At 53.4% G+C, this 82,820-nt stretch carries 70 protein-coding genes, 1 tRNA gene and 1 rRNA gene; 43 read left to right on the forward strand and 29 right to left on the reverse strand.

From position 1 onward, the window contains the following. The 3 genes from LBW89_RS23350 to gyrA all read right to left on the reverse strand — a co-directional run. Nucleotides 1–125: ribosomal RNA gene (locus LBW89_RS23350) — 16S ribosomal RNA — on the reverse strand; the annotation flags it as partial. A 268-nt stretch (nucleotides 126–393) separates the two neighbouring features. After that, complete coding sequence (locus tag LBW89_RS23355) at nucleotides 394–1,494, reverse strand: HD-GYP domain-containing protein (RefSeq protein ID WP_225040565.1); 1,101 nt, start codon at nucleotides 1,492–1,494, stop codon at nucleotides 394–396. Between the two features lie 177 nt (nucleotides 1,495–1,671). Further along, nucleotides 1,672–4,185 (reverse strand): DNA gyrase subunit A, encoded by a 2,514-nt coding sequence (gene gyrA / locus LBW89_RS23360; protein WP_213506363.1) that lies wholly within the window; start codon nucleotides 4,183–4,185, stop codon nucleotides 1,672–1,674. 341 nt (nucleotides 4,186–4,526) lie between these two features. On the opposite strand from gyrA, the gene LBW89_RS23365 reads away from it, so the two are divergent. Next, nucleotides 4,527–5,306, forward strand: a complete 780-nt coding sequence (locus tag LBW89_RS23365; protein WP_225040566.1) for a YheC/YheD family protein — start codon at nucleotides 4,527–4,529, stop codon at nucleotides 5,304–5,306. Nucleotides 5,307–5,387: 81 nt separating this feature from the next. Here LBW89_RS23365 and LBW89_RS23370 read toward each other — a convergent pair whose 3' ends face one another. The 18 genes from LBW89_RS23370 to gnd all read right to left on the reverse strand — a co-directional run bounded on the left by LBW89_RS23370 (nucleotide 5,388) and on the right by gnd (nucleotide 29,201). Next, a complete protein-coding gene (locus LBW89_RS23370) occupies nucleotides 5,388–7,253 on the reverse strand; it encodes a DUF2264 domain-containing protein (protein ID WP_225040567.1) in 1,866 nt (621 codons plus the stop codon). Between the two features lie 86 nt (nucleotides 7,254–7,339). Next, entirely contained in the window at nucleotides 7,340–8,503 is a 1,164-nt protein-coding gene (locus LBW89_RS23375) for a glycoside hydrolase family 88 protein (RefSeq protein ID WP_412067026.1), read from the reverse strand. Next, nucleotides 8,503–10,347 carry a heparinase II/III family protein gene (locus tag LBW89_RS23380; protein ID WP_225040569.1) on the reverse strand — a complete coding sequence of 615 codons (1,845 nt, stop codon included), beginning with the start codon at nucleotides 10,345–10,347 and terminating at the stop codon, nucleotides 8,503–8,505. Before LBW89_RS23380 ends, LBW89_RS23375 begins: the two co-directional genes overlap by 1 nt. A 39-nt stretch (nucleotides 10,348–10,386) precedes the next feature. Further along, nucleotides 10,387–11,997 carry a response regulator transcription factor gene (locus tag LBW89_RS23385; RefSeq protein WP_225040570.1) on the reverse strand — a complete coding sequence of 537 codons (1,611 nt, stop codon included), beginning with the start codon at nucleotides 11,995–11,997 and terminating at the stop codon, nucleotides 10,387–10,389. Then, nucleotides 11,972–13,795 carry a sensor histidine kinase gene (locus LBW89_RS23390; protein ID WP_225040571.1) on the reverse strand — a complete coding sequence of 608 codons (1,824 nt, stop codon included), beginning with the start codon at nucleotides 13,793–13,795 and terminating at the stop codon, nucleotides 11,972–11,974. The genes LBW89_RS23385 and LBW89_RS23390 overlap by 26 nt, the downstream gene beginning before the upstream one ends. Nucleotides 13,796–13,867: 72 nt before the next feature. Then, nucleotides 13,868–15,271: an ABC transporter substrate-binding protein gene (locus tag LBW89_RS23395; protein WP_225040572.1), complete on the reverse strand. Its 1,404-nt coding sequence runs from the start codon at nucleotides 15,269–15,271 to the stop codon at nucleotides 13,868–13,870. Between the two features lie 111 nt (nucleotides 15,272–15,382). Next, on the reverse strand, nucleotides 15,383–16,222 hold the full coding sequence (locus LBW89_RS23400) for a carbohydrate ABC transporter permease (protein WP_148454159.1): 840 nt from the start codon (nucleotides 16,220–16,222) through the stop codon (nucleotides 15,383–15,385). Nucleotides 16,223–16,240: 18 nt separating this feature from the next. Beyond that, entirely contained in the window at nucleotides 16,241–17,179 is a 939-nt protein-coding gene (locus LBW89_RS23405; protein WP_148454157.1) for a carbohydrate ABC transporter permease, read from the reverse strand. Nucleotides 17,180–17,317: 138 nt separating this feature from the next. Continuing rightward, complete coding sequence (gene gyrB / locus LBW89_RS23410; RefSeq protein WP_211373315.1) at nucleotides 17,318–19,222, reverse strand: DNA topoisomerase (ATP-hydrolyzing) subunit B; 1,905 nt, start codon at nucleotides 19,220–19,222, stop codon at nucleotides 17,318–17,320. A 45-nt stretch (nucleotides 19,223–19,267) separates the two neighbouring features. After that, entirely contained in the window at nucleotides 19,268–19,516 is a 249-nt protein-coding gene (gene remB, locus LBW89_RS23415) for an extracellular matrix regulator RemB (protein ID WP_148454153.1), read from the reverse strand. Between the two features lie 19 nt (nucleotides 19,517–19,535). Beyond that, nucleotides 19,536–20,648: a DNA replication/repair protein RecF gene (gene recF / locus LBW89_RS23420; RefSeq protein WP_148454151.1), complete on the reverse strand. Its 1,113-nt coding sequence runs from the start codon at nucleotides 20,646–20,648 to the stop codon at nucleotides 19,536–19,538. Nucleotides 20,649–20,698: 50 nt separating this feature from the next. After that, a complete protein-coding gene (yaaA, locus tag LBW89_RS23425; protein WP_148454149.1) occupies nucleotides 20,699–20,920 on the reverse strand; it encodes a S4 domain-containing protein YaaA in 222 nt (73 codons plus the stop codon). Nucleotides 20,921–20,941: 21 nt separating this feature from the next. Then, nucleotides 20,942–22,084: a DNA polymerase III subunit beta gene (gene dnaN / locus LBW89_RS23430; protein WP_225040574.1), complete on the reverse strand. Its 1,143-nt coding sequence runs from the start codon at nucleotides 22,082–22,084 to the stop codon at nucleotides 20,942–20,944. Nucleotides 22,085–22,791: 707 nt separating this feature from the next. Continuing rightward, nucleotides 22,792–24,138 carry a chromosomal replication initiator protein DnaA gene (gene dnaA, locus LBW89_RS23435; protein ID WP_148454145.1) on the reverse strand — a complete coding sequence of 449 codons (1,347 nt, stop codon included), beginning with the start codon at nucleotides 24,136–24,138 and terminating at the stop codon, nucleotides 22,792–22,794. 474 nt (nucleotides 24,139–24,612) lie between these two features. Further along, complete coding sequence (gene gntK / locus LBW89_RS23440; protein WP_148454143.1) at nucleotides 24,613–26,160, reverse strand: gluconokinase; 1,548 nt, start codon at nucleotides 26,158–26,160, stop codon at nucleotides 24,613–24,615. A 51-nt stretch (nucleotides 26,161–26,211) separates the two neighbouring features. Continuing rightward, the gene (locus tag LBW89_RS23445) at nucleotides 26,212–27,573 is read right to left on the reverse strand and encodes a GntP family permease (RefSeq protein WP_148454141.1); all 1,362 of its coding nucleotides are present in this window, start codon (nucleotides 27,571–27,573) and stop codon (nucleotides 26,212–26,214) included. Nucleotides 27,574–27,607: 34 nt separating this feature from the next. After that, a complete protein-coding gene (locus LBW89_RS23450) occupies nucleotides 27,608–28,288 on the reverse strand; it encodes a GntR family transcriptional regulator (protein WP_148454139.1) in 681 nt (226 codons plus the stop codon). Nucleotides 28,289–28,301: 13 nt separating this feature from the next. Continuing rightward, a complete protein-coding gene (gene gnd, locus LBW89_RS23455) occupies nucleotides 28,302–29,201 on the reverse strand; it encodes a phosphogluconate dehydrogenase (NAD(+)-dependent, decarboxylating) (protein ID WP_148454137.1) in 900 nt (299 codons plus the stop codon). Nucleotides 29,202–29,556: 355 nt separating this feature from the next. Between gnd and rpmH the strand changes: the two genes are divergently transcribed. The 12 genes from rpmH to LBW89_RS23515 all read left to right on the forward strand — a co-directional run bounded on the left by rpmH (nucleotide 29,557) and on the right by LBW89_RS23515 (nucleotide 42,067). Next, nucleotides 29,557–29,691 (forward strand): 50S ribosomal protein L34, encoded by a 135-nt coding sequence (gene rpmH, locus LBW89_RS23460; protein ID WP_040735642.1) that lies wholly within the window; start codon nucleotides 29,557–29,559, stop codon nucleotides 29,689–29,691. Between the two features lie 206 nt (nucleotides 29,692–29,897). Continuing rightward, nucleotides 29,898–30,248, forward strand: a complete 351-nt coding sequence (rnpA, locus tag LBW89_RS23465) for a ribonuclease P protein component (RefSeq protein WP_148454135.1) — start codon at nucleotides 29,898–29,900, stop codon at nucleotides 30,246–30,248. Nucleotides 30,249–30,323: 75 nt separating this feature from the next. Then, nucleotides 30,324–31,217, forward strand: coding sequence for a YidC/Oxa1 family membrane protein insertase (locus tag LBW89_RS23470; protein WP_211373314.1), 894 nt, complete (start codon nucleotides 30,324–30,326; stop codon nucleotides 31,215–31,217). After that, nucleotides 31,214–31,939 carry an RNA-binding cell elongation regulator Jag/EloR gene (gene jag / locus LBW89_RS23475; RefSeq protein ID WP_148454133.1) on the forward strand — a complete coding sequence of 242 codons (726 nt, stop codon included), beginning with the start codon at nucleotides 31,214–31,216 and terminating at the stop codon, nucleotides 31,937–31,939. Before LBW89_RS23470 ends, jag begins: the two co-directional genes overlap by 4 nt. Before the next feature lie 1,255 nt (nucleotides 31,940–33,194). Next, the gene (mnmE, locus tag LBW89_RS23480; RefSeq protein ID WP_148454130.1) at nucleotides 33,195–34,574 is read left to right on the forward strand and encodes a tRNA uridine-5-carboxymethylaminomethyl(34) synthesis GTPase MnmE; all 1,380 of its coding nucleotides are present in this window, start codon (nucleotides 33,195–33,197) and stop codon (nucleotides 34,572–34,574) included. 147 nt (nucleotides 34,575–34,721) lie between these two features. After that, nucleotides 34,722–36,608 (forward strand): tRNA uridine-5-carboxymethylaminomethyl(34) synthesis enzyme MnmG, encoded by a 1,887-nt coding sequence (mnmG, locus tag LBW89_RS23485; protein WP_148454128.1) that lies wholly within the window; start codon nucleotides 34,722–34,724, stop codon nucleotides 36,606–36,608. 4 nt (nucleotides 36,609–36,612) lie between these two features. Further along, on the forward strand, nucleotides 36,613–37,335 hold the full coding sequence (gene rsmG / locus LBW89_RS23490) for a 16S rRNA (guanine(527)-N(7))-methyltransferase RsmG (RefSeq protein ID WP_225040576.1): 723 nt from the start codon (nucleotides 36,613–36,615) through the stop codon (nucleotides 37,333–37,335). 335 nt (nucleotides 37,336–37,670) lie between these two features. After that, nucleotides 37,671–38,489, forward strand: coding sequence for a nucleoid occlusion protein (gene noc / locus LBW89_RS23495; RefSeq protein WP_213506392.1), 819 nt, complete (start codon nucleotides 37,671–37,673; stop codon nucleotides 38,487–38,489). Between the two features lie 186 nt (nucleotides 38,490–38,675). Beyond that, a complete protein-coding gene (locus tag LBW89_RS23500; protein WP_148454122.1) occupies nucleotides 38,676–39,437 on the forward strand; it encodes a ParA family protein in 762 nt (253 codons plus the stop codon). Continuing rightward, nucleotides 39,430–40,272, forward strand: a complete 843-nt coding sequence (locus tag LBW89_RS23505) for a ParB/RepB/Spo0J family partition protein (protein WP_148454120.1) — start codon at nucleotides 39,430–39,432, stop codon at nucleotides 40,270–40,272. The genes LBW89_RS23500 and LBW89_RS23505 overlap by 8 nt, the downstream gene beginning before the upstream one ends. 131 nt (nucleotides 40,273–40,403) lie before the next feature. Beyond that, a complete protein-coding gene (locus LBW89_RS23510) occupies nucleotides 40,404–41,549 on the forward strand; it encodes an aminotransferase class V-fold PLP-dependent enzyme (protein ID WP_263639288.1) in 1,146 nt (381 codons plus the stop codon). 17 nt (nucleotides 41,550–41,566) lie between these two features. Beyond that, nucleotides 41,567–42,067, forward strand: a complete 501-nt coding sequence (locus LBW89_RS23515) for a DUF4446 family protein (protein ID WP_148454116.1) — start codon at nucleotides 41,567–41,569, stop codon at nucleotides 42,065–42,067. Here the strand turns inward: LBW89_RS23515 and yyaC are convergent. Further along, the gene (yyaC, locus tag LBW89_RS23520) at nucleotides 42,039–42,656 is read right to left on the reverse strand and encodes a spore protease YyaC (protein WP_148454114.1); all 618 of its coding nucleotides are present in this window, start codon (nucleotides 42,654–42,656) and stop codon (nucleotides 42,039–42,041) included. The genes LBW89_RS23515 and yyaC overlap by 29 nt on opposite strands. Nucleotides 42,657–42,822: 166 nt before the next feature. Here yyaC and LBW89_RS23525 point away from each other — a divergent pair, with 166 nt between their 5' ends. The 5 genes from LBW89_RS23525 to LBW89_RS23545 all read left to right on the forward strand — a co-directional run bounded on the left by LBW89_RS23525 (nucleotide 42,823) and on the right by LBW89_RS23545 (nucleotide 44,945). Then, nucleotides 42,823–43,089 carry a DUF3343 domain-containing protein gene (locus LBW89_RS23525; protein WP_225040580.1) on the forward strand — a complete coding sequence of 89 codons (267 nt, stop codon included), beginning with the start codon at nucleotides 42,823–42,825 and terminating at the stop codon, nucleotides 43,087–43,089. Further along, the gene (locus LBW89_RS23530) at nucleotides 43,086–43,991 is read left to right on the forward strand and encodes a mechanosensitive ion channel family protein (RefSeq protein ID WP_225040582.1); all 906 of its coding nucleotides are present in this window, start codon (nucleotides 43,086–43,088) and stop codon (nucleotides 43,989–43,991) included. The genes LBW89_RS23525 and LBW89_RS23530 overlap by 4 nt, the downstream gene beginning before the upstream one ends. Nucleotides 43,992–44,049: 58 nt before the next feature. Further along, on the forward strand, nucleotides 44,050–44,283 hold the full coding sequence (locus LBW89_RS23535) for a DUF951 domain-containing protein (RefSeq protein ID WP_213506400.1): 234 nt from the start codon (nucleotides 44,050–44,052) through the stop codon (nucleotides 44,281–44,283). A gap of 99 nt (nucleotides 44,284–44,382) precedes the next feature. After that, nucleotides 44,383–44,473, forward strand: a tRNA-Ser gene (locus tag LBW89_RS23540). 100 nt (nucleotides 44,474–44,573) lie between these two features. Then, nucleotides 44,574–44,945, forward strand: a complete 372-nt coding sequence (locus LBW89_RS23545) for a YybH family protein (RefSeq protein WP_225040584.1) — start codon at nucleotides 44,574–44,576, stop codon at nucleotides 44,943–44,945. Nucleotides 44,946–45,251: 306 nt separating this feature from the next. Here LBW89_RS23545 and LBW89_RS23550 read toward each other — a convergent pair whose 3' ends face one another. Next, entirely contained in the window at nucleotides 45,252–45,449 is a 198-nt protein-coding gene (locus tag LBW89_RS23550; protein ID WP_213506404.1) for a YjzC family protein, read from the reverse strand. Nucleotides 45,450–45,578: 129 nt separating this feature from the next. Here LBW89_RS23550 and LBW89_RS23555 point away from each other — a divergent pair, with 129 nt between their 5' ends. From LBW89_RS23555 to dnaB, 16 genes are all read left to right on the forward strand, one after another. After that, nucleotides 45,579–47,090: an RCC1 domain-containing protein gene (locus tag LBW89_RS23555; protein ID WP_225040586.1), complete on the forward strand. Its 1,512-nt coding sequence runs from the start codon at nucleotides 45,579–45,581 to the stop codon at nucleotides 47,088–47,090. A 143-nt stretch (nucleotides 47,091–47,233) separates the two neighbouring features. Continuing rightward, on the forward strand, nucleotides 47,234–47,518 hold the full coding sequence (rpsF, locus tag LBW89_RS23560) for a 30S ribosomal protein S6 (RefSeq protein WP_148454100.1): 285 nt from the start codon (nucleotides 47,234–47,236) through the stop codon (nucleotides 47,516–47,518). Nucleotides 47,519–47,560: 42 nt separating this feature from the next. Further along, nucleotides 47,561–48,043 carry a single-stranded DNA-binding protein gene (gene ssb, locus LBW89_RS23565; protein ID WP_148454098.1) on the forward strand — a complete coding sequence of 161 codons (483 nt, stop codon included), beginning with the start codon at nucleotides 47,561–47,563 and terminating at the stop codon, nucleotides 48,041–48,043. A gap of 21 nt (nucleotides 48,044–48,064) precedes the next feature. Then, the gene (rpsR, locus tag LBW89_RS23570) at nucleotides 48,065–48,334 is read left to right on the forward strand and encodes a 30S ribosomal protein S18 (protein ID WP_082207605.1); all 270 of its coding nucleotides are present in this window, start codon (nucleotides 48,065–48,067) and stop codon (nucleotides 48,332–48,334) included. A 599-nt stretch (nucleotides 48,335–48,933) separates the two neighbouring features. Further along, nucleotides 48,934–50,691, forward strand: a complete 1,758-nt coding sequence (locus tag LBW89_RS23575; protein ID WP_148454096.1) for an ABC transporter substrate-binding protein — start codon at nucleotides 48,934–48,936, stop codon at nucleotides 50,689–50,691. 72 nt (nucleotides 50,692–50,763) lie between these two features. Then, nucleotides 50,764–51,726, forward strand: coding sequence for an ABC transporter permease (locus tag LBW89_RS23580; RefSeq protein ID WP_225040588.1), 963 nt, complete (start codon nucleotides 50,764–50,766; stop codon nucleotides 51,724–51,726). Nucleotides 51,727–51,737: 11 nt separating this feature from the next. Next, nucleotides 51,738–52,661, forward strand: a complete 924-nt coding sequence (opp4C, locus tag LBW89_RS23585) for an oligopeptide ABC transporter permease (RefSeq protein ID WP_148454092.1) — start codon at nucleotides 51,738–51,740, stop codon at nucleotides 52,659–52,661. A 30-nt stretch (nucleotides 52,662–52,691) separates the two neighbouring features. Beyond that, a complete protein-coding gene (locus LBW89_RS23590) occupies nucleotides 52,692–53,681 on the forward strand; it encodes an ABC transporter ATP-binding protein (protein ID WP_148454089.1) in 990 nt (329 codons plus the stop codon). Continuing rightward, nucleotides 53,678–54,643 (forward strand): ABC transporter ATP-binding protein, encoded by a 966-nt coding sequence (locus LBW89_RS23595; protein WP_148454087.1) that lies wholly within the window; start codon nucleotides 53,678–53,680, stop codon nucleotides 54,641–54,643. Before LBW89_RS23590 ends, LBW89_RS23595 begins: the two co-directional genes overlap by 4 nt. Nucleotides 54,644–54,896: 253 nt before the next feature. Next, nucleotides 54,897–55,994 carry an LCP family protein gene (locus tag LBW89_RS23600; RefSeq protein ID WP_373317703.1) on the forward strand — a complete coding sequence of 366 codons (1,098 nt, stop codon included), beginning with the start codon at nucleotides 54,897–54,899 and terminating at the stop codon, nucleotides 55,992–55,994. A 162-nt stretch (nucleotides 55,995–56,156) separates the two neighbouring features. Further along, nucleotides 56,157–56,585, forward strand: a complete 429-nt coding sequence (locus LBW89_RS23605; RefSeq protein WP_225040590.1) for a CBS domain-containing protein — start codon at nucleotides 56,157–56,159, stop codon at nucleotides 56,583–56,585. Between the two features lie 118 nt (nucleotides 56,586–56,703). After that, nucleotides 56,704–57,006 carry a MazG-like family protein gene (locus LBW89_RS23610; protein ID WP_211373313.1) on the forward strand — a complete coding sequence of 101 codons (303 nt, stop codon included), beginning with the start codon at nucleotides 56,704–56,706 and terminating at the stop codon, nucleotides 57,004–57,006. Nucleotides 57,007–57,012: 6 nt separating this feature from the next. Further along, the gene (locus LBW89_RS23615) at nucleotides 57,013–57,933 is read left to right on the forward strand and encodes a DUF2232 domain-containing protein (RefSeq protein ID WP_225040592.1); all 921 of its coding nucleotides are present in this window, start codon (nucleotides 57,013–57,015) and stop codon (nucleotides 57,931–57,933) included. A gap of 11 nt (nucleotides 57,934–57,944) precedes the next feature. Further along, nucleotides 57,945–59,945, forward strand: coding sequence for a DHH family phosphoesterase (locus LBW89_RS23620; RefSeq protein ID WP_148454077.1), 2,001 nt, complete (start codon nucleotides 57,945–57,947; stop codon nucleotides 59,943–59,945). Beyond that, complete coding sequence (gene rplI, locus LBW89_RS23625; protein ID WP_148454075.1) at nucleotides 59,942–60,385, forward strand: 50S ribosomal protein L9; 444 nt, start codon at nucleotides 59,942–59,944, stop codon at nucleotides 60,383–60,385. Before LBW89_RS23620 ends, rplI begins: the two co-directional genes overlap by 4 nt. 1 nt (nucleotide 60,386) lies before the next feature. Further along, nucleotides 60,387–61,748, forward strand: a complete 1,362-nt coding sequence (gene dnaB / locus LBW89_RS23630) for a replicative DNA helicase (RefSeq protein WP_148454073.1) — start codon at nucleotides 60,387–60,389, stop codon at nucleotides 61,746–61,748. A gap of 10 nt (nucleotides 61,749–61,758) precedes the next feature. Here dnaB and LBW89_RS23635 read toward each other — a convergent pair whose 3' ends face one another. Beyond that, entirely contained in the window at nucleotides 61,759–63,093 is a 1,335-nt protein-coding gene (locus tag LBW89_RS23635; protein ID WP_225040594.1) for an APC family permease, read from the reverse strand. 359 nt (nucleotides 63,094–63,452) lie between these two features. Between LBW89_RS23635 and LBW89_RS23640 the strand changes: the two genes are divergently transcribed. From LBW89_RS23640 to LBW89_RS23650, 3 genes are all read left to right on the forward strand, one after another. Then, nucleotides 63,453–64,739, forward strand: coding sequence for an adenylosuccinate synthase (locus tag LBW89_RS23640; RefSeq protein WP_225040596.1), 1,287 nt, complete (start codon nucleotides 63,453–63,455; stop codon nucleotides 64,737–64,739). 464 nt (nucleotides 64,740–65,203) lie between these two features. Further along, entirely contained in the window at nucleotides 65,204–66,043 is an 840-nt protein-coding gene (locus LBW89_RS23645) for a hypothetical protein (protein WP_225040598.1), read from the forward strand. 228 nt (nucleotides 66,044–66,271) lie between these two features. Then, nucleotides 66,272–67,840 carry a peptidoglycan DD-metalloendopeptidase family protein gene (locus tag LBW89_RS23650; RefSeq protein ID WP_225040599.1) on the forward strand — a complete coding sequence of 523 codons (1,569 nt, stop codon included), beginning with the start codon at nucleotides 66,272–66,274 and terminating at the stop codon, nucleotides 67,838–67,840. Nucleotides 67,841–67,882: 42 nt separating this feature from the next. On the opposite strand, the gene LBW89_RS23655 is transcribed toward LBW89_RS23650, so the two are convergent. The 4 genes from LBW89_RS23655 to LBW89_RS23670 all read right to left on the reverse strand — a co-directional run bounded on the left by LBW89_RS23655 (nucleotide 67,883) and on the right by LBW89_RS23670 (nucleotide 74,202). Then, entirely contained in the window at nucleotides 67,883–68,938 is a 1,056-nt protein-coding gene (locus LBW89_RS23655; RefSeq protein WP_225040601.1) for an efflux RND transporter periplasmic adaptor subunit, read from the reverse strand. Continuing rightward, nucleotides 68,931–72,044, reverse strand: coding sequence for an efflux RND transporter permease subunit (locus LBW89_RS23660; protein ID WP_213506421.1), 3,114 nt, complete (start codon nucleotides 72,042–72,044; stop codon nucleotides 68,931–68,933). The genes LBW89_RS23655 and LBW89_RS23660 overlap by 8 nt, the downstream gene beginning before the upstream one ends. Nucleotides 72,045–72,145: 101 nt before the next feature. Beyond that, a complete protein-coding gene (locus LBW89_RS23665; RefSeq protein WP_225040603.1) occupies nucleotides 72,146–73,525 on the reverse strand; it encodes a sensor histidine kinase in 1,380 nt (459 codons plus the stop codon). Then, the gene (locus tag LBW89_RS23670; protein WP_148454059.1) at nucleotides 73,522–74,202 is read right to left on the reverse strand and encodes a response regulator transcription factor; all 681 of its coding nucleotides are present in this window, start codon (nucleotides 74,200–74,202) and stop codon (nucleotides 73,522–73,524) included. The genes LBW89_RS23665 and LBW89_RS23670 overlap by 4 nt, the downstream gene beginning before the upstream one ends. A 201-nt stretch (nucleotides 74,203–74,403) precedes the next feature. Here LBW89_RS23670 and yycF point away from each other — a divergent pair, with 201 nt between their 5' ends. The 5 genes from yycF to LBW89_RS23695 all read left to right on the forward strand — a co-directional run bounded on the left by yycF (nucleotide 74,404) and on the right by LBW89_RS23695 (nucleotide 80,099). Further along, a complete protein-coding gene (gene yycF, locus LBW89_RS23675; RefSeq protein ID WP_225040605.1) occupies nucleotides 74,404–75,117 on the forward strand; it encodes a response regulator YycF in 714 nt (237 codons plus the stop codon). Nucleotide 75,118: 1 nt separating this feature from the next. Next, nucleotides 75,119–76,942 carry a cell wall metabolism sensor histidine kinase WalK gene (gene walK, locus LBW89_RS23680; protein ID WP_225040607.1) on the forward strand — a complete coding sequence of 608 codons (1,824 nt, stop codon included), beginning with the start codon at nucleotides 75,119–75,121 and terminating at the stop codon, nucleotides 76,940–76,942. Continuing rightward, nucleotides 76,939–78,231, forward strand: a complete 1,293-nt coding sequence (locus tag LBW89_RS23685; protein WP_148454053.1) for a YycH family regulatory protein — start codon at nucleotides 76,939–76,941, stop codon at nucleotides 78,229–78,231. The genes walK and LBW89_RS23685 overlap by 4 nt, the downstream gene beginning before the upstream one ends. 304 nt (nucleotides 78,232–78,535) lie before the next feature. Then, nucleotides 78,536–79,285 carry a two-component system regulatory protein YycI gene (gene yycI / locus LBW89_RS23690; RefSeq protein WP_148454050.1) on the forward strand — a complete coding sequence of 250 codons (750 nt, stop codon included), beginning with the start codon at nucleotides 78,536–78,538 and terminating at the stop codon, nucleotides 79,283–79,285. Nucleotides 79,286–79,292: 7 nt separating this feature from the next. Next, nucleotides 79,293–80,099: an MBL fold metallo-hydrolase gene (locus tag LBW89_RS23695; RefSeq protein ID WP_148454048.1), complete on the forward strand. Its 807-nt coding sequence runs from the start codon at nucleotides 79,293–79,295 to the stop codon at nucleotides 80,097–80,099. Here the strand turns inward: LBW89_RS23695 and LBW89_RS23700 are convergent. Further along, entirely contained in the window at nucleotides 80,068–80,277 is a 210-nt protein-coding gene (locus LBW89_RS23700; protein WP_148454046.1) for a hypothetical protein, read from the reverse strand. The two genes, LBW89_RS23695 and LBW89_RS23700, sit on opposite strands and share 32 nt — an antisense overlap. 370 nt (nucleotides 80,278–80,647) lie before the next feature. Between LBW89_RS23700 and LBW89_RS23705 the strand changes: the two genes are divergently transcribed. After that, a complete protein-coding gene (locus tag LBW89_RS23705) occupies nucleotides 80,648–81,901 on the forward strand; it encodes a S1C family serine protease (protein WP_148454044.1) in 1,254 nt (417 codons plus the stop codon). The last annotated feature ends 919 nt before the right edge of the window (nucleotides 81,902–82,820 follow it).

The following is an 82,820-nucleotide window of genomic DNA, read 5'->3' on the forward strand; positions in this document are numbered from 1 at the left end:
ACGTGTTACTCACCCGTCCGCCGCTAAGTTAATCAGGAGCAAGCTCCCGATTAACTCCGCTCGACTTGCATGTATTAGGCACGCCGCCAGCGTTCGTCCTGAGCCAGGATCAAACTCTCCAATAAAGTGTTTGACTTGCTCATTTAGAAAAACTGACGAGAATTTTAATTCTCATTTAATACTCACTCGTTGTTCAGTTTTCAAAGATCAACTTCGTTTTTCGCTTGTCACCGCATCAACAGCGGCAACTCTTATAATATATCACTAACTGCGGAAATTCGCAAGAGTTATTTTTTAGCAACTAGGCTTTTTTTTATTTCTTGATTCAAAACTTCATCTGCCTTCCGCAGCAGCGAATATTAATATACCCCATAACCGACCTAAAAAGCAACCCTAGGCAAGAACTTCCTCAATATGCAGATGTCTTGCCTGTACAAGATTTACGATTTCTCCATGCACAGAGACCATGGGACGGGTCGGATGTTGCCGGTCGGAAAAGACGATTTCCCCAATGCTGTCGTCGCTAAGCCGGACCCGTGTTCCTTGATGGAACTGCGTCACCTTGTCGACGAAAGTTTGAACCACGCCGGGATCCAATTTACCGAAGGCTTCCGACTTGATCTGCTCCAGGACCAGATAAGGAGACTTGGCTTTACGGTACCTGCGGTTTAAGGTCATCGCATGAAAAATATCGGCCACCGCTACAATTTTGGCGTAGATATGAATCTTATCGCCGGTAAGGTGAAAAGGATAGCCGGAGCCGTCCATTTTCTCATGGTGCTGAAGAGCCGTGAGCCGGACACCTTCATTGATGGCCGACGTCTTGCGGAGCTGTTGATATCCGTACGTCGTATGCATTCGCATTTCCTCGGCTTCCTCTCCGGTCAACGAATCCGGTTTATAAAGGATCGCCGGATCGATTTTCGTATTTCCGATATCATGAAGAAGACCCGCGAAAGCGACTTGCATCCAGTCTTTCTGCGGAAGTCCGTGCCAACGAGCGATCGTATAGGACGTAAGTGCCGACAAAATGGCGTTATGGAACAGATAATCGTATTCGTTCACATTTCGCGGCGTAAAGGTAAGCACGTTATAAAATTTCAACTGTTTGATCAAAGCCTCCATTTGATGGCGGAGCTCATAAATAGGCAGTTCCGATGCCAGAACCGATTGAAAGGCGCTCTTGGTTAAATGGAGCATCCGGTCGTATTCTTTGTGGAGCTGATCGATCGCGGCCGGTTCATTTTCAATATGAGATGATGAGTTGTCGGCATGTCCCGCTTTGGCCGAATCCGAAACCTCGGTCACTTCCTCGCGCCCTTTAACTTGCCCGTCCTCAATTTCTACAAGCTGAACCATAAACGCACGCAGGATATCCAGGTCTCTAGGCAAAAGCACTTTTCCTTTGTGCATTAACAATCCACCGAGCGGAGTGTGTACGTTCTCAACAATTTTCAAACCGGGTTTCAGATCCAATACAGGGACGCTGGCCATGATTTCACTCTCTCCTTAAATCTTCCAAATATGTAGGGTAGGCCCCTATCCAGGGTAAAAAGAACTATCTACCGCCATTATATTACGAGACTTGAAGCCCAACAATCCTTTTTCCGCGGTAATGTAAAGAATAGAAAAAACCGGACCTCCTTAAGGAAATCCGGTGTTATCGCTTGTTTATTCCTCCGAATCGGAACCGTTATCCGGTTGAGCGTCCTCCAGGGACACTCCCCCTTCTTCATTCTGGTTCTCTTCCTCCGGTTCTTCTTCCGTCTTGTCCGATCGGCAAACGGTAGCCACGGCATCGTCTTCGCGGATGTTGATCAGCTTGACGCCCTGCGTGTTCCGTCCCATCGTGGAGATTCCCGACATGCTGGTCCGAATCAGGGTACCGCTGGCGGTGATGATCATCAGATCCTCATCGTCTTTAACCACTTTAAGACCGACGACAGGACCGTTCTTCTCCGTCACATTGATCGTCTTGATCCCCTTACCGCCCCGGCTTTGAATCCGGTACTCCGACGCCGGCGTACGCTTCCCGTAACCGTTGGTGGTTACGATCAGAACATCCTGATCCGAAACGATGACGTCCATCCCGATCAGATGATCGTCTTCATCGAGCGTAATCCCCTTCACGCCGGTTGCGGCGCGGCCCATCGAGCGAACGTCACTCTCTGGGAAACGGATGGACATCCCTTGAGCCGTCCCCATGATGACTTCTTGGTTGCCGTCCGTCAGCTTCACGTCGATCAGAATATCGTCTTCGCGCAGATGTACGGCAATCAATCCGCCCCTACGGATATTGATGTAGTCTTCGATCGGCGTCTTCTTCACGACCCCTTGACGGGTCGCGAAGAACAGATACTTGTCTTCATCGAAGCGCTCAACCGGAATAACCGCGTTGACGGTTTCGCCCTGCTCAATCTGAATCAGATTGATAATCGGCGTCCCACGCGCGGTCCGGCCGAGTTCAGGGATTTCGTAAGCCTTCAGGCGATACGCTTTCCCCCGGTCGGTGAAGAACATGAGATAGTGGTGCGAGTTCGTAACGAACAAGTGCTCCACAAAATCATCGTCCTTCGTATCCATCCCGACGACGCCCCGTCCCCCGCGTTTCTGGCTCCGGTAGGTCGTGAGCGGCAAACGCTTGATGTACCCGGTATGCGTGATCGTGATGACGACTTCTTCCTGCGGAATCAAGTCTTCATCCAGGATGCTCTCTTCCCCGACCAACAGCTCGGTCCGGCGCTCATCCGCAAAGCGGTCGCGGATCTCTTGGAGCTCGTCGCTGATGATTTGCAGAACGAGAGATTCGTTGGCCAGAATCTCGCGGTATTCGGCAATCTTTTGCAAAAGCTCCTGATACTCGCTCTCGATCTTCTCGCGTTCCAAACCGGTCAAACGCTGCAGACGCATGTCCAGAATCGCCTGGGCCTGCTCCTGGCTCAGCCCAAAGCGTTCCATCAACCCCGTGCGGGCGATTTCCGTCGTTTGGGAAGCGCGGATCAACGCGATCACCTCGTCCAGGTGGTCGAGCGCGATGCGCAGACCTTCGAGGATATGAGCGCGGGCTTCCGCTTTCTTCAGCTCATATTCCGTCCGGCGGCGAATAACTTCAACCTGATGCTGCAAATAATAGCTGAGGACTTCCTTCAAGTTCAGGATCTTAGGCTCGTTGTTCACGATCGCCAGCATATTGATGCCGAACGTGCTTTGCAGCGCCGTATGCTTGAACAGATTGTTCAGCACGATGTTCGGATTCACATCCCGGCGCAGCTCGATCACAACGCGCATGCCGTTGCGGTCGGACTCATCCCGCAGGTCGGTGATGCCGTCGATCTTCTTCTCGCGAACCAACTCGGCGATTTTTTCAACCAACCGGGCCTTATTCACCTGATAAGGAAGTTCTTCGACAATGATTCTCGCCTTGTTGTTGTGCTCTTCGATCGTGGTTTTGGCCCGCATCGTAATGGAACCGCGCCCCGTCGTATAAGCTTGACGTATTCCCGTCCGGCCCATGATATAACCGGCAGTCGGAAAATCCGGGCCTTTGATATATTCCATGAGATCCAGAGAGTCGAGTTCCGGATTGGCGATCAGCGCCTGTACCCCGTCTATAACCTCGCCCAAATTATGCGGCGGAATGTTCGTTGCCATCCCAACGGCGATCCCCGATACCCCGTTAACCAGCAGGTTCGGGAAACGTGCCGGAAGCACGACCGGTTCCTGTTCCTCGCCGTCATAGTTCGGCATGAAATCAATCGTTTCTTTGTTGATGTCACGCAGCATTTCCATAGCGATTTTGGACAACCGCGCTTCCGTGTAACGCATTGCGGCAGCCATATCCCCGTCGACCGACCCGAAGTTGCCGTGACCGTCGACCAGCATATAACGCATGGAAAAATCCTGAGCCATCCGCACCATCGTTTCATAAACCGCGGAGTCGCCATGCGGGTGATACTTACCGATAACTTCGCCGACGATTCTCGCCGATTTCTTGAATGGCTTATCGGGATGCATGCCAAGCTCATTCATGGCGTACAGAATACGCCGATGCACCGGCTTCAGACCATCCCTTACATCCGGCAAAGCACGGCTGACGATAATGCTCATGGCGTAATCCATAAAGGATTCGCGCATTTCCACATTAATGTCCCGGTCTATAATTTGCGAAAACTTTTCTTCCGCCATGCTGGACCTCCTTCAAATTCTATCCAAGTGCCTATGATAATGGGATGTCCTCATCCTGCCCCGAATCATTATATTACTTGCACAAATCATGCCCGATTAAACGTGCCGGCCAGAGATCCCATGTGGTATAGACACTAATAAATGGGGATGTGTCCATTCCCATTGCCCTTGTAGTTCATACACTAGAATATAGGCATATAGAGTAGTTGTTGAAAAAAATGGTCAAAAATCTTATAAAATCCCCATATCTTATAATTATATCATTGTTTTTCTCTTCTGTCCTATGTTTTTCATGTCTGAAACGGTGGCAGCCCGGGGTTTTGGAAAGGATGGATGCTAAGTTGGCTATTCAGCGCATCGCTAGCAAATGGGAGAAGACCGTGATTTTGAGACAGAAGGACACGATTCGGCCCTTTATCCCCGATACGCGCAAATACAGCCTGGAGAATCTGAAGGAAATGTTGGAAATTCATGGTCTTATTTATGTGAAGCCCGACCGCGGCACCTACGGCAACGGCGTTATGAACGTCGAGCCTTGGACCGACGAACTCGTATCCGAGCAGGAACAGGCTCCGCAGTATAAACTCCGGTACGGTATTCAAAGCGATTTGTATCCCACCTTGGAGGAACTTCACAACGCTCTCGTCCAGCGGATCGGAAAAAAGGTGTACCTCATTCAACAAGGAATCCACCTGCTGACCTACAGGCGCCGTAAATTCGACATCCGCGCGCTTGTCCAGCAGACACCGCAAAAAGGCTGGGAGACGACCGGTTTCATCGGACGCGTCGCCGCACAGCAAAAAATCATCACGAATTATCATGGCGGCGGTATGACCGCCACAATAGAAGAATTGTTGGGACCTTATCTGGAGCCTAGAGCTTTTGCAAAAACATATAAGGAGATGAAACTGCTCGGTGTCCGGGCAGCGAGGCAGCTTGCCGGCAAATTCCCGAACCTGAAAGAAATCGGACTGGATATCGCTATTGACGAGCAGCATCAAATCTGGATTTTGGAAGTAAACACCCTTCCCGCTCTTTTTCCCTTTAAATTTCTCCCCGACAAGGACATTTACAAAAAAATCCGTCGTTACGCGGTCGCCTATGGCCGTCTGAAAAAATAAAAAGAGGCGGTTTTCCGCAGGCAGGGTGAGTGCGCCTGTGACCGGAAACCGCCTAATTTTGAGCTATAAACTCATTTGTTTTTAGGACAACTGGATAACGATAATTCGGCCGTCCGGCTTCTCAACTTGAACAGAGGTATCGCCTACCTTCACGCCAAGTCGAGCGAGGGCCTCATCCAGGTCCAATTCAGCGATTTCAAGGCCAGGAACCGTTCCTTGTCCCGGCTCGCCGAATACGGCGGAGGCCAGCCAATGCACACCCGGCGACAGACGGGCCCGTAAAGTCGGGATCACCGTACGCGGATGAAGAAGATTCGTGTTCGCGTTCGGGTAGACAAGCTCCGCCCGTTCATAGCCGAGCAGGGACTGTATACCGGCGCTGCCCTGCGCCGATCGGACGGTCACGCCGGCCGCCTTCTCGAACCGGTCCATCTGCGGGGACAATCCCAGGGCGAAGCCGCCTTCGGCGGCATCCAGCTCGCGGGTCGTATTCACGCGATGAATGCGGACATGCCAGGGCAAGCCCGCGACGATCCAAGTTTGCACCTCTACATCCCGCCAAGGCATCCAACGGGCGTAGAGCAAATGGCCGTCGATCCAGGTTTCCTCATTCCGGCGGCGGACCCGGAACAGTTGATCGCCTTCGCTGAGCGCAAGCATCGAATCGAAGGCCCCTTGGGACAACCCCCATTCCGCTCGGGGGACGCTGAAGCCAAACGCCGTGGAATAGGCAAACTTCTCGTATTTTGCCGAGGTGTGCGTATGCTCGTTCGTCGACCGATGCCCGCTGTTAAAGGCGGCGACATGCCCGGTCTCCTCCCGGCGGCAGACGACCAGGTGCGGAGGCTTTTGCACCGACATGGCCGGTCCCGCCGGAAGAGGCATCTCCTCGGCCAGCCAGAACGGGTGGTCGTCCGGCAAGGCCAGCGGCAGAAACGCCTTTAATGCCCAGTAGGGCGAGCCGGGCGAGTTGTAATTTTCCGCCATCACCAGGTTCGGATAGGCGTACCCCACGGTCAACAGCCCCTGCGCATCGAGCATCGGCTGCCGAAACCACCAGCGGAAATGCCGCAAAACGAGCCCCTTTAGGACCCCATAGGACAGTTCCTCCATCTCCGCGTAAGCCATGGCTCCCCAAAAAGCCGCGTGCGAGAACCGATAAGTCAGGCTGCGCCCGTAAGGAAGGGAGGCCCCGTCCGGCGCGAACCAGTAGAGAAAGTCGGCCGCGAACCGTCCGGCCCGTTCCCGGATGACGGCCGCCCGCTTCGGGTCCTCTTCCTTCATCAGGACGGCGTAAAGCAGCCCATAGAAGTGAATGGCGAACGGGACGTAATAATCGCTGTGCCCCCCGGGACCGTCGCTGTACCAACCATCCCCCAAATAAAACGTATCGATCCGGTCCAGACTGGCCTCCAACTGCCCTTTATCGTAAGGGAGTCCCGCTTTGTGAAGACCCAAATTCACCAACACATTAAAAAACAACCAGTTACAGTCGTAACAAGGATGCCGGTTGATTTGCCCGAGCCATTCCTGCAAATGCGTACGTTCCCGCTCATTCAGCGGCCCCCAAATCCGTTCCGGAATCAGCGCCAGCGCAAACCCGAACGCCGCCATTTCCACCAGCCGCTGATCATAGTCGGCCACCTCTCCCCAATATTCGGGATGTGCGGGATCGGTGCCGTGGCGAATCCCTTCGAGCACAACCTCCCAGAGGTCATCCTCCCCGCCGCCGGCGAGCAGCGGAACCAAGCCCCACAACACGCGGGAGAAACCCTCCATTTCGGCGATGGAGGCGTCGAATCCCGCCCCGGCGACACCAAGCCTTAACCGGGCTTTTCCCTCGCTGTAATGCGGGCGCAGCGGGGCCGTGAGCTCTTGTAGTGCCGCCTGAAGGTCCTGTTTCGTCCGCAGCGGATTCCGCTGCAGCGTTTGGGCATGCCGACTCATAGGTTATCGCTCCTCTCATTCTTGGTCTCGCTAAACATGTACGGGAAAACCTCACGTTAACTTTTTCTCAGCCTCTTATCCCCCGCCTATTCCCAATAAAAAGGGCCCTTCCCCGTTAAACGAGCCAATCCCTCCACATAGAAAAAATCGCCGTAAATCAGCGGAACATCGATGTTTTTCCCCTCCGGGTAGTGGCTGGTTCCGTGCAAGAGCAGTCCTTCCTCGTTCGGGTCGTCCCAAGTTCCGTAGTTTTGATACAGCGACCTCAGAATTCGTTCGGCGGATCCGCGGTAAGCCTCCCCTTCCGTCTCGCCCAACTTCTCGGCCAGCAGCAGCAGGCCGCTGGCCGCGCAGGCCCCGGCGGAGGAGTCCCGGTAAATCCTCGCCTCCACCGGGGCCCGGAAATCCCAATGGGGCACATGGTCCTCGGGGAGCTGTGCCAGGAAAAAATGCGCGACCCGTTTGGCGGCTTCCAGATAATCCAACTTCCCGGTATGGTGGTAAGCCAGCGTAAGCCCGTAGATCGCCCAGGCGGTTCCCCGGGACCAGGCCGACTCCGGCGCATAGCCCTGCCCGCCGAGACCTTCCATCCGCTCGCCGGTCACCGGATCGAACCGGATGATATGATAGACCGAGCCGTCGGGACGGACGAACTGAGTCAGGACGGTATCCATATGCGCCTCGGCGATATGCCGGAACCGCGGATCTCCGGTTGTTTCCGAGGCCCAAAACAGCAGCGGCATATTCATGCAGCAGTCGATGATCGCCCAACCGGCGTTCTCGTCCCCTTCATACCAGGGATTCCAGGCGCGGATGTACCGCCCCTTCAAATTGAACCGGGCGGCCAAATAATTCGCCGCCTTCAGAGCGCGAAGCTTCGAAGTTTCGCTGCCGAGCAGCTTAAAGGAGGCCACGCTCGTCAGCGTCCACATAAAACCGATGTCATGGTCCAAACGGATGAATGCGTCCAGCACTTCATCCAGCTGTGCTTCGCATTGTTCGGCCAACGCTCTCAGAGAGTCGTCTCCGCTGCCGTTATAAAACAGCCACAGCATGCCGGGCCAAAACCCGGCCGTCCACCAGGCGGGCTCCGCCAAGTCGTATTTTCCCCCTTGACTGGCGTGGGGAAATCCCGCTCCTATACGCCGGCTGTTGTGCCTCGTCTTTGTCAGCGCCTGATTCCAGGCCTCTTCCGCCCATGCAAGGTTTTCCGTCACGTTACCTGCTCCCCTTTCATTTGGCTTAATCATCAAATAAATTCGAACCGGAAACCGACTTGAAATTCTTCCCGCGGATGTTCCACGTGGAAATCTAGCGCATACCAAACCGTATCCCGGCCAAAATGGTCCCGGTAGCTCCGCTCCTCCGCACGGGCGCTGAGGAGGGAGGGGTCGTACCGCAACCGCAGTATGCGGGCCGAAACCGCCCCTGTCTCCTTTTGCGGGGGCGACAGAATAACCACCCCCTGAGCCTGATCGATCGCCGGCGGAGCCAGAGTGACAATCCGTTCGATCAGCGATCCCGGCGGCCGGGCAAAATGAAACAGATCCTGTATCTCCAGCACCGGCAGCTCCGATTTATGCCATGCAAAGGAACGGATGTATGATTTCGGCGCGGAAGCCCGCGGATAGGCTCCGGCAAGCTCCAGCCTAAACCTGTCCTCCATCTCCCCTGTGGAAGCCTCCAGCACCGCCGCGGCCCGTTCTTCGCCCGCCTCCTGCCCGTGTCCGTCGATCACGGGAACCGCATGCCCCTGGGACCCGTTGCAGGCGTACATGTACCGGCCGGCCCCGAAGTAGTCGGCGGTGTACTCGCCGCACCCCAGATCCGCCACCAGCGCCACTCCGTCGGCCAGCAGCATAAAGTGGCCGAGATCGTTGTGGTTGTGCGGCTCCCCGTTATGCCCTCCCTTGGCGGCAAACCCGAACATTCCCGCTGCGCTCCGGTAGCGGGAGATGAGCCACTGCGCATCGGGCATATAGCAGGCGGCGCTGTCCCACTCCCGCTTGCCTCCGATAGCGGCGGGATTTCGCCAGATCAGATTTCGCAGCGCCGGGGCCCATCGGCTGCAGTGGTCGTCACGATAATCGGCGCGCAGATCCGCAGGCGGGAGTTCCAATTCCGGATAGTACTCCGCCAGCTTATGGGAGAGCCCCACCTGGATCGGATGGGTAGGCGGCGAATCGGAAAAATTGGCAACCGCCCTTCCTCCCAGATAGCATTTTTGCGGAAAAGACGCGATTCGCCGCACCTTCCCCCGAGCGAACCAATCCAATTCACCGCGTGTTATTGAACGCAGCAGGTCCGCGAAATAAACGAAGTAGCCGAATCCGTAATTCCAATAGCCGAGCCCTTCGAGACAGGCCCCATCATCACCGAATCCCCGCAAATACCACTCCAGGCTGGTCTGGACCCGGAGCAGCACGTCGGTAAGCGCTTCCTTTCCACACTCCAACAGCAATGCCGTGGCCCCGACGGACCCCGCACACACGGCCGACCAATTGTGGGTGGCCGTTTCCCAGGGATATCCCCCGCCTGCCAAGAACGGCCCTAGCACCCTCCGATTCACTTCCCCCTCGATCAGACGCCGCAACCGCCTCGGGAGCCTTTCGCCCAGGAGCAGGGATATTTCGGCAAGCGTGTATCCCGTTTCAGCGGAGAACAGGTCGATCGACTGTACCGGATCGTCGTTCTCGCCTAAATGGGCGGGCAGACACCAGCTGTACTCCCGGCAAATCGACCAGATCGCTTCATGGAGAAGGGATTCGTAGAGCATGGAGTCAGGGGCCGACAAACAAAGCAAGGCAAAGGTGTTCAATCTTCTCCTCCGCTCAAAATAAACCCGCTCATACTCCAGTCGCGACCCGGTATCCCGAAAAATGGAAAACAACCCGTAGCCCAGCTCCGGCAGCTCTTCCCCCAACAATCGTTCTCCTTCCGATTCGATTTCCTCAAGATCTTGCCGGTAAGCCTCGTGCGCTCGTACGTTACGCCAAAATTTCGCCGCATCCCCCGAAACATAGTAAAGATGCAAATCGGCGGGCGCCATGCGATCCACGATCTCCCGGAGGGTCCTTCTGTCCAAATGGTCCATATCCAACCTCCCTTCCTGAAAAAGGCCGGGCTGCATGAGTTATCCCCGATATTCGGCAGGCGTCATTCCCGCATAGGACTTAAACGTCTTGATGAAATAGCTCTGATTATCGTAGCCCAGCCGCTCGCAGATCTCGCCGACCGTATGGTTTGTGGCATCCAACAGCTCCTTGGCCCGTTCCATTTTCATGCTCGTCACATATTCGATAAACGTCATTCCGGTTTCCTTCTTAAACAGCCTGCTAAAATAGCTGGGATTCAGATAGAGATGCTCCGCCACCTTATCCAGGCAGATTCGCGTATGAAGACGCAGCGAGACGTATCGGCAGGCTTCCGCCACTTCCGGCCGCTTGCTCATGCCGGACCCCGCGTTTTTCAAGCCGGCGATCCCGGTCAAATGGTGAATCAGCCATTGGCGGAGTTCCGCCAAGGAGGCGATATCCATCAGTTCCTTGTGCAGCGTATCGGCCGAATAGGAAGGACGGACCGCCTGCAAGGAGTGCAGTTTCAGCTTTAAGTCCAGCAGCAGCTTGAGCGTCCAATCCTTGACCATCTCCGGTGGATAACGCCGTTCGCGGATGCGTCCGATCCAGGCCTCCGCCACCTCGGTGGCCCGGCAGGGCCGCGTTCCGAGCAGCACCTCCCGCAGCTCCTGGCTGGCCCGGCCGTATTCGGCAAACAGATTCGGCGGACCTCCGGGAGGAACGGGAAGGGGCTTTTCCCGCTTTGAAATCGTCCCAGGTTCAAGGTAGAAGCGCTGCCCCTCCCCGAGCAGTTCTCCCAAGGAAGCCTTCAACTCGACGGGTGAAGCGCAGCCTTGCCCCAGAATGAAGGACATGCGGATCTTTAGCACCCGGTTCAAGGTGACTCCGATTTCCCTTAATGCGGCTGACGCTGTCTCATACACATTGGTTTGGATGCCCGGACGGTAAGAAAACAGCAATAATGAAGTCCGCGCCTGATAACCGATATGGACCCCTCTCGGCTCGAGATTTTCCATAGCCTCGTTCATGACGTTGCTCACGGCAAAATGCAGCGTTTCGTCCGAAGTGAATCGCTGTTTCACCGAGGAGTAATCCTCCAGATGTCCGACGACAGGCAGACAGAAGCGTCCTTCCGTAAATAGGCCGTATTCCCGTAGCTCCCCCGTCCATTGACCGGGAAACAGGAGCGGCTGATCGATAAAAAGCTTGAATTTCTGGACCTTCCGCAGTTCGCGGGTTTCCGCAGCCAGGTGCCTCATCCGGGTTTGTTCCCAGCCGATCTGATGCTCCTGCTCGATGCTCTCCTTGAACCGGGCCAACAGCGCCGCCAGATCCTCGGGAACCAGCGTATCCTTCAGCAAATAATCCTGGACCCGGAGCCGCATCGCCTTTAGGGCATAGTCAAACTCATGATGACAAGACAAAATCGCGATTCTCACGTTCGGCCGGATTCCGCGAATCTTTTCCGACAGCTCGAGCCCATCCATCTTCGGCATCCCGATATCGGTGATCAGAATATCCGGCATTTCCCGCTGCGCATGTTCCCAGGCGTTCCAGCCGTTCTCATGCGTTCCCATTAACCTCAGGCCGAGCCGCTCCCACTGAATGGTCTCCGACAGCAGCTCCAACACAGGATAATCGTCATCCACCAGCATCACGTTGTACATCGCGAGCTCCCTCCCTTTGAGGAAAATGCATTTCTATAACCGTGCCGCTCCCCGGCTCGCTGGAAATATGCATGCGGAATGCCTCGCCATGGATCATCGCCATCCGTTCCGCGACATTATGGAGCCCGATTCCCGAAAAGTGGCCGCCCCGCCCTTGGCCTTCCGCCGGGAGCGTCCCGTCGGCCAGCTTCGTTCGGATATCGGCAAGCCGTTCGGGCGGCATTCCCCCGCCATTGTCGTATACCGACAGAATGACCTCCCCGGCCCTCAAAACCGCCCGGATGGTGATCAGCCCCGCCCGCTGCCGCAGCCCGTGAATGAGCGCGTTCTCCACGACCGGCTGCAGAATAAACCGCGGTACCCGCACGAGAAACGCCTCCGGATCGATCTGCAAATCCAGCAGGGCCGCCTCCCGCTGCCGCAAATTCATCAGGCTGACGTAATGGGAGACCAGATCGATCTCTTCATGCAGCGTAATTTCGTCCTCCTCGCGGCTGACCGTCATTCGCAAGAGTACCGAGAGCGACCCCACCATTTTGGCACTCTCCGGATCGCCATGCTTCATGATCTTCATGCGGATCGAGTTCAGCACATTGAATAAAAAGTGGGGGTTGATCTGGGCTTGGAGCATTTTGAGCTCGGCATTACGCTTACGGGCCTGACTTGCGGAAATTTCCGCGATCATTTCCTTGACCCGGTCGAGCATTTGATCGAACAATAGGCCGAGCCGGCCGATTTCGTCGTTCCCCCGGACCCCGGTACGGACCTCGAGATTTCCCCGCTGCACCGCCGTGGTCACTTTACTAAGACGAACCAGGGGTTGGGTAAACGCACGGACGAGGAAAATCAGAATCAGCAGGAACACGGCGAACGAGACCATTTGAAACAAGAACACTTTATTGAAAATCGAGCTGATATTGACGATGGCCTCCTTGTAGGGCTGCATCATGACGAGCCGCCATCCCGCCATAGGAATATTTCGTTCGGTCAACAGGTAAGTTTCCTTCCCTTTGCGGACTAAGGAAGACCGGGCATCTCCTTCGGGGGATGCATAGGTGAAGGGGGCCCCGACCTGTTCAGGATTGCGATGGGAAACAATCGTTCCCGCAGCATCCGTCAGGAGCACCTCCTGTCCGGCCGACAATTTGCGAAAAATCTGATTAAATTGGTCCTCCATCACCGTGACGATGACATAGCCGTAAATCTCCGAATCTCCGCGCCTCAGGGGACGGGCCACCGATATCTGGTAGGGATGATCGAACTTGTCGTAATTGAAGGTCGTCGGCTCGGGCCCGGTCCAATACGACTCCAGCCCCCGCAAGCTGTTAAGCTTCTCGAACCACGGGCGGTCCATCCAGTCCAGCGGATTGTAATCGCTTACCGAATAATTCATATAATACGACCCATTCGTCAAAAGAACGGTGACATAGCTCCGCTCCCCAAGCACGGTCAAGCTGTCGAGCTGTTCCAGCACCCGATTGGCTTCCGTAAAGCGGCTGTACGGATCACCGCCCTCATTTCCGGACGCCACAAGTTTGAAATAGGTATTCAGGCCCGAATTGACCTGAATATAATTCACGATATTGAGCATCCCCCCCATTCGTTGGGTTACCGATCCGTTGACCAGTTCCAGCGCGTTCTCCGCATTGGTTGCCGCCTGCTGTCTCACGGCCTTCTCCGTGAGCGAGTTATAGATGCTGAGTGTAAACGCAGCTGGCAGAAGAATGCAGGCCAGGGAAGCGAGGATGAGCTTGCTGCGGATCGACCGCGGCAGCCTTTTGTTCAGGTATTCCAACATACCGGACCGGTCCCCCTTGGACAAAGAGGGGGACGATGCTTCCGTCCCCTGTTTTTGAATCATTATAGCAAATTATTTTTGGTTGGATTCAATGATTTTGGCGACGCGCTCCTGGCTGTTTCGGATCGTCGCTTCGATGTCCTGATTGCCCAGGATCAGCTTTTCGTATTCTTCATTAATCGCTTCATAGACCTCGGACTGATAAGAAGCCGGCGGAATGATCGCCGAAGCCTTGGACACCATCAAGGTATCGACCAGCGACTTTTTATCCACTTTCTCCGGATTCTTCGTCCCGCTTAAGATGGTGTCGATAATGCCTTGAACCTGTTCGCTGCCGACCTGGTTCCAGGCCGGGATGTTTTTGCCCTGCACGATCTGTCCCTCCGTCGTGTACCACCGGACAAAGTCATACGCCTCCCGCTTATGCTTCGATTTGGCGGCGACGGCCACGTAGTCGGTAGTTACCGGAGTCAAGCCGGTTTCGTCTTCGGGGTTGTTTTTCGGAAATGGCGCCACGGCGACATTAAAGTTCAGCGGTACTTTGTCCGTCCCGCCGATTTCGGTGTTCATCCAGCTGCCGATCAGCAGCATACTGGCCGACTCGTTAAAAAATTGCGTCCGGTACGCCAGTTTCTGCGAAATCATATCCGTGTATGGGACGGAGGACTTATCCTCTTTTTCCATCCGTACGCGAAGTTCCAAGGTTTTTCGGAAATTGGGGTCATCCAGATTGGACAAACCGTCGGCCTTCAGAAAGTCAGCGTTCTCCGGCTGATTCTCCATCATCAGTTTCAAGTATTCCATCCATCCCCCCGCTTGGGGCCCATGGAAATAGGTGCCGTACCGCTTGGACGCCCCTTCGCCCTGGGTTAACTTTTTCGCGTAATCGGCAAACTCCGCCCAGGTCCAATCGGCAGGCACTTCCAATCCCGCCTCCTCCAGGTGATTCTTGTTCAAAAGGACGTACCACGGATTGAACTTCCCGGGCAGCGCGTAAACCTTCCCGTTCAAACGGGTGTCGACCTTATAGTCCTCTTCCACTTTAAAACCGTCCTTGGCGATAAACTCATCCAAAGGTTCGGCCATGCCCAAGGCCACACGCTGGGCGTAACCCGCCGGGTCGCTGAACATGAGAATGTCCATTTGCGCGGAAGAAGCGGCCTCGAGGTCCAGCTTTTTGAAGGCCTCTTGCGTATCGCCTTTTTCACTAAGCTGAACCAATTCGATCTTGATGCCCGGATGGGATTCTTCATAAGCGCGGAGCGTGTGGTTCCAATTGTACGCCTCCTCCGTTCCGTAGGTGTACAGGCGGAGGTTGATGCTCTGGCCGTCTCCGCTCCCCCCGCCCGCTCCCTGGCTCGCCGAAGGTTCCCCTCCCCCATTGGCCGTTGTTCCCCCGTTCCCTCCGCCGCAGGCGGACAACAGACCCATCATCAGCACGGCTGCCACCAGCGTCTTCCCACGTTTCTTCATCATCCATGAACCCCTCCTCATTCTATATCCCGGTTAGCTCACATTATATAAAACGCTTACAAAAGACGAATCCCACTATATTTACTTTATTTAAAATATTTTGACTTCTTTGGCCTATCCCTTTACGCCCCCCAGCGCAATGCCCTGGATCACGCTCTTCTGCCCAATGATAAAAATCAGCAGCAGCGGGAAGATGGCGGAGACGGCCCCGGCCATCTGCAGGGAGTAGAACTCGCCGCTCATGGATGTAAATTTCTGCATGGCCAGGGGCAGCGTAAACCATTTGTCCGTCCGCAAAAAAATCAGCGGGTTCTGATAATCGTTCCACGTCCAGATAAAACGCAGGATCGCATACGTGGCCACCGCCGGCTTGACCAGCGGAAGACCGATCGAACAGAAGATCCGGAAGTGCCCGGCTCCGTCAATTTTGGCCGATTCGATGAAATCCTGATGGACTCCCATAAAAAACTGCCGAAGCATGAATGTTCCAAGCACACTGAAGCTGCCGATGAGAATAAGCCCCAGGTGGCTGTCGAACAAGCCGATATTGCGGTACAAAATAAACTGCGGCACCAGAATCGCCTGTCCCGGAATCATGTAGGTGGCCAATACGATCAAAAACAGCCATTGCCCCGCGGCGAACCGGATCTTGGAGAATCCATAGGCGGCCAGGCTGGAGACGAAACAGGAGATCAACGTCGTGATCAGACTGACCTTGATCGAATTCCAGTAGTACAGGTAGAACGGATACTGGCCGAACCACACTTCCTTATAGTTGGCGATCGCGTTCCATTGTCTCGGAATCCACTCAATCGGGTATACAAACACATCCTTCTCGATTTTGAAAGACGTCATCAGCATCCAAAAAAACGGAAGCAGAAACAAAATACTAACGGCGAGCATGACCACGGTCAACCCCAGCTTCGGCCCATGGATTGAAATGCGTTTTTGCATCGAATTTCCTCCTTCCGGCTAGTAGTTGACCCATTTTTTCTGGGCGATCCATTGGATCAGCGTGATCAGCATGACGAAAGCGAACAGGACGACCCCGATGGAGGAGGCATAGCCTACCTTCAGGTTGACAAAGGCGGTATCGTAGAGGTACCAGACCATCATCGTCGTCGAGCCGATCGGCCCACCTTGCGTCATCACCGCGATAATATCAAACACCTTGAACGTCGAAATGATCCCGGTGACCAGCAGGAAAAAAGACGTCGGCGACAGCAGCGGCAGCGTAATCCGGCGGAATTTAACCCAGGCGTTGGCCCCGTCGATGTCGGCCGCCTCGTACAGATCTTTCGGAATCGCCTGTAGGCCGGCGATATAAATGATCAGGTTAAAGCCGATGGAAATCCAGACGGAAATCATCATAATCGAGATCAGCGCGTAGTTCGGATCGGCGATCCATTTGGGCGGATCGGAGATGCCGAGCGCCTTCAGCATTTCATTGATCGGACCGTAGGAAGGCTGGAACAGCACCTGCCACACGACCGCGACAGCCACGATGTTGGAGATGTACGGCATGAAATAGGCGACCTTGAAATACCCCTTCAGGTAGACGTACCGGTCAATGAGAATCGCCAGCACCATGGAGATGAGCATATAGACCGGGACCGTCAGCAAAAAGATCAGGTTGTTGCGCAGCGAGCGCAGAAACATGGAGTCGCTGAGCAAATGCTCGTAATTTTGCAGCCCGATCCAGCGAATACCGTCCCAGCCCTGAACGAAGTTCCAGTCGGCGAAGCCCAGCACGACCGTCGCGATAATCGGCAGCAGCACCAGAACCGAAACGCCGATCAACATCGGGCTGACGAACAGGAGGCCGGCCAGCGTCTCCCCCCTCTGCAGGGAGCGCATCTTTTGCGGCTTCGAAGCCGGGGGCTTCTTTAGGGCAGCTTGCGTCGATGACATCTTAAACACCTCGTTTCGAGTGAGTTAGGCGAAGACGTTGTTTTCATTTCAAAAAAATTATAAAAAAAATACCGTCATCGAAATGACGGTATTTTGATCATCTTCACGCTAATTTTGACTTGTTTGTTGTCCGGTCCTTTAAATATCGAGGTTCTTGACCGTTTTCGCATGCTCATTGATAAAGTCGCGCCGCGGCTCGACGTTGTCGCCCATCAGCGTGTCGAAGATGGCGTCGGCCTGAATCGCGTCGGCGATGGAAACCTGCTGCATCGTCCGGCTTTCCGGATCCATCGTCGTTTCCCACAGCTGCTCGGGATTCATCTCTCCGAGACCTTTATAGCGCTGTACGTTGAACTTGGCGTTCTCGCCGAATTCCGCGATGATTTCGTCGCGCTCGCGTTCGGAACCGGCATAGCGAACAACCTTGTTCCGCTCGATCTTGAAGAGCGGCGGCATCGCGATGTATACGTACCCGGCTTCGATGATCTTCCGCATGTAGCGGAAGAAGAACGTCAGCAGCAGGGTGCGGATATGCGCGCCGTCGACGTCGGCATCGGTCATAATGATAATCTTATGGTACCGTGCCTTCGAAATGTCGAATTCCTCGCCGATCCCGGTACCGAGCGCCGTAATGATCGCCCGGATTTCCGCGTTGCCGAGGATCCGGTCCAAACGGGCCTTCTCGACGTTCAGGATCTTCCCGCGCAGCGGCAGAATCGCCTGGAAGTGACGATCCCGGCCCTGCTTGGCCGAACCGCCCGCCGAGTCGCCTTCGACGATGTAGAGCTCACTGATGGACGCGTCTTTCGAGGAGCAGTCCGCCAGCTTGCCCGGCAGGGCGCTGACTTCAAGCGCGCTCTTGCGCCGGGTCAGCTCGCGCGCTTTCCGGGCGGCTTCACGAGCCCGTGAGGCCTGCAGCGCTTTGTCCAGAACGCGCCGGGCGACCGCCGGGTTCTCCTCCATGAATTCCTGCAGCTTCTCGGAGAATAGGGACTCGACAATCCCGCGCACTTCGCTGTTGCCGAGCTTGGTCTTCGTTTGCCCCTCAAACTGCGGCTCGGGAATCTTGACGGAGATAATTGCCGTCAAGCCTTCACGAACGTCGTCCCCCGTCAGGTTGGAGTCATTCTCCTTGATCGCGCTGCTCTTGCGGGCATAATCGTTGATAATCCGCGTCAATGCGCTCTTGAAGCCCGACTCGTGGGTACCGCCCTCATGCGTATTGATGTTGTTGGCGAACGAAAAAATATTCTCCGTGTAGCTGTCGTTGTATTGCAAGGCAATCTCGACTTGAACCATATCGCGCTGGCCTTCCACATAAATCGGCTGCTCGTGCAGAACCTCCCGATTTTGGTTCAAAAACTTCACGTACTCCATAATCCCGCCTTCGTAATGGAACGACTCGGAAACACCGGTCCGTTCGTCGGTCAGGGAGATGTTGATGCCTTTATTCAAGAACGCCAGTTCGCGAATCCGCGTCAGCAGCGTATTATAATCATAAACCGTAGTTTCGGTAAAAATCTCCGGATCGGGATGGAACGTCGTCTTCGTTCCCGTAATCGAGGAATCGCCCACGATCTTGACATCGTATTGCGGTGTCCCGCGGCGGTATTCCTGCTGGTAAATATGACCGTCCCGATGAACCTGAACCAGCACTTTCTCGGACAGGGCGTTCACGACGGACACACCAACCCCGTGCAGACCGCCGGATACTTTATATCCGCCGCCGCCGAATTTCCCCCCGGCGTGAAGAACCGTCATGACGACCTCCAGCGTGGATTTCTTCAGCTTCTGATTCTCCCCGACCGGAATGCCGCGACCGTTGTCGACCACGGTCACGCTGTTGTCTTCATGAACCGTGACATCGATTTTGTTCGCATAGCCGGCCAAGGCTTCGTCAATACTGTTATCGACGATTTCCCAAACCAAATGATGCAGCCCGCGGGAACTGGTCGACCCGATATACATCCCCGGCCGTTTCCGTACCGCTTCAAGACCTTCCAGTACCTGTATCTGACTCTCATCATACGATTGCTCGTTCATAGACACTGCTTTCACCTACTTCTATAAATTCTGTGTCGGGTGGATTTAAATCATGGATGAAACGTTGCTCTTCTTCTTCAGCGTCGCGGAGGAAATCGGCGAGTAGTACACGGCATCCCCGGTCACGACAATCGACTTGGGCTCCTCTTCCCCGATCCGCACGACCTGCTTCTCCTTGATGGCATGGCTGACGAATTGCTTCGAGATTTTCGAAGATTTCTCAATCGAAATATCGAAAATCGCCACCACTTCCGAGGAGAGGACCACCTTCTCCCCGCCCAGATGAATGTACAACGCGATTCCCTCCCCGTCTCTATGGATGGACCTGTCCCTCTTGAACATGAAAAATGCTGGCGTCCTGAAGACGGCTGGCATTGAGGCTCTCAATCCCGGTTGCCGTAATGAACGTCTGCACTTTGCTTTGAAACGTTTCGATCAATTGAGTTTGGCGGTATGGATCCAGCTCGGACAGGACATCGTCCAACAGCAAAATGGGGTACTCCCCGATTTCCTCGTGAATCAGCTCGATCTCCGCCAGTTTAAGTGATAGGGCCGTCGTCCGCTGCTGCCCCTGAGAGCCGAAGCTTTGGGCTTCATTTCCGTTGATATGAAACGCCAAATCGTCCCGGTGCGGACCCGAAAGGGTCATTCCGCGGCGGATCTCCTGATCTTTCGTTTGTGATAACTTTATCATAAATTGCTCCAATAAGACAGCTTCATCTTCTTCTTCGGCCTCGCCGAAGGACGGAAGGTAGGATAATTTCAGGTTTTCCCCGCCCCCGGTGATCCCTTCGTGAATCTGCTGCGCCCATTTTTGCAGTTTTCTTATAAATTGTTTCCTTTTCTTGATGATTTTAACACCGTGCTCCGCCAACTGTTCATTCCATATCTCCAACATGGTGGTAACCTCCGGACCGGCTCCCCACGCCTGCTTCAGCAGGTTATTGCGTTGAACGAGCACTTTTTGATACTGCTGAAGGTGAAAAAGATAGCTGGGCTGCACCTGCCCGATCTCCATATCCAGAAACCGCCGCCGGACCCCTGGAGTTCCTTTGACGATCTCCAGATCCTCCGGGGCGAACATCACGGCGTTCAGCGCCCCGATGAAATCGCTCAGCTTCCGCTGTTCCAGGCCGTTCAGTTTGGCCCGTTTCCCTTGCTGCGAGAAGCGCAGTTCGAGGCTTACCGCCCCGTATCTCCGCTCCACTTCCGCCGACACTGTAGCCTGGGCGCTGCCGAAGGAGATCAATTCTTTGTCCTTCGCCGTCCGGTGCGATTTGGTGAGCGCAAGCACGAGCAGCGCCTCCAGCAGATTGGTCTTCCCTTGGGCATTGCGCCCGATCATGAGATTGACGCTGCCGAAGGAATCCAGCGACAGCGCCTCGTAATTACGATAATTCGCAAGTGATATCGATTTAACAAACAATGGTATCCCGGCCCTCCTCGCATCCCCCGGCTCTAAAGGCCAGGGGGCACCTACTCCTCGCCGCGGACGACCTGGAATGTACCGCAGTCTTCCACCGTGATCGTATCGCCCGGGTACAACTTCCGGCCTCTCCGGTTCTCGGGCTCCCCGTTTACCTTGACGGCTTCTTCCTGCAGCAGCGCCTTGGCCATGCCGCCGGTCGAAACGCAGTCGGCCAGTTTCAAAAATTGATCCAGTTTGATGTATTCACTGGAAATCGGAATCGTCTTCATCGTGTGTCCAACGACCTCTCTTTAGTTTGTAGTCCGGTACGGCAGAATAAGATAGAGGCTTTGGCTGTCGTCCACCGGCTTGATGATGATCGGACTCATCGCTCCGGTGAAACCGATGTGAAGCTGCTCGCTCTCCACCACTTTCAACACATCGAGCATGTATTTGGAGTTGAACGAGATCCGCAGCGGATCGCCCGTAAATTCGGCCAGATCCAGTTGCTCGGTGACCTTCCCCAGCTCGGAGGAACTGGAGGAAATTTCAATCGTTCCGTTCTCCAGCGTCTGGAGCCGGACGATATTCGTTTTCTCTTCCCGGGACATCAAATAAGCGCGGTCAATGGACTCGCTTAATTTTTTTGTATCCAGAACCAATTCTGTTTTATAGGTTGTCGGAATAATCTTGGAAGTATCCGGATAAGTCCCGTCCAAAATACGGGTATAAAAGAGTACCCGGTCAATTTTGAACAACACCTGGTTGTCCGCCACGACGATGTCCACCCGTGTGTTCTGGTCGGGAACGATTTTGCTGAGTTCATTCAGCGTCTTGCCGGAAATGACGATATTGCTGAAGCGCACGCCTTCCGCATCGTCCAGTCCCGCCGTTCGGCTGGCCAGGCGGTGACGGTCGGTAGCGACGAATTTGAACTGGTTATCGCTCAAATTCCACAACACCCCGGTCAGAATCGGGGAGCTCTCATTAGTCGAAATAGAGAACACCGTTTGCTTGATCATATTTTTAAGCAGGTCTCCCGGAATGGAGATCACCTGATTCTCTTCAATACTCGGCAGAACCGGGAATTCTTCGGGATCCAGACCGACCATCTGAATATCGGTGGAACCGGAACGGATTTGCGTTTTAAACCCTTCGCCCACTTCCATTTCGATTTCGTTGGAAGGCAGTTTTTTGATAATTTCCACAAAAAACTTCGCCGGCAGCACTACGCTGCCCGTACGTTCGACTTGCACGATTTGCTTCTCCTGATCTTCCGCCGGAATAAACGCTTGGATGGAAATATCGGTATCGCTCGCCGTCAGCGTCATCCCCTGGAAGTTTACCTCCAGCTTGATCCCCGTCAAGATCGGGATCGTGGTGCGGCTGGAGATCGCCTTGGCCACATGCTGGATAGACTCGTTCAAATCATGCTTTAAAACGCGGATTTTCATAACTTCAACTCCTAAAAGTTTTATGGAACATAGCATCTGGAATAACCATTACAATAAAACTTACTTCGTATCTTAAAATTGCATATTCGACAACGGTCCAAAGGGGCGTTTCACACTCTTGGCCTGCATTTTCAAATTAACGGGATTTATTCCCGCTAATTTGGTGCGTACGCGGCTGCAGAGGTGATTTAGCTGGAAAACCTCCCGTTAATTCGTTTGAAATTGCGTCTATTGGCGGTAGGGCCGCCAAATAGATGGAACTGTTCCAGCTAAATCCGATCCTAATACCAAAAGCGGTACTTTAGCGGGAGATTTTCCCGTTAAACTTTATAACTCCGCCGGCGGTGCTTTGCATCTACAATTTCGGAGTTCCACCCCTATTTAGCAATAAAACTCTACTTCTTTAGCATATGCTCGACCTAATCTGCATATATTTGATTTTAGCAAGTAAATGCAATTCTCGCTAATAAACCATCAAATTTCATAGTAACGAGAAACCCAGAAACCGTGTCCGAGAAGCCGGCTGATCTCAGCGTGGGTTGTCCTGCTCTTCCCGAGGCGGCAATCGCCGCTGTTTTATGATGATGTATATCTTTTAAATATATAGAAGAAGTAGTAGGGGCCCTGAATATGTGGATAACGACATAAAATATATGAAATGAAGCCTATCCACATGTGAATATCATGTGCATAGGCTTATAGCTTATTCAGGATGAATTTTTGATTTTCTCCGTAATGTTGTTGATAACTTTATAGAGATCCTGGTCGGTTTTCAGCTGCTGGGATATTTTTTCGTGGGCGTGAATGACCGTGGTATGATCCCGTCCGCCGAAGGCATCCCCGATTTTGGGAAGCGAGAAATCCGTTAATTCCCTGGATAGATACATGGCGATTTGACGGGGAAAAGCGATAGCCTTGGTCCGTTTCCGGGCTTTGAAATCCTCAAGCCGCAGATTGTAATATTCGCCGACTTTTTGCTGAATATCCTGAATCGTAATCATCTTCGGCCGGCTCGACGGAATGATGTCCTTCAGGGCCTCGGCGGCCAAATGGGTGGTGATATCCTGATTGATGAGGGAAGAGTACGCCACTACACGGATTAGAGCGCCTTCCAGCTCCCGGATGTTCGTATCGATTTGATTCGCGATATACATCATCGCTTCATTCGGGATGTCGAGATTCTCCGCTTTCGCTTTCTTGCGCAGAATGGCGATCCGCGTTTCCAGATCGGGCGGTTGGATATCGGTGATCAACCCCCATTCGAACCGGGATCTGAGCCGTTCCTCCAACGTCGGAATTTCCTTGGGCGGCCGGTCGCTGGAAATGATGATCTGTTTGCGTTCCTCATGGAGCGCGTTAAAGGTATGGAAAAACTCCTCCTGCGTCGATTCCTTGCCGGCGATGAACTGAATATCGTCAATCAGCAGGATATCGATGTTCCGGTACTTGTTCCGGAAGCTCTCCGCACGGTTATCGCGAATGGAGTTGATGAATTCGTTCGTAAATTTCTCGGACGAGATGTAGACCACTTTGCTGCTTGGACTGTGCTCCAAAATGTAGTGACCGATCGCGTGCATCAAGTGCGTCTTGCCGAGACCTACCCCTCCGTATAGAAAAAGCGGGTTGTAGGCGCGCGCCGGCGCCTCGGCAACGGCTAGCGAGGCAGCGTGCGCGAACCGGTTGCCGGAACCGATAACGAACGTATCGAAGGTATATTTGGGATTCAGCATATTGGAAACGCTTTCCTCCGCTTGGACGGGCGCAGGGGGTTCCTTGTATACCTGCGTCTGCTCTGGAGCGGCGGATTCCTCAATGACAAAGGATACGTCCACTTGCTTGCCGAGAAATTCGTAAACCGTGGTTGCGACCAATTTCGTATAGCGGCTCTCCAGCCATTCCACGGCGAATGTGGTGGGCGCGGAAATGACGATCGACCGATCGTTCAGGGATACGATTTTGGTGGCTTTGAACCAGGTATCGAAGCTGGGTTTGCTGAGTTTTGTATTAATGATGGATAAGATTTGCTGCCATAGATCGGAGGTATGGCTATCCACAGACGGTCACTCCTTTTAAATCTTCCAATTGTGGCATGAGCCATGCAGAAAGGGTCGAAAAAACATAAATAAAGGGGACGTTTATCCCCATGAGTCAGTAAAGTGGAATGATTATAAACATGGATAAATTTGAATTGTTCACAATGTTATCCACAGGCTGTTGATAATTTGTGGTTTCAAAATAGATATTCACACCGAAAACAATATAATCATAGCAAAAGAAGCCTTATATTTCAATGCGTTGCTGTTTTTTATCCACAAATTCAATAACTTGTGTATAATTTTAACCCACACCACTACATATTGTTTATAAATTGTTTAAATTTCGACAGAATCCGAGTGAATCCGTATAAAATTATACACAGGATATCCAAAAGTCCGACATATTCCCAAATGAGGGTTGTGAATACTTCTAGAGACAAAAAAAGACGGTCCTCCGAAGCAACTTCGGATACCGTCTTTTTTATCGCTTCTTTACTCGTATTTTAGACCGCGCTGAAATTTGGCGATCGCTTCGTAATCTTCCTCCAACTTGCGGGAGATCCGGATATAAATCGGGAGGAGTTCTTTGTACACCGCCGAATGCTCTCGAATCGGCGAATGCTCGAAGGTGCCGCCGACCATGTCGGAAACGACGTCAAAGGACTCGATTTTACCAAGCGCGTACAGCCCGAGTACGACTGCGCCGAGGCAGGAGCTTTCGATGCTCTCGGGAATAACGACCTTTTGATCGAAGATGTCGGCCAGCATCTGACGCCAGAGCGGGGAGCGGGCGAATCCGCCGGTGGCCTGGATTTTTTGCGGCTGTCCGATCTGTTCCTCCATCGCCAGCAGTACGGTGTACAGATTATAGATGACGCCTTCCAATACGGCGCGGATCATATGCTCTTTCTGATGATGCAGCGTCAAACCGAAGAACGAGCCGCGGGCGTCCGGGTTCCAGAGCGGGGCGCGTTCGCCGGCCAAATAAGGATGGAACAGGAGTCCGTCCGCCCCCGGATTCACCCGTTCGCCGATTTTGGTCAGCACATCGTAAGGGCTGATGCCCAGACGTTTGGCGGTCTCCACCTCGGAGGCGGCGAATTCGTCGCGCACCCAGCGGAAAATCACGCCGCCGTTATTGACCGCTCCGCCGATGACCCAATGTTTCTCGGTCAGCGCATAACAGAAAATGCGGCCCTTGGGATCGGTTTTCGGACGGTCGACGACCGTCCGAATCGCGCCGCTTGTTCCGATCGTAACCGCGACCACTCCGGGGTCGATGGCGTTCACGCCCAGATTCGACAGCACGCCGTCGCTGGCCCCGATGACGAAGGGGGTGGAGGGGAGGAGGCCCATTTTCTCCGCATAGGTTTCCGACAGCCGGTTCATGACGTGCGTGGTCGGCACCAGCGTGGACAATTGCTCCGGCGTGATGCCGGCGACCCGCAGCGCCTCCTCATCCCAATCCAGCCGCTCCAGGTTCAAGAGCCCGGTGCTGGAGGCGATGGAATGATCGACGACGTACTCGCCGAACAGTTTGGCAAAGACATATTCTTTAATAGAAATAAATTTGCTGGTTTGTTCAAAAATATCCGCTTTATCATGGCGCAGCCAGAGCAGCTTGGTCAACGGAGACATCGGATGGATCGGAGTTCCGGTGCGCAGATAAATCTCATGTCCGCCGAGCTCGTTTTTTAATTTTTTCGACCATTCGACGCTTCGATTGTCCGCCCAGGTGAGACACCTCATCAGCGGTTTGCCCGCGGAGTCGACCGGGATGACGCTGTGCATCGCCGCGCTGAAGGAGACAAGCAGAATGCGCTCGGGCGCCGCCTTGCTTTGGTTCATGACGTGCCGAATCGCATTCAGGACGGCGGTGAATATCTCCTCCGGTTCCTGCTCCGCGACGTCCGCCGCGTCGGTATACAGCGGGTATTCTTCATTGGCGGAGGCGACGATGGTCCCGTTCTCTTCAAACAGCACCGCCTTGGTGCTCGTCGTACCGATATCCACACCGATCATATAAGCAGTTTGTTCCATCCGATATTACCCTCTCTCTCCAGGTTTGAATAATTCGTTTCATTAATAATTTTAGAAAAAAGCGTTAACGAGTAGAATCAGTGCCAAGCCCACGACCGAAAGGATCGTTTCCATGACGGTCCAGGACTTCAACGTCTGCGGAACGGTCATATTGAAAAATTCCTTGACCATCCAGAATCCCGCGTCGTTTACGTGCGAAAGCACGATGGAACCGGCCCCGGTGGCCAGCACGACCAGTTCGACGTTGACGCCGGGCGACAGGGCCAAAACCGGGGCGACAATCCCCGCGGCGGTCGTCATGGCGACGGTGGCCGACCCGGTCGCTACGCGGATCAGGGCGGCGACGAACCACGCGAACAGGATGACGTTAATATGCGCCCCTGTGGCGAGTTCGGCAATAGCGCCGCCGACGCCGCTGTTGATCAGCACCTGTTTGAAGGCGCCGCCCGCCCCGATAATCAGGACGATTGTGGCGATCGGGGCCAGACATTCGCTCGTAAATTTCGAAATCTCGTGCTTCGTAAAGCCCCGGGAGAAACCGAGCGAGAAAAAGGAAAAGACAACGGCGATCAGCAGAGCCATGATTTCATGGCCGATAAATTCGCAGAACAGCGTAAAGCTGTGCGTGGCCTCCGGATCCAGAATATCGGCGATCGATCCGATCAGCATCAGCAGGACGGGGAGCAGAATCGTAAACAGCGTGATGCCGAAGCCCGGCAGCTTGCGGGAGCCTTTGACCGCAAATTGCTCCGCCAGCTCCGCGGGCGGTTCCAGGACGATGCGTTTCCCGATGAATCGGCCGAACAGGGGACCCGCGATAATCGCGGTCGGAAAGCCGATCAGCAGCGAGTACAGAATCGTGCGGCCGAGGTCCGCGTCATACGCGTCGATGGCGATCATCGGAGCCGGATGCGGGGGGACGAGTCCGTGTACGGTGGACAGTCCCGCCAAAATCGGGATCCCGATTTGCAGCAGCGACATTTTCGTTTTTTTGGCTACCGTAAACACGATCGGGATCAGAAGAATGACGCCGACCTCGAAAAAGACCGGGATCCCGACGATAAATCCGACAACCATCATCGCCCAGTGGACTTTCGTTTCCCCGAACCGGTCCACAAGCGTCGTGGCGATTTTTTCCGCTCCGCCCGATTCGGCCATCATTTTGCCGAGCATGGTGCCAAGAGCGATAACAATCGCGATCGTGCCCAGCGTCCCTCCAAGCCCGCTCGTAATCGAGCTGACGACGTCCAGCGGCTGCATGCCGGTCAGCAGGCCGAGCAATAAGGCCGAAATCAGCAGTGTTACAAATGGATTCCATTTATATTTGGAAATAAGAACGACAAGAAAGACAATCGTCACCAGGGTCCAAAATAACAAGGTGGCGTTGTGGCTCATGTTGAATAACGTGCTCATGGTGGTCCTCCTTCTATTTTACCCTTTTTTACTACTATTTCGTTTCCTTCATGCTGGTATGCACGGTGTTGATTGAATCGGCAAAATACTCTTCAATCCCGGCCGCGATGACCGCCGGGTCCTGGGATTGCAGTTCTTTCAACAGTTTGCGGTGTTTCTCCACGACATAGTTGATTTTTGCCTCGCCTTCGGACAAAACCTCTTCGGTCGTTATCAACATCACGGTCATCACAATGGGCCGGATGCTGGACCAAAGGTGCATCAGCCTCGCATGGTTGGCCGCGGTGATAATGTGCTCATGGAAGGTAAGGTCTTGGTAAGCGAACTCCACGACATCCCGATATTTGGCGGCTAGCTCCATCTTGTCGACAATTTGGTGGAGCTTGGCGATGATCGGCGTGGGATCGGTGGAGGCAAGCCGACGCCAGGAGAAACTTTCGATCAAGTACCGGACGTCGTAGAGCTCCTCGATATCCTTTACCTGCAGGCCGTTAACGACGGCTCCCATTCGCTGCAACGTGATCAGCCCTTCGCTGGACAGCGTTTTCAAAGCTTCACGGACCGGAGAACGGCTTGCCGAGAACTCGGCGGCAATGCGGTTCTCGGACAAGACGGTCCCGTGTTGAATGGTGCCGTTAATAATTTGAAGGCGCAGCTCGCAAGCGATAAATTCGCCCAAGGAGCTGCCCTTCAGCCAGGAAGACGGGAATTTCATAAAACCGTCCCCTTTATTTGGACGATTCCACGGCATGTCCGCCGAATTCGTTGCGAAGGGCGGCAACGACTTTGCCGTGGAACGTGTCGGTTTCAAGAGAGCGGTAGCGCATAAAGAGGGATAGGGCGATGACCGGAGCGCTGGCTTGAAGATCCAGGGCCGTTTCAACCGTCCATTTACCCTCGCCCGAGGATCTCATGACGCCGCGAATGCCTTCGAGCTTGGGATCCTTGGAAAAAGCGTGCTCCGTCAGTTCCATGAGCCAGCTGCGAATCACCGAACCGTTGGACCAGACGCGGGCCACATCTTCGAAGTTATAGTCGAACTGGCTTTTCTCGAGCACTTCGAAACCTTCGGCAATCGCCTGCATCATGCCGTATTCAATCCCGTTATGCACCATTTTCAGAAAATGGCCGCTGCCGTTTTTACCGGCGTACAGATAACCTTTATCGACCGCGATATCCTTGAAGATCGGTTCGATCGTCCGGAAAATCGCCTCGTCTCCGCCGATCATGAAGCAGCCGCCTTGATTGGCGCCTTCCACGCCGCCGGAAGTGCCCACATCAAAGAAGTGGATCCCGTGGCCGGACAATTTTTCGGCGAGGGCCAGCGAATCTTTGTAGTGCGAGTTGCCGCCGTCGATCACAATGTCGCCGGGGGACAGCAGGGGGATCAACGTGTCCGCCACCGATTGAACGGCGGGACCGGCTGGGACCATCACCCAAACGATGCGGGGAGCCTCCAGCGATTGGACCAGCTGTTCCAAGCTTGACGCGGGAACCGCACCTTGCTTGGCGGCGTTTTGGACGGCTTCGCCGTTCATGTCGAACGCCACCACCTCATGCCGATGATGCAGAAGATTAAGCACGAGGTTGTACCCCATTTTGCCAAGACCGACCATGCCTAATTTCATAAAATTCAACACCTTTCTTAATTGGTATACTTGTATACAACTTATTTTTTATATTACTCCTCTACATGGTCCCTGTAAATCACTTTAAGAAAGCGATTTCCCAAGGCGAAATGTCCTGCAAATAGTTTTCCACATGTGCATAACTTCTATTCCCGCGTAAAAACTAGAGGGTTGTGGAAAACTTTTTTCAAAAAACTATGCACAGGCCCCGAAAAACGCAAAAGACGCCCAAAAAGAAATGCCGGGCTCTGTTGACTTTTCAGGGGGGTTATGATTAAATGTAAAAAGGCATTTTCTGTGGATATGAAAATGGTAAATATACAGTGATCGATTCCTGTTAAGGGGGTGCAATACATTGAAACCGACATTTAAGCCGAATGTGAGCAAACGTAAAAAGGTTCACGGTTTCCGCAAAAGAATGAGCACGAAAAACGGCCGTAAGGTTCTCGCTGCTCGCCGTCAAAAAGGCAGAAAAGTATTGAGTGCGTAATGCGTGCATGAAGACCACTACGGTGGTCTTTTTTTACATTGTCATAGATGTGTTTGAACCGGAGCCCCGCAAAGTCGTCTTGAAGAAGAAGAGGTGTAACCGCCTAACTTTGTGGGGTCCTTTTGTATCGTTTGCCGCAGATGGGACATGTCTATAACTACAATGACAGCCAGCCCTTCAGGGGCTTGACCGAGGAGAAGAAGCTCGTGCACAGAAAGTTGAGATTACGAAATCGGGCAGACTTCAACCGGGTTTACCGGTACGGAAAATCTTTTGCCAATCGTCAGCTCGTCGTTTACTATTCGACCCGGCCCGAAATCGAGCGTTTCCGGCTCGGCGTTTCCGCCAGCAAGAAGATCGGCAATGCCGTCGTCCGCAATCGGATGCGCCGCATGTTGAAGGAGATCGTCCGCCTGCATGAACCGGAAATCCGGGATCATTTGGACCTGATTCTGATCGTCCGCAACGGGGCGGTCGGGATGGAGTACAAAGAACTGGAGAAGAGCGTGCTTCATGTCCTGCGCAAAGCCGCGCTGCTCAAGCCTTCCGGACGGTAAGCGTGCTTGTTTCTTTGTCCCATTAAATATGGTATGATTTACGTTGTATGGATAGGTTAAGAGAGGGGTTTTGAAGTGTCGCGTCTTACGAAAAATCAAAAGAAATGGCTCCTGCTCATCCTCGCAATCGGTCTGATGGCCGTCTTGGCGGGGTGTGGCGCGAATCCGGCCAATCACATGAGTACCACCGAAGACATGCGGACAAGCGGTTCCTGGTGGACGAGAAATGTCGTTTATTACTTTTCTTTTGCTTTGGATACGTTTGCGGAATGGTTCGGCGGGGCGTATGGCTTGGCCATCCTCGTGATGGTGCTGATCGTGCGGACGCTTATTTTGCCGCTTACGCTCAAGCAGGTTAAGAGTTCGAAAGCGATGCAGGCGATTCAGCCGCAAATTCAGAAGATCCGCGAGCAGTATAAGGACAACCCGGAGAAACAGCAGCAAGAAACCATGAAGCTGTTCCAGGAAAACAAGGTTAATCCGATGGCCGGCTGTTTTCCGCTTATCATTCAGATGCCGGTGTTCATCGCTCTATATAACTCGATTTACTACAACTCGGAGATCGCGGGCCATTCCTTCCTCTGGTTGCAGTTGGGCCAGCCGGATCCATGGTACATCCTGCCGATCATCGCGGCGTTGACGACGTTCATTCAAACGAAGATGATGTCGAACATGAACCCGGCCGGCATGCAGGGCCCGATGCAGTTCATGATGTTTATCTACCCGGTATTGATCTTCGTCATGGCGATGAATTTTGCCGCGGCGCTTCCGTTGTACTGGATTTTCAGTAACTTGTACACCATCGGGCAGAACTTCTTTATTTATCGTAAGAAGGACCCGGTTGTCGCCGCCAATGCCGCTGGAGCGGGTTCAGTCTCAGTCCCTTCCGGAAAGCCGAAAAAGGGCGGTTCGAATTTAAAAGCCGGTCATCCCGGTAAAAGTGCCAAGGGGGCCAAAAAATCGAAATGAACAAGATCGTGACGTCAGGAAAAACCATTGAAGAAGCTGTAAAACAAGGATTGGCTAAGCTCGGCACCACCGAGGACAAAGTCACCGTGAATGTGTTGGAGCAGCCATCAAGAGGATTCCTGGGACTGATTGGCGTAAAGGAAGCCAAGGTCGAATTGACTTTACTTTCCGAGCAAGAGTCATCGGTTCCGCCGCAAGGGACCACCCCGGAGAAGCATGCGACGGTGTTCCCGAAGGAGCAGCCCGAGAGAGAGGCTTCCCCTGGACAGGATCCTTATGAAGCGGCGGCGTCATTCATCAAGGACGTCGGTGAAAGCATGGACATTCATGTCGATGTGGAGATCGTTCACCGGAAAGACAGTACGGTCCTAAACATTTCAGGGAGCGACCTTGGCGTGCTGATCGGCCGCAGAGGCCAAACCCTCGATTCGCTGCAATACTTGGCCAATATCATTGCCAACCGGTACTCGGACAGCTTTATTCGTCTGACTCTGGATGCCGAGAATTTCCGGGAACGGCGCAAGAAGACGCTGGAGGATTTGGCCGAGCGTCTAGCCGCCAAGGTCATTCGCACCCGAAAGGAAGTTTCTCTGGAACCTATGTCTCCTCAGGAGCGCAAAGTGATCCATTCCAAACTGCAGGATCATCCGGAGGTCAAAACGTACAGCAAAGGCGACGAGCCTAACCGGCGGGTCGTGATTACATTGAAGCAAAGCAAATGAAGCGTGAAATGCAATGGCGTCTTGCTCCGGCAAATGTCATTGCTTTTCTTTTAAATACAGGGCCTCAACCAGCGGATCTCAACCCACCCAAACCCTCCCTTACCGTAAGGGAGGGCCCCCAGGGCCGGCAGCCCTCGGGACACCCGCAAGGGGAAGAACGTGGGAGTTACAGAGGCGCTCCTGCCCGCTGTCCCCTACGGGGATGCGCTTAACTATGGTGGTGGGCACGCTTTTCCCCCTACGGGTCCGTCTTACTTTGAGTGCACCCGGGCGGACTGTAGTGGAAACAGCCGCTTTTCTCCCCGTTGGGGCACGCTTTAGGGTAGAGCTCCTGCGAGGGATCTCAACCCACCCAAACCCTCCCTTACCGTAAGGGAGGGCCCCCAGGGCTGGCAGCCCTCGGGACACCCGCAAGGGGAGGAACGTAGGAGTTACAGAGGCGCTCCTGCCCGCTGTCCCCTACGGGGATGCGCTTTAACTGTGGCGATAGGCACGCTTTTCCCCCTACGGGTCCGTCTTACTTTGGGTGCACCTGGGCTACCTGAGGGTTGGAGACACTGCTGCTTTCGGTGCACCCGGGCGGGCGATGGAAGTGATAGCCGCTTTTCTCCCCGTTGGGGCACGCTTTAGGGTAGATCTCCTGCAGGAGAAAGGGCGGTAAGTTAGTGGTTGGGGAGTAAGGTTAGGGGAAGGAGACGCTGTCCCTGCGGGATGCGCTTGCTGATGAGGGGGCATATCAAAATCGGGACTTTCAGTCGCTTAGGATATACTTATTGGTGAGGAAGATCATTCGGGCTGCGCAGCGCCCAGGATTCACGACTTTAGGTTTTGGCCGGCACGGTGAATCACCAGCGGAGCGGGGCCGAATGAATCTGGAGAAGCGTTAGCGTTCGCCTTTGCCGTTGGATTGCCACCGCTTAAGGTTGAGGTGAATGAAGCAATCCAAGGGCAACAGCGATCGGAAGATCATTCGGGCTGCGCAGCGCCAAGGATTCACGATTTTAGGTTTGGCAAGCACGGTGAATCACCAGCGGAGCAGGGCCGAATGAATCTGGAGAAGCGCTAGCGCTCGCCTTTGCCGTTGGATTGCCGCTGCTTAAGGTTGAGGAAGATGAAGCAATCCAAGGGCAACAGCGATCGGAAGATCATTCGGACTGCGGAGCGCCCAGGATTCACGAATTAGGTTTTGGCGACTTGCGCAGCGCCAAGGATTCACCCATACAGCACTAACTATCAATAATCGAGGTGATATATCATGCTAAGCGATACAATAGCCGCGATCTCGACTGCGGTCGGCGAGAGCGGAATCGCCGTGATCCGGGTCAGCGGCCCGGAAGCGATCGGCGAAGTGGGGCGGTTGTTCCGCTCCAAAACGGCATTATCGGAGGCGGAGAGCCACACCGTGCATTACGGTTTCATCGTGGACCCCGAGACAGGCGAGAAACTGGAAGAGGTGCTCGTTTCTTTGTTTCGGGCGCCGCGTTCTTTTACGACCGAAGATGTGGTGGAAATCAGCACGCACGGGGGCATCATATCGGTAAAGCGCGTGATGGATCTGCTGCTGTTGCAGCGGGGAATTCGCCTGGCGGAGCCGGGGGAGTTTACGAAGCGCGCTTTTTTGAATGGACGAATCGATTTGTCGCAGGCGGAGGCGGTTATTGATTTGATCCGGTCGAAATCCGACCGGGCTTTTTCCGTGGCCTTGAAGCAGGTGGAAGGCGACTTGTCGCGCAGAATCAACGCCATGCGGCATAGTTTGGTGGAGACGTTGGCGCATATCGAAGTGAACATCGATTATCCCGAGCATGATGTGGAATCGATGACCATGGAGTTCATCAAAGACAAATGTACGGAAGTAACATCGCAAATCGACGGGCTCCTGAAAACCGCAAACCAGGGCAAGATCCTCCGGGAAGGGATTACTACAGCCATTGTAGGACGCCCGAATGTAGGGAAGTCTTCCTTGATGAATGCGCTGGCCCGTGAAAATAAAGCGATCGTCACGGATATTCCGGGAACGACGCGCGACGTGATCGAGGAGTATGTCACGATTAACAATATCCCTTTGAAGCTGCTCGATACGGCGGGAATCCGGGAAACGATGGACGTGGTGGAGCAGATTGGCGTGGAACGGTCCAAGGCGGCCGTAGTGGAAGCGGATTTGATTTTGCTGGTCCTCAACAGTGCCGAATCGCTGCATGAGGATGAATTGAAACTGATGGAGCAATTGAAAAACAGACCGACGCTTGTGCTGTTAAATAAAATCGATCTTCCTCAGCAGTTGGATCGCGCTCAAATCGCTCATTATTTCCCGGAAAATGCTGTGGTCGAATTGTCCGCCAAAACCCAGGAGGGATTGGATCATTTGGAAGATGCGATCTCGGAACTGTTTTTTGGAGGCAAACTGGAGTCCGGCGATTTGACTTATGTCAGCAATGTCCGGCATATCGCGCTGTTGAAGAAAGCCAAGCAGTCGCTGGCCGACGCTTATGAGGCGGCAGACAGCGGAGTTCCGATCGATATTTTGCAAATCGATGTGCGTTTGGCTTGGGAACAGCTTGGGGAAGTGATCGGGGATTCCGCGCCGGATGCGCTGATCGATCAAATTTTTTCACAATTCTGTCTGGGAAAATAATGATTCCAGCGTATGCAATCCGGCGGATCATGGTATGATGATGGAGATTGATGGATTAATTTAAATTTAAAATATACGTGTGGAGAACACGAAGTGAGTCATACAAGTTCATCAAGGTTCACACTTACGTTTTAGGAGGTTTAAAAGATGGGTTATGTTGCCGGAAGTTATGACGTTATCGTCGTAGGGGCGGGTCATGCCGGCTGTGAATCCGCTTTGGCGGCGGCCCGGATGGGCTGCAGCACGCTGATGATCACGATCAACCTGGATATGGTGGCGTTTATGCCGTGTAATCCTTCGATCGGCGGTCCGGCGAAAGGCCATGTGGTACGCGAAGTGGATGCGCTCGGCGGGGAAATGGGCCGCAATATCGACAAGACTTTTATCCAAATGCGGATGCTGAATACGGGGAAAGGACCGGCCGTTCATGCCCTGCGGGCGCAGGCGGACAAGTTTTTGTACCAGCAAACGATGAAGGAAACGATGGAGCGGGAGCCGAACTTGACGATGCGTCAAGGTATGGTGGAGGAGCTGATCGTCGAGGACGGTCAATGTGTCGGTGTGATCACCAAGACAGGCGCGGAATACCGGGCTAAGGCCGTGGTGCTGACCACCGGAACGTATTTACGCGGCAAAATCATCATGGGCGAGCTTATGTACGAAAGCGGACCGAACAACCAGCAGCCTTCGGTGAGATTGTCGCAAAACTTGAAGGAGCTGGGCTTTGAATTGGTGCGGTTCAAAACAGGCACGCCGCCGCGGGTTCACAAGGACAGCATCGATTTTTCGCAAACGGAGATTCAGCCGGGAGATGAAAAGCCGAAGTTTTTCTCCTATGAAACGAAAAGCTCGGATAACGAGCAATTGCCTTGCTGGTTGACGTACACGTCTTCCGAGACGCATGATATCATCAATGCGAATTTGCATCGGGCACCCATGTTCTCCGGGGTGATTGAAGGGACGGGGCCGCGGTACTGTCCTTCCATCGAGGACAAAATCGTCCGGTTTGCGGATAAGCCGAAACACCAAATTTTCCTGGAGCCGGAAGGGAAAAACACGTCGGAGTATTACGTTCAAGGATTTTCGACGAGTATGCCGGAAGATGTTCAATTGCAAATGCTTCGGTCCATACCTGGCCTGCAAAATGTGGAGATGATGCGGACGGGGTATGCCATCGAATATGACGCCGTGGTTCCTACGCAGCTCTGGCCGTCGCTGGAGACGAAGCGTGTGCCGGGGTTGTTTACGGCAGGGCAAATCAATGGAACTTCCGGATATGAGGAAGCCGCCGGCCAAGGCATTATGGCGGGGATTAACGCGGCCCGTAAGGTTCAAGGCAAAGAGCCGGTGATCCTTGACCGTTCTCAAGGCTATATCGGCGTCCTGATTGACGATCTGGTTACGAAAGGGACAAACGAGCCCTACCGGCTGTTGACTTCACGGGCGGAGTATCGCCTGCTTTTGCGTCATGATAACGCAGACCTGCGTTTAACTCCGATCGGATATGAAATCGGGTTGATTACGCAGGAGAGATACAACCAGTTTATTGATAAAAAGGAAAAAGTTGAGAAAGAAATCGAACGGTTGCGGGAGACGAAAGTTCGTCCTTCGGAGATTAATCCGCTGCTTGAATCCATCGGCTCGGCACCGATCCAGGATGGAAGCAACTTGTTGACAATTCTTCGCCGGCCTGAAGTTACTTATGCACATGTGGGTAACTTATTCCCGTCCGAGGTGGAATTGGACGAGGAAATGAAGGAGCAGGTAGAGATACAGATTAAGTACGCGGGTTATATTGAAAAACAATTGCTTCATGTGGAAAGACTCCAAAAGATGGAGAAGAAGAAGATACCTGAGAATATTAATTATGAAGATATTCATGGGCTCGCGATGGAGGCCCGGCAAAAGCTGGCGAAAATCCGTCCGATCTCGATCGGCCAAGCTTCCCGAATCTCTGGCGTTACACCAGCCGATATCTCGATACTCCTCGTTTATCTGGAGCATTATAATCGGGTAACGGCTGCAGGAGGTTGATCTATTGGATACGATACAAACCGGTTTTCACTCCCTTCTGTTGGAGCATAAGATCGATCTTTCCCCCAAGCAGATGGATCAATTCGAGACCTATTTTCAAGAGCTGGTTTCGTGGAATGAAAAAATGAACCTTACCGGGATTACGGAGCGGGATCAAGTTTATATCAAGCATTTTTATGATTCCATCACACTTTCTTTTTATATCCCGATGGATGAGGTGCAAACTTTGGCTGACATTGGTTCCGGTGCAGGCTTTCCGGGTATTCCTTTAAAAATTTGCTTTCCGCACCTAAAGCTGACGATTATTGATTCCTTGAATAAGCGAATTCATTTTTTGCAGAACGTAGTGGATAAGCTGGGTTTATCCCAAGTGGAACTCCTTCACGGGCGTGCGGAAGATTTGGGGCGAAAGGAAGGGCTCAGGGACTCTTTTGATTTGGTTACCGCGCGGGCGGTCGCTCGAATGGCGGTGCTTAATGAGTTTTGCCTGCCTTTTGTGAAGACCGGTGGTAAATTCGCAGCAATGAAGGGAAGCGACCCGGAGGAAGAAGTTCGAGAGGCAAAACGCAGTTTAAGCGAACTTAAAGGGAAGCTTGAATCAAGCCATCACTTTGAACTGCCGATGGAGAATTCCGACCGGCACATCATTATTGTCGGCAAAACGGCTCCCACGCCAAAGAAATACCCGAGGAAAGCGGGAACTCCATTAAAGCAGCCTATTGTATAACAAGATAAGCAAGCATGCTCCTAACTCTTTGTTTCACGTGGAACAATTTGTTAGGGGCTTTTTTTTACGTGACTTCTCCTAAAAAATCATTAAATAAGAGAATAGGATTATAGAGAAAAAAGTGGTAGAATAGATGTATCACGAATCATTGTCGGGGCATTTTGCTTCAATGATGGGTTATCCTTATATTCCCTGCTGCTGGGGTTCGAACTTCAGAGGAGGGTTTTATACATAAGGATTCTCACTAGTATAGGCAGCACAACGCATTTTCATTTAAAAAATGTGCTGCTAAGGTGTGCCTTATGTCACTATGAAATTAGGTGGTAATCTGCGGAATGAAAGAACAATTTTCTAAATTGTTTGGTTTAACCGAACGAACGAACGGTGATGAAGTTAAGCAAATTCCGGTGGGGAACATTGTCGGAAGCCCGTACCAGCCCCGGACTATTTTTGATGATGAGAAGATCGATGAGTTGTGTCAGACGATTCGGACACATGGGGTGATTCAGCCGATTGTTGTACGATATCGAAATGACAAGTACGAGATTATCGCCGGTGAAAGACGTTGGCGGGCAGTTAAAAAATTGGGATTAGAAACCATCCCGGCTATTTTGCGGGATTTCAACGACTCCCAGGCGGCTTCGATCGCTTTGATTGAAAATTTGCAGCGTGAAGGCTTAACGGCTATAGAAGAGGCGCTTGCCTACCAAAATCTCATCGACTTGCATCAACTCACGCAAGAAAGTTTGGCACAAAGGTTAGGGAAGAGCCAATCCACCATTGCGAACAAAATACGATTGCTGCAACTTCCCGAGGGCGTTAAAGTCGCATTAATGGAACGGAAAATAACGGAGCGGCACGCCAGAGCTTTGCTTTCCTTGGATTCCGAAGAGCTGCAGATGAAAGTACTGGAAGAAGTGATCTCCAAGGAATTAAATGTAAAACAAACGGAAGCTCGAATTGCTTTCTATAAGGAAGCGGCTAAGAATAAGAAGGCCTCCAGACGCATTTCTTTTACCAAGGATGTCAGACTGGCCTTGAATACGATTCGTCAATCGATTGATATGGTGTCCGGCTCGGGTCTGGCCATCAAAACGGCCGAAAAGGACCATGAAGATCATTATGAAATTGTCATTCAAATTCCAAAGAGATAGCAGACATGCTACTGACCGGAACCGAAAGGTCTGAGGTCAGTTTCTTTTTGGGAAATGGATGGAGCTTTCTTGTTCAATCGGAAAGGGTACTCGCCAGGAGCGCTGTGGTCTTTTTGTAGCAACAACTTAGTTAACGCACACATTATTCTACAAAGAGATTCTTCTATTATATTGAGGTGAAATGGATTGTCTAAAATAATTGCCATAGCTAACCAAAAAGGAGGCGTCGGCAAAACGACGACCTCTGTTAATTTGGGAGCGGGACTCGCATCGATCGGTAAAAAAGTGCTCCTCATCGATATAGACCCGCAAGGGAATACCACCAGTGGAGTTGGAGTAAATAAAGCGGATGTAGCCAATTGCATTTATGATGTGTTGATTAATGAAGTCAACCCGCAAGAGGCTACTTTGCCTACTGAAATTGAGGGGTTGCATATTATTCCGGCTACCATTCAGTTGGCGGGGGCTGAAATAGAGCTGGTTCCGACAATTTCGCGTGAAGTTCGATTAAAGAAGTCGCTTCAGCAGGTCAAACATCTTTACGATTATATTTTAATCGATTGCCCGCCATCGCTGGGGATTCTTACCATTAATTCATTGACCGCGGCGGATTCGGTGTTAATCCCGATTCAATGTGAGTATTACGCGTTGGAAGGACTAAGCCAGTTATTGAATACGGTACGACTTGTTCAAAAACATTTGAATACTTCTTTGCAAATTGAAGGGGTTCTGTTGACCATGTTCGATGCCCGAACCAATTTGGGAATCCAGGTCATTGAGGAAGTGAAAAAATACTTCCAGCAAAAGGTTTATAAAACGGTCATTCCAAGAAATGTTCGGTTAAGTGAAGCGCCTTCCCATGGTCAGTCCATTATTACCTATGATCCCAAGTCGAAAGGCGCCGAGGTGTATTTAGAGTTGGCAAAGGAAGTGGTTTCCTATGAGTAAACGCTTGGGGAAGGGACTCGATGCATTAATTCCGTCACTATCGGTACAGGAAGATGATAAGGTTATTGAAATTCCGTTGAATCAGTTACGCGCCAATCCCTACCAGCCGAGAAAATCATTCGATGAAGAGGCGATCCGGGAATTAGCCGAATCGATTCGTCAACACGGCGTCATCCAGCCGATTATTGTGCGAAGCGTACTTAAAGGTTATGAGATTATTGCCGGGGAACGGCGCTTCCGTGCTTCACAATTTTGCGGAAATACTACAATTCCGGCTGTTGTGCGCACTTTTTCCGACCAGCAAGTCATGGAGATTGCTTTAATCGAAAACTTACAGCGGGAGAACCTGAACGCGATGGAGGTTGCTGTTGCTTACCAAGGCTTAATGGATCAATTTCAATTAACCCAGGAAGAACTTTCCTTAAAGGTAGGTAAGTCGCGCTCTCATATTGCGAACTTCTTACGGTTATTGTCATTACCGGATGAAGTAAAGGAATATGTTTCACGTGGAACATTATCTATGGGGCATGCTCGTGCATTGGTGGGATTGAAAGATCCTGGTAAGATTAAACAGTTAGCCAAGCAATGTATTGACCATGAGTGGAGTGTACGTGAACTGGAGGATGCGGTTCAACAGCTGGATCGGAATAAGCAGGAAAAGCAAAAAACGGTAAGCAAGAAGCGGGATCCTTACATTGATGAAGTGGAAGAAAGCTTGCGCAGCCGTTATAAGACGACTGTAAAAATCAAATCGTCGAACAAGGAAAAAGGGAAAATTGAAATTAATTTCTACAGCAAAGAAGACTTGCAACGACTGCTCGATATGCTGAATTAAACGAATGACATACTCAGCTTCCCTAAAGGGCATAGACCGCCTTATAATTAGGAAGTTGGGTATGTCATTGCATTCTTAGCGTGTTCTCGAAGGATCGGTAGGAGAGGAGGGACGATGTGAAGCAGCAGCCCCTGATATACTTGGATCATGCCGCCACATCATGGCCCAAACCCGCTAGTGTAGGGAAAGCTATGTTGGAAATACTAAATGGACCATCGGCAAACTCGGGGCGGGGAAATTATGGGATGGCGTTACAGGCCGGGCGAACCCTGTTTCAAACTCGAGCGAAGTTGGCCGAGCTGTTTCATATTGATAACCCGAACGATCTTATTTTCACCTCCAATACTACGGAAGCATTAAACTTGGCGCTCAAAGGGTCCCTAAGGTCAGGTGATCATGCGATTGCCACCATGGTGGAGCATAACTCCGTCCGAAGGCCGTTGGAGTATCTGAAACGAACCCGGAATATATCGGTTGATTATATCACCGTCAACCCGGATGGGAATCTCGATCTGGAACAAATGGCTAAAGCATTTCGTCCGAATACAAAGCTGGTCGTATGTGCGCATAGTTCAAATTTGCTGGGGTGCATTCTTCCTATTCGGGAAATGGGGGAACTCGCCCATAAACACGGTGCCCTATTCGTGGTGGATGCAGCGCAAACTGCGGGGGGATACCCGATCGACGTGCAAACGATGGGGATCGACCTGATGGCTTTTCCCGGACATAAGGGGTTGTTGGGACCGCAAGGGACCGGGGGATTATACATCCATCCGGATGTCGATTTGGAGCCCCTTATGCATGGGGGGACGGGGAGCCAATCGGAAGCTTTGGAGATGCCGACGGTTCGTCCGGATCGCTATGAAGCGGGAACTCAAAATGCCGTAGGAATCGCCGGATTAGGTGCAGGTGTGGACTATGTTTTGGAGTATAGTGTTGCAGCTATCTATGAGCATGAATGGCAGCTGACTCAGAAGCTCATACCCGCTCTGCTGACGATCAAGGGCGTTTCTGTTTTGGGGCCCGGGCTAGGCTTGCCGAGAACCGGAATTGTTGCGTTTACCTTGGAAGGGCGGGATGCCTCGGAGGTTGCCTTCCTCCTGGACCGGAAATATGGCATCGCCGTAAGGGCGGGTTACCATTGTACACCTTTGGGACATATGACGGCGGGGACAACGCAAGGGGGAGCGGTACGGGCAAGCTTCGGATACACCACGACGACGGAGGAAGTTGAACAATTGATTTTAGCGGTACAGGCTATCGCAAGTGATACTTAAATATAGGGGAGAAGAACATGCAGGAGTGGAGTAAACTTTTCTCGGATCAGCTGGCATGGATTGTCACCGGGGTTGCCGTCATTTTACTCTGGCTGCTGATATGGAATTTCATACAAGGGGCCAAGCTGCGCAAAATGCGGCGGAATTATGAGCAAATGATGCAAGGAACGGGAATTGAGGATCTTGAGAGTTTGTTGATCGATCTGAAAAATCAACAGGGCATCATCGAAGATATACAAGCGGAACAACAACAGCAACTGAAGAACATCAACGCTTTGCTCCCCAAACAAAAGGCCAAGATCGGAATCAAGCGCTATAATGCGTTTGGAGAGCGCGGAAATGAACTCAGCTTTTCCGTGGCTTTTGTGGACGACTTTAAAAACGGGATCGTCATTACCGGACTTTACAGCCGGGAGGGTTCTTATGTGTATGCCAAGCCGCTAACGGAAGGCCAATCCCAGCATGCGTTATCTCCGGAGGAAATCGAAGCTATTGCTCTCGCCGGGCAAGGGGAATAAAGCCCCGGTTCCATTCTTTAATGGCGGTCGATACGCTGCTGGAAATGATTTCCGACAAGCGCATGACCAAACTGAGACGTGTGTTTTGTAATACAAAATATTCCATAAAGCCGCCGACATTGACGATCCCCGTAACATGGATATCGCCGACCGGCGGCAATTCTTTATTTACGCCGGCTCCCGGGCGCAAAGGCCCCTGAACCACTTGAATCGAGCCCACGCTGGAAGTTTGACCGAGGCAGGCATCGATCCCTATAATGAAAGGATCTATGAACGTTTGATTGATCGTTTCCAAAGTATCTTTCAAATTCATGGCATGGACGGGTTCATCCAATGTTCCGTAGAGATGAAAGTGGTGCCGGTGATTCAGCTTGGAAAGCGCCGTTCCGACAAGCGGGCCGAGACAATCGCCGGTGGAACGATCCGTGCCGATACATACGATGACCAGATCTTGGCCTGGCGAAATTTTGGCAAAGTGCAAGAGCAAACGATGAATGATAGCGGAATGAATGCCGGGATCGGTATGGGGGATTTTCAAGTAGGGAATATCTTGCCCCGGGCCCGGTACATTAGGCTGAATTTGCGACATGGAATCTTCCTTTCCTCCACCTGGGATAGCAATACAAAGCATTGGCTGCGCTTTCGGATATTAGTAGATAGTATATGGAAATTTGTGAAGTTCTATACTCCAACTAAAGTCATAAGTGAAATAAAGCGGAATTTCCGGTAAGGAAATAAGAGAAGGAGGGAGATTCGTGGACAGTTGGTTTATCATGTCCTTCGATTCCACGCAGCAAGCCCTGCGGGCGGAGATGCTATTGGAATACGCGGAGATCGAGATCGATTTATGCCCTACGCCCAAGGAGATTACCGCAGGGTGTGCGCTATCCATTCAATTTCCGCCGGAGTCCTTGGAGCGGGTTAAAGAGATCGTTCGCCGCGAGGCGGTAGAGATTCGCGGGATCTTTTCACGGGTAAACGCGGAGTACAACATGATTGACTTGGAGGAGGGAACAACATGAGAGGATGGACGCTCAAAGCAGGGGTGGAGGATATTACGCAGTCGGCGGCAGCCTGGAACGAACGGTTATGGAACTGGCTGACGAACATGAACATGTGGGAGAAGGTCCTATTTGCCGGTTTGAGGATCGTGTTGATCTTCCTATTAATCCGAATCTTCATCAAGATTATTTATCGGGTTATTGACCGATCTCTGGAGCGGCGGGAGAAAGGCCGGCTGAATGTAAATCCCCGCAGGTTCGTGACGGTGGGGGAACTCCTGAAAAATGTCACTTGGATCACGAGTAATTTCATTATGATTATGCTAATTTTGGGGGAAATTGGGATTCAATTGGCCCCGCTGGTGGCCGGGGCTGGTGTCGTAGGTCTGGCGATCGGTTTTGGCGCACAAAGCCTGGTTAAGGATGTAATTACCGGTTTTTTCATTATTCTGGAGGATCAATTTGCCGTAGGGGATGTGATTCAAACGGGTACTTTGAAAGGAACGGTCGAGGTGATCGGTCTGCGTTCTACCCGGCTTGTCAGCTGGACCGGAGAGGTGCATATCATACCGAACGGAATGATCACCAATGTGACAAACTTTTCAATCGGCACAGCCTTGGCGGTGGTGGATCTTCCATTCAGCAACGCGCGCAAGCTGGAAGACACCTTGGAACTGCTTAAGAAGTCCATGCTGCAGCTGTCCGAGGAGACGCCGGAGCTAGCCCAAATCCCCAACGTAATGGGAGTACAGTCGCTCACGGCCAACGAATACGTGATTCGGATCGCGGTGGAATGTCCACCCGGGATTCGGGCGGATATGGAGCGTAAAATTCAACGGTATGCCAAAGAGGCTCTGGAAGAAGAAGAGACCTTAAGGCTGGCACAGGAATCAGGGCAAGGGCAGGAACAGCAGCCGGGTTAAGTTTTGAAGGCAAAACGGGAAGAATGAAGGAAGTTAAAAAGACGGGAGGAGAGCGAGGATGGAGAGAAAGACCTTTCAGCTAGGCGATATCGTCCTTATGAAAAAAAATCATCCCTGCGGGAGCAATGAAATGGAAATCATCCGGATGGGGATGGATATACGGATCAAGTGTGTCGGATGCAAACATAGTGTGCTTATCCCTCGGGCCAAATTCGAAAAGAACATGCGTAAAGTTCTACGGTCGGCTGCTGCAAGTGAAGAGGGGGGTTCCGGAGGGGCGCAAGAGATTTAATGAGTAAATTCAAATAACGACCTAGAAAAAAATCACGCAAGCAAGGAAAAATAGTTGCAATTCATTGAAATTCATGTTACAATCAATCTTGCTTGCTGTGGAGAGGTACCCAAGAGGCCCAAGGGGGTTGACTCGAAATCAACTAGGCGTCGCAAGGCGTGCGTGGGTTCGAATCCCACCCTCTCCGCCATTATTTTTACAATAGTGAACTCGATCCTTCTACATATGTAGAAGGTTTTTCTTTATTCTTAGGACTCTAGGTTCGCCTGGGGCGGAAAGGAGCTCTACAGATGGATTATAAAGAGGCATTGAAGCGGTATATTGAAATGACTAACACGCATCACTTTGACAACGTCCAACCCCTTTTACATCCGGAAGCGGTTTATTGGTTTAGTGACAAGACCTGCCGGACCATGGAGGAGATTAGGGCGTATTTTGAAAATAGCTGGAACCTGATTAAGGATGAAGTATATAATGCTTCGGAGATTCAATGGTTAGCCGCCGACGAGAAGGTGGCCACTTGTATTTATACATATCAGTATGAAGGGTACTACAACGGGGAGTATGTGAAAGGAAGCGGAAGAGCCACCAATATCTTTGTTAAAGAAAACGACGGGGATTGGCGATTAATTCATGAGCATTTAAGTCGTGATCCTGCATAAATTGAACGGCAGAAGGGACCCTTTCGGGTCCCTTTTCTGGTTGACGGTGTGCTTAATGGAATTCTTCTCTCACAACCCAAGAAACGGTCGATCCTGCGCGTATGCAGCCCGGACTAAAGAAGAGGGGTCTTCACTAACCCGGGATCTAGGCTTCTACAATGATGTGAATAAGACTCCTGAAAAATGTTGCTCGCGGATACCTCCAACGGAACCACACCTCTCTTTGCATCACCGTCTGAGTGTATTATGTGCAGTGAGCCGGGTTCTATACATCAATTTTTTAAAAAGTGCGGCTGCGGCCAAAAGTCAGTGAACACGGGCCTTCTCGGCTTTTTTCCATTTGCGGTTTTTGTTTGTCGTGTCCGGGAACGTCTCGCCGCGCTCCATGGTGATCCGCTTCGGGTCATTGATTTGGGTATGGAAGCTGCGCGCCTCGCCGACCTCCACATAAACCCCGGGATTCGGCGCCTTGTCGCCCGGTTCAAATTCCGTACGTTCGCCCATTTTTCTGCTCCTCCTTTCCGTCCCAATTAGGGGAATCAAGCATATTGTTTGTAACGCCGACTTAATCATGTACCGATTCGGACCGATAATTATTTACAGACATAATCGAAGAGGAGAGGGTGAAGGAACGTGGGAAGTCGTTTAAGAGGATTAACCATACTGGTTGTCATGGCACTCATTTTTCCATTTATGCCTATATCGGTTCAGCCGGTTCAGGCTATTGGAGAAAAAATTGAAATTTTCACGCAGCGAAATGAAGATAACAGCGTCTTGGTTGAAGGATTGGCTGAAGCTTCGTCTGTGAAAGTCGAATTAAAGGACGAGGATGAACAACCTTTTTTCTCCTCTACGGTTCAGGTAAATAAGGAAGGGTATTATCAATTGAAGACGCCTCCCTTTAATGAAGAGGTGTTCAAGCCATCCAGGCACTCCAAATACAACTATGGCGTGGGCGTTTACGTGAGCGTGCCGGGAGGCGCCCAGGCGGCTACTACCTTGCCGGATTTCCGGGATCGTTATGAATCGCCAAGTCCCTACGAAAAGTATCGCGAGGGCTACCAGGAACCGAAACCGGTGAAGTTTGAACAATATGGCGTCGGAGCACAAGCTCCCATCGCCAAAGAACCAATCCAGTTAAAAGCCGTAGATTCACCGATATCCGTTGCCGCAAGCGAATCCCATACTTTGGCGCTTGGAAAGGATGGCAGGCTTTACGGATGGGGAAAAAATACGAGTCGGGAAATCAACGAGAGCGAAATGCCGGTGCTGCCGCCGACGCTGATTACAACCGACAAAACGATTAAGAAAATCGAGGCGGGGGAGAAGTTTTCCCTATATATTACAACGGACGGAGAGTTATACGGTTGGGGCGACTTGAATCATTTGGGCGTCAAAACCATTACCGGCAAACCGACCAAAATCACTTTGATCAGCGAGCCGATCGTCGATATGAACGCGTTTAATCGCGGAGTCGCACTCCTGACTAAATCGGGGAACGTGTATCAGTTGGGAGGGGTTGGCTGGGCCAATGATGAGGCTCGCGAATTCGTCCGCAATCATTTTAGACAGATCGTGATCAAGGATGCGGTTTCGGTATCCATGAGCAATATGAAAGGGTATGCGCTGAAGAAGGATGGAACTCTATGGAGCTGGAACAATTCAATCGTGGAAGGGCAGACGACCCAAGCGGAACAAATCGCCGGGTTCAAAGACATTCAAAAGTTCGACGCGGCGAATACGAATGATGAATATATCATTGCGATAGACAGCAAGGGCGACTTGTGGGGGTATGGGGACAACTCGGCGAGGCAGCTTGGACAGAAGGTTCCTTCCAAACTGGGAAAACCGACTAATATCACGAATATGGCGCTTAGATACAACAAGCAAACGGGCTGGAGCGCGGCTGGCAAGAAGCTGAATTACACAGCGGTTTCCTTGAACGTAAACGGCGTGTTGCTGCTGACCGAGAATCACGAAATGTTGACGTATAATACGTATCCACGTCTTGGTGACTTAAATAAAAACGTAAGCTACATAGAAAATACGAGTCGGAACATGTATTGGATCAGCGGCGGTAAATTGTGGGTGTGGGGAAATGGTAACGAATACGGCCAACAAGGAATTGGAGTCAAAGCGAAGTAGAACATTGAGGCATATAGCAGTATTATTTAGGTTCTTGCAGAGCGGGTTTCGATTTGATATACTACTATGGTGCGAGTTTAGACTCGTTCCTTGCTCCCAAATTTAACAGGTTGGGGGCCATAGTCCACAAGGAGGTGAACCAGATGCGCAAATATGAAGTGATGTACATTATTCGTCCTGACGTTGAACAAGAAGCTGTTCAAGCTACAGTCGAAAAATTCCAAGGCATCATCCAAAACGGCGGAGAAATTACGAAGCATGATGTAATGGGCAAACGCCGGCTTGCGTATGAGATTAACAAGATCCGTGACGGAATTTACGTGCTCGTAAATTTCACAGCTACTCCAGAGGTAGTTGCTGAGCTTGAGCGGATTCTGAAGATTTCCGACGAGGTTATCCGTTATCTCATTACTAAAGACGTTGCCTAATTGCAAGTTTCGTATTGAACAAGCCCGAAGGAGGGGATTGGATTGTTGAACCGTGTCATTCTGATCGGACGTCTTACCCGGGATCCGGAGCTGCGCTATACGCCATCGGGTGTGGCGGTCACCCAGTTCACGATTGCCGTGGACAGACCTTTTACATCGCAAGGCGGAGAGCGCGAGGCCGATTTCATTCCAGTCGTAACCTGGAGACAGCTTGCCGAAACCTGTGCCAATTACTTGCGCAAAGGACGGTTGACGGCTGTGGAAGGACGCATCCAAGTACGGAATTACGAGAATAACGAAGGTAAACGTGTTTACGTCACCGAAGTCATTGCCGATAATGTCCGTTTCTTGGAGTCGAACCGCGAGGGCGGATCGGGCGGCGGAGGACAGCGTGAGGAGTCTCCATTTGGAGGCGGTGGCGGCAATGCCGGACGCAGCAACAACTTCTCGCGGGACAATCAGAAGGATCCTTTCTCCGATGACGGGAAACCGATCGATATTTCGGATGACGATTTGCCATTTTAATTACGGAAAGGACTGAAAAGCATGAGCTTCAAGCAAAGAGAAGGCGGAGACGACAAGAGACCGGCTCGCCGCGGCGGCCGTAACAAACGTCGTAAAGTGTGCTACTTCACTGTGAACAAAATTACTCACATTGACTATAAAGATACCGAGCTGCTGAAGAAATTCATCAGTGAGCGCGGTAAAATTTTGCCTCGCCGTGTAACGGGTACGAGCGCAAAATACCAACGTCTGCTGACAGTAGCGATCAAACGCTCCCGTCAAATCGCATTGCTTCCGTACACAACGGAGTAATCGAACCAGACGCCAAGAACAGCCGGTTCCTTCGGGGATCGGCTGTTTTTTTGCGTTCCTTTATTGAAAACTGGAAACAAAAAAACTTAAAAATCGACATCATTCCAAGTTGATCCGAGGCGAATTAAGTAGAATCATGTTAGATTATACTATCATATGTCGAAAATTTATAACATAGTAGGTGATAAATAGTTACATTTCTGTGCTGTATAGCGCCTTAAAATATTAAATCCATCTTTTGACTCTGTAAAATTTGGCTAAAAAAATGCTTGACGTTAGATATATTCACATGTATTATGATCAATAATTCAAATACAGTTTTTCCTCTTTCTTCTAATGCATCGGCTTGCATATTAATTAACCGCAGGTTTATACCACGCCAATTATGTCATATCTTGATATAAATCAAATCAAACCGCTTCGCTTCTTTAATGAATCATAATGAGGATCACTTCATAGTACATATGGATAAACCGGTAATAGAGTCCTCACTCCATGCTGATTACACCCGTATCGGAAAATCGTTTACCAGCTAAAATTCTATCAGTAATAATTTTCACAAACTATAGATGAAATTATTCATGAGGAGGAGTAAACGTATGAGAAAGAAATCGTGGGGGTTATTGGTTCTATTGCTGGTATTTTCACTCGTGCTCGGAGCTTGCAGCGGCGGCGGAGGAGGCAACACCGCAACGACGACGCCGGGCAACGAGGAGGGGAACAAAACGGAGAGCAAAGGCGAGAATGCGACTCCTCCTGCGGAGGCGGCTCCGGAAGGCGTAATCGAAGCGGTCGATATGTCGTTAAATCCGCCGGCGGCAGTCAATCGTAAGGATACCTTGATTGTGGGGATGACCGACCCTAAAGGGGTGTTCAACCCGCTGTTTAGAGAAACCACTTATGACGCTTACGTCTGCTATGTGCTTTTTGACTCCTTTATCGAAGTAGCTGCCGACGGTACCTATACGAACAGTCTGGCGGAAAAAGTCGACGTATCGGAAGACGGCCTTAAATATACGTATCATTTGAAGCCTGGTGTAACGTTTACCGATGGCAAGCCGATGACCGTAAAAGACTACTATTTCACCCTCAAAACGCTGCTTGACGCGAGTTATGATGGTCAATCGGATCCAATGAGCTACAACATCGTCGGTGCCAAGGAGTATCACGAAGGTAAAGCCAAAGAAATTTCGGGCGTAAAAATTATCGACGATCATACAGTGGAAGTGTCCATCACGGAATTCTCCGCCCTGACGCCGGTAGAGCTTGGGAACATTTTCATCTTGCCGGAACACTATTACGGACCGAGCTATAAGCAGGGCAATCTCGACGGGGTAAAAGCACTGAACTCCAAGCCGCTTGGAAGCGGACAATATAAATTGACCAAGTACAGCCCGGGTCAGGAGGTCGTTTTTGAAGCCAACGAGAACTATTTCCGCGGAGCGCCCAAGGTCAAAAACGTTATCTTCAAGACGACGACGGAAACGACGAACCTGCCGATGCTGCAGCAGGGCGAAACCGATATGGATGAAGGGATCAGCGTATCGGAGGACAATGTCGAGGCCTTGAAAGAAATGGGCTTTGTTGATATCAACCTACTGCCGAACAACGGTTATGGATATATCGCATTTAACCACAAATTGAAGAAGTTCCAGGATGTCAAGGTTCGCCAGGCACTGGTGTACGGTTTGAACCGGAAGGAAATTGTAGCCGGGATCTACGGTCCGTATGCCGATGTCATCAACATTCCGGAGTCGACGGTATCATGGGCGCATACAAAGGAAAATATCGAAACCTATGATTTCGATTTGGAAAAGGCCAAACAGATGCTGGATGAGGCCGGTTGGAAAGTGGGAAGCAGCGGGATCCGCGAAAAAGACGGCGAGAAATTCAAAATCAATTTCTCGGCCACGGCGGATAATCCTGTGGTAGACGCTTTGCTGCCGATTATGACGCAAAACTATAAGGAACTGGGCATTGAAGTGGTGGCGGAAACTTTGGATTTCAACGCTATTATGGATAAGGCCAATACCGGGGATTTCGATATGTTCTTCGCCGCATGGGGATTGACGCCGGATCCGGACAACACGGTGTACATTACGAATGGGGCCCAGAACGACATCGGCTATTCCAACGCCAAAGTGGATGAATTGATGGCCAAGGGCAAGAAAACGCTCGATATCGAAGAACGCAAAAAAATCTATAAAGAAATGTATCAAGAAATGAACAAGGATGTTCCAGTCATTCTGCTATATCAAAGAAAGAATATGCTGGCGGTGAACGGACGCGTTGAGGGTTTCGACTTCTCCCCTTATAAATACTTCGCATACAGCTTGTATCAAGTAGAGATGCAGTAAGCCAATAAGCGAATGTACCCGGAAATCATGATTTCCGGGTACGCTCGCACTCTTTTACCAGGGGGAAAAGGTATGAAAACGTATATTGTCCGAAGACTCTTGCAAATGATCCCCACGTTGATCGGTATTTCTATTATTATCTACGCCATTTCCGCCTTGGTTCCGGGCGATTACATAACGGCGCTGAACAATCCGAACATGACGCAGGAGAGGGCGAACGAGTTGAGAGCCATCTATGGCTTGGACCAACCCGAATATCTAAGGTATTTTACCTGGGTCAAGAATATGATGCTCGGCAACATGGGGGAATCCTTCCAGCATAAAAAACCGGTGATGGAGGTCGTACAGGATTATGTATGGAACTCCTTTATTATCGCCTTCGCCACACTCGTTCTCAGTTGGACCATAGCCGTGTTTACGGGGGTCTTTTCTGCAAAATTTCAGTATTCTTTCTTTGACAAAGTTATTACGTTGATCGTCTTTATATGCATGTCATTGCCGTCATTTTTTATCGGACTTTTATTGATACGGATATTTGCGCTGATACTCGGGTGGTTTCCCGTCGGCGGAATGGTCACGGCCGGGTCGAAGGCCATGGGATGGGACCACATTATGGATGTGCTGCATCACAGTTTTCTCCCGATTCTGGTGCTTACGATGCTCAGCACCGGAAGCCTGACCCGTTATTTTCGTACCAGTATGCTCGAGGTGATTCGCCAGGATTATATCCGGACGGCACGGGCCAAGGGACTGAAGGAAAGAACGGTTATTTTCAAGCATGCCCTGCGCAATGCCATGATTCCGGCAATCACGCTGCTTGGCTTCGAGCTCCCCGGTTTGTTTGCCGGTGCCATGATAACGGAGCAAATTTTTGTCTGGCCGGGCATCGGCCATATCTATTTAAATGCGATTCATATGCGGGATTATCCTTTTATGCTGGGATTCACCATGTTCTTATCCGTGCTGACGCTCCTGGGGAACTTGCTCTCGGATGTGCTGTACGGGATGGCTGATCCGCGAATTCGCTTGAAGTAGGAGGAGAAGGTATGGCCACAGAAATCGCTACAATGAAGAAGAATACGGGTGGTCCGGCCATGACATCGGAATCGCCTTGGCGAATGGCGGTACGTCGGTTTAACCGAAACAAGCTGGCCTTGGGCGGGCTGATCATCCTAGTGTTGATGTTCCTGATTTGTTTTCTCGGCCCCTTCTTTTCACCGTATAACTTATATGACTATTCCCTGGTCGATAAGAATTTGCCTCCGTCTCCCAAGCATTGGTTCGGCACCGATAAGCTGGGCCGGGACATTCTGCTCCGCGTGATGCTGGCTGGCCGAATTTCGCTTCTGGTGGGGATTGTCGCCACCGTCATCACCGTGGTGATCGGCGGGACTTTGGGCGCCTTGGCCGGCTTTTACCGGAAGAGCGTCGACACGATCATTATGAGAATCGCCGATATCTTCCTGTCCCTGCCGACTCTGCCGATTTTGATCATCTTGGGCGCGGTGATGTCGGATTTAAAAGTATCTCCCGGCTCGCGCATCTATTTCCTAATGTTCATCATTGGAGCGTTAAGCTGGACGACATTAGCGCGGCTTGTCAGAGGTCAGATTTTGACGCTGCGGGAACAAGAATTTATGTTGGCCACCGAGGCGCTGGGACTGAAGGACCGCCGAAAAATTTTCCGCCATCTTCTCCCGAATACGGTGCCGATTATTATCGTAACGGCGACTTTGAGCGTGGCGAGTGCGATATTGTATGAATCGTCGATGAGCTTTTTGGGGCTCGGGGTTGTGCCGCCGACCCCATCCTGGGGCAATTTGATTGCGGACGCCAACAATTTAATTGACTTCCGGAAGCGCCCTTGGCTTTGGATTCCTCCGGGCATGTGTATTCTGATTACGACCGTGGCGATCAATCTCATCGGTGACGGGCTGCGGGACGCCCTGGATCCCAAAATGAAGAGATAACGTTCGGAACCCATAGAAGGAGATGCGATTATGGCTAAAGATCTTGTGCAATTCCGCAATCTGGAGACCCATTTTCACACTTCGGCAGGCGTTGTTAAGGCCGTCGATAAAATCAGCTTTTCTATCCGCGAGGGGGAAACGGTAGGAGTTGTAGGAGAATCGGGCTGTGGCAAGAGCGTGACCGCTATGTCGCTGATGCGATTGGTGGAAGGCCCGCATGGTGTCATCGCCGGTGGAGAAATCCTCTATGAGGGTAAAGACTTGCTTAAATTAAGCAAACGGGAAATGTCCCGGATCCGGGGGAAGGATATATCCATCATATTTCAGGAACCGATGACTTCACTGAACCCGGTACTGACGATCGGCGATCAGATTACGGAACCGTTGATGATGCATTTGCTGCTAAGCCGCAAGGAAGCCAGGCAGCGCGCGATCGAATTGATTGAGCTTGTCGGGATTCCGCGGGCCGAGCAGATCTATGAGGCCTATCCGCACGAGCTGAGCGGCGGAATGCGCCAGCGCATTATGATTGCCATCGCCTTAAGCTGCAATCCGAAGCTGTTGATAGCCGACGAACCTACAACGGCACTGGATGTGACGATTCAGGCGCAGATCCTTGATTTGATGCGGGAAATCAAACGGAAGCTGGGAACGGCCATTATGTTGATTACCCATGATCTTGGCGTGGTCGCGGAGATGGCCGACTACGTCATCGTGATGTATGCCGGGAAAATCATTGAAGAGGCGCCGGTACTGGAACTGTTCCAAAACCCACAGCATCCGTACACCAAAGGCCTTCTTCAAGCGAAGCCCGTTCTCGGGCAATCTCAGGAACGGCTCTACTCCATTCCCGGTCAGGTGCCCAATCCGATAGAGCTTGAGGACAATTGCCATTTCCATGACCGCTGCGAATTTTGCATGGACATATGCCGACAGCAGCAGCCGCCGTTTCGGGAGCATGGCGAGAAGTTACATAAAACCGCCTGCTGGCTGTACGAGGAAGTGGGGGTGGCGCGATGAGCGCATTAATTGAAGTGGAACGGTTAAAGAAGTATTTTCCGATTACCGGCGGGGTGTTTCACCGCACGGTCGGCTACGTGAAGGCGGTGGACGACGTCTCGTTTCATATCGAGCGGGGCGAGTCGTTCGGTCTGGTAGGGGAGTCGGGCTGCGGCAAGAGCACGATCGGCCGAACGCTGCTGCGGCTCAACGATAAGACGAGCGGGCGAGTAGTCTACCGGGGGAAGGAACTGTACGAATTGTCCAAAGAGGAGATGCGGCGGCTGCGGCCTAAACTGCAGATCGTCTTTCAAGACCCGTTCAGCTCGCTTAATCCGCGGATCAAAGTAGGCGAGGCGATCGGCGAAGCCTTGGTGGATCACGGATTGACCAATCGGGCGGAAGTGAAAAGAAAAGTGTTGGACACGATGGAAATTTGCGGGCTGTCCAGCTACCATTACGATCGCTATCCGCATGAGTTTTCCGGCGGACAACGGCAGCGCATCGGTATTGCCCGCGCGTTGATTATGAATCCGGATTTTATTGTCGCCGATGAACCGGTGTCGGCGCTTGATGTTTCCATACAGGCCCAGATTATCAATTTGTTGAGCGATTTAAGAAAAGAAAAGCAGATCACTTATCTTTTTATCTCGCACGATCTCAGTGTGGTGGAACACTTATGTAACCGGGTTGGCGTGATGTATCTCGGTTCTATGGTGGAGCTGGCCAATAAAGAAGAATTGTTCCGAAATCCGTTACATCCCTATACGAAGGCGTTAATGTCGGCCATACCGGTTCCCGATCCTACCGCCAGGAGAGAGCGCATCGTGCTTCAAGGCGATATTCCAAGTCCGGCGAATCCGCCCTCCGGCTGCAAGTTTCATACGCGGTGCCCCATTGCCCGGGATATTTGCAAACAGCAGGTTCCCGAGTACAGGGATGCGGGGAACCAACATTATGTGGCGTGTCATTTTGCTATATAATATAAGAACCGCCTTATCGTTAAATTTGGCAGATCAACCGCCCCTTTCATACGTGCCGATCAAGCAGATGAAGGCTCGCCTCCGACTCAGGAGGTGGGCCTTTTTGGCTGTAAAACCTATGGATACAAAGATGTAAACAGTAACATTGTTGTGCCGAAAAACGTCTATATGGTATAGTACGAAACGGTAGAGTAAATTCGAAAATAAGATTTTGCACTATATAGGAAATAAATGATTCTATTGGAGGCATATGATGAAACGAAGCGATAAAAGGGTAAAAGAAAAAAGGAGACTGGGAAGAAAGCAAAAGTGGCTTATTGCCTTAGCCGTTGTTGTCGTTTTGGGAGCGGGAGCGTATCTTTTCCGGAAGCCGCTGGCGGTCATGGCGTTTGACCTTTTCCTGTCCGGCCAAGTGGAGGAGAAGCTGGAGCGGTCTTACGCTCCGTTGGAAGGCGAGACACCCAAGCCTGTCGTGAAGGAACAGAAGATGGAACCGTTCAGCGCTCTGCTGCTCGGTGTGGATCAGCGGGGCAATGAGCCGGCCCGGTCGGATACCATGATATATGCCGTAGTACGTCCGGAAGAATCACGGGTTCTGCTGGTTTCGATTCCGCGCGATACTTATACGGAGATCGTCGGCAGGGATAAAGAAGATAAAATCAACCACGCATACGCGTTCGGCGGCGCGAAAATGGCCAAAGACACCGTGGAACATTTCCTGGGCAATCCTATCGATTATTATGCGGCCATCAACTTTGAGGGACTACGTCAGGTCGTAGACGAATTGGGCGGCGTCGAACTGCCGATTACCAAGGACATCGTCAACAAGCAAAAGGATCACGAGAAATTCACCATTAAAGCCAACAAGCCGTTGTACAACGGGCAGGAAGCCCTCAATTTCGTCCGTTACCGGGAGGACAGCGATTTTAACCGGACCCGAAGACATCAAGTATTCTTGAATGCCATCGCGAACCGCGTAATGAAGCTGGATCAGGTTTCCAAAGTTCCGGATCTGCTGAACCTGATGGGCGACAATTTTAAAACGGACATGATGCCGAGCCATATTATTGATCTGTCGAAGAAGATTTTGCTGGGCGACGCTCCTTCCATCCAAGGGTTTACAATCATGGGGGAAGGCTTCCGGAAGAATGGCGTATACTATGATGCGGTAAATGAAGAGGATCTCGAGTTTGCCAAAGAAATGATCCAGAACTGGAACGACCCCGAAACGGCGCCGGAACAGCTGATTATGCCGGATGCGCGGGAGAAGGCCAAGGATGCGGCCGCTGACTCCACTAAAACGTCCGGCGGGAAAAACTCGGAAAGCGGAAATAAGAAAACGAACGAATAATCTGATCCATTGGCAATAGCAATCATACATCTTATGAATATTCGGCAGTCCGGTTCCCGGCTGCCGATTTCTCAACCTTTCCTGGAACATTCGCCGGCCTGATCCGTACAAATTAAGGTGACCCGAAGGAAAGGTTATTATTTTGAGGAGGATACGATCCCAATGAATATCGCGTTTTTTTTACTGCCGAAGAATGATGTCGTTAGCGTTACGTTGGACTCCACCCTGCGGCAGACGCTGGAACGTATGGAGTTTCACCGGTATACGGCCGTGCCGATTCTGGGGCGGGATGGGGAGTATGTCGGCACCGTTACGGAGGGCGATCTGCTTTGGTTTATGAAAAATTCGGACGGCAAGGTCAATTTTGAGACCGCTTCAAAATTTCATTTACGGGACGTTCCCCTCAAGATGGATATCCGGCCGGTATCGATCAACGCCGATATGGAAGATTTGATCAACTTGGCCAAAGTGCAGAACTTCGTACCGGTGGTGGACGATATGGGCCGGTTTATCGGAATCGTCCGCCGGAGCCAAATTATCGAGTATTGCGAGAAATTTGTGACGCGCAACGTATCAGTACCGAAGGCCTAAACCAGGGAAACGAGGCTTGCTGCTAAAACTTGCTGTGTCCGTTTGCGTCCCTTGCCGGGCTTGCTTTATGCTATAATGATAAATAAAACTTTTTCGGGGAGGGTGGAAGCTGTCGGCCATGCAAAGGGAGATGGATGTAGCGAAGCGCGCTAAAGTGATTGAATGGCTAAAAACCGAGGTAGTCGATCACGTATCCCGTTTATTCAAAGCATTGTGGGAAGGCAGCACGACACGGATAACGGACAGTCTCGCCAGCCTGATTGTCAGCGGTTATATATTGGGACGCAGACTGGGAGTTTCTTATCGGGACCTGGATGAAGCCATCTTGGAGAAGTTGAGAAAACATAAACAGGAGGGGCACCAACTCGAGGACTGGTATCAGGATATATCTGCTTTGGAAGAACATATGCGTAAGAGGTGAACCTATTTGAAGCTGCGCTGGACATCCGTGGCCTGGAGCGTCGTGTATCTGCTGCTCCTGCTGTCACTGGCTACTCCGCTTACCGTCGTCACGGCCTTTTTTCTGATTGTGCCGGGCGTTCTGCTGTATACAACCTTATCATTCAAAACGTTCGCGCTGCATGTCGTTCCGGTTTGGCTCATCTGTACTTTGATCTTCGGACCGTTCATGCTGTTGCAGGCGATTTATTTTATCGTTCCCGCCATTGTTATGGGACATTTGTATAAGAAAAGGGCCTCGGCGGTCCGGACGATCCTGTCGGGTGCCGGGACGATTATGGGGATGTTTCTGCTGGTGCTGCTCATCAGCACCGTATTCTTTGACTTCAACCTGGCGACGTCCATTGAAGATATGATCAATACGGCGATGGCCCCGCTGCAAAATATGGCGGACAGCCCGCTCTCCGCGGGGGTCGCCTGGTCCCCGGAATTGAGCACGCAGCTGTCGAATTTAACGGTACGGTTGATTCCGTTCACGATGGTCGTATGCGCCCTGATCATTACGACGATCGCCCACGCGGTGGTTCGCCCGACCTTGGGGAGCATGGGGCATATCGTGCCGAAATTGCCGCTGATTCGCGACTGGCGGTTGCCCCGTTCGCTGATTTGGTATTATTTCGCGGCATTGCTGCTGCAAATGTTTGGCGGCGAAAGCGTGGCCCAGGGCTTTTTGGGGACGATTCTCCTGAATATAACGCCGCTCTTGCAGTTCTTGTTCATGATCCAATCCGCGAGTCTTTTCTTCTTTGCGGCATACCATCGAAAGTGGAATCCGGCGATTCCGGTGCTCCTGGTGGTGGCGATGGTGTTCTTTCCGCCGCTGCGTATTGTCGGGATTCTGGACATCGCTTTCCCGCTGCGTGAGATGCTTACAAGACCAAGACGATAGGGTGAGAAGGCATGCCTAGTTTACTGCAAAAGCGTTGGCACGGCTATCAGACCGTGTGGATGTTCATGCTCCAACTGCTGCTTGTCATATTCATCTCCTACTACAACTGGGTTCTCGGGCTGGTCAGCTTGTGTCTGGTAGGGGTGCTCGCTTACATGATGCTGCAAGCGGAACGGCGCTTTCGCAAGGATCTCGTCAAGTACGTCACGGATTTGACGTATCGGATCAAGCGGGTGGAAGGGGAAGCGGTCGGCCGCTTGCCTTTCGGGATTATCCTGTACAGCGACGATCGGGTTGTCGAATGGCATAATCGTTTTGTCGGCGGAATGTTCGGACGGGAAAGCGTGGTAGGCGTGCCTTTGACGGAACTGCTTCCGCCGCTGCCCCAGCCGCAGACAGCCAAGGAGAAAGAGAAGGACAAGAAGGAACACAAGGCGGGGAAGAACACGGTTGAGGTGATGGCCCACAATCGGTATTACGAATTGACGATCGACCATGACGAGCGGTTGATTTATGTCCACGACATGACGGAGCTCGCGATGCTGCGCGAACGCTATGAGAACGAGCGGGCCGCGCTCGGCATCGTGATGCTCGACAATCTGGACGAGGCCGCGCAGGGGATGGACGACCAGCAGCGCACCGCGCTGATCGCCCGGGTCGCGTCGGCGCTCACGGCGTGGGCGAAGCAGCACCGGATCTATCTGCGGCGGCTCTCCTCCGAGCGTTATCTGATGATGCTGAATCAGAGATCGCTAAACGAACTGGAGCAGAGCCGGTTCGTGATTTTGGACGAGGTCCGCGAGATGACCGCGGACCTGAAGGTGCCGATGACGCTGAGCATCGGCCTGGCCTTCGGCACCGAGCGCTTCAGCGAGCTGGGCGAACTCGCCCAGTCGAGCTTGGATATGGCGCTCGGGCGGGGGGGCGACCAGGCCGCGGTGAAGGCCGGTCAGCGGCTCTCCTTCTACGGCGGCAAGACCGGCGCCGTAGAGAAGCGGACGCGCGTCCGCGCCCGCGTCATCGCGCATGCGCTGCGCGATTTGATGCAGGAGAGCGACCGCGTCATCATCATGGGCCATCAGATGCCCGACCTTGACGTGATCGGCTCCTCCATCGGCGTGATGAAGGCCGCCGATATGTACAAGGTCGAGGCGCACATCGTGCTGGATGGCCCGAACCCCGGCATCGAGCGGCTCATGGAGCGCATCGATAAAGAGGAGGCGTTGGCGCGCCGGTTCATCTCGCCGGAGCAGGCGCTAAGCTTGATGACCCCGCACACGCTCCTGGTGGTCGTCGACACGCACAAAGCGTCGATGACGATGGAGCCGCGGCTCGTGGAAGCCGCTCGGCGGGTGGTGGTCGTCGATCACCACCGCCGCGGCGAGGAGTTTATCAACGACGCCGTGCTCGTCTACCTGGAGCCCTACGCCTCCTCGGCCGGGGAGCTCGTGACCGAGCTGCTGCAGTATATCCATGAGAAGGTGGAGCTCAGCCCGTTGGAGGCGACGACCATTCTGGCGGGGATTACGGTCGATACGAAGCATTTTGCGCTGCACACGGGGTCGCGGACGTTTGAAGCGGCGGCGTTTCTCCGCCGGATGGGCGCGGATACCGCAATGGTGCAGCGCCTGTTGAAGGAAGATCTGCAGGAATACATCGCCAAGGCCGATATTATCAAGCATGCCCGCATGATTCACGGGCATATCGCACTGGCGGTGGCGGAGCCGAACCGCAGAATTCCGCAGTTGCTGATCGCTCAGGTGGCGGATACGCTGCTGAATATGACGAACGTGCTAGCTTCGTTTGTCATTAGCGAACGGCCCGACGGCCTGATCGGCATCAGCGCCCGTTCGCTCGGGACGATGAACGTGCAGGTGGTCATGGAGCGGCTGGGCGGCGGCGGGCATTTGACGAATGCCGCCACACAGTTGGAAGGCACCCAGGAGGAAGCGGAGAAACGGCTGCTCGCCGTCCTGGATGAAATAGAGAAGGAAGAGGGGTTATTCGAATGAAGGTTATTTTTTTGCAGGATGTTAAGGGTCAAGGGAAAAAAGGGGAAATCAAGAACGTCTCGGAAGGTTACGCACAGAACTTCCTGATCCCGCGCGGGCTGGTTCGTCCGGCGACCGAGGGCAATGTGAAGACGCTGGAGCAGCAAACCGCGGCGGAAGTGAAACGCAAGGAGAAGGAAAAAGAAGAGGCGATCGAGCTCGGCAAAAAGCTGGAGGAAGTCACCGTGACGCTGAAGGCGAAGGCCGGTGAAGGCGGCCGTCTGTTCGGCGCCATCACGAGCAAGCAGGTAGCGGAGGCGCTGGAGAAGACCGGCATCAAGATCGACAAGCGGAAGATCGAAATGCATGAACCGATCCGTACGCTGGGGGTTACGCAGGTTCCGGTGAAGCTTCATCCTGAAGTGAAGTCGACGTTCAAGGTTCAGGTTACGGAGGAGTAACATGAGCGCCGAGCCATTTTTTGACCGGGTTCCCCCGCAAAACCTGGAAGCGGAGCAGGCGGTGCTCGGTGCGATTCTGCTTCAGTCCGAAGCGCTGATTACGGCGATGGAGCGGGTGCGCACCGAGGATTTCTACGACAAGCCCCATCAGCTGATCTTTGAAGCGATGGTGCAGCTCGGCGAGGAAGGGCAGCCGATCGATCTGGTGACCCTGACGGCCCGGCTGCAGGACAAGGGCGAGCTGGAGGAAATCGGCGGCGTCAGCTACCTGGCGAAGCTGGCTCATGCCGTGCCGACGGCGGCGAATGTCGACTACTACGCGCGGATCATCGAAGAGAAATCGATGCTCCGCCGCTTGATCCGTACGGCGACGCAAATCGTCAGCGACGGCTATACCGGGGGCGAGGATGTCTCCGGCATGCTGAGCGACGCCGAGCGGCGCATTCTTGAAATTTCAAACCGGCGGTCCGGCAGCGGCTTTATCGCGATCCGCGACGTGGTCATGGAAGTGTTCGAACGCGTCGAGCAATTGCACCAGAATCGCGGGAATACGACCGGTATTCCTTCCGGCTTCGTCGATTTGGACAAGATGACGGCTGGTTTTCAGCGGAACGATCTGATCATCGTGGCGGCCCGTCCTTCCGTAGGGAAAACCGCCTTTGCGCTCAATATCGCGCAGAATGTGGCGGTCCGCGCCAAGGAAACCGTCGCGATTTTCAGTCTGGAGATGTCCGCCGCCCAGCTGGTACAGCGGATGATCTGCGCCGAGGCGAACCTCGACGCCGGCATCATGCGGACGGGCGATTTCAAGAGCGATGAAGATTGGGCGAAGCTCACGATGGGCATCGCGGCGTTGTCGGAAGCCGAGATTTACATCGATGACACGCCGGGCGTAACGGTGGCCGATATCCGGGCGAAATGCCGGCGGCTGAAGAAAGAGAAGGGGCTTGGGATGATCCTGATCGATTACCTCCAGCTCATTCACGGGCGCGGCAAGCCGGGCGAGAACCGGCAGCAGGAGGTTTCGGAAATCTCCCGGACCCTGAAACAGATCGCGCGGGAGCTGGAAGTGCCGGTCATCGCGTTGTCCCAGCTTAGCCGGGGCGTCGAGCAGCGGCAGGACAAACGCCCGATGATGTCGGACCTTCGGGAATCCGGTTCGATCGAGCAGGATGCCGATATCGTCGCGTTTCTGTACCGGGACGATTACTATAACCAGGAGACGGAGAAGAAGAACATCATCGAGATCATTATCGCGAAACAGCGGAATGGTCCGGTCGGCACCGTCGAACTGGTCTTCTTAAAGAACTTCAACAAGTTCGCCAATTACGAGCGGGCGCATGCGGACGCATTTGCAGGCTGACGGGAGACCGTCAGCCTGTTTTTTTGCTTTTACGTTGCATCAGATAGTAGACAGGCAGTCCCAGCAGGGTGATGCCGATGCCGGTCAAAGAGCGGATCGGGTCGTTCAGGATGGTGCTGGCCAGGATATAGACGCCTCCCGCCATCCCGATCAACGGCGTCAGGGGGTAGAGGGGAACCCGGTATCTTCCGGGCCGGGGTGGCGTCTTTTTGCGCAAAAGGAACACGCCGAACACGCCCATCGTAAAGAAAATCCAGAGGACGAACACCAGCAGATCGGTCAGCGTGTTGAAGGTGCCGGAGAGGATGTAAATGACGGCCAATACGCTCTGCAGGAGCAACGCGTTCGCCGGCGTTTGGAACTTGGGATGGAGACGCGCGAGTGTCCGGGAGAAGGGCAGCTGCCCGTTGGCTCCCATGGACTGCGGTACCCGTGCCGCGGTCATTAAATACCCGTTGAGCGCCCCGAGCACGGAAACGATGATGCCCGCGGTGATAAAGGCGCCGCCGCCGTTTCCGAACAGGGCCTGCGCCGCGTCGGCGCCCGGCGTCGGGGAGCTGACGATGGCTTCATAGGGCAGGGAGCGATAGATCGCGACGTTGAACAGGACATAGACGGCGATGACGAATAAAACGCCTGCGGAGATGACCCGGGGTAACGTTTTGGCCGGGTTACCGATTTCGCCGGCCATATTGGTCACGCCGATCCAGCCGTCATAGGCCCAGAGGGTGCCCAGGATTGCCGCGCCAAATCCGGCTCCGGACGCCGCGGCGGCTGACGCCGGAATCCCGGCGAAGCCGGGGGCGGCGCCCGCCGCGAGGCCGAAACCTACAATGCCGATCACCGGAATCAGTTTGCCCGCGGTAGCGATCGTCTGGATGATTCCGCCGTTTTTGGTCGATAGTACGTTCATGAGCAGGATAAAGGCCAGGATGCCAATGGCCAGCCAGGTTTGCTGCCCGTCGCTCATCGGCAGGAAGTACCCGGAATACGTGGCGAAAGCAATGCACAGTGCCGCGACCGAGGCCGGATAGGAGATGATCGTCTGTACCCAACCCAGCAGGAAGCCGAAGACCCCGCCGTACAACTCTCCCAGGTAGGTGTAGAGCCCTCCCGATTTCGGGATGGCCGCGGCGATTTCGGCCACGGAGAGAGCCGCCGCCAGGGTGATGACGCCGCCCGCTGCCCAAGCCAGTATGCCCATCCCCGGGGTTCCCGCGTGGCCGAGGACAATCCCGGGCTTCAAAAAGATCCCCGATCCGATGATCATCCCTATGACAAGCGCCAGGGCTTCCATAAAAGTGACCGACTTTTTTAGCGTTCCGCGGCGGCTATTCGTTTCCATGGTTCATTTCCGTCCCTTCCGATTCTCTATTCAGGTTCAAGATCTTGTTGATGCGAAGGATCTGTTTTTGTCCTAGTATAATCGGTGTATTTGCAAAGGACTGTGAGAATGTGAACACCGACGAGGGTAGTATTTTTCAAAGCGGGCCGATTTATTTCTGACGTGTTCCTAACAACCGATAATTCCGAACGTTATTAACTTTTCATATTATAATCGTTCGCTTTTTAATTTGACTTTGAAAAAGGAGACTGGTAAACTGATAGTGCTGCTTTGACGCAGTAAATTAACTTGTTGTGTTAGCCGGTTCATATGAAAATTGTTCAAATACAGGTGCGAGGGCACCGGGCGGGGGAATGTACATGTCAACGGTAGTCGTTGTAGGAACCCAATGGGGAGACGAAGGTAAAGGTAAAATCACGGATTATCTGGCGGAGAGCGCAGATGTGGTGGCCCGTTATCAAGGCGGTAACAACGCCGGTCACACCATTCTTATCGACGGCAAGAAGTACAAACTCAGCCTGATCCCGTCGGGCGTGTTTTATTCGGATAAGAAATGCGTGATCGGAAACGGCATGGTGGTCAATCCGGCCGCACTGATCGAGGAAATCAACTATATTCACGAGAATGGTTTCACTACACAGAATCTGGTCATCAGCGACCGGGCGCATGTTATTATGCCTTACCATATGGTGCTAGACGCGCTGGAAGAAGACCGCAAGGGACCGAACAAAATCGGGACGACCCGTAAAGGGATCGGGCCGGCTTATATGGATAAGGCGGCACGGACTGGCATCCGGATTGCGGATCTGATGGATGCGGAGGAATTTGAGTTGAAACTCCGCCATTTGATGAAGGAGAAGAACCATGTGATCCAGCAGGTCTATGGTTCCGAACCGTTGGATGTGGAAGAGATTCTGAAGAAGTACCTGGAGTATGCCGAGGTGCTTCGCCCTTATGTCACGGATACTTCGGTCGTGCTGAACGATGCGATCGACGCCAAGAAAAAGGTGCTGTTCGAGGGCGCCCAAGGCGTCATGCTGGATATCGACCAAGGGACGTATCCGTTCGTCACGTCCTCCAATCCGTCGGCGGGCGGCGTCTGCATCGGTTCCGGTGTCGGGCCGTCCAAGATCGACCAGGTGATCGGGGTGGCGAAGTCCTACACGACGCGGGTCGGCGACGGGCCGTTCCCGACCGAGCTGAATGACGAAGTCGGCGACTTTATCCGGGAAACCGGCCACGAGTATGGCACGGTAACCGGCCGGCCGCGCCGCGTCGGCTGGTTCGACAGCGTCGTGGTGCGTCACGCCCGCCGGGTGAGCGGGATCACCGGGCTGTCGTTGAACTCGCTGGACGTGCTGACGGGCCTGAAAACGGTCAGAATCTGCACCGGCTACAAATACCGGGGCGAAGTCATCACGCATTATCCGGCGAGTCTGAAAATGCTGGCCGAATGCGAGGCCGTTTATGAGGAACTGCCGGGCTGGTCCGAGGATATTTCCGGCGCGAAGACGTTGGAAGACTTGCCGGAAACGGCCCGCAACTATGTAAAACGGGTATCGGAGCTGACGGGGATCCCGATCGCGATCTTCTCGGTCGGCCGCAACCGCAGCCAGACGAATCAAGTACTGCCGATTTACGAATAAGCATCCGTACAAAGCATAGCCGCTCACGGGAACAAGAGGTGACTCTTGGCCCGGTGGGCGGCTTTTTTTGCGTGATGATGATTGGGCGGTCGGCGCTTAACTTCTCCGACGCGTTCTGAAGCGCTCCGCACTGCTGGAGAAATGTTCCCGTTAATCGGCTCGAAAAAGGGACGGTGGTGAAAATAACGGGAAAAGCTCCAGCTAAATGATGCGGATGGATCGAATTTACGGGGAATCGCCTGAATTAGCTCCCTTTTTTCCAGTTAAAGCGGTAGAAACATTCGTTTTATACAAAATTAACGGGAGGAATTCCAGGTGATTCTGCGCCGGGCGACAGGTCCCTATTCTATTTTTGGGTGTTGGAGCCCGGTTTGCGAGGTTACAATTCGCTTCCGCCGTCCATACTGAAAATTAGGAGATTAGGATGACCGGTGATAGAGCCGGCGGCAGAAGGAGGAAGCGTTATGAGATGGATGGGGTGGTTGTTGAGGCTGATTGCCACGGTGGTGGTCGTATGTGCTTTGACGGTTATGACGACGGGGTATGTCGTAAATGCGTATATACAATCGCTGCTGGAGAGTTATCATCTGCCGATCACGGCGGAGGCCCCGAGCCTGGGCAGCGTCGTTAAGGGGATGCTGGGGCTTGGCGGCAAGGATCGAGACAAGGATGCGAAAAAAACGGCGCTGGACGCGGACCCGCAAGCAGGTTCCTCGGCCGGGAGCAAGAACGAGGGCGATAGCAGCGGCCGGACGGGCACGGGCGGAACCGGCACGGGCGCGACGGGGACGGGCGTGACGGGCGGCGAGACGGCCGGTGCTGGCGCCTCAGGGGCCGCGGGAGCCGCAAGCGACAAGGCGGGCGGAGGCAGCTCGACAGGCGGGGCCAACGCGTCAGGCACTAACGCAGGTGCCAATACAGGCGTCAATGCGGGCGTCGGCGTGGACGCAAAGGCGGGGGCCGATGATGCCGGCCAAACGCCGCCGGAAGACGCCCTGTCGGTGATGGGCGGCATTTCGGGCGGCGCGGACGGGTCCGAAGCGAACGGCTCCGGTCAAGCCCCGCAGGTCGTCGTGACACCGGACCAGATGGTGGCGATGAAGGACGAGCTGCCGGCCAAGGAGAAGGAAGAGGTGTTCGCGATGCTGATGGCCAAGCTGCCTCAAGAGGAAATGCAGCGGATCACGGAACTCATGGAAGACGGTCTGACAGAGAAGGAACTGATCGAAATCGAGCAGATTCTGTCCAAACACTTAAACAAAACGGAATATGCCAAAATCATGGATTTGTTAAAGAACGAATAGTCCGCCCGAAACCATGTCAGCGATGCCATTCACAAGATTGTAAAAAATTGGCGAGACCCCCGAAGTCTTAAAAAAAGCCAAAAGCCTTGCCGGACGCAGGATTTTGGCTTTTTTGCTTTGGTTGAAATCCCTTTGCGGACTGTGTTAAAGTAAACAGTAGCGGAAAAAGGTTAAAATTTTGAAACCTTTTTCTGTCGTAATGAGTCGAAAAGGGAAAAGGAGATCAGCATGAAAGGTTTCAGGGGGATACGTTGGCAGCTGTGGCGCAAGGGCCAGGACCCGGCGCAGACAAATCACGGCCGCCCGGAAAACGATCAGGAGATGTCCGAACATAAAAAGGCTGGGCTATATGCCGCGTTGCGCGGTTCCAAACCGCGGATGATCGCGGTCGGCGCGCTAGCCGCCCTGCTGGTGGCCGGAGGAATCTATACGGCGGGACAGCAGTATGTCAAAGCCAATACGGTGACTTATTACCGGGTTTACGTCGCAGGCAAGGAAATCGGCACGATTGCCGACAAGGCGCAATTACAGGCTCTTTTTGACAAGAAGGAGCAGGAATATAACGAAAAATACCCGCATGTGGAAATGGCGGTACATACCGAAGGAATTACGACGGTGGAAGCGAAGGAGTACAAAGCCCAGGTGGACAGCGAACGGACGCTGAGCAAGCTGGAAGGGATGCTGACCGGCTACGCCAAAGGGGTCGAGTTGAAGGTCGACGGCAAGACGATCGGCATCGTGAAGGATCAGGCTACGGCGGACGCGGTCCTGGAGAAGCTCAAGAGCAAGTTCGCACCGGAGGACAAAACCGTCATGGCGACCGCCCGGTTGGCCGGCAAGGTGAAGAAAACCGGCGGGGCGCAGCAGGCGGCAGCCACCGACACAGGCAAAACGGGCGGTGTCATTGTGGAATCGGTCGCCATCCAGGAGGACGTCACCACGGCCTCCGTGGAAACCGCTCCGAACAAAGTGATGGATGTGAACAAGGCGGTCGCCCGGATTCTGGAGGGCGATGAAGCCGCGGTGACTTACGCGGTGCGGGAAGGGGATACGATCTCTTCGATCGCGGCCCGTTTTGGCGTCACGCAAAAGGAGCTGTTCAGCAACAACCCGGGTGTCAAGGAGCGCACGCTTCAAATCGGAACCGAGCTGAAGATTAACACCGTGAAGCCGTCCTTAACGGTGAAGACGGTGGAGAAGTTCTCCGAACAGATTGAAATCGAGCCGCAAGTAATCGTTCGGAAGAGCGATAATTTGCGCGCCGGAGAAACGAAAGTGATCTCCTTGGGAGCGAGCGGACTCAAGACGATGAAGTACCGTCTTACGAAAGAGAACGGCGAGGTGGTCGGCGAGGAATGGCTGGGCCAGGAGGTCATTACGGAGTCCAAGCCGAAGATCGTGGTTCGCGGCACGAAGGTGGTCGGCCAAGGGAGCGGTGATTTTGCCTGGCCTGTATCGGGCGCGATGTTGAGCAGCAGCTACGGCGAACGATGGGGGAGAACGCATAAGGGCATCGACCTCGTTTCTTCCGACCGAAGCATTCTCGCGGCGGATGAGGGGGTCGTCGTCTTCACGGGCACCAAATCCGGATACGGCAATTGTATTATCATCGATCACAAGAACGGCTACGAGACGCTGTACGGCCATTTGAGCAAGATTAGCGTGAAAGAGGGCCAGGTCGTCGAGAAAGGCACGGAGATCGGCGTGATGGGCAATACGGGGCGTTCTACCGGGACGCATTTGCACTTCGAGATCCATAAAGACGGCAGCGTGCAGAATCCGATGAAATATTTATAAAACAAAAAGACTTGGCCCTGGAGCCAAGTCTTTTTTTGTATTCTATTTTGCCGGCGCAATCTCAATTTCCTGCTGGTCCTTGAGCTGATGCTGCCCGGAGACGATGACCTGTTCGCCTTGCTGGATTCCTTTGGTCACCTCTTGATACATGCCGTTTAACCGTCCCAACTCCACTTGGCGCTTCTCCGCCTTACCGGCGGCGTTCACATAAACGTAGGTGCCGGTTTCTTCCCGGACGATCGCGGTGGTCGGAATGGTGAGCACATTTTCCTCGGCCTCTTCGGTGATCCGAAGTTGAACCTTGGCCCCCGGTTTCCAGGCATGCTTCGCGTTGTCCGTTTGCAATTCCATCGCGTAGGTTCTTTGCTGGGTATCCATAATGTCGGCGAAATAAACGATCTTCGCTTTTTGCAGCACATCCGGCTGGCTGGTGGAGTAGAAGGACAACTCCTTCTTGCCTTTCACCAACTCGGCGTTCTCCTCCGTAATGTTCGCTTTAATCTTCACCGGGTTGATCTGTTGGATCACCCCAACGTTCCCCGGAGATACCGTCATCCCGCTCTTGACGGAGAAATCGGTTAAAATCCCGCTGATTGGAGCTTCCACTCTGTAATTCTCCAGCGTCCGGTTGGCCTCCTGGATCCCGATCTGCGCCAGCTGGATTTGATCCTTCAGCGACTGCTGCGCGTCCGGGTCGTCCGGATTGTTGAACAGCCCGTTTTTCAAGTTTTGCTGGGCCGTCCGCAGCGAAATTTCGGCCTTTTGTTTCTGGAGAAGCACATCGGTCGTATCCAGTTCAAACAGGAGCTCTCCCTTTTTCACTTGATCGCCGCGCTGTTTATATACCTTTTTCACATCGCCGCTGGCTTTGGCGACCACGTCCCGCTGGTCGGAGGCGGCGATTTCCGCCACGACCTCCTGCGGATCGGCAATCGTGCGCAATTCCGCCGCGCTCACTTTCACGGTCGGCTTCTGCGGCACATTGCTTTGAACCAGCGGCTTCGGTTCCTCCGCCTTGGTACAGCCGGCCGCCGTCATAGCGACCATGGCCAGCATCGCACCGCCCAGCATAAGTTTATGCCATGTTCTGCTATTCATCGATTACAACTCCTTTCTTGTTGCCCTTGGCCGGTTTGCCTTCCCGGCGGCGGAACAGTCCGCTCATCCGGTTTTTGAACGATTCGATCAATTCATAAACAATCGGTACGACCACAAGGGTCAGAATCGTGGAGGTGACCAAACCGCCGATGACGACAACGGCCATCCCCTTGGAAATAATCGTGCCTCCCTCGGTCAGTCCGAGCGCAAGCGGCAGCATGGCGATAGCCGTAACCACCGCGGTCATGATGATCGGACGCAGGCGGATCATCCCCGCTTCAACCAAGGCGTGGCGGACCGTATAGCCTTCCTGCCGCAGCTGTTGCGTCCGGTCGATCAGCAGGATCGCGTTGGTGACGACGATCCCGATCAGCATCATGAAGCCGATGAGGGAGGTGATACTTAACGCTTCCCCGGTCAGGAACAGGCCGATCAGACCCCCGATGACCGCCAGCGGCAGCGAGAACAAGATGGCGAACGGCGCGCTGGTGTTGCCGAAGGAGATGACCATGATCAGGTAGACGATGAAGACGGCGGCCGCCATGGCCACAAACAGCTGCGAGAAGCTCTCGCCGATCTCTTCGCTGACGCCGCCGATTTCGCGTTTCACGCCGTCCGGAAGCGCGACTTCGTCGAGGGCGAGCCCGACTTGGGCGCTGACGCCGCCCTTGTTCTGGCTGTCGATTTTGGCGGTGATCGTGATGACCTGCTCCTGATCATCCCGCTGAACGCTCGAGGCCGCGTTAATAATGTTCAATTCGGCGATCTCTTTCAAATAGACGACCGTGCCGCTGGCGGTATGGAACGGAATATTTCCGAGCTTGGACAAGCTGTTCATATCGGTTTTATCCAACTCCAGCGTAGTGGTATACGTCGTATTGTCCAGCTTCAGCTCGCCGATTTCTTCCTTCATCAGCCAGCTGGAAACCGTCTGCTGCGTGCCCGTGACGCTGAGACCGTACTGTTGGGCTTTGCTCTGATTGACCTCGATCTGCAGCTCCTTTTTAGCGTCGCTAAGCGAGTCTTTGACTTCGCGCAGTTCCGGGAACTCTTTCAGCTTTTCTTTCAGAAGGGCCGAAGCTTCGGTCAGTTTGAGCAAGTCGTCGCCCTTCACCGCGTATTGGAAGTCCACCGTTCCGGTCGAACCGCCTTCCATGGAACGGACATCCAACTCGGAACCGGGAGGAAGCTCCGCCAGCAGAAGTTCCTTGTATGTATCCCTCACCTGTTTGACGTCACTGTCTTCGCTGACCTCCGTGAAGATTTGCGCGGAATAAGACGACGGATCCTTAGATCCCTCATTGAAGCCTACCAGGGATTCGATAAAGGTGAACATCGGGTTCCCTGCGGGATCCTTCGCGTTTTTCAAAATGTCTTCCATATCCTTCACCTTGGCATCCGTTGTTTCAAGGGAAGTTTCATACGGCATTTTGATGACATAATAGAATTCCCGCGGCGCTTCGCTTTCCGGGATCAGCGTCACCGACAGGAACGGAACCGTGCCGATGATGGAGCCAAGGAATAAAACGAAGGCGAGCAGCAGGGTTTTGATGCGGTGGCGCAGCGTCAGCTCCAAAGCACGACGGTAAAAACGCACCATGAGGCCTTCCCGGTTCTCTTCGTGGTGCTTGATCTTATCTCCCCGCACCAGCAGCTTCGCCAGCATCGGAATGACCGTCAGGGCGACGAGCAGTGAGGCCAGCATCGCCGTAGCGAGCGTGATGGCGAACGGGCGGAACAGTTGGCCGGCCATCCCGCTGACCATGCCGAGGGGTGCGAATACACCGACGGTAGTCAGGGTGGAGGACGTAATGGCGGCGCCAACCTCCATCGTGGCCTTCTTAATGACGGACTCGCCGCGTTCTTCCGCTTTTTGCAAATGGGTGTAGATGTTCTCGATGACGACGATACTGTCGTCGACGACGCGGCCGATCGCGATAAACATCCCGCCCAGTGTCAAAATGTTCAGGGAGATGTTCAAGTAATTCATCACGAGCAGCGTGATCAGAATCGAGAGCGGAATCGAGATCAGAACGATCAGCGTCATCCGCAGGTTCCGCAGAAACAGCAAAATCATCAGCGCCGCGAGCAGGGCACCGGTGAGGCCTTCTTTTAACATGCCGTTAATCGACTTGCTGACCTCTTGAGACGTATCGTAGATGGTCTTGAATTGAATGTTCGGATTTTCCGCCGTCCATTCCTTCATCAGCCGTTCGGTTTCCTTGGAGAAATCGACCGCGTTGGCATCGGGCGTTTTATAAAGCTGAATCCCGATGGCCGGGTTATCGTCCAGACGGGCGATGAAACCGGACTCCGTAACCGACTGGATCGTACCCAACTGCTTCAGACGGACGTGGGTCCCGCTCGGGGTGTTTAATTCCATGTTTTCCAGGGCATAGACGCTGTCCGTTTCACTCTTTACCCGGGCCATCAATTGATTGCCGTCCAGTTCGACGGCTCCGGCCGGAAGGGAGTTGATGTTTTGGCGCAGGTCATTGGAGACTTGCGGAGGCGTCAGCCCATAGGCGGTCAGCTTGTCGGCATCGAGCCGGATGCTGAGCGTCGTTTTGCGCGAACCGATTTCGTCCATATGGTCGTAGCCCGGAATCGATTGCAGCCCGGGTTTGATTTCATTCGCGAACCAATGGTCGAGCTGGGTCTGGCTCATGCCGTTTTCCGCATAAATGGCAAAGTAATACGCCGGTATCGAGGAGTAACCGATGGTGGCTACTTTCGGGGTGCTTGCCGAAGTCGGCAGATTCACTTCCTGCAGCAGGCTTTCGATATCCAGCTTTTTCTTCTCGGGGTCCGATTTCTCGGTCAAGTTGACAATGATGGTGGAAAAATTGTCGCTCGATGTGGATTGGAGCGATTTTACGCCCTCCATATTGGCGATTTTTTTCTCCAGGGGCTTTGTCACCTGCTCCATTACATCGGTAGGAGACCCCGGGTATTGTGTCGTAATGAACACCATGGGGATGGAGATATCGGGCATGATTTCGGTCTTTAACTGGCCGGCCGCGTACATGCCTCCCCCAAACAGCATTACGATCATAATGATGAGGGCTCCAACATTTTTCATCGAGAAGCTGGTGAGTTTGTTCATGGCAATCCTCCTATCTAAAAGAAGATTACCGGATGAATGTGAACTGAATGTGAATGGAGTTCATTTTCATAAAAATTTGCATCCGATTACAGGATCGATTTTCATACCTCCTTGGGAGGCTTGAGGCCGTAATAGGGCAAGGTGACCGCGAAGGTGGTTCCCTGGCCCGGTCGGCTTTGAACGTGAATGCGGCCGCGATGCAGGTCGATCATTTTTTTGACGATCGCCAGCCCCAAGCCGTTGCCGCCTTGGGTCCGGTTCCGGGAGCGGTCCGCTTTATAAAATCGCTCGAAAATATGCGGCAGGTCCTCCTCGGAAATGCCGATCCCGCTGTCCTTGATCGTGACGACAACCTTGTGGACCTCTTGCCGGAGCAGAATGGAGATGCATCCCCCCTCGGGGGTAAACTTCAAACTGTTGCCAAGCAAGTTGGTCCATACTTGATTGAGCCCGTCGCGATCGCCTTTGATCACGACAGCCGGCAGGTGAAGATCGATGTCGATGGACTTGGCCGACCATTGCGGCTCAAAACCGACGACGATCTGCCGGATTTGCTCGTCCAGCCGGAAGGCTTCCGGATGAAAAGGATGGTGTTCGGACTCCAGTGATGCCAGATTCAGCAGATTGTCGCCCATGCGGGACATCCGCTCGCTTTCCGCAATGATGATATCCAGGTAGCGGTCTCGGTCCTTGGCATCGAGGGTTTCGTCTTTCAAAGCCTTGGCGAACCCGCGGATGGAAGTCAGCGGGGACTGGATTTCGTGCGACACATTGGAGACGAAATCCTGCCGCATCTGCTCCATTTGCTGCAGCTGCTGCCGCATCTCATCGAAATTTTTGACCAGCACGCCCAGTTCATCCTTGCGCCGGACCTTGAGGTTGGTGCTGAAATCGCCCCGGGCCATCCGCTTGGTCGCTTCCGTCATTTTGCGCAGCGGCAAGATCAGAAACGTGGCTTCCGCGGTAAAAAACAAGCTTCCGCCGATTAGCACGATTCCGATCATCGTCAGGATGATGTTGTTGATCGGGTAGCCGAACTGATTGGACGGTCCCGGCTGGATAAACAGCGCATACTTGTGTCCCTGGTGTTCAAAGCGAAGCCCGACGAACATATTGTCATCCCGGGTTTCTCCCTGGACGGTTTCCCCCTGCAGCACCCGTTCGACCTGATCTTTTTTGACAAACGATGTGCTGCCGGCCTGGTAACCGTAGGTTTCCCGGTTGAAGTTTTCATTGTAAATTTCAAAGCTGATGGAATGGATAAGTTCCTTGATATCGTCCATGACCAACGCCCGGTTGTCGAATCCCGCGCGCTCGAAAATCCGGACCATGCTTTCTCCCAGGTGAATCAAATACGTTTGGGTCTGTTTCGTCACGGATTGCTGGTAAACATAGCCGGTGATCATGGCCGATGCCAGCAGGCTGACGATGATGGCCGTCAAAAACATCAGAACGATGCGGATATACAACGATTTGATCATTTGAAGACCTCGATCCGATACCCCAATCCGTAGACCGTCTCGATGCGAAACGACGGAGGATCGTCGTGGGCGAACCGTTCTCTCAGCCGCTTGATGTGGACGTCGACCGTCCGGTCGTCTCCGCTGTAATCCGCCCCCCAAATCTGCTGGATTAACTGCTCGCGGGTAAAAATTTGCCCGGGATAGCTGCCCAGTCTGAACAAGAGCTCAAACTCCTTGGGGGGAAGGGTCAGCTCTTCCGAACCGCGGATGACCTTGTAGGTCTGACGGTTCAGCCAGACATGGCCCAGTTGAATGCTTTGCGAAGCCGAAATCCGGTACCTTTTAAGCAGGGCTTTGACGCGAATCACCAATTCGATCGGATCGAACGGTTTCACGAGATAATCATCGGTTCCCAGATTGAAGCCTTTGACCTTCTGCCCGGTTTCCCCCCTGGCCGTCACCATCAGCAGGGGGGTGTCCGGATACTGCCGGCGCAGCTCCTGGCACAATTCCCAGCCGTCCATGACGGGCATCATAATATCGAGCACCACGAGGTCGGCCTGCGTCTGTTCCATCACTTCCAGCGCTTCTTTTCCGTCGGCGGCCTGCATCGGGTGGAAGCCTTCTCTTTTTAAATACAAACAAATCAGTTCCCGAATGTTCGGATCGTCATCCACTACCAGAATGGTCGTCATCTCAACTCGGTTCCCCTCTCTAGGTATGCGCCTTGTATGCTACAATTTGGCATCGTTTCTAGATTACCAGCAGGAGGGAGAGGGATTCAACAGATTTTGAGCGCTGCCGCTTCCTGGAAGCCGTTGGCTGATGCGGGCGGAGGTATGGTAAGATAGAGGAAGATGGGGCCAATGCCCGAGAGTATGGGGTGAACTGGGAAAATGCAAGGGAAAATTCTGGTCGTGGACGATGAGCGGCCTATTGCGGATATATTGAAGTTCAATCTGGAGAAAGAAGGCTACGAGGTGATCCTGGCCTTCGACGGCATCGAGGCGGTGGAGCTGGCGTTTGCCGAACAGCCGGACCTGATCCTGCTCGATCTGATGCTGCCGGGCAAGGACGGGATGGACGTATGCCGGGAGGTGCGGGCCAGGCTGCAGACCCCGATCATTATGCTGACGGCCAAGGACGGGGAGATCGACAAGGTGCTGGGCCTGGAGCTTGGGGCGGACGACTATGTCACCAAGCCGTTCAGCACCCGCGAGCTGCTGGCCCGGGTGAAGGCGCAGATGCGGCGGCAGCAAAAGCCGGCGGCACCCGAGGGGGCCGATGAACGTCAGGGCCTCAGCTTGTTTGAGTTGTTTGTGGATACCGATACGTATATGGTGTCCAAGAACGGGGAGCCGCTCGACCTGACCCACCGGGAATTTGAGCTGCTGCATTATCTGGTGAAGAACGCCGGGAAAGTCATGACCCGGGAACATCTTCTGCAGGCGGTGTGGGGCTTCGAATATTTCGGGGACGTCCGGACGGTCGACGTAACGATCCGGAGGCTGCGGGAGAAGATCGAGAAGGACCCGAGCAAGCCGGAGTATATTTTGACCCGGCGGGGGCTCGGCTACATGATGCGCAGCTCCAAGGCGGGAGGATTCTAGGATGAAGCTGCCCTCCTTCTTCCGCACGATCCAGGCGAAGCTGATTATTATTTATGTGCTCCTGATCCTGATCGCCATGCAGCTGATCGGGGTTTATTTTGTGAGCGCGATGAAGACTTCCCTGACGAACAACTTCACGAAGGAGCTGCAGGAGCGGGCGGAGCTGCTTTCGGTGCTGGCGGCGCAGAACCTCGGCGCGTCGGGAGACTCGGCGGAGGAGTCGCTGGAAAATTTGCGCGTGCTGGTGAACAATCTGTTCAACATTAACGGCGCGGAAATTCAGGTGCTGGACGCCAGCGGCAAGGTGCTGACGACCTCCACGCCTTCGCATGCCGATTACGTCGGCACGAAGAACACGCAAACGGTCGTAAACCGGGCGCTGCAGGGGATTCGCGACAACGAGGAATACATTATCGACGAGGACAATGTCCGCAAGAAGGTCGTGGCCAAGCCGGTCGTCAATGACGGCAAAATCGTGGGCGCCATTTATATCGCGGCTTCGATGAACGAGCTGTACGATACGATGGAACGGATTAATAATATTTTTATATCGGGGATTTTACTGGCGCTGGGGCTGACCGCGGTGCTCGGCGTGATTCTGGCGCATACGATCACCTCGCCGATCAAGGAAATGACAAGGCGGGCCACGGCGGTGGCCGAAGGGGAGTTTCACCAGCAAATGCCGGTGCTGGGCAACGACGAGATCGGCCAGCTTAGCCGGGCGTTTAACTATATGACGAGCCGGCTGCGCGACGCGTTGGCCCAGAACGAGGAAGAGAAGGAGAAACTGGCCTCGATCCTCACCAACATGAGCGACGGGGTCATTGCGACCGATGAAGCCGGCATCGTGATCCTGATGAACCGCCGGGCCGGGGAAATGCTGCGGATCGGCGAGGACCCGACCGGGGAAACCGATATCATTTCGCTGCTGCGCCTGAGTCCGGAGGAGCGCGAAATATTGCAGCAGGGCACGATGCACTCCACGATTCTGGAGAACGAGTCGTCGGAAGGGGAAACGTTTCTGATCCGCGTCACGTTCACGCCGATTCACCGCCGGGAAACCGGCATTGTGGGCACCATCGCCGTGCTTCAGGACGTGACCGAGCAGGAGCAGCTGGAGGCGTCCCGGCGGGAGTTTGTGGCCAACGTATCCCACGAACTCCGCACGCCGCTCACGACGATCAAGAGCTACACGGAGGCGCTGGAGGACGGGGCCATGGCCGATCCGGAACTGGGACCGAAATTCGCCTCCGTCATCCAGAACCAGACCGAGCGGATGATCCGCCTCGTCACGGACCTGCTGCATCTGTCGCGTCTCGACTCCAAGGAAGCGCAGCTGCGGAAGCAGCCGGCCAACGTGATGGAGATGCTGGAGGAAGTGACGGACCGGTTCTCTTTTCAGATGCAGGAAAAAGAGATCAAGCCGACGCTCTTCGTCGGCAACGGGGTCAGCACGGCGTGGGTGGATCGCGACCAGATCGACCAGGTGCTCGACAACCTGATGTCCAACGCCATGAAATATACGCCGGAAGGCGGCACGATCGGACTCGAAGCGCGGATCAAGGAAGACGGGGCGCTGGAAATTTCGGTACAGGATAACGGGATCGGCATTCCGAAGAAGGACCTGGACCGGATTTTCGAGCGTTTTTACCGGGTGGACAAGGCCCGGTCGCGGAATATGGGCGGCACGGGGCTCGGCCTCTCCATTGCCCGGGAAATCGTCAAGGCGCACGGCGGAACGATCTCGTTACAGTCGGAGCTGGGCAAGGGCACCAAGGTGACCTTTACGCTGCCCCAGTATGAACAAGGAGGCGACGGTGCGTGAAGGAGCGTGTGAAATCGCTGGTGCTGGCCCTTCTGGTCGGGTGCAGCCTGGTGCAGAGCTATTTTCTCATCTATCGCCTGCCGGGCAGCAACCCGGTCGTCAAAACCGCGAGCGACTATATCAAGACGGAGAACATGGGCCAGGAGGCGGAAGCGGAGGATATGCTGTTTCCCGCGCAAATCGCCGTTCATCTGGGCGGCGGCCGGCACACGGTGTTTTACCCGGAATCGGCCTTCTACAACCTGATTTACTCCCGGCTGAAGGGACGCCAGTTTGAGGGATTCCAGCGGTACGCCCTGGAAAACATCGATTGGGCGGAAATCCGCAGCCGCTATCCCGGCATCGAGCTGCAGTTCGGGGGAGGCATCCCGGTATCGCTGCTGCAACGGGTTATGCAAATCGAACCGGACTCTCTGTTTGAAGGCGAAAGCATCAGCCGGGTGCTGATCTACAACGCCGAGGATGAGGAGCAGGTGCGGGTGTTCTTTTTCAGCTCGCAGGGGGACGTGGTTTACGAGGCAACCAAGGCCGATTTGACCGTGCAGGACGTGAAGCAGCAGGTGGATTTCGGCAAGGAATGGGTGCCGTATACGCTGGAGGACGGCTATTACCTTCCGGAGAAGCCGATCCGCATGGTGGAGACGGGGATGAAGATCGGGGTGTTTTCGACGGATCAGATGCAGAGCAGTTTGTTTTTTGATCCCAGCATCACCCGCTATATCCGGGAAAAAGACGGCTCCGAGATCTATACGGACAGCAAGCGCAGTCTCCAAGTGAGGCAGGACCGGAACTGGATCAATTATACCGACCCGGCGGCACCGGCCGCGGGCGAGAGCAGCCCGGGGCGCAACGCGCTGTCCGCGGTGGACTTCGTTAACCAGCACGGCGGCTGGAACGGCCAATACCGGTTGAAGGAGACCGACGACAGCCGAAATGAGCAGCATACGGTGGCTTTTCAGCAGTATTACGGCGAGGGGCAGTATGGCGCTTTGCCGATCATTGATATCTCCTCGTTCCATTATGGAGAAATCGCCCTTGAATTAAGGCAGGGCACGATCACGGGCTACCAGCGCTCCCTGATTTATCCGACCGGCGAGTTCTGGAGCAAAAAAATGGTCGATCTGCCAGGGGGGAACGAGCTGCGGAAGCTGATCGCCCGGTTCAAGGGGGAGGCCGATATCGTCAGTCTCTACCCGGCCTACCATCCTTCCTTGACCAAGGACGGCCTGCTGCTGAAGCCGGTATGGGTGGCCGAGCTCCGCAACGGAGCGACGCGGATTCTGAACTAGAGGGGGAAGGGCTGACGTGAGATATTCGATCGGATATTCAACCAGATATTCGAAAACTTCTGCCGAGTTGCCCGCTTCAAACTCAAAAAGATGCAAATCTGCAGGATTTAGGCCGATCCACGATGGGAATTGTGAAAAAGATGCAAATCTGCAGGAATTTCCAGCGATTTTGGGGGCACAGAGCTGATTTGCCGAAAATGCCTGCAGATTCGCAGGAATTTTGAAATTTTGTTCCTAGCAGGAGAAAAAACCTGCAGATTTGCAGGCATTTTATTCAGTGAGGTTGTCTGATGGAGGTGGAAGGATGGATTGGGGCCGCGCGAAGAACGTGCTGATTTACGCCTTTTTATTGCTGAATCTGGTGCTGGGCTATCAACTGTGGAACGATTGGCAGGAGCAGGCGGACTCCAACCCGGATTTCTCCTCGCTGGAGAGTAATATCCAGAAGGCGATGGACGAGAAGCGGATTCGGGTGCCGGCGAAAATTCCGAGCGAAACGCCCGAGCTGCCGAAAATATCGTACCGGTTCGTGGACGGAGGAGGGAACGGCAAGGTCGTCGACCTTCCGTCACCGGTGGACAGCAAGCTGATCTATACGCCTAAGGAGCTGGTCAGCGCGTTAAAGACCAGTCTTCCCAATATCGCAAATTACCGGTATGACGAGGCGGCGAGTCGGGACGGGGAGTTTGTTCTCCACCCGCTGGTTGACGGGAAATGGCCGTTGTTTAAAATAGACTTGAGGTTGTACTACAGCAATCAGAAGATTATCTCCTATCGCGAGCAGAACATTGAAATCAGCAGTTCGGAAGGGGAGAAACGGCAGCGGGTGCTGTCCGCTTCCAAAGCGCTCGGCAACCTGGTCGAGAACTTTCTGCCGGAAGGCTCGGTCGTCACGGAAATCGAGCTCGGTTATTACGGCGAGGTGTTCAATTCCGATGCGCATCTGCCGGCCGCGCCGGCCTGGCGGTTTATTTTGGAGAGCGGGACGGAGTATTACGTACAAGGCATCAGCGGGGACGTGATCAGTCCGAACATCGAGAAAGCAAAGGAGTAATGGGGAAATGGGTTTAAAATTTACAGTGCTGTCGAGCGGATCTACGGGAAACGCCACGCTGGTTGCGAACGGTGAGGTCACGCTGATGATCGACGCGGGCTTCAGCTGCCGCCGGATTGACGAATTGCTGGCGGAGCGCGAGGTATCCGGGCAGGAATTGAGCGGCATTCTGGTGACGCACGAGCACTCCGACCATATCAAGGGACTTGGAGCCGTGGCGAGAAAATACAATTTACCGATCTACGCGAACGAGAAGACGTGGAGCTCGATGGAAAAGGCGATAGGCCAGATTCCGGAGGAGAACCGCTGCCTGTTCGGTACCGGCGAAGCGAAGGATTTCGGGTCGCTGCGCGTGGAATCCTTCGCGATTTCGCATGATGCGGCGGAGCCGGTGGGGTATTGTTTTTACGATGGCAAAGAAAAACTGAGCGTCTGCACCGATCTCGGCTATGCCAGCGACAAGGTGAAAGCGGCGATCGCCGACTCCGACGTGCTGGTGCTGGAGGCGAACCACGATATCGAAATGCTTCGCATGGGCCGGTATCCGTGGAACATCAAGCGCCGGATCCTCGGCGACATGGGGCATTTGTCCAACGAAGCCACGGGCGAGCTGCTGAGCGAGCTGTTGAACGGCCGGATCAAGCGGACGTACCTGGCCCACTTGAGCCGGGAGCATAACATGCCGGACCTGGCCCGAATGGCCGTGCGGGGCGCGATGGAAGACCGCGGCTGTTTTTTTAAGGACAGCGAGTTCAAACTGCGGGACACTTTTTTTGACCGGCCTACGCCGTGGGATACGGTGGCGGACTTATAAACCCGTCGAGTTCGGCCGCTTTTTGCTCGATCTCCTGCCGGGTAAGAATCCCTTTCTCGATCAATAGCTCCATTATCGCGCTGAGCGTTACCAATTGGTGGTAATGCTCTTCTTTCATATCGGCCAGTTTGGCGAGGACATTCACCTCGTTCATCGGCGTGGAATAGTTTGAATTCATGATTAAGCCCTCCTTTTTTAGGACAGCCGGGACAGACTGGAAAGACGGTGTTTCTCCCGAAAATTCCCTGTATGAAAACTGCACCAGTTTGTCCGGCTTATGGTAGAATAAATCTATCAATCTAGCGCTATATCTATAGTGTAGTCTTACTTTGCCGTAAACATTCCTAACGAAGACAAATGGACAACGAATAATTTGCCTGAACGGGCAACATCCCGCCAATTTAATACGTTAAGAGAGTACCGCAATGAACGGGAATATGAATTTGCCGTTATCGCATAGAGTGAAGTGAGCAGCGACACATGGGTAATAAAGTAACAAAGATAGATGGGCTAAGGCCCGGGTAGTGCCATGGAGGGAGAGATACGGGATGGGATTGTTCGATGATGACTTTTATTCCACAAAGGTGCCGAGACGCCAACTTCGCAGAAGTTCGGACAATAATTTGCGGTGGCAGGGAAGCCGGCGGAGGCCCGGGTGGTCGACGCTTCAGGTCTCGCTGGTTTCTTCCATCCTGAGCGCGGTGGTGGCCGTGCTCCTGTACAGCTTGATTACCGGGCTCCCCTCCGCTTCCCGAGAAGCCGGTGTGAGCGGCGTCGCGCATGCCGGGGGTGATCCGTACGACCGGATCAGTACGGCGGCGGCCAAAGTGGCCCCGGCCGTGGTGAGCATTCTCAACCATAGCGAGGCCGGCGAGGAGGAAGATCCGGAGCGGGCGGCGCTGGGGTCGGGCGTGATTTTTAAGAAGGATAAGGGCAAGGCTTACATTATCACCAACACGCACGTGATTTCGGGCGCCGAAAATCTGGAGATCGTGACGAGCGACGGTGATTCCCGCAAGGCCAAGATTATCGGGCAGGATTCCATCAACGATATCGCCGTATTGGAAGTGGACGACAAAGGCATCGACGCTGTGATCGACATCGGCGATTCCAAGAAGCTTCGCGCCGGCGAGACGGTGATCGCGGTCGGCAACCCGCTGGGTTTGGGCGGCACGCTAACCTCGGGCATCGTCAGCTATACGAGCCGGATGATTCCGATCTCCCTGAGTCAGGACGGGATCTACGACTGGGAGCAGGAGGTCATTCAGACCGACGCGGCCATTAACGAAGGCAACAGCGGCGGAGCGCTCGTCGATTTGAACGGCCGGCTGATCGGCATCAACACGATGAAGATTTCGGATACCGGCGTGGAGGGGCTCGGCTTTGCCATCCCGATCAACGAGGTGATGAGGACGGTCGACGATCTGCTGCTGTACGGCAAGGTTGTGCGCCCGTACCTCGGCGTGTATACGCTGGACCTGAACAACCCTTACGCCGAGATTACGGAGGAACAGCGGAAGGAACTGAAGCTGCCGAACCATGTGACCGAGGGCGTGATCGTGCTGGAAGCGCACGGCCCGGCCAAGGAAGCCGGTTTGAAGCTGAACGACGTCATCACGCAGTTTGACAAACAGCCGATCACCTCGACGCTGGAGCTCCGCAGGTATCTGTACGAGAACAAGAAGATCGGCGAAGACCTCGAGGTTACCTACTACCGGGACGGCGAGCCGCGCACGGCGACCGTGAAGCTGACCGACAAGCCGTCCGAGACGGAAATCGAGGCCGAAGAGGCCGAGAAATAAACAACGCATAAAGGAAGACCCCTATACGCGAAGCAGTCGGCTGACTGCGGGCGCGGGAGGGGTCTTTTTGTGCGAGGGGGATGGGCCATAGCCGGCCTTGCTTGGCGTCGCGAGGCTGTGCGGGACGGATTGGCCTAGCCAGGCCTCGTTCGGCCGTACGGCGGGGTGGGTTAACGGGAAAATCTCCCGTTAAATGAGGCCCCGGGCGGCCTGGAGCGCGAATTACCTGGAAAAAGTACCGCTAATTTGCCGTGATCGGGCTGAAGCGGCCGATTTGGCCCGAATTAGCGGGAGAAATTCCAGGTAAATGGACAGGCCGCACCCTGTGGGCGGATTTAACGGGAGGAAATCCCGTTAATGTGCGGGGAGCAAGCAAGTGTAGCAGGGCTATAGTGAAGGTGATGGTCGAGGTACTCAGGAGCAGAGTTAGTTAGTTGAGTAATATGAATCACTAGAGGTGTCTAGGTACGGTAGAGGGTAGAGGGAGGAGTGTAAGCGTAGGTGGATAGGGGCGGGTTTTCTTGCACAGCGGCCCCGGGCCGGGGCCGTGTATGCCTGGCCTGCCTCGCTTGGCGTCGCGAGGCTGTGCGGGACGGATTGGCCTAGCCAGGCCTCGTTCGGCCGTACGGCGGGGTGGGTTAACGGGAAAATCTCCCGTTAAATGAGGCCCCGGGCGGCCTGGAGCGCGAATTACCTGGAAAAAGTACCGCTAATTTGCCGTGATCGGGCCGAAGTGGCCGATTTGGCCCGAATTAGCGGGAGAAATGCAACTAGAATTAAAAGTGGACACCCTATAAAAGAACCTTAATAATAGAGTTTAAATTAGGAGGTGTTCACATGGGTGAACAGCGGCAACGATTTAATGAGGAGTTTAAGAGAAAGACGGTGAAATACATTCAGGAACAGACGAAATCCATGC

Source organism: Paenibacillus sp. alder61, assembly GCF_020179875.1.
GTDB lineage: Bacteria > Bacillota > Bacilli > Paenibacillales > Paenibacillaceae > Fontibacillus > Fontibacillus faecis.

Excerpts from the sequence above, each read along its gene's own strand:
- LBW89_RS23370 (WP_225040567.1), bottom strand. The coding sequence starts at position 7,253 with ATGAGTCGGCATGCCCAAACGCTGCAGCGGAATCCGCTGCGGACGAAA.
- yaaA (WP_148454149.1), bottom strand. The coding sequence starts at position 20,920 with ATGAAGACGATTCCGATTTCCAGTGAATACATCAAACTGGATCAATTT.
- LBW89_RS23575 (WP_148454096.1), top strand. The coding sequence starts at position 48,934 with ATGAGAAAGAAATCGTGGGGGTTATTGGTTCTATTGCTGGTATTTTCA.
- LBW89_RS23580 (WP_225040588.1), top strand. The coding sequence starts at position 50,764 with ATGAAAACGTATATTGTCCGAAGACTCTTGCAAATGATCCCCACGTTG.
- LBW89_RS23530 (WP_225040582.1), top strand. The coding sequence starts at position 43,086 with ATGAGAGGATGGACGCTCAAAGCAGGGGTGGAGGATATTACGCAGTCG.
- LBW89_RS23610 (WP_211373313.1), top strand. The coding sequence starts at position 56,704 with ATGCAAAGGGAGATGGATGTAGCGAAGCGCGCTAAAGTGATTGAATGG.
- LBW89_RS23595 (WP_148454087.1), top strand. The coding sequence starts at position 53,678 with ATGAGCGCATTAATTGAAGTGGAACGGTTAAAGAAGTATTTTCCGATT.
- LBW89_RS23620 (WP_148454077.1), top strand. The coding sequence starts at position 57,945 with ATGCCTAGTTTACTGCAAAAGCGTTGGCACGGCTATCAGACCGTGTGG.
- LBW89_RS23645 (WP_225040598.1), top strand. The coding sequence starts at position 65,204 with ATGAGATGGATGGGGTGGTTGTTGAGGCTGATTGCCACGGTGGTGGTC.
- LBW89_RS23700 (WP_148454046.1), bottom strand. The coding sequence starts at position 80,277 with ATGAATTCAAACTATTCCACGCCGATGAACGAGGTGAATGTCCTCGCC.
- LBW89_RS23550 (WP_213506404.1), bottom strand. The coding sequence starts at position 45,449 with ATGGGCGAACGTACGGAATTTGAACCGGGCGACAAGGCGCCGAATCCC.
- walK (WP_225040607.1), top strand. The coding sequence starts at position 75,119 with ATGAAGCTGCCCTCCTTCTTCCGCACGATCCAGGCGAAGCTGATTATT.
- LBW89_RS23660 (WP_213506421.1), bottom strand. The coding sequence starts at position 72,044 with ATGAACAAACTCACCAGCTTCTCGATGAAAAATGTTGGAGCCCTCATC.
- yycI (WP_148454050.1), top strand. The coding sequence starts at position 78,536 with ATGGATTGGGGCCGCGCGAAGAACGTGCTGATTTACGCCTTTTTATTG.
- LBW89_RS23535 (WP_213506400.1), top strand. The coding sequence starts at position 44,050 with ATGGAGAGAAAGACCTTTCAGCTAGGCGATATCGTCCTTATGAAAAAA.
- LBW89_RS23380 (WP_225040569.1), bottom strand. The coding sequence starts at position 10,347 with ATGGACCATTTGGACAGAAGGACCCTCCGGGAGATCGTGGATCGCATG.
- LBW89_RS23445 (WP_148454141.1), bottom strand. The coding sequence starts at position 27,573 with ATGAGCACGTTATTCAACATGAGCCACAACGCCACCTTGTTATTTTGG.
- LBW89_RS23390 (WP_225040571.1), bottom strand. The coding sequence starts at position 13,795 with ATGTTGGAATACCTGAACAAAAGGCTGCCGCGGTCGATCCGCAGCAAG.
- gyrB (WP_211373315.1), bottom strand. The coding sequence starts at position 19,222 with ATGAACGAGCAATCGTATGATGAGAGTCAGATACAGGTACTGGAAGGT.
- LBW89_RS23590 (WP_148454089.1), top strand. The coding sequence starts at position 52,692 with ATGGCTAAAGATCTTGTGCAATTCCGCAATCTGGAGACCCATTTTCAC.
- dnaB (WP_148454073.1), top strand. The coding sequence starts at position 60,387 with ATGAGCGCCGAGCCATTTTTTGACCGGGTTCCCCCGCAAAACCTGGAA.
- yyaC (WP_148454114.1), bottom strand. The coding sequence starts at position 42,656 with ATGTCGCAAATTCAGCCTAATGTACCGGGCCCGGGGCAAGATATTCCC.
- gnd (WP_148454137.1), bottom strand. The coding sequence starts at position 29,201 with ATGAAATTAGGCATGGTCGGTCTTGGCAAAATGGGGTACAACCTCGTG.
- LBW89_RS23655 (WP_225040601.1), bottom strand. The coding sequence starts at position 68,938 with ATGAATAGCAGAACATGGCATAAACTTATGCTGGGCGGTGCGATGCTG.
- rpsR (WP_082207605.1), top strand. The coding sequence starts at position 48,065 with ATGAGCTTCAAGCAAAGAGAAGGCGGAGACGACAAGAGACCGGCTCGC.
- mnmE (WP_148454130.1), top strand. The coding sequence starts at position 33,195 with ATGCTAAGCGATACAATAGCCGCGATCTCGACTGCGGTCGGCGAGAGC.
- mnmG (WP_148454128.1), top strand. The coding sequence starts at position 34,722 with ATGGGTTATGTTGCCGGAAGTTATGACGTTATCGTCGTAGGGGCGGGT.
- LBW89_RS23635 (WP_225040594.1), bottom strand. The coding sequence starts at position 63,093 with ATGGAAACGAATAGCCGCCGCGGAACGCTAAAAAAGTCGGTCACTTTT.
- LBW89_RS23705 (WP_148454044.1), top strand. The coding sequence starts at position 80,648 with ATGGGATTGTTCGATGATGACTTTTATTCCACAAAGGTGCCGAGACGC.
- gyrA (WP_213506363.1), bottom strand. The coding sequence starts at position 4,185 with ATGGCGGAAGAAAAGTTTTCGCAAATTATAGACCGGGACATTAATGTG.
- noc (WP_213506392.1), top strand. The coding sequence starts at position 37,671 with ATGAAAGAACAATTTTCTAAATTGTTTGGTTTAACCGAACGAACGAAC.
- LBW89_RS23605 (WP_225040590.1), top strand. The coding sequence starts at position 56,157 with ATGAATATCGCGTTTTTTTTACTGCCGAAGAATGATGTCGTTAGCGTT.
- LBW89_RS23650 (WP_225040599.1), top strand. The coding sequence starts at position 66,272 with ATGAAAGGTTTCAGGGGGATACGTTGGCAGCTGTGGCGCAAGGGCCAG.
- LBW89_RS23355 (WP_225040565.1), bottom strand. The coding sequence starts at position 1,494 with ATGGCCAGCGTCCCTGTATTGGATCTGAAACCCGGTTTGAAAATTGTT.
- LBW89_RS23695 (WP_148454048.1), top strand. The coding sequence starts at position 79,293 with ATGGGTTTAAAATTTACAGTGCTGTCGAGCGGATCTACGGGAAACGCC.
- jag (WP_148454133.1), top strand. The coding sequence starts at position 31,214 with ATGAACAAGATCGTGACGTCAGGAAAAACCATTGAAGAAGCTGTAAAA.
- LBW89_RS23385 (WP_225040570.1), bottom strand. The coding sequence starts at position 11,997 with ATGTACAACGTGATGCTGGTGGATGACGATTATCCTGTGTTGGAGCTG.
- LBW89_RS23505 (WP_148454120.1), top strand. The coding sequence starts at position 39,430 with ATGAGTAAACGCTTGGGGAAGGGACTCGATGCATTAATTCCGTCACTA.
- LBW89_RS23405 (WP_148454157.1), bottom strand. The coding sequence starts at position 17,179 with ATGTCATCGACGCAAGCTGCCCTAAAGAAGCCCCCGGCTTCGAAGCCG.
- LBW89_RS23670 (WP_148454059.1), bottom strand. The coding sequence starts at position 74,202 with ATGACGACCATTCTGGTAGTGGATGACGATCCGAACATTCGGGAACTG.
- gntK (WP_148454143.1), bottom strand. The coding sequence starts at position 26,160 with ATGGAACAAACTGCTTATATGATCGGTGTGGATATCGGTACGACGAGC.
- LBW89_RS23515 (WP_148454116.1), top strand. The coding sequence starts at position 41,567 with ATGCAGGAGTGGAGTAAACTTTTCTCGGATCAGCTGGCATGGATTGTC.
- rpsF (WP_148454100.1), top strand. The coding sequence starts at position 47,234 with ATGCGCAAATATGAAGTGATGTACATTATTCGTCCTGACGTTGAACAA.
- LBW89_RS23600 (WP_373317703.1), top strand. The coding sequence starts at position 54,897 with ATGAAACGAAGCGATAAAAGGGTAAAAGAAAAAAGGAGACTGGGAAGA.
- LBW89_RS23450 (WP_148454139.1), bottom strand. The coding sequence starts at position 28,288 with ATGAAATTCCCGTCTTCCTGGCTGAAGGGCAGCTCCTTGGGCGAATTT.
- opp4C (WP_148454092.1), top strand. The coding sequence starts at position 51,738 with ATGGCCACAGAAATCGCTACAATGAAGAAGAATACGGGTGGTCCGGCC.
- LBW89_RS23665 (WP_225040603.1), bottom strand. The coding sequence starts at position 73,525 with ATGATCAAATCGTTGTATATCCGCATCGTTCTGATGTTTTTGACGGCC.
- yycF (WP_225040605.1), top strand. The coding sequence starts at position 74,404 with ATGCAAGGGAAAATTCTGGTCGTGGACGATGAGCGGCCTATTGCGGAT.
- LBW89_RS23640 (WP_225040596.1), top strand. The coding sequence starts at position 63,453 with ATGTCAACGGTAGTCGTTGTAGGAACCCAATGGGGAGACGAAGGTAAA.
- rplI (WP_148454075.1), top strand. The coding sequence starts at position 59,942 with ATGAAGGTTATTTTTTTGCAGGATGTTAAGGGTCAAGGGAAAAAAGGG.
- dnaN (WP_225040574.1), bottom strand. The coding sequence starts at position 22,084 with ATGAAAATCCGCGTTTTAAAGCATGATTTGAACGAGTCTATCCAGCAT.
- LBW89_RS23395 (WP_225040572.1), bottom strand. The coding sequence starts at position 15,271 with ATGATGAAGAAACGTGGGAAGACGCTGGTGGCAGCCGTGCTGATGATG.
- LBW89_RS23545 (WP_225040584.1), top strand. The coding sequence starts at position 44,574 with ATGGATTATAAAGAGGCATTGAAGCGGTATATTGAAATGACTAACACG.
- LBW89_RS23400 (WP_148454159.1), bottom strand. The coding sequence starts at position 16,222 with ATGCAAAAACGCATTTCAATCCATGGGCCGAAGCTGGGGTTGACCGTG.
- LBW89_RS23375 (WP_412067026.1), bottom strand. The coding sequence starts at position 8,503 with ATGATTAAGCCAAATGAAAGGGGAGCAGGTAACGTGACGGAAAACCTT.